The following is a 95,044-nucleotide window of genomic DNA, read 5'->3' on the forward strand; positions in this document are numbered from 1 at the left end:
AACGACTGTTTGGGGTTGTATAGTCAAGTAATTAAGTGCATGTGGTGGATGCCTTGGCAGTCAGAGGCGAAGAAAGACGTGATAGCCTGCGAAAAGCTCCGGGGAGGCGGCAAATATCCTGTGATCCGGAGATGTCTGAATGGGGAAACCCACCGGCTATAAGGTCGGTATCATAAACTGAATACATAGGTTTATGAGGCGAACGCGGAGAAGTGAAACATCTCAGTATCCGTAGGAAAAGAAATCAATTGAGATTCCCTCAGTAGCGGCGAGCGAAAGGGGAACAGCCCATTAAGTCATATCAGTTTTAGTGGAATGCTCTGGGAAGTGCAACCATAGTGGGTGATAGTCCTGTACACGAAAGGGCTGATATGATGATGTCGAGTAGGGCGAGGCACGTGAAACCTTGTCTGAATATAGGGGGACCATCCTCTAAGGCTAAATACTCCTGACTGACCGATAGTGAACCAGTACCGTGAGGGAAAGGCGAAAAGAACCCCTGTGAGGGGAGTGAAATAGATCCTGAAACCGCATGCATACAAGCAGTGGGAGCCACTTTGTGTGGTGACTGCGTACCTTTTGTATAATGGGTCAGCGACTTATATTCAGTAGCGAGGTTAACCGCATAGGGGAGCCGTAGAGAAATCGAGTCTTAATAGGGCGTATAGTTGCTGGGTATAGACCCGAAACCGGGTGATCTATCCATGAGCAGGTTGAAGGTTGGGTAACACTAACTGGAGGACCGAACCCACTGTCGTTGAAAAGCCAGGGGATGACTTGTGGATAGGGGTGAAAGGCTAATCAAACTCGGTGATAGCTGGTTCTCCCCGAAAGCTATTTAGGTAGCGCCTCGGACGAATACCATTGGGGGTAGAGCACTGTTTCGGCTAGGGGGTCATCCCGACTTACCAAACCGATGCAAACTCCGAATACCAATGAGTACTATCCGGGAGACAGACTGCGGGTGCTAACGTCCGTAGTCAAGAGGAAAACAATCCAGACCGCCAGCTAAGGTCCCTAAATCATAGTTAAGTGGGAAACGATGTGGGAAGGCATAGACAGCTAGGAGGTTGGCTTAGAAGCAGCCACCCTTTAAAGAAAGCGTAATAGCTCACTAGTCGAGTCGGCCTGCGCGGAAGATGTAACGGGGCTAAAACTATGTACCGAAGCTGCGGATTTGCAATTTATTGCAAGTGGTAGGGGAGCGTTCTGTAAGCCGATGAAGGTGGATTGAGAAGTCTGCTGGAGGTATCAGAAGTGCGAATGCTGACGTGAGTAACGACAAAACGGGTGAAAAACCCGTTCGCTGAAAGACCAAGGGTTCCAGTCCAACGTTAATCGGGGCTGGGTGAGTCGACCCCTAAGGCGAGGCCGAGAGGCGTAGTCGATGGGAAATTGGTTAATATTCCAATACTTCAGTGTAATGCGATGAGAGGACGGAGAAGGTTAAGTCAGCCTGGCGTTGGTTGTCCAGGTGGAAGACAGTAGGCATGCATCTTAGGCAAATCCGGGGTGCTCTATGCTGAGAGTTGATAGCAAGCCAGTTTACTGGTGAAGTGGCTGATACCATACTTCCAGGAAAAGTCTCTAAGCTTCAGTTACACTGGAATCGTACCCGAAACCGACACAGGTGGTCAGGTCGAGTAGACCAAAGCGCTTGAGAGAACTCTGCTGAAGGAACTAGGCAAAATGGTACCGTAACTTCGGGAGAAGGTACGCTGCCGGCGGTGATAGGACTTGCTCCTTGAGCTGTTGGCAGCCTCAGAAACCAGGCCGCTGCAACTGTTTATTAAAAACATAGCACTCTGCAAACACGAAAGTGGACGTATAGGGTGTGATGCCTGCCCGGTGCTGGAAGGTTAATTGATGGGGTTAGCGTAAGCGAAGCTCTTGATCGAAGCCCCAGTAAACGGCGGCCGTAACTATAACGGTCCTAAGGTAGCGAAATTCCTTGTCGGGTAAGTTCCGACCTGCACGAATGGCATAATGATGGCGGCGCTGTCTCCAGCAGAGGCTCAGTGAAATCGAATTCGCCGTGAAGATGCGGTGTACCCGCGGCTAGACGGAAAGACCCCGTGAACCTTTACTGCAGCTTGACATTGAACTTTGATCTTACTTGTGTAGGATAGGTGGGAGGCTTTGAAGTGGTGACGCTAGTTGCCATGGAGCCGTCCTTGAAATACCACCCTGGTAATATTGAGGTTCTAACTCTGCTCCCTGATCGGGAGCGAGGACCATGTCTGGTGGGTAGTTTGACTGGGGCGGTCTCCTCCTAAAGAGTAACGGAGGAGTACGAAGGTGCGCTCAGCGTGGTCGGAAATCACGCGTAGAGTATAAAGGCAAAAGCGCGCTTAACTGCGAGACCCACAAGTCGAGCAGGTACGAAAGTAGGTCTTAGTGATCCGGTGGTTCTGTATGGAAGGGCCATCGCTCAACGGATAAAAGGTACTCTGGGGATAACAGGCTGATACCGCCCAAGAGTTCATATCGACGGCGGTGTTTGGCACCTCGATGTCGGCTCATCTCATCCTGGGGCTGAAGCAGGTCCCAAGGGTATGGCTGTTCGCCATTTAAAGAGGTACGCGAGCTGGGTTTAGAACGTCGTGAGACAGTTCGGTCCCTATCTACCGTGGGCGCTGGAAATTTGAGAGGATCTGCTCCTAGTACGAGAGGACCAGAGTGGACGAACCTCTGGTGTACCGGTTGTGACGCCAGTCGCATCGCCGGGTAGCTATGTTCGGAAGGGATAACCGCTGAAAGCATCTAAGCGGGAAGCCTACCTCAAGATAAGATTTCCCCGTGACTTTATGTCTCCTAAAGAGCCGTTGAAGACTACGACGTTGATAGGTTGGATGTGGAAGCATAGCGATATGTGAAGCTGACCAATACTAATTGCTCGTGAGGCTTGACTATACAACACCCAAGCAGTTGTATATAAAGCATCAATTGATTTCATATTGATCTAACGATCAGACGAAGCCTTGATTTAGTTAAGCTAATCGAACAAATGAGAGTATAATTAAGCACTGCTTAGTTCTACTCGCAAGAACTCAGATATACCTGTTAATAACTCATTTGGAAAAAGCATTGGCATACACTGAAAAGTGAGACATAAGACCAAAGCGAGTATCCATAAACAGTTGTGCTGGCGACCATAGCAAGAGTGAACCACCTGATCCCTTCCCGAACTCAGAAGTGAAACCTCTTAGCGCTGATGGTAGTGTGGGGTCTCCCATGTGAGAGTAAGTCATCGCCAGCTCATTATTCCTAAAAAGCCCTCTGCTCACGCAGGGGGCTTTTTTATGCGTGGGGTTTAAATAGTTACAACTTTTTCTATTGATATTTTCTGATCTAAAAAATGAGTTAAGGAGTAATAAGGAGCAGCCAAAACTTCAGAGCTATTAGCTGCACCATATTGTTTGAAGTAATTAAATTTTATCTATTAATACTTCTTTAATATATTTAAGAATTTTCAATTATTTCCTATTGATCAAGCTGACGACGAGCATGTTTAAATGCTGTTCTTAGTCCTTCTTCTAAAGTCGGATGATAGTAAGGCTTTGCCAGAATCTGATGAATATCTTGCTCTGCATCAATCATCCAGGCTAGCATGTGTGCTAGATGTTCGGCTTGAGGGCAGAATAATTCAGCACCTAATAATTTTCGTGACTTTTTATCTATATATACTTCAGCTCCGCCTTTATTTTCTGCAAGGATTAATGCGCGTCCCTGTCTTTCGTAAGAAACAAAACCTCTAATATATTCCGTATTTTTCTCTTCTAGCTGTTTGAAACTTTGACCAATAATCGCCATTTCTGGTTGGCTAAATACGATTGCCAAAGGAGTTAGGGTAGAAATAGGTTGAACATCTGGAAAATTTAAGCAGTTTTGGACTACTTCTTTACCATTGTGAGCAGCTTCATGTTGAATTGGGGCATCAGGGGCTGCATCTCCAACAATAAAAATAGGGAAATTTGCTAATTGCTTGGTTTTTTTATTAATAGGTAGCTTTTTAACCTCTTGAAATTCAGAATTAATTTTTTCCAAATCTAATCGATCTAAATTAGAACTACGTCCAGTGGCTAAGAGTACATAATCTACTTCAATACTTTGCTTTTGATCATTCTCTATATAGTCAATTTTTACCTGATCATTAAGGAGTTTGACTTGATTTGGTAGGGTTTTAAATTTGATATCTAGCTCGTTATTTAGTTGCTCTCTAACCAAAGCTTGTAGAGTTGGACTGGTGAGTGCACCTATTTTCTGACTACGAGCAAACATAGTAGTACGTACCCCTAAACGTTGCATGGCTTGAACCAATTCAATTGCAATGACGCCACTACCAATCACTGCTAAGGATTTAGGTAAATGTGAAAGCTCAAAGATTTCATCAGAAGTCAGGAGTTTATCGCCTAGTTCATTTTTTAAGGTGCCATCAAAATTTGGTCGAGAGCCTACTGCAATAATAAAACTTTTAGCTTGATAAGATTTTCCCTCTACTTGGACTGTTTGAGCATTAGTAAATTTGGCATGCCCTGATACTTTATGAGTTGAATCCCATTGTTCTACTTCTTTTAAAGTGGCCCGAATATAATGATCACGAAGCTTATGTAAGCGCTCCATAACAACTGAAGTATTTATTACTGCCTCATGTTTTAATCCGAAATTTTCTGCAGTTTTAATCTCATGCATACGATTAGCAGGAGAAATTAGAAGCTTGCTCGGCATACAGCCTACACGAGCACATGTAGTCTCCCATGAACCAGCATTAATAATTAAAATATTTTGGGTATATTTAATAGCTTCTTTATAAGCACTAATTCCTGCTGTGCCTGCACCGATAATAATAATGTCATACATAAATTGCTTACCAATTCTCAGAACATGAATATTTATATGCATGATTTACAATGTTTCTGATGTAAATTATGTAACTAGATTGCTTATTTTTGATATTTTGAGTAAATTTTGTGTAAAAGCCAGAAGATTAACTTTTATGGCAGCTTAACTATTATATGCAGTGGGAAAAAACATGAGTTTGTTTATAAATTTAAAAAAATTAGGGGTTAACACGACTGTTTTAGCAACATCGATTTCTTTAGTTGCATGTGGCGGGGGGGGGAGTGACGGTTACTATAATAATGACAATAATAGTCAACCAAATACAGGAGGAAATAATGGAGGCGGCAATGAATCTACAGATAATACAGCTCAAGTTCCAGAAAGCTTGAATATTAATTTGCAAGATTCGAGTGGCCAAAATATTGTTCAGGTTGTAGATAATTCAACTGTACAAATTGCTGTTCAGGTCTTAAATGCAGATAAAGGTGGAATTTCTAGCAAAAATGTACGATTAGCGATTAATGATTCAGATAAATTAGGTGTAACAAGTAAAAGTTCCTTAGTTGCTACAGCTGAAGATGGTATTGCTATTTTTGAGCTTAAAATTCCTTCAATTAATATTGAATCTGGTAAAGTACAATTAACTGCAACTGTAGATGGCACACAAGTTAAACAGGTATATACCCTTAATATTAAAAAATCTAGTGTAATTGTTAGTGATTATACTCTAGATGTGCCACAAGGCCTTACGATTGATTTACCAAATGGGACAGTTGAATTTTTTGTCCAAGTGACTGATCCAAAAGGTGGTTCTAAGTCAGGACAAACCGTTGAATTGTCTTTACCTGCTGAGTTACAAGGATTGTTTGTAATTAGCAACGGATCATCTGTACAGACAGATAGTGAAGGTAAAGCAAATTTTAAACTTGTAGCAAATAAAAATTTAACTGCGGCACAAATTCAACAGCTTGTAGATACATCTAAAACACTAAACTTTAAACTCATTGATGAGCATCGTGCAGAAAAGCAAGCAACTACGTCTCTAACATTTAAAGATATTGCAACAATTGTCGATAAACTTGAAATTATTAAGCCTGATGCACCGATTGCTGCAAAAAATGGCGAAGCACGTATTCGTGTATATGCCAAAAATTCCAATAAACAAGATTTAGCAGGTAAAAAAGTTCGCCTGGAGACCAATCAATCTGGTCGTGGTGTGACCTTGGATAAAACTGAAGCCATTACAAATGCACAAGGTTATGCGGAATTTATCCTAAAAAGTAATTCTGATACACCACTTGCTTTGAAGGATGAAGGGATTGAACTTAAAGCAACTTTCCTAGAGAACCCTGAGAAATTCGCGACCATTACTGTTGATGTCATTACTGCAGATGATAGTGCAACCGATCAAGAAGCTATTCAACGTCTAGAAATCGCTTCATCTTATAAAATCAATGCAATGTCTGACAGTGTTGAAATTAAGGTCAAAGCGATTGCGAACAATGGACATGCTGCGAAAAAAGGTAAAATCAAACTTACCTTAAATAGCGAAGCTGTAGCAAATGCTGTTAAGTTTGAAGGCAGTAGTGATGGTGTTAACTTTGATTTAAATGAAAGTCAGTCTGTCGGCGCAGAGGGTTATGTCACTTTCAGAATTAAAACACCAGCATCGCAAACAGCAGCAGCTGTAGAAGCATTAAAGGCTTCAGGGATCACAGCGACGTTTACAACAGATAACGGTATTAGCAATAATATTAAAATTGTTGTTGAAGATAAGGCTGTTGCAACTGAAGCAGTTAAGTATCTCTTAATTGACCCAATTAATGAAAACTTTGATCCTACCAAGAACCAAGACATTACGATTAAAGTAAAAGCAATTGGTGAAAAAGGTGGCCCTCTTAAAGATGAAAAAGTATCAATTAAATCTTTACTTTCAGATGATCAGCTGAATAAGTTGAGTTTAAGTTTAAGTACAGCTGCTGAAGTTTTAACAGATGCAAATGGTTATGCAGAGTTTGTTTATAAGTATCAATATAATAAATCTGCAGAACAGCAAGCGTTAGCTAAGCAAGGGATTACTTTTACATCCACGGCATTATCTAATCAAAAGACTCAAACGATTAAAGTTAACTTCAATACAAAGAGTGTCAGTGACAAAGTCAGCCTTGATTACTTTACTTTAGATACTGATGGTTTAGCTCAAATTGCACTTAATCAACAAACTGAAATTGTAGTACGTACGCAAGCCTTTGGTGTTGATGGTGCAGTTCTTGCTAATCAAGAATTAGCTATTGGTATTGATGAAACTGCGATGTCAAATGGTGTTTCATATGCCACGGCAACTAAGCTTGTATCGGATGCACAAGGTAAAGTTGAATTTAAATTAAAAGTTGCAGCACGTAATTTGACTGAATTAAATACCTTGATTGAAAAAGGACTAACTGTTGCAGTAGTGTCTTATCGTAATGATGGTTCTAAGCATTCAGTTACTCGTAAAATTGATTTAGTTTCAAACTCGATTATTGACACTGGAACGAGTCAAGTGGATTACCTCATGGTAGATCCAATCTTAACCCGTTTTGACTATACGCAAAATCAAGAAATTACCGTTCGTGTAAAAGCATTAGATGTCAATGGAAGCCCATTAGCAAAAGAAAAAATTCAGTTAAAATCTGCCCTAACTAATCAGCAGATGCAGCAGTTAGGCTTAAGTTTTACGACCCAAGCAGAACAAATCACTGATGCATTAGGTTATGCAACGTTTAAACTTAGTTACCAGTATAACGAAACGCCTGAACAAGAAGAGCTTGCGAAAAAAGGTCTTACTTTCAATGCTTTGGCAAATGGTAAGGTCAGTAATATTCGCATTAACTTTAAGGCTCCGAGCGATAGTATCGACTTAAGTTTCTTTACTGTCGATACAGATGGACAAGCCTTAATTTCGACAACTACAGATACACCGATCAAGATCCGTGTCAAGGCAATGGGTACAGATGGTAAGGTTTTAGCTAACCAACGTATTAGTATTGGTATTGATAATACTGCAGTTTCAAATGGCGTAACGTATGCGACCTCTAATAACCTAGTTACAGATGCATTAGGTAATGCTGAGTTCGTTTTAAATGCGAAACCAAAGAATAAAGATGAACTGAATGCATTGCTTGCGAGTGGTGTAACAGTCGCTGTTAAAGCAACTGCAAAAGATGGTTCTGAATATACAACGCTAAGAACGATTAAGCTTATTGAGCAAGAGCAAGCATCGCAAGTATCTTCACTACTAATCGATCCGTTACAAGCAGCATATGACTATACAAAAGACCAAACAATTCAAGTACGCGTGAAAGCGATTGGTCAAGCTGGTCAGTCTTTACGTAATGAAAAAGTGAGTTTAACGACAGCCCTTAGTGCACAAGAGTTAGCTGATCTGAATTTAAGTCTTGTTGGCGATGCGACGAAACTGACTGATGATTATGGTTACGTGACATTCACATTTGACTATAAATACAATGCACAGTCTCCTGCACAAAAGAAACTGCTAAATGGTTTTGAAATTAAAGCAACTGCTAATGGAAAGACGAATAATACGATTATTAACTTTAAAGCACCTGCAAATGAACAAGAAATCAATCTTGATTATTTAGTGGTATCTACAGGTGGTCGTGCAGTTATCTCAACCGATAAACCAACAGAAGTGACGATTACAGCAACTGCATTGGCAACAAATGGTCAGGCATTAAAAGACCAGACTGTGAAAATTGAATTGAATGAAACAGAAACCAATAGTGGTATTTCATTTAATTCTGCGACAGAAGTTGTGACCAATGCACAAGGACAAGCCACATTTAAAGTCAACATTGCACCAGAAAATGCATCTGAATTAGAGGCATTGCTTGCATCTGGTTTGAATGTTCGTTTATCTGCACAGCGTGTAGATGGTTCTGCATACAAAGTATCAAGAAAAGTTGAACTTTATAAGTCAGAAGCAGAAGCACCAAGTGAAGTTGATTATCTGATCATTGATCCTATTAGTGTTTATGATTACAGTAAAAATCATACCATTGCGGTACGAGTGAAGGCGATTGGTGAAGATGGTAGCGCATTACGTAATGAAAAAATTACATTGCGTCCTGAAAACATCTCAAGTGCAGAATTAGCGAAACTTAATTTAAGTTTAAATGGTGCTGCTGAGCAATATACCGATGATCAAGGCTATGCTGTCTTCGAATTTAGCTATAACTACGATGCACAATCTACAGAGCAAAAACCTCTTGCATTGAAAGGTGTAGCGTTATTGGCGACTGCAAATGGTAAAGAGCAGCGCACAGTTATTAACTTTGCGGAAACTCAAACTAATACGCTTGATTATCTTGTCATTGATATGATTGGTAAAGCTGTCATTGATACGGATGTAGAAACTAAAGTTGTATTATCAGTGCTTGCAAAAGGTACTGATGGTTCAGTTTTGGCAAATCAAAATGTTAAGATTGAATTGACCAATGAAAATGGTATTAATCTTCTTACAGCTTCATCAGTAGCAACTGATGCAGAAGGTTATGCAAAATTTGAATTCAGTGTGCATCCAAAGAACCAACAGGAATTAGAAGCATTATTGACAAATGGTGTAACAGTAAAAGTCTTATCTGAAGTTGCTGATGGATCTGTTCGTCAAGCTCAACGTAAAGTTGAATTAGTACAAGCCGAAGAGCAAGTTGAATCTAAAGTTGAGACTTTAGTTATTGATCCAATCTTAAATTCATTTGACTATACTCAAGATCATACGATTCAAGTACGCGTTAAAGCATTAGATTCTGCTGGCAGTACGCTGAAAAATGAAAAAGTTGCAATCACAACTGATATTCAAGCGAAATTAGCACAACTCAACTTTAGTTTAAATGGAGCAGCTGAACAGTTTACTGGTGATGACGGCTATGCGACATTTGTATTTGAATATAAATATGCAGAATCTACAGTACAGCGTGAGATCTTAAATGGTGTAACTGTTACTGCAACTGCAAATGGAAAAACACAGACGACAAAATTGAACTTTAGAGAGTCTTTAACTTCAGAAGCATTAGATTATATTTCTATTGATACAAATGGTTATGCTGCGATTGAAGAAAACGTACAAACTGATATTACTGTTAAGGTACGTGCAATCAATGTGGGTGGTAAAGCACTTGCTAATCAAGATGTAACGATCAGCTATAATGAACAAGCACATAATAATGGTGTTTATTTACTTGATCCAACAGGTGCGAATGTTGGTGCACAAACCTTTACGCAAAAAACGGATGCTGATGGATATGTAACCTTTACCTTTAAGGCATTGCCACGTAATAAAGCGGAAGTGCAAAAGCTGATTGATGATGTGACTGGTGATTTACAGGTTACATTAACAGCTAAACGTGCTGATGGTTCGAATTATGAAGCTTCTCGCCGTATTGACTTAAGAGCTCCTGATGTTGAGTCTACACCTGCAGAAGTTTTAATTGATCCAATTCTGCAAGCATTTGATTATTCAAAAGATCAAAAAATCATTATTCCAGTAAAAGCGTTATCTGCTGATAAGGGTGCTTTACAGGGTGCAAAAGTTACGATTGATACACCGGATTTAACCCTAGCGCAGTTAAAAACAGCACAATTCACTTTAACAGGTGAAGCAACTAAGCTTACTGATGCCAATGGTTACGCTTATTTTGAGTTTGAATATAAAGCAGCAAGTACTCAAGAGCAGATTAAGTTGGTGAGTCCAGGTGTTCGTATCACGGCGACCACCAGCAATGGTAAAGCTGCTGTTCAAACCTTGAACTTTAAATCGCCAAATGCCGGGCAGATTCTAGATTACTTTACCTTAGATGCATCTGATTATGTTGTTACATTGGGTGTGAATACACCTAAGACAATCCAAGTGACGATTAATGCAAAAGATACTGAAGGTAAGGCATTTGCAAACCAAGTCGTGTCACTAGGTTTAAACGAAGCTGCTTTAAGTAATGGTGTAAGTTTCAACACGCCATCTCAAGTCATGACAGATGACAAAGGTCTTGCAACATTTAGAGTGACACTCAATCCTCAAAGTGATACAGAAATTGAAAACTTAGCTGCAAATGATCTTGAATTTACAGCAACTGCACGACGTGCGGATGGTTCTGAATATACGCTGGTTCGTAAAATTGAGTTAGATAAAGCTAAGGTTATTTTACCTGAATTAGCGAATCTTATTTTTACGACAGTAGATGATAAGCCATTAGATACAATTTCTGTTCTTGGTGGTGAAACACGCGTCAAAATTAAAGCAGTTGATAAAGCTGGTAATACAATTCCAAACACGCCTATCGCAGTTGCACTATCTAGTTTAACTTCTAGTCGTGTGACATTAAGCAATGTACCAACTCAAACTAACAGTAAGGGTGAAGCTGAATTTACGGTTACCGTTTCTGAGGGCGCATATGATGCTAGTTTGATCAAAAATGGTATTGTCTTTGCAGTAGTTGGTACGAACTTAAATAATGGCGATCGTTTACAGCAAACAAGTGTAATTGGTATCACCGCTCCAGCAAATGCTTTAAATCCGCGTTTAACATCAGATGTAAAAACAGTGACAGCTGGGCAAACAGTTAAAGTGTATGCAGCTGTTAAAGATGAAATGGGGATTAATACTGCTAATGGTACACCAATGCAATTAACTCTGAATCCAGAAGCGATAGCTGCAGGTATTAAGCTGAGTGCTGAAGGAGTGGTGATACAAGGAAACGGTTCAGTTCCTATTGACTTGATTGTGCCAAAAGGTATTACAAAAACAGAATTAAGCTCTATTATGGTTACGGGTACTATTCGTGATCCACGTGGTAATAAACTTCAGACGGATCTAACTTTTACTGTTCAAGATATTAGTAATCCTTATCACTTGACGATAGATAGCAGTCGAGTATCTTTGTCATCATCTGGTGATAGTGCATTTGTAACAGTTAAACTTCTTGATACGAATCAAGGTGGGGTTGCCAATGAAACTGTAACTTTAGCGATTAATGACCCACGTAATGCTACGAGTATTAATGGTTCTTCACAAATTACAACAAATGAGTTTGGTGAAGCTGTATTTGAAGTATCAATGAAATCATTACAGGGAATATTATCAACTCCTGTTCTACCAATTGAATTAACAGCAACACACACCACTGTAACAGGTGCTATAGTAACTCAACCTGGTAGTATTCAAGTCCATTCACCAACAGTTCTAGCACCAACATTAGATTTAAAAATCAAGTCATCTAAAGATAAATTGAATCTAAGAGGCGATAGTGTTGAAGTGTCTGTATTAGTAGTAGACTTAGAAGGATCAAGTCAAACTGGAAAAGCAGTAACTTTAACAATCCCAGCATACAGTCAAAATGGTGCTTATATTCGTGGTGCATCAACTGTAGAAAGTGATGAGAATGGTTGGGCAAAATTTACAATTGTTATTGATGAAAGCTTGCGTGATCGAAACTATGACTTTGCTACTGCTGACCTACGTGTAGAGGCTATTGTTAAGGATGAACAAAATACAGAACGACGTGTACCTCATCGTATTGATGTTGTAAATTCAGAAGTGCCAGTAACTGTTGGTTCTATTGCTGTTAACTTTAACCCAACAGAGATTACATCAACAGCTAATGGGGTTTATTATCAAAAAGAAGGTTCTGTTCAATTAGTTGATGTTGATGGTAAACCTGTTGCAAATCAGGATGTTGTTCTGGATGTTCGTCCAACTTCTTATGTCATCGGTGAATGGATGTTTGGTATTCAAAAAAATCCATGGAAAGTCGTGACTAAACCTGTTTTAGATGCAAGTGGTAATCCTCTAACTAATCCTGATGGGACACCTAAGACAGAAGATGTAAAAGAATTGGATGCAGTTTATCCATTCACAAACTTGAAAGGTTGGATTAAACCAAATGACTATTACTATCCACTGTTGAATTTTACACCGTCACAGACATTAATGCAGAATTTGACAACTACATGTCCAATTAATGCAAATACTTCAACTTGGGCAGCTAATGGTCAGGCATTACGTGTGGTTCGCTTCCTAGGTGGGACAGCAAATAATAGTACAACTCATCCATATACTGCGACCTATCGTACAGATAGCACGGGTAGATTTGATTTCATTATTGAATATCCGAAAGCTAATGCACAATGGGTATCTGTAGAGGTTGGTGCGAAAACAACACTTGCACAGACACCAACGAGAGGCTATACAACATTAACATTACCAAGTTTAGCTAGTGATTATGCGACTGATGGAAGTTATGCTCCGAACCGTGTAAGTCCATATACGACTTGTATTAATTGATCTAACTAAAAAAACAGCGCTTCGGCGCTGTTTTTTTTATAGGAGCTAAAATTCAAAAAATTAAATAGAAGTTCCCACACTGACACCCACAGTAGGCTTAAAATTAATTGAACTACAACCCATCAATGCAAGACTGCAACATATAACCAGTAAGAATTTATACATAGGCCGATCTCTGAAACTAAAAGGAGATGTTGACTAAAAGTACATTTCCCCAAATACCTTAGTGATCCAGCAGGTCCATCTGTTTCGCTAACTGATATAAATTATTGGAGCGATTTCCTGTACGGCAGAACATCAAGATCGGTTTTGGTAATTCGTTATAATGGTTAGCAAAGGTGCGCACATCAAGCTCGGTAATCTGGCCAGCAACTACTGGCTGGAAAACATAATCCAGACCTGCTCTACGAGCAGCTTCCTCAATTTGTACGCTGGTTGGCTGTTCAGGGCCACCTTCCATATCTGGACGGTTATTGATAATTGATTTAAAACCTTTTTCAACTACTTGAGAAATATGTTCAGGACCAATTTGGCCAGCAAAGTCTACATTTTCGCTCATGATGTCACTCCATTATGTCATTTATCTTGATATGCTTTATGATAGCATTAAGCTGAAAACATGATGGCCTAGTTCTGAAAAATTTATAAACGATTACAACTATAAAATAACGCAATGGAGCGCGTATGTACGCCTATACAGTCGAACCACTGTATGTCAAAAGCGGTCAGGAAGTGATTGCTGCGGATTTCTATCGTCCTCAACAGATTGACAAACCAGCTGTGATCCTGATGGCTCATGGCCTAGCGGCTTTACGTCATTTTAAACTGGTGCAATATGCCCAACGTTTTGCCAGTGCAGGTTATGCGGTGGTTCTGTTTGATTATCGCTATTGGGGAGGCAGTACCGGGCGTCCGCGTGAATTGGTGTCGATCGGTGCTCAGCTTGAAGACTGGCGTACCATGATCCAGCATTTGCAGGCACGTAAATCCATTGATGCTAAACGGATTGTGTTATGGGGAACAGCATTGGGTGGCGGGCATGTACTGACATTGGCCGCAGAGTTAAAAAATATTCAGGCGGTAATGGTACAGGTACCCTTTGTTGATGGTGCAGAAAGTGCCAAACTTTATCCTTTGCAGCAATTGCCTAAAGCCCTGAAGATTTCCAGTCAGGATTATATGGGGGCAAAGGTAGGAATGGCTCCCAAGACCTTGCCGGTGGTTGATCGTCATGAACTCTGTTTTATGCCGACACAAGACAGTTATGAAGGGTATCTATCCATTGTGAATCCAGATTATTACTGGAGTGGTCATATTCCTGCCCGGGTATTCTTTAAATTGATGCGTTATCGTCCTATTCAGCAAGTCCGCAAAATCACTATTCCTGTCCTGTTTATCGCAGCACAACAAGACAGCCTGATTCCCATTGAAGCTAGCCGGGAAACCGCAACCAATATTGCACCATTTGTACAATATCATGAGTGGAATATGCGGCATTTTGATATTTATCATGGTGAATGGTTTGAAAAAGCAGTCTCGACCCAATTAGAATTCTTACATCAACATATTGGAGTGCGCTAGATGATCATTGTATGCCCGAATTGCCAGGCTAAAAATCGTGTGCCTGAAGAAAAATTAACGGCCGATCCAGCATGTGGTCAGTGTCATCAAGCTTTGGTTCCACTGACGCCGATTGAGCTAAATGAACAGAACTTTAGTCAGTTTGTCACCCATAGTGATCTTCCCATTCTGATTGATCTATGGGCAGATTGGTGTGGTCCATGTAAAATGATGGCACCGCATTTTGCTGCTGTAGCAAAAGAAAATCCACGGGTGGTATTTGCTAAAATTGATACCGAAGCCAATCCGCGATTAAGTTCAGCATTTAATGTGCGTAGTATTCCGACGCTGGTTTTGATGAATAAAACCAATGAAATTGCTAGAATAAGCGGTGCATTACGTTCAAGCGAACTACAAAAGTGGCTTGATCAGCAGTTAAATAATGCTCAATCCTAATTTAAAAAGCCTGGAGTTCAAGTGACAGATTCTCATATTAAACCAGAGGGAGTACTTTCCCTGCAGACGATTGCAATGCCTGCGGATACCAACTGGAGTGGAGATGTATTTGGTGGCTGGATTGTTTCACAAATGGACTTGGCGGGAGCAATTCATGCAGAGCGCTTTAGTAAAGGACGCTGTGCAACGATTTCGATTAACCAGATGACCTTCCTGGTTCCTGTGAAAGTCGGCGATGTCATTAGCTGCTATACCAAAATTCTTAAAGTCGGTAATACCTCGATCCAGATGCAAATCGAAGTATGGGACAGTCATGATAACTCACGTGCACCTGTACGCGTGACTGAAGGGGTATTTACCTTTGTCGCAGTGGATGTCAAAGGCAATAAACGTCCAATTCCGGATGAAGCAAAACAGAAATTTGTAGAATCTCAGCAGAACTCATAATTCTTTAAATAAGAAATCCCAGATCATTGATCTGGGATTTTTTTGTCTGTATTGAAATTAGGCTGGCTTCAATTGATTCTTGGCAATCCAGGCCCAGAGCATCTCGCATTGAATCGGTGCTTCACCAGATTCATCAGTTACGATTACTTGTACTAGCGTTTCACCTTTTTCTGAACTCTGCATGAGTTCTTGTTGTTCAGGAGTTAAAGTAGCTACTGCAGTCATGGCGCCTTTAGTTGGACGCTTAAAGTCTACTTTTAGGCTTTTAATCAAAACCACTGCGCTGTCAGGTACATTCATTGCAGTCACAAAGCCGGTTGCTGTTTCTGCCAACAGTGCCATGGCACAGGCATGAATCTGACCGATATGGTTCTGCATGGCCTTATGATTGGCCATACTCACCACAACTTTGGATGCACTGACTTCCTGATAGCGAATCTTGGCAGAGCCAACCATTGGAACCACTCGGCCAAAGGTCTTACTCAATAAAGCAGTACGCATACCTTGCGGTAATCTTGATGTCGCTTTGACCAGTTTGGTCAGTCGGTTGCTCTTTGTCATAATTCTATCTACAGACGTTGAGATATCTTAGTCTTTAAAGTTGTTGAACTGTAAAGGCAGACCGAATTGTTGTTCTTTCAGGAATGCCATCACTTGTTGCAAGGTATCGCGTTTTTTATCAGTCACACGAATCTTGTCGCCCTGAATAGAAGATTGCACTTTAATGCCGCTTTCTTTAATGGCCTTATTAATTTTTTTTGCTGTATCTGAGTCAAGGCCGTCTTTAAGCTTGATCACCTGAACTACATTTTTGCCTGAAGCGGTCATTTTTTGTGGATCTAGTGCCTGAATATCTACTTTACGCTTGAAGAAATGGTTTTCCAGCATGGTATACACTTGCTCACATTGGAAATCACTTTCTGTGCTAATTTTGATTTCCTTGTTTTTTTCATTCAGTTCAATAGAAACATCCTGTCCACGGAAATCGAAGCGGGTTGCAATCTCTTTTTGGGTATTTTGAACTGCATGATTTACTTCAAAAATTTCTAATTCAGAAACAATATCGAAAGAAGGCATAGTTTAGACCTTTACAAAGGGAAAGAATATCTGAGATGCTAGGGATGTTTTCTTCATTTGCCAAGTGTTGTTTACATCAAAGGAGTGCGCAATGATCCGTAAACAAGAAATTACAACATTTGAGTTCCCAGAAAATGCCGTAATCTGGGATGTACGAGATGCAAGTGCTTATGCTGAAGCACACGTGAAAGGGGCGGTCAATCAGCCCATTAACGATCTTTCAGCAGATAGCCTGACTCAGGTGTCAGCGGATCAACCGATTTACATTTTATGTGGTGGTGGGAGTAAAGCTCCACGTGCAGCTGAAAAATTAGAAGGTTTTGACAGCTCACGTGAATATGTCATCCTGATGGGTGGTACTCGTGCTGCTCGTGATGCAGGTATGCCACTGGAACAAGGCGCATAATTGACCTTGTGAAAAAAAGCGCCGTCAGGCGCTTTTTTGTTGTCTAGATTTCTTCAAAGCCCCTTTTTTAAAGAGGGAGTTAAACTCTTTCTAAAATCTCTCCCTTGCGGAACAGTGTTCCTCCCCCTTTATTAAAGGGAAGGCTCTTTAATCTTGAGGCTTAAAATAAGGCTTCTTGGCTTTTACCTTCTTTTGAAAGCGTGTCACGTCGAGTTTCTTTACCAAGTTCGAAGGTGCGGGGCAGGCTTCCCCTAAAATTTGGGCTGCCAGAATTTCACTACACAGTGGTGCAAATAGAAAACCTTTGGAGCCGAGACCTGCAAAACTGTAAATATCTTCATCTGCTTTCATTTTTCCGAGTAAAGGAAAATAATCCTGACTCTGTGCGCGTACCGCTGCTCGACCTTGCCAGGTTTCGGTAGAGGGTAATAACTGTGCATATTCAGGAAAGACACTGTGGATAAGTTCATAATTATGCACATGATCTTCTATTAAGACTTCTGCATCATCCCGGCCTGGATAGAATGAAGCACCCAAAATCAGTTGTTCGGGATTGAGCTGCATACAGTAACCGCCATAACTATAAGCTGTATCCTGATTTAAGGGCTGATCGTGATTATTGACCCAGCTAACCTGTCCACGAATCGGTTTCAGGACTGGGTAATGTTCAAAGAATTGCTGGGTATCACGTGCGGTACATACAATGATGTGATCAAACTTGCCTAAGGATTGCTGATCTGCAAATAACTCAGGTTGTTCAGCAGCCTCAATATGACTAATTTGGGCTTGTTTATACTGAATAAGAGGATGCTGCAAAATTTCATCACGCAGTTGATGGGGTGAAACTGCGCCCGCTGCTAATAGTTTTAAAGCTGGAAATTCAGTTTGAATCTCTTGGTCTGCTGCACTTTGAGCAGCAAGAATGTCTGCGGGATATTCATCTGCCAATCCTAAAAGCTGTTCAGGATTTTTTAAGGCAAGCTGATTGACCTGAATTGAGCGAAAAGCTTTAAATTTCTGATAATGATTTAAGGCATGCTGCCAGGCCACCGTCATCAGATGTTCAGCACTTTGCTCAACTGGACACAGTTTAGGATTAAGCAGGGCAAGGGGATTGCCGGAACCGCCTGAAAGAGGCGCTGACTGGTCATAAATCGTGATTTGATGACCACGCTGAGCGAATGCCCATGCTACGCTTAAACCTGCGATTCCAGCGCCAATCACAGCGATTTGACGAGGTCTGGTAGGACTCTCTAAATCTGGTTCAGTTTTTTTTTGAGCAATTTCCAGCTCTAAAACCGTTTCATTGCCTTTATTTTCTTCAACAGGATTCCAGATCGCTTTCAGCATTTCACGTTTATGGCCAAATCCACGTGGACGGGAAATGGAGATTCCATGTCGTTTTAAACCACGCTTTAAGACACCCGCAACACTGAAAGAAGCAAAAGTTGTTCCGATCTCGGATAAACGCACAATGTTATTTAAAACATTTTCTTCCCACATGTCCGGATTACACGAAGGTGCGAAGCCATCCAGAAACCAGGCGTTAACAGGTGCAGTTTTTTCAATAACAGGAAAGACATCATGTGCATCTCCCAGCCACAGATCCAGACTGAAACGCTCTTCAGGAAAGCTGAGACGATGACAACCGGCAATCGGCATTGGATATTGGGAAATGAGTTGATCTGCTAGTGGTTTCAATTCTGGCCAAGCATTTAAGGCGCGAATTAAATCTGCTTTAGAAAGCGGAAATTTTTCTACTGAAATCGCATGCAGATGACTTTGATTATTCGGACGAACCTGTTGCCACAGCTGCCATAACGCCAGAATATTTAAACCCGTACCAAAACCCGTTTCACCAACACAGAAATATGCAAAAGATTTTAAATCGGCTAGGCGGGTACTAAGGTCATTACCATTTAAAAAGACATGCCGGGTTTCCAGCAATCCATTGTCTTTGGAAAAATACACATCACCAAATTGCTTGGACACAGGCACATCAATGCCATCCACTAATTGCCAATTCAGATCGGCAGTTTGAATTGCATACGACAAAACGGGTACAACCTTAAAGATATTTGGAAGGCTTATAGATTACCACTGACGGCGACGTTTGGTATAAACATAGCTCGCAATCAAAAAGCCAAGTAATACACCGACTGCCAAAGTTGCGGCACCGTAGAGAAACATCTGGGCACTACGTTCACTTTGCAGGACCTGTACCTGAACCCCGAGATTGTCGTTCTTGAGCTGCAATTCCTGATTTTGTGACAGGGCTTCCAGATTGGCTTTTTCCAGTTGCTGTAGACGCGTTGCCTGATCTTTGACTAAAGCTTTGACTTTGGCATCTTGCTGGGCTTTCTGCTTGGCAATTTCTTCTGCAGTGAGCGGCTTTTTCTCAGTCGGCTGAACAGTCTGAGCAGTTGTCGCAACTGCTGGAATAATTCCAGCCTGCTGTGCAGAAGTGCCCTGAGCAGGTGCTTGCGTGGTAACAGCTTGAACAAGAGTAGCTGCTGGCTGTGTAGCCGGGGCAGCTGGAGCAGAAACTTCAACAGCCCAGGCAGAAGGAATCATGAAACAAAAGCCAATGAAACTGGCGGTAACAGCGCGCATGAACCTTATCCTTTAGGAAATGCTTTGTTAAATGGTTTCACATCAATATGCGCGTATACACCTTCTTTCAGGAATGGCTCATCCTGTAACCATGCATCCAGTGCTTCACGACTGTCAAAATCAACGATAATGGTACTGCCATAGAAACCGGCTTGAGGATTAGCTGGATCTTTAGGCATGGCACCTGCAACAATCAGACGACCTTCAGCATCTAACTGTTCCAGACGTGCAAGATGTTGTGGACGAATCGCAAGGCGTTTTTCAACTGTACCTTCCTGGTCGGTACAGCTAACGACGAATAATGGCATGATGACTCTCTATCGTTTGTAGTTGGACTTATTCAGCTGTTCTAAAGTATTTGCGCAATACAATAAACTGAATAATGATAAAGGAAAACATCACAATCATGTCACCGAATGCAGTAAATTCGCCCCAATATTTTCCATCCATCCATAAATAAGCAAAGAATGTATGCAGAAATGACATAAGGGTAAACATACCGACCCAGGCATAGTTCAATTTAAGCCAGCCTTTGGCGCTCAAATTAAATACCGGGCCAAACAGGCGCTGGATGAGAGGCTTCTTATCTTTGCTAAACCATGGCGATAACAGGAAGACACCAGCAAAAACCAGATTCAGTAATACAGCTTTAAGACGGATATAGAAATCGTCGCTGAGCATCAGGGTAATACCACCGAAGATCACCGTCATAAACAGAACGATCCATTGCTGTTTGTCCAGGCGGAATTTTTGCATGACAAATAACGCACCATAAACCACCAGCATGGAAATGATCAGACCCGTAGTTGCAACGAGAATATTGTTATTGTCGACACCCCCCGCAGAACCGATCAATTGTAAAAGTTGATGGTCAGTGTCTTTTGGATCTACAGTTTTATATAAATAAAAGAAAATAATGAGTGGCACAAAGTCTAAAAGTGCTTTCATGTTAGAGTATCTAAATCTGATCAAATAAATGTCATAGTATAGAGATGCACGGCGTAGATTTACATACACATAGTAATATTTCTGATGGAACTTTGAGTCCTCAGCAATTGGTCGAAGCGGCTGCGGACAAACTTATCCATACTTTGGCCCTCACTGATCATGACACCATGGACGGTTTGGTGCTGGCTGAAGAAGCTGCCAAAAATCATGAGATTAAGATAATTTCTGGAGTCGAGATTTCCAGCCAGTGGTCACGTCCAGCGACCAAGAAAAATTATGGCGTACATATTGTGGCACTCAATGTTCAGAATCCTGAGCCGTTACAAAAAGCCCTCAATCAGCAGAAGATCATTCGTGCCGAACGCTCTAAACAGATCTGTGATCTTCTGGTTCCTTTAATAGGCCAAGATATTTATGCTGACGTGATTGCCAAAGTTGACAATATTCCTGATCGGATTACCCGAACCCATATTGCCAAAACGCTGGTAGAAAAAGGCATTGTGACCCGTCCACAGCAGGCCTTTGATAAGTACATCAAGGAAGGTAAAAAGGCTTATGTCAAATTTGATGGTCTGGGTCTGGAAGAAACCATTCAGGTCATACATGACAGCGGTGGCTTTGCCGTGCTAGCTCATCCAACCCGTTATGACTTATCAGCCACCAATATTCGCTATCTGATCGAGATCTTCGCCAAGTTTGGTGGAGATGCGGTGGAGCTACCGCCAGCCATTGATCCAAGTTCAACCCGTCAGATGGTCGACCGGATGATCGCAGAACAAGGTTTGAAAGTTTCGATCGGAAGTGATTTTCATGGCGATAATATGCCCTGGGTTAAACTGGGCCAAGTCCCAAGCCTAAAACCAGGGCAGATCGGGATTTGGGAGAGTTTTGTTTAATGCGTTAAGCAGTAGTCACAACACTGCTACCCATTCCAACGTGAAGGAATTCTCTCTTTGAATAAGAGAGGTAACCTATTAAAGCAAATTATTATCTTGAGCCTGAATCGGTGGTGGTGTCGGTTTACCTAAAGTTCCTAAGAGTTCAATTTCAATAGTACGAACCATAGAATCAAGTGGTAAGTCATTGCTTTGTGTACCAAAAGGCTCTTCAATTTCTGAGCTTAAAGCATCCAGTCCTAGGAAGGTATAAGCGAGAATGCCGACCAGAAAAGGGGTGAATAAACCTAAGGTTGCACCAAGGCTAAACGGCAGAATAAAACAGAAGAAATAAACAGTACGATTCAACAGAACTGAATAAGCAAAAGGTAAAGGAGTCGTCGCAATCCGGTCACAACCCGTCTGCACAATACTGAGTTCTGCGACATGATTATTCATCTGCATATAAATGATGTCAGAGATTTCACCTTCTTTGAGAGCCTGCATCAGCTCCCACTGGATCAGACTTAAAGTATATTGCGGGGCATTGGCCTGTTGATAAAGCTGGGTAATCGCCTGCTGGCTCATTCCACTGGTTTCCACCAGCTCAGTCGGATTGGCTGTCTGATGGCGTAAACGGTCACGCAGGACATTTGCGAAAACGATGACATGCTGAATCACACGTTCACGACGACCTTGGGACAACATCCGGCAGTCACGGTCAAAATGACGTGCATTGGCAATCAGAATACCCCAGAGTTTACGTGCTTCCCACCAACGGTCGTAACAGGCAGTATTTTTAAATCCGAGAAAGATAGACAGTACTACGCCGATGAGGGTAAAGCCAACGAGAGGGAGTTCTGGAAAATGAAAGTAACCTACACGTGAAAAACCACCAATAATGGCTGAAATCAGCATGACCACGCCTAAAGGAGGTAGAACCTTAGGTAAAATCGTTCCTCGCCAGGAAAATAATAATTTAAAAACGTCCTGCTGGTCACGTACGATCATTTATTGGAATCATCACAATTTTTTTCATGATCTTCTTGAGTTGTAGCTGCTTTGTCAAGTGCTATTCCCCCTTAGGCTTCAGGTTTGATGAGTTGCTGCTCAGCAAAGGAAAAACTGCCTTCCAGAGCAATAATACAATGATCAATTAAACGGATATCGACCAGTCGACATGCCTGTTGAATCTGGCGGGTCAGATACAGGTCAGCCTTAGAAGGAGTGGCTTGGCCCAAGGGATGATTATGCGCAATCACAATTGAAGTTGCCTGTTGGGTAATGGCATATCTGAGCAACTGATTAATTGAAATATCACATGCATTCACAGAGCCATAAAACAGCTTTTTAAACGCAATTTTCCTTAAACTGGCGTCCAGACACAGGACCGCGAACACTTCCTGATTTTCACCCAATAATTCGAAACGTAAATAATCCCGCAGTCTTTTTGAATTACTTAGTTCTAAGGCATCCTGTTTAAGATGCTCGGCAGTATAACGCCGTCCTAATTCTTTAACCGCCATCAGTTGAGTATATTTGCTAATCCCCATGCCATGAAACTGACTGACTTCTTTTAAGGGTGCATCGAGTAAAGCAGTTAAATGGCCAAAATGTTGAATCAGTAGCCGTGCTAATTCTACGGCCGAGTGCTGTTGTGAACCTGATCGGAGAAAAATGGCGAGTAGTTCCGCATCAGATAAACTTTCTGCTCCATATTGAATTAAACGTTCCCGCGGCCGTTCCAGTTCAGGCCAGTTTTTGATTGAAAATTGCATAGTTATTAGACTTATTTATTATGAATTATGAGTTTTCCCTGAAGCTGATCTCTTGGGAATGCAATTATTTAATGCTATTGTGAGCCCCACTGCAACAGAAAGGTAAGCTGTTCGTGAGCTTTGATCTAAGTGTAATTCCTCATAAAAATATCATTTTAGCAGTCACTGGCGGTATTGCTGCCTATAAAAGTGCCATTCTGGTTCGCCGTCTGAAAGATGCCGGGTTTAATGTGCGGGTTGTCATGACTCAAGGCGCACAGGCTTTCATTACTCCTTTGACCTTTCAAGCTTTGTCAGGCAATCCGGTACATACCGAGTTGCTGGATCCTGAAGCAGAAGCGGGCATGGGGCATATCGAGCTGGCACGTTGGGCTGATCTGTTATTAGTTGCACCAGCCAGTTGTGACACATTGGCAAAATTTGCTGCAGGTCTTGCAGATGATTTGCTGAGCACTTTGTATCTGGCAACTAATGCACCAGTCTGGGTCGCACCAGCCATGAACCAGCAGATGTGGGCTGCCAAAGCGACACAGCGTAATCTTGCGACTTTGATTGAAGATGGCGTGCATGTGATTATGCCGGATGCTGGTTCACAAGCCTGTGGTGATGTAGGCTTGGGGCGTATGCCGGAACCGGAAGATCTGGCACGTCAGGTCACGGAATATTTTCATAAAGCTCAGCGCGCGATTGCAGAAAAATTTGGCATGCTGGCGGGTAAGCAAGTCACGATTACGGCTGGTCCAACCCGTGAAGCGATTGATCCGGTACGTTATATTTCCAACCATAGTACCGGGAAAATGGGTTTTGCATTGGCAGCAGCCTGTTATGCAGCTGGAGCGAATGTGACCCTGATAGCAGGGCCGGTCAGTCTGGACACCCCAAATGGCGTGCAACGTAAGAATGTTTCTTCTGCAGTACAAATGCTGAATGAAAGCATGCAAATGCTCAAGCAGGGCTGTGACATCTTCATTGCGACCGCTGCAGTAGCTGATTATCGGGTCGCACAGATAGCTGAGCATAAGATCAAAAAAGCAGGCGATGAGCTGAATGTTGCTTTAATAAAGAACCCGGATATTGTGGCGACCATCGCACAGCAGGAAAAACGTCCATTTATGGTGGGCTTTGCTGCAGAAACCCGTAATATTGAAGAATATGCAGCGGGCAAACTGGTAGCGAAAAAACTGGATATGATTGCTTGTAATGATGTTTCGCGTGCGGATATTGGTTTTGCATCCGATGAAAATGCCATGACGGTATTCTTTGCTGAACACTATCATCTGGATAAGCGTGATCTGGACAAAGCTTCTAAACAGGAAATCGCCCAGCAGTTGGTTGAAGCGATCCATGATGCCTTGCACCATGATCCTGCTGCAGAAGATGATTTTTAAGTTTTAAATGACGGTTAAAGCCCTGACTGGTTTAGGGCTTTTTATTATCAGTTTTTTACTATTAAGTTAAAAAGATTGGTATGACATAAAAATAAAAACGACTTTATAGACTAAGGATTTATTTATTCAATTTATTTCAAAAAAGTATAAAATGGATCACAGAATAATCCAAAGATGAAAAGTTTTACACATCTGTAAAACAGTGAGAGAACACAAGGGGGCGTGATGAAAAAAATCATAATGATATTGATGATCGCCTGTCTGGCTGGATGCAGCTATTTTGTATCGATTGATGAACTGGCCAAAAATATTCAAGGACAAATGCAGCAAGAATTTAATGCCAATCCGAATTATCAGCATTATCGTCTGACTGTGGTAAATGTAAAAATCCGCCATCGCAAAGGCAATGAGTTTGAAGCAGTTTCACATCTGAATTATCAGGGCAATGAATATCCCATTAATGTCAAAATTTCAAAGGTGAATGGTGGTTATAGCTGGGCCATTAAAGATGATGCTTTTGCCTTTATCGATGAAATCGAGATTGAGAAATATCGTCAGCAACTGGATCGTGAACTGGAACAGCTAGCTTCATCACTCGATGATCTAGAACCTGTGAATGAACCTACCAGCATTGAGTTAGGGCCAGATGTCCGTTCAGTTACAGAACCTGTCCTGCAAGCGGCTTCCTATGATGAAGAACCGATTCCGGTCGGAAATATTACGGCCTATACCCACTAATCTTATTTTAATTCATAAAAAAGCACCGGATCTCGGTGCTTTTTGATTTTAAGACTGAACTTGATGTTCACGCAGATAATCTTCAGTGCGCTGCATGGCTTCCTGAATATTCAATAATGCTGTTTCTACATCTTTTAACGTTTTGGCATTGCCGCCACTTAAAGCCTGGCGCCATTTGCGTGCACCTGGCAAGTTTTGAAATAAACCTAAAATATGACGAGTAATAATCGACAAGGGCGCACCTTCAGCCATACGTTGGGCAATATAAGGCAGCATTTGTCGCATGATCTCAAAACGGTCCGGTGCTTCAAGATTCCATAGTTGCCCCAGCTCAGCTAACAAATATGGGTTATGGTAGGCTTCGCGGCCAATCATCACGCCATCGACATGCTTCAGATGTTCAAGCGTTTCTGCGTAGGTTTTAATCCCGCCATTTATTTCAATGGTCAGTTCCGGACGGTCCTGCTTCAGGCGGTAAACATCTTCATAGCGCAGTGGCGGGATTTCACGGTTTTCTTTAGGTGAAAGACCTTGGAGTAAAGCAATTCGCGCGTGCACGATAAAATTATCGCAACCGGTTTTGGCGACCGTATCCACAAAATGCAACATTTCTTCATAAGAATGCATGTCATCAATACCAATGCGGTGTTTCACACTCACCGGAATATCAACGGCATTACGCATTGCATCAATACATTCTGCGACCAGATCAGGTTCGGCCATCAGGCAGGCACCGATTTTATTATTTTGTACTCGGTCACTCGGACAGCCGACATTCAGGTTAACTTCATTGTAACCCCAGTCCTGAGCCATTTTAGTACAAGTTGCTAGATCTTGAGGATTGGAACCGCCGAGCTGTAACACAATCGGATGTTCTTCTTGATTGAAGTCCAGATGACGTTTGGCATCGCCATGAATGATGGCGCCCGTAGTCACCATTTCGGTATATAAAATGACATTTGGATTAAACAGGCGCGCAAAGAAACGATAGTCTTTGGTGGTCCAGTCCATCATCGGCGCAACACTGATGCGAGGTTGAAGTTTGTTTTCAATGGTGCTGAGATCAGTCATTCAAAATCACGCCTTAAATGAAATGGAAGAGTAATAGCAGTACAAGAATGAGCAGGAATTGCTGGAAATCTGCTCAAAAAAAGCAGTACTGTAAAAAGAGGGCGTAATACTAGCATAAAATTTGCATGATCAAAGGCTGAACTGCATGAGGATCTATAACTGTTATTCCAATAAAGATATTTAACAAGAGAAATTGTGGGAATTGAAAAAATAAACTCCCAGTCATTCGGCAATGCTATATTCTGAGATATTTAAGATTAAGATAAAGAAAACGAGATAAATAAGGAGAATAACGATGCTCATGTTGGAGGAGATTTATAAAAGCAAAAAACCTCAACATTCAGACTATTTTAATTTACGGATTCAACGGGGACTTAGTTGGTTTAAAAAAGCATTAGAGCTGGATGAGGAACTAGAGTTTAAGTTTATTAGCCTGTGGATCAGTTTTAATTCGATTTATGCACAAGAAACAGAGGTTCGTCAGGATCAACAAAGCCTGCATCAATTTCTGGAAACCCTCTGTCAAAAAGATGTGGATCAAAAACTTCAGCATATTGTCTGGGAGAAATACAACCAGCCAATTTCTGCACTGCTGGATAGCCCTTATACTGATCAAGGTTTCTGGGATTATCGCCATCATAAAGTCAGTCTGGAAAGCTGCCGTGAAGCATTAGACCAGCAAAAGCAGAAAATACAAAAGGCTGTACAGGAACGAAATTTAAGTGAAATTTTATTGGTGATTTTTAACCGTCTTTCCACCTTGCATTATCAGCTTATGCAGGGCGGTGTGACTTATCAGAGCTCGTTTAACGTCAAGCAACTTCAAGACAGCTGTCGGGTTCTGGCCGGGTTACTGCCCACTTTTATCTGCATCCTTTTGGAAAATGCAGCGACTTGGGATTCGGGTAAACCTTATTATCCAGTCGTACAAGTCAGTTAAATTTGTTTAAGCTTTTGCTCGATGCTGCTGCCATTGATCAATTAGTGCAAACAGGGTGGCGCATAGTGCCAAGCCAAGTCCAAACAGACAGGTCATGCTCCAGCCACCATGATGCCAAGCATAAACCCCCAAGGCAGAACCACAGGCACCACCAATAAAATACAGCGTCATGTAAATAGAGTTCAGGCGTGATTTGGCATCCGGGCGCAAGTGAAAAATCACGTTCTGATTACAGCTATGAGTAATCGCCAGGCCTAAGTTAATCAGGGCATAACCTAGAATATAACTGAGCAGGGACACGCCACCAAAATATAAAAATAGCCAGCTTCCTGCCAAAATTGAACAGCCAATCCAGGTTAGGATCTTGATATAGCCACGATCCGCCCATTTGCCAATAACCTGAGTCGACAGCGCACCAAAAACACCAACTAGTGTTACTAGGCCCACCATCACATCAGAAAGATGAAAAGGTTTCTGGGTCAGCAGCAGGGCAATGGTTGAAAATAGCATGCTCATGGCTGCAAAGGCACATGCACCAATCAGGGAGCGTAAGCCCAGTCGCGGTTCCTCACGCAGAAGCATACCCATGGATTTAAAAATTGCTGCATAGCTGATACGCATACGCGGCATGCTGGGCAATTGTCCTTTTAAGTAGAAGCCCAAAACCAGCAGTGCCATACTACTGAGCGCATAAATGGTTTTCCAGTGAAACAGGTCTGAAAGAAGTCCGGCAATACTGGTCGACAATAAGATACCAACTAATAAGCCACTCATAAGAAAACCGACCACTTCTCCAGTTTTTTCAGGTCGGACAGCCATCGTAGCTAATGGAATCAGAATCTGGGCTGCAACAGAAAATAGCCCGGCAATAATAGTCCCCACCCAGAGCATCGGCAGATTGACTGCTGTAGCACAGATCAGCAAACCTAAGGCGGCACCAAACATCAAAAAAGGAATGAGTCTGGACTTATTCAGCATGTCTCCCAAAGGCACAATAAACAGCAGGCCCAAGGCATAAGACACCTGCGCAAAGGTCACGGTCAGCGCCACTTGGGATTCTGGTACCTGATAATATTGCTGAATCGAGGAGATAAGCGGTTGGCAATAATAGTTTGCACCTGCACATAAACCACATGCGATCGCCATCAGCCATAACAGAGATTTATTTTGACTGATATCGAGAGGAGGAGTCATGGCAAGTACCTTAAGCTCAGGGAGAATTTTTATAAAGCACATCAAAGATGATGCATAAGTTGCAGGCACTATAGGCGAAAACCCGTCAGGATAAAAGTAGAAAAATAGTGCAAAGTGTTCGAACTCATAGAAGAGAAATGCCACAAAAAAGTACTTTTCTGGATTGATAAGAGATGAAAATTCGCTAGAAACTTAACTTTTTCACTTGAGAAAATGGACTTGGAAGCGCTTTGTATTAAGTCATCTTATTTAAAACCAAGTGACAGAGATCCATCTGAATTAGTGATTGCCCAAAATTGGTGCAAAATAAAGAATTTGTAAATCTGATGGTGGGCTGAGTATTAATATAATAAATGTTGCAGAATATTTTTTCACTTATTTCAGATAAGTCTTAAGACTTGAGCTGAATAAGTCAAATAAGTGAATCTCAAATCAATTTTTTCATCATTAATTCATATTTTTTATGAGTGAAAAATGAAAAAGTTATAAGAAAACAGTATTTTTAGGTCTTAAAAATGAATAGTTCAAAGTAGATTAAATTTGTCAAAAAGGTCAAAAACAGAAAACTGCCCTAGAAAAGTGCCTTAATTTAGGCTTTATCAGTTCATTTAAAATAAACATTTGCTTAACAAGAAAAATGAAATATCTGTCAGAATGATCAATGTAACAAAATAAAACAAAAAGTAATCTAATAAAAAATAACCAGGAAAACAGTCATCGTTCAAGAGAATGAATATCGTTTATAAATTCAGCAAATCAAAATAATCAGGCTGAACTAATAAATGGTATATGACAGCATCATTTTTATGAATCATCAGTTCAAAATATGGGTATTTATTAAATAAATAATAGGTAGTAATTTCTAGAAGTTTAATTAGAATCCAAAAATTCAACAAAAACACATCCTGAGGGGAAGCACTGTAAATCACGGTGTTTACTTAAGAAAAAATTAGCTTGAGGGACGCTCATGCAGATTGGAATTCCAGCCGAAACTGTCGTCGGTGAAAATCGCGTCGCTGCGACGCCTGAGACAGTAAAGAAATTGATCAGCGCTGGTCATAGTGTGGTGATCGAACGTGGAGCAGGTGTTAAAGCTGCCTACATCGACAGTACCTATGAGCAAGTTGGTGCCAAAATTACGGATGATGCCTACACCGGTAGCCAGATAGTTTTGAAAGTTCGTGCACCGAAGGGTGAAGAAATTCAAAAGCTGTCAGCCAACACCACGGTTGTAGCGATGTTTGACCCATACCGCAATACCGAGCTTGACCAGTTCGCGGCACAGAATGTGTCTGCATTTGCTCTTGAGCTTTTGCCACGTACGCTGTCACGTGCGCAAAACATGGACGTATTGTCTTCGCAAGCGAATCTCGCAGGTTATAAATCAGTGCTTTTAGCTGCTGCTGAATATCAGCGCATGTTCCCAATGCTGATGACAGCGGCAGGTACGGTGAAACCGGCTCGTGTCGTGATCATGGGGGTCGGGGTAGCAGGCCTTCAAGCAATTGCAACAGCGAAACGCCTAGGTGCAGTTGTAGAAGCAACTGACCTTCGTCCGACTGCCAAAGATCAGGTTGAGTCTTTAGGCGGTAAATGGCTAGACGTGCCAATGTCTCCTGAAGAGCAGGCACGTGCTGATGAAGCAGTTAAAAACGGTTATGGCTGGATGCCAGGTGAACAGTACATCAAGGATCAGGCAGCGATTGTCGATAAAGCGGTATCGAATGCCGATATCGTGATTACCACTGCATTGTTACCAGGTCGTGATGCACCGCGTTTAATCCGCGCTGAAACTGTAGCCAAGATGAAGCCAGGCTCAGTCATTCTGGATATGGCAGTGGAATCAGGCGGTAACGTGGAAGGTTCTAAGTGCGGCGAAACTGTTGTGACTGAAAATGGTGTGAAGATTCTGGGTGTTCCGAATATTCCATCAACGGTGTCGACTGAAGCTTCAGCGCTATATGCACGTAACGTGTATAACTTTGTTGAAACACTTTTTGATGCAGATAAGAACTTTGTCCTGAATCAGGAAGATGAAATTCAAAAAGCCCTACTTGTCACTCACGGCGGCCAAGTGCTGTTAAAACGTGGTTAAGGAGCAGACTCATGGTTGAAACAATTACGATTTTCGTCCTGGCCATCTTCGTGGGTTACTACGTGGTTTGGGGGGTAACACCAGCACTACATACGCCATTGATGGCGGTGACCAATGCCTTGTCTTCGATCATTATCGTGGGCGCAATGATTCAAACTGTTGGCTTGCCAATGGTGGGCGTTGAAGGCAGCGTGGATTTCCAGACCATTAACGTGGTGAGTGTACTGGGGGCAATCGCAGTATTTCTGGCGAGCATTAATATTTTCGGTGGCTTTGCCGTGACTGCACGTATGCTGGAAATGTTCAAACCTAAGCAAAAGAAAAAAGAGGGTTAATACATGGAATTTATTCGAGAGTATGCGGATTGGTTCTACCTGATTGGCGCCGTTCTTTTTATCTTAACGCTACGTGGTTTGTCTGGCCCTAAAACTGCAATTGCAGGTAACCGTTACGGTATGATCGCAATGGCGATTGCTGTGGTGACCACATTCTTTGTTGCTGAAAATCCGGTAGTCTGGATGATTCTTGCAGCCATGGCTGCGGGTGCAGTGGTGGGTATTGCGCGTGCACGTACTGTCCCAATGACCCAGATGCCAGAAACTGTGGCACTCATGCACTCATTGGTGGGTCTGGCTGCGGTACTGATTGCAGTTGCCGCAATTATCCATAACAACAAGCTGGTTGAATTGGGTCCGGACCTGTTGGCTGCAAATGGTGTGACTTTCCATGAAATGAGCAAGGTTCACCTGTTTGAACTGTTTGTTGGCTGTTTTGTGGGTGCGATTACCTTTACTGCTTCTGTATTTGCATACGGTAAGCTGGCTGCAAAGAAATGGGCAAAAACCATTTCAGGTGGCTGGGTAAAACCGGTTCAGGCATTGATCTTTGTCGCAATGCTGGCAGCAGGGATTCACTTCTTCCTGACAGGTAGCATGACATCTTTCTGGGCAATGACTGGTCTTGCACTGGCATTTGGCTGGGTATGGATTGCACCAGTAGGCGGTGGCGATATGCCGGTTGTGGTTTCGCTATTGAACTCATTCTCAGGCTGGGCAGCAGCAGGGATTGGTTTCACACTCGAAAACAACATGCTGATCGTTGCAGGTTCGCTGGTTGGTTCTTCAGGTGCGATTCTGTCTTACATCATGTGTAAAGCGATGAACCGTTCAATCATCAACGTATTGTTTGGTGGTGCGATGGGCGGTGCCGCTGCGCCGACAGCAGCTGCGGGTGCACAAGTGCAACGTAACTACCGTTCAGGTTCTGCGGATGATGCTGGCTTCTTAATGTCAAATGCAGACAGCGTTGTCATTGTACCGGGTTATGGTATGGCACAAGGCCGTGCACAAAATGCAGTTAAAGAACTGGCAAACTTGCTGAAAGAGCAGGGCGTGACTGTACGTTTTGCGATTCACCCGGTTGCTGGTCGTATGCCAGGTCATATGAACGTATTGCTTGCAGAAGCTGATGTTCCTTATGAAGACATTCTGGAAATGGACGAGATCAACTCGGACTTCCCGGCAACTGACGTAGTACTGGTCATTGGTGCAAACGACGTGGTAAACCCGGCTGCAAAAGACGATCCGAACTCTCCGATCTACGGCATGCCAATTCTGGAGGCTCACAAGGCGCGTACCATTATGGTCATCAAGCGTTCTATGGCGACCGGTTATGCAGGTCTGGACAATGACCTGTTCTATAACGACAAAACCATGATGATTTTCGGTGATGCGAAGAAAGTTGTGGAAGATATGACCAAAGCGATTAATGGTACAGGTCACTAAGACTTTCCATTCACTGGATCATCTAAAATCCCCCTTTCAAAAGGGGGATTTTTCCATTTAAATTATAGATAAATTCTCCCTCCTATATAAAAGCTGAATCGGAAAGAATTACAAAGTAAAATTAGCTACGGTGTTTTATTTTTAGAAAATTGGTCTAGATAAAATTGCAACAAAACGTTTAAAAAATGGGCTGAATGATTAAATCTGATAGCAAAACGAATTTATTAAAGTTATTGATCCATAAATTTCTAGTTTGATTCAAGTTAAATGATATAAAAAAGCGACCTACATAGGTCGCTTTTTTTGAATATTCGATATTTATGCTACAGAATCTGCAGGATTGCGCCATAGGCTTTCTAGGTCATAGAATTTACGCGCTGTAGGCAGCATGCAGTGCACTACAACAAAACCTAGATCAATCAGGATCCATTCTGCATCACGTTCGCCTTCGATACCAAGCGGACGGAAACCTGCTTTACGTGCTTCTTCAGCAACATTATCTGCAAGTGATTTGATATGACGGGTTGATGTACCGCTTGCAATCACCATGGCATCTGCCACGTTACTGATGCTAGCAACATCAAGCTGAACAACTTCTTTAGCCTTTACATCTTCGAGGGCTGCATGTACAACTTTCAAGCATGCGTTTACTGCTTGTGCATGAGAATTCATAGTGTGATCGTGAGAATTAGAAGCGCTGGGCGATGGTTCTAAATTCATAGGGAGTATAATTTCCTAACAATTATGCATGATCTAATATAGCGGTTTTAGCCCAAAATTTCAAATGTACCTTCCGTTGCTTTAGTCATACTCTGGGAAGAACTGTTCTTTCCAGCCAAAGGACTCTCCCGAAGTTCCCAGAGGTTTATACTCGGCTGCAACATAACCATTGTATTGGCTATTCTCTAACCATTGAAAAATCTCATAATATGGAATGGAAGCCGTATTTGGTTGATGACGCCCCGGGCAGTCTGCAAACTGGATATGACCAATCTCTGCAATATTTTCTTTTAAGGCTTCAAGTACATCTTCACCCATCATGGCCATATGATAACAGTCATATTGCATTTTTAAGGCAGGATGATTGACAGCTTCTAGCATCTCCTGAGCTTGAGCTACATTTTGAATCAGGAAACGTGGCATGTCCTGACCGTTGATCATTTCAAAGACTGGCTGAATCTGATAATCAGAGAGCATGGAGCAGGCAATTTTCAGATTACTCGCCAAGGTGTTCAGGCAAGGAAGCAGGTCACAATCCAGTGGCTGTTTGCCGGCCAGAATATTGACACTCGGCACATTCAGAGCAGTCGCATATTGAATGGCTTGCTCTATGGCATGACGAAACTCGATTTCCTGTCCAGGGATACCGGCCAGACCGTGTCCACCTTGCATCAGATCACCAGCAGGCACATTAATCAGGCAGATATCAAGATCATGTAACTGAAGCTGCTGCTGAATCTGCTCAATACTCAGTTCATAGGGGAACTGGATTTCCACATGCTTAAAACCGTGCGCATGAGCCAAGGCAAAACGTTCTAAGAGCGGTACTTCCGTGAAAATCATGGAGAGGTTAACGGCGAGTTTGGTCATGGGCTTTTCCTTGCTCAAGTCAGAATATTGAAATGTAATATTAGCGGTCTACGTGCTTGATAACAGTGGCTAGATCGGCTTCAGCAAATCCGTCTTGCTGATGGGTTTTGAGTTGAGACAGGGCTTGGCTGGCCACAGGAATATCCAAAGATAAAGTAGCTGCCAGTTGCACAGCATTGTTCAGGTCTTTAGACAATGTCTGCACTTTCCATTGCACGGGTTCAAACGTCTGGCTGGCCATACGTGGGGCTAGAATTTGAAAAGGCTTGGAGTCAGCAAAACCACCGGCTAATGCTAGTGCAAGCAGGGCAGTATCCACACCGGCACGATCAGCCAAAGCCACTGCCTCAGCTATCAAGGTGCTATTCGCTGCCACAATCAGCTGATTACAGATTTTAGTCGCCTGACCGGTTCCAGTATCACCCATGCGAGTGACACGTTGTGAAAGCACCTTATAGATTGGATCAAGTGCGGTAATAGTTTCTGCATCACCGCCAGCGAAGATCACTAGCGTGCCTTGTTCTGCACCGACTGTACCGCCAGATACAGGAGAGTCAATCCAAGTGGCTTGTTTAGCTTGGGCTTGTTCAGCCAGAGTTTTAGTTTGATGTACGGAAAGACTGGAAAAATCGACAATGATCTGACCAGCCACCAGATAGGGCTGAATCTGCTCAAAGACCGATTGCACCGCAGCATCATCTGCCAGACAGGTCAGAATAACGGGATAATCTGCAATTTGATCTAGATATAGCGGAGTGGCTCCCAGTGCAAGCAATGGATCGCAGGCACTGGCCGTGCGGTTCCAGACTGCAACTTGGAAACCAGCTTTCAGCAGTCGGGTTGCCATGCGGCTACCCATGAGTCCCATACCTAAAAAGGCAATTTTGCTATCACGATCGAATTGCATCTTATCTCTCATCTTTTGATTTTGCTTCAGCCATAATTATCGATATTGACGTGGTACAAACTGCACGTCTGGATTTTTATCCTTCTTGCGTGCCAGTTGGCTGTTTTTACCGAGTAACAGTTTAAGCTGCCAGATTTTTTCCATACGCAGTGACTTATTGGGTTTATGTTCCATCGCATCCAGCACAAATTTAGAGGCCATCAAGGCATCTGGAGAGCGTTGTAACATTTCTTCAGCCAAAGCCTGTGCTTTTGCTAATGGCTGCTCATCGACATGGGTGATCAGACCAATTTCTTTGGCATAGGCACCTTCAAAAATACGTGCGGTTAAAGTCAGCTCTTTGGCCAAATCAATCCCGATCAGACCTTTGAGAGAACGCGTTAGCCCCATATCTGGTACTAGACCCCAACGAGTTTCCATAATTGACATTTTGGTCGCAGGATGGGCGATTCGGATATCCGCAGCCAACGCAAGTTGCATACCTGCACCAAAGCAGAAACCTTCAATGGCTGCAATGACGGGTACAGGCAGTTCCTGCCAGACCAGAAAAGCTTTCTGAAATAAGCTCTGTCCAGGACGAATCAGTTCCCAGGCCGCATAGGCCCGATTTTTAGGATTATTTAAATCGGCCAAGTCAATGCCGGCACTAAAGACCTGCGCTTCACCGGTTAAAATGACACACCGCACCGACTTGTCTTTTTTAATCCGGTTCGCAATCTGCACCAGTTCACGCAGCAGGGCAAAGCTCATGGCATTACGTTTATCTGGACGGCTGAGAGTAACCGTGGCAATTCCATTATTTTTTTCAAAGCGTACAAGTGACATGGTATTCATCCTTAATTTTTCTGTAAGCGAGCATAGCATGAGCAATCTGTGCTTGCATGACAGTGCAGTCATACAGATATGAGTAAGTAAAACAGTAATTTTTTAACCACTATGCTTGTTTAAAATTTGCTGAGCTGCCTGTTCTACCTGCTCAATCACTGCTTTCAGTTCATCCAGATATTTCAGTACTTCCTGAACAAAACTGTCATCGGCCTTACGGCGTTCCTTACGCAAGGTCGAGACAAACTGCTCAAAACTTCCGGTAACTTTTTGCAGAGTCGGTGTGCCGACATAACGGGTAGCCCCATAGAGACGGTGCAAAACATGTTCCAGCTGCGGAAAATCTTCCAGCTCAATTAATTGCTCAATTTCATCCAGCTCTTTTTCAAAACTGTCGACCAGCATGCTAAGCAGATCGACTGCCAGATCTTCTTTATTGGCTGCCAGTTGCAAGCTTTGTTGCCAATCCAGAATATTCGGATCCAGCGCATCAATGACATTGGCACGTTCCAGCACTGGAATCTTTTTAAAACTTTCAGTCGTCCACTGCGTCAGGATCTGCACGATCTGATCAATCTGAATAGGCTTGGTGACATAATCATCCATACCATTTTGTAACAGTTTTTGCTTCTCGTCGGAAAGGGCATGTGCTGTCAGGGCAATAATCGGCAGACGCTGATGATTTTCAAAAGTTGATTCCAGTGAACGGATTGCACGGGTGGTATCGATACCGGACATCACTGGCATCTGGATATCCATAAATATCAGATCAAAAGATGGCAGACCCTGTTCATAACGGCTCTGGATGATATCAATCGCTTCCTGTCCGCTAATGGCTTTGGTTGTGGTGACATTCAGTTCGGCTAGCAAGGCCTCCAGAACAATCAGGTTCGGCAGATGGTCATCAACGGCAAGGATATGCAGTCCCTGGCCATTAAAGTCTTCATGCTGTTCCTGATCAAAGACGGGTTGATTGCCGAGTAGCTGAATCAGGGCACTACGACTGAGTGGCTGATGCAGAGCACGGGCACGATGATCATTCAGCATGTTCGGATCAAGCTGCATTTGATAACCATACACAGCCAGATGTCCCTGATAGCGAGAACGAATTTCTGTCAGTAAGGCTTGGCTATCACCACTATGGTCAACAATCAGCCAGGTATTCTCGATATTTTGTAAATGGTTCAGACGGCTAAACAGATCCAGAATGGATGTCGATTCAATATGTTTAACGTGATAATTTTCCAGATAATGTCTTAATACATTCGCTGTTGCCGGATGGGCGAGATAAGACACAACCGTCAGATCACTGAAATCCGGGTGCTCATGGATAATATCTTCATCCACCGGGAATTGGGCGGTAAACCAGAAGGTTGAGCCTTTTTCTGTTGGAGCACGTTCCTGATTATCTTCAAATCCGATTTGACCATGCATCAAGTGGACCAGTTGTTTGGAAATGGCCAAGCCTAAACCTGTACCGCCGAATTGGCGGGTGACCGAGGTATCGCCTTGCGAGAAGGATTCAAACAGTTTTTTACGGTCAGTTCCGCTCAGGCCAATGCCGCTGTCCTGAACACTGAAATGCAGCAGACATTGCCCAATATCATCGTGCTCCATGCGTGCCCGAACAATGATTTCGCCGTCTGGAGTAAACTTGATCGCATTAGAAATCAGGTTGGTCAGAATCTGCTTAAAGCGTAGTACATCACCAATCACATGTTTCGGTACATTGTCTGCAAAATAGAACGCCATATCGATATGCTTCTGTGCAGCCAGTGGCGAGAGCATGTCCATCACATCAAAGATAGCTTCTTCCAGATCAAAAGGTGCAGTTTCCAGTTCCAGTTTGCCAGCATCAATCTTGGAGAAATCCAGTACATCATTGATCAGGGCCAGCAAATGTGCAGAAGATTTGCGGATGGTCTGCAAATACAGGCTTTGCTCATTGCTAAGATTGCCTTGACGCAGCAGCAGGTGAATAAAACCATCAATACTGTTTAAGGGTGTGCGTAATTCATGGGAAATATTGGCCAGAAACACCGACTTGGCCTGGTTGGCCGAAATCGCCTGGTCACGTGCCTGACGATAAGTAATATTTTGAACTTCTAAAGTATCCAAGGTACGGCGCAAATCGTCTTCGGTCTGTTCGGTATGCTCACGCAATTCCAGAAAGCTGAAATGCAGACGTTTCACCACATTGGCAATATCACGCTGCAAAAGGCGCAGTTCACCGGTACTGTTAATCACCATATGCTGATCTAGGGTGTCGGCATTCAGGCGTTGCAGCTGCATGCGAATCTCATACATCGGTGCAATCCAGCGACGTGAATAGAAATTCAGACATAACAACAAGAGCAATAAGGTCAATAAGCCGGTCGCAATCAAAACGATCAAGACCCGGTAGCGGGCAATTTCTAAGGGCTGATTGTCCAGTTCGATCGCCAGCCAGCCTGCATTCATGCCATTTTCATTTACTTTGACTGCATAAATATGATTGTTTTTATCTAATATCGGGCCAACAAAATTGCCATCTTTTTTAAAGTCAGGCCAAGGCGCCTGTTCCTGAAAACCAATGCCGAGTTTACTTTTGCCATTTTCATCCAGAATAGCCGCACGGACCAGATGCTTTTCATTCAGCATATTCTGCATGGCGTCATGAGCCTGTTCATATTGCCATGGGTAAAGGCTCAAAATGTCCAGTGCATATTCAGAAGTGGCCTGAAAACGGGTCAGAATCGCAATGGCCATCTGCTTTTGCTGGGCACGAGCGGCATTGGAAGTTTCCGAGATTACCAGAGCAGCGCCGACACAGGCCAGAATAGTAATGGGTACAAAAATCAGTGCAATCAGCTGTCCATAAGCATGATTTAAGTGTAGGCGTTTAAACAGCTTTTTGTTGATATTTGACATGATTCAAGCAGTATTTTCCTTATGCTTTGCATATTAGCATGCTTTAAATCTACTGTTAAAATTTCAGCATTATTTTTATAAAGCTCCAGATTAAGGCAGAAAATAAGAACCATTATGCTGAACAGTCATTATGGGTGTTTGAGTAAATCTTTTCAGGAGGCGAGGTGAGCTAAGTCACTGTCATGATTAAGGAGTTTTACCAAGCTAAAACAGGACGAATTGGCCATGCCGATCGTGATTTATACAGTTTTATGCAAAAGCACTGCTATAAATGGGTGCAGGGAAATGCATTTTTTCATACAATAGCCGCACCTCGATATAGGTGCAAATAATGAGTAATACCACCCCTGATTTTCAAGCAGACGAATTTTTACTGGACCATTATGTAGGCAAAACGCCACTGGTGCGTTTGCAGCGTCTGGCTAGTCACACTCAAGCCGCAGTACTCGCAAAACTCGAAGGAAATAATCCGGCAGGCTCGGTCAAGGACCGTCCGGCGTATAACATGATCATGCAGGCGGAAAAGCGCGGACAGATCAAACCGGGTGATACCTTGATTGAGGCGACCAGCGGAAATACAGGGATTGCATTGGCGATGGTTGCGGCCATGCGCGGTTACAAAATGCAGCTGATTATGCCGAATAACATGAGTCAGGAACGTAAGGACGCGATGCGTGCTTATGGCGCTGAACTGATTGAAGTGACCAAAGAGCAGGGCATGGAAGGTGCGCGTGATCTGGCCTTGCAAATGCAGGCTGATGGTAAAGGTTTGGTGTTAAACCAGTTTGGTAACCCGGACAATGTCGAAGCACATTACCTGACCACAGGTCCTGAAATCTGGCAGCAAACCGGTGGCAAGATTACGCACTTTGTCAGCTCAATGGGTACTACAGGTACGATCATGGGCGTATCTAAATATCTGAAAGAAATGAATCCGGATATTCAGATTGTGGGCCTACAACCATCTGATGGTTCTAGCATTGCCGGTATCCGTCGCTGGCCAGAAGAATATTTGCCAACGATTTTCGATCGTAGTCGTATCGACCATATTATCGATATTCCACAGATTGAAGCGGAACGTACTATGCGTAAACTGGCACAAAAAGAAGGTATCAGTGCCGGTACATCTTCTGGCGGTGCAGTTTGGGCATCCATCAAGCTTGCAGAAGAAAATCCAGATGCAGTGATTGTATGTATTATCTGTGACCGTGGTGACCGTTACTTGTCTACAGGCTTGTTCTCTGTACAAGACCCTGAATAATTTTTGAGAAATCTTTTATGCGCCTGCCTGTTTTAACTTTCGATATTGAAACCCAAACCGATCTTAAATCAGGCGCGCATCTGTTTGCTCTGGATCTGCCCGAGGCTGATCTGGATCAGGCCCTGACCAAATTACGCCGTCAGGAATCAGGCTCGGACTTTCAGCGTCTGCCGCTGCATGAGATTGTCTGTATTTCCGGTTTATGGATGGATGAACAGGGCATGCGCCTGTTTTCTTTCAGCCGTGAACAGTACAGCGAAGCAGAGATTTTAAAAAAATTCTTATCCATTTTTGACAAGCGTCATCCGACGCTAGTCAGTTGGAATGGCTCACAATTTGACCTGCCGGTTATTCTTTATCGGGCCATGTATCATGGCTTATCTGCGCCAAGTCTGTTCGATCAGGGCGAAATTGATACGCAAAAGCGTTATAATAACTACCAGAATCGTTACCATCAACGTCACGTCGATTTGATGGATGTTATGGCCATGTTTCATGCCCGTCATTTTCAGAAACTGGATGATGTTGCTCATTTATTGGGTTATCCAGGCAAACGTGGTGATGGTGGCTATCATGTGTCTGAATATGTACGTAACCAGCAATGGAACGCAATCACCAGCTATTGCGAAGGTGATGTGCTCAATACTTGGTTGGTCTATATTCGCTGGCTGTTGCTAAAGGGTCAATTGATGTTGCCTGATTATCAGCATCTGGTGCAGAGTACGATTCAATACCTGCATACCCAGCCGCAACATGCAGATTTTTTATCAGTCTGGCGTGAAACCTCACAAAGAACTGAATTTACCCGTTTTGATTTTCCCATCTCCACATCCTAGGTTTTCATGAAACGTCGAGCACAACCACGTCCAGCACCGCAATCCGAGTATATTTTTCAGGTTGAATCACTCTCACATGAAGGACGTGGCATCGCTCACTATGGTTCACATCCAGACCATCCGCTTGAAAAGCATGGCAAGAAAGTCTTTATCCGTTATGCCTTGCCGGGTGAAACCGTTCGTGCCCGCATTACCCGTGAAGTCAAAAAACTGGAAGAGGCTGATAGCCTTGAGTTAATCGGTGAGGCTTCCGAGATCAGGGTCAAACCTGTGTGTCCACATTTTGGCGTATGCGGTGGCTGTAATATGCAGCATATCCATCCCGATGCGCAGATTGAACTTAAGCGGAATGTTCTGAAATCACATTTGCAGCATTTTGCCGGGATCCAGCCTGAAGAATGGCTGTCACCGCTACGTTCACAACGTGAAGATTACCGTCGTAAAGCCCGGATTGGGGTGCGTTATCTGCCTCAAAAAGACAAGCTAGTGGTCGGTTTTCGTGAGAACCAGTCCAATAAGCTGACTTCGATTGACCGTTGCATGATTCTGGATCGCGAGTTTGGATCGGTTACACGTCTTAAACAATTGCTCCAAAGTCTCGATGGTCAGGTAGATATTGGTCATATAGAATTGGCTATGGGTGATCATGACATTGCGTTGCTCATTCGTGAAACCGCAGAATTATCGATAACAGATGTCAACCGATTGCGCCAATTTACGTTAGAGAAAGGTTGGCAGCTTTATTTGCAACCTGCAGGCCAAGATTATTTGAAGCGGATTGATGAGCCTGAACAGGCAGCACGCTTACACTATGGTCTTGATGACTTTGATGTGGAATTCGGTTTTAATCCATTGGACTTCACTCAGGTCAATTCAACGATCAATCCGCAGATGGTTCGCTTGGCATGTGATTTGCTTCAATTACAGCAAGGCGAACGCGTTCTGGATCTGTTTTGTGGATTAGGAAACTTTTCTTTGCCACTGGCGCGTTGTGTTGGTGCATCTGGTCGGGTGGTTGCGGTTGAGGGGAGTGAGGAAATGGTGCAACGCGGTGCAGAAAATGCTAACCATAATGGTATTGCACAAGTTTCGTTCTATTCACAAGATTTAACCAAAGATTTTTCGTACCAGTCTTGGGCAAATCAAGGATTTGATGCATTATTAATCGACCCGCCACGTGCTGGAGCAGAAGAAGTTATGCATTATATCCCTCAGTTTGGTGCCAAAAGAATCGTTTATGTGTCATGTAATCCCGCTACGCTTGCAAGAGATGCAGGGCTACTGGTACAACAAGGTTATCAGCTAACCAAAGCCGGTGTGATGGATATGTTTACGCATACCGGACATGTCGAGTCGATTGCCTTGTTCGAAAAAGAAAATTAAATAAACGATCAAAGAGATGATGTATCTAAAAGTAGGAGAAGGGTATGGTCACAGTACGTGAGCAACTGCCTGGGCGGCTCAATGAGTTGTCACAGGAGGCGACTGTAGAACATGCCGAACAAGCCCAGCAGGATCTGACTGAATGGTTAGATCGGGTTCGTGGCATATTAGACGGGGCTCCCCTGAAGCAGCTCGAAGAAGTTGCCCGTTTAACCTTAGAAAAAGAGCTACAAAGTACGGTTCAACATCGCTCTAATACCTTCTATACCGGTATTGAAATGGCGGATATTCTCGCGCATCTCTATGTTGATGAAGATACCTTGTCTGCTGCCATGCTTTACCGCGCAGTACGTGAAGGCGTCATGCCACTGGCAGAAGTGCAGGAAAAATTCGGTGAACAGGTCTACAGCCTGGTCAAAGGCACGCTGTCCATGGGTAAGCTGTCTGAGCTGATTGAAAAAAATAAACGCCTGGAAGACCACTTCAATAATAACCAGCGTGAGCACCTATCTGGCATTTACAAGATGCTGATTTCAGTGACAGAAGATGTCCGCGTCGTGTTAATCAAGCTGGCAGAACGTACCTATGCACTGCGTGAGCTGGCTAATTCTTCACGTGAACGGCAAGAACGGGTCGCACGAGAAATTCTCACCATTTATTCTCCTTTAGCGCATCGTCTCGGGATTGCCCAGCTGAAATGGGAACTCGAAGATCTAGCCTTCCGCTATCTGGCGCCGGAACGCTATAAAGAAATCGCCTCTTTGCTGAATGAAAAGCGTCTGGAACGCGAACAATATATTCAGTTCGTGATTGATAAATTGCGTGAAGAGCTGGCAGAACACGGCATTGAAGCTGAAATTAACGGCCGGGTGAAGCACATTTATTCGATCTATCGAAAAATGAAAAGCAAGAGCCTGAGCTTCGACCAGCTGTATGACATCCGTGCACTGCGTGTATTGGTGAAAAGTGTGCCTGAGTGTTATCACACGCTCGGGATCGTACATCAATTGTGGCGACATATCCCGCATCAGTTTGATGACTATATTACTAATCCGAAAGCCAATGGTTATCGCTCTTTACACACAGCTGTGATTGCGGAAAACAAGTCACTTGAAGTGCAGATTCGTACTTATACGATGCATGAAGAGGCCGAGCTTGGCGTATGCTCGCACTTCAACTATAAGGAAGGTTCGAAAAATACCGATACTTCCTTTAATCATCGTCTGCATTCCCTGCGTGCAGTGATTGAGCATTATCAAGAACGCAATGAAGCCAGTGCGCATAAAGATGAAGAAGAGGAAGTTGAAAATTTTGAACACATTCAAGATTTTGAAGGCTTCGAAAAAATCTATGTGTTCAGCCGTGATGGTGATATTAAAGAGTTGCCACGGGGGTCAACCGTACTCGACTTTGCCTATCACGTGCACACAGAAGTCGGCAACAAATGCTATGCGGCTCGGGTCAACCAGCGCTATGTGCCTTTAACCTATGCCTTGAAAACCGGGGAACAGGTCGAGATTCTGACCAAGAAAGACCGTGAACCAAATCGGGACTGGTTGGTCAATTCGCTGGGTTATATCAAGACTGCACGCGCCCGTGACAAGTTACGTCATTGGTTCCGTCAGCAAGATCGCAGTAAGAATCTGGAAGTGGGTCGTGAAATTCTGAATAAAGAATTGGCACGTCTGGCAATTCATCCAAAATCAATCGACTTGGGTGATTATTGCAACCATTTCAATGTGAAGAGTGGCGAAGATATTATGATTGGTCTGGTGAATGGTGATATTAGCCTGCATGCTCTGATCAATCAGGTCAATCGCCATATGCATCTGGATCAGGATGAGCCTGAACTGGTGCTGAAACCAGCCTTGAATCCGCGTGCCAGCCATACCTTGTCTGCACATGGTATTCTAATTGATGGTCTGGATAACGTTGAACTGCATGTAGCCCAGTGCTGTCAGCCGGTGCATGGTGAATCGATTGCGGGATATATTACCTTGAATCGCGGTGTAAGCATCCATAAGGTAGCTTGTCCGGATTATGTACGTATGATCAGCCAAGAACCGGAGCGTGCAGTAGAAGCCGACTGGGAAATGCAGCCGACTCGTGGCCAAAGTGTACAGATCGTGGTAGAAGCCTATGACCGTCGTGGCTTGCTGAAAGATCTGACTCAGGTGATTTTCTCGGATCAGATCAATATCCGTCAGGTAAATACCATTTCAGAAGCAGATGGTATTGCCAATATGAAGCTGTTGATCGAAGTCAAAGGTCTGGCTCAACTTTCCAAACTATTGGCCCGTCTTGAACAGCAGCCGGGAATTATCAGTGCACGCCGTCTGGTACAAGGCAACTGATTCTTTTTAGGCATGCTTATAAAAGCCCGCAATTCAATTGCGGGCTTTTTTGTTATAAGGTGTGGTTAAGAGGGAAAAGAGCAAATAATAGACATGAGTGCCACGGAAATATTTGAACTGAGACGAAATAATCTGGCCAAAGTGATTGATCAGTTGATTGATAGCCAGCAGTTTAAAAATGGCAAAGAGATTTGCGAGCATTTTGGTCTGTCTGCAGCCTATATTACCCAGCTATTGAACAGTAAGCGCCAGATTGGAGAAAAGGCTGCACGAGAACTTGAACAGCAACTGGGCTTAGAAAGTTTAATATTGGATCGTGCTGAAGCACCTGTCATTGAAGTAGCACCGAATCCTGTAAAAATGACTTTGTTCCAGATGCAGGTTGTTGAGCAGCAAGCCTTTAAAATGAAAATTATAGATTCGGCAGAAAATCTTGTATCTTGGTTGAAATTGGAACCTCAGCATTATGCCATTCAGGTCACAGGACAGTATTATTTTCCGAGCCTAAAAGCAGGCTGGTGGTTGGTCTGTGATGACCAAGCTGATTTACAGCCATCTGGCTTGATTTGTCTTTATTTAATTAATGGACTGCAACTCATTGTGGAGCTGATTTCGGAAAGCCAAGACAGCTATCAGATCCAAAGTCTGGATGAAAGCCGCAAGGTCAGTTTCCAGAAATCTGATGTAGCTAAAATCCATCCTGTAATTGCCATCGTGCCTCCGCAGCAATTTTCTTAAGATAGAAATAATTCAGCCCATCATAAGATGGGCTGAATAGTGAAATTGAAAACGGGCAGCTTATGGAAGCTGATTTTCGTCTTCAAACTCTGGTTTCACCTGAACAATAAAGTCCTGACGATTCAGACCGCGCCACAGGGCGAAGGCTGTACCGATATAGATCGAAGAATAGGTACCGACAAAGACACCTACAAACATCGCAATCGAGAACCATTTCAGGCCAGCACCGCCCATGATCATCATGGCCACTACAACCAGTAATAAAGTCATAGAAGTATGAATGGTACGGCGTAAGGTTTCAGTCAAGGCAATATTGATAATTTCAACAGGTTCGGCACCCCGGATCTTACGGAAGTTCTCACGAATACGGTCAGAAACCACGATGTTATCGTTGAGTGAGAAACCGATGATCGCCAGTACGGCTGCCAAAACAGTAAGGTCAAACGGCCACTGCATCATGGCAAAGATACCAATCGTCACCACGATATCGTGGAACAATGACAGTACCGCACCCATCGCCAGTTTGAACTCAAAGCGGATAGTGACATAGACCAGCATTAGCAACAGGGCAAGGGCAACTGCACCCGCAGAACGCACATACAGCTCGTTACCGACCTGTCCACCGACTACATCGACCTTAGGCACCTGAGCTGCATTGCCGGGCAGCTGAACGGCTGCAGTAATGGCTTTGGTAAGGTCTTCTGCTTCAATATCTTCCTGAACCGGCATACGTACCATCAGGTCACGTTCCGAGCCCAGGGTCTGCACGACCGCATCATCAAAGCCAGCTTTGCTGAGTGCCTGAGTCACATCTTCCGATTTTACCGGATTGGTATAGTTCAGCTCTGCTGATACACCACCGGTAAAGTCCAGACCGAGGTTCAAGCCTTTGGTCGCAATAAAGAAGATGCTGGCAACCGTCAGGATGATAGAGAACACTGCTGCAGGCAATGCAATCTTCATAAACGGAATGATACGTTCATCTTCAGGGCGACCGTACTGTTTCTGATTCAGTTGAGTATTTTCAGTCATCGTCGATCTCCTAAATGCTCAACTTTTTCAAGTTACGTTTTTTGCCATAGATGATCTGTACGATCGCACGGGTTACGGTAATCGCCGTAAACATTGAGCAGACAATACCAATCATCAGGGTGACAGCAAAGCCTTTGATCGGACCGGTACCAATTGCGAACAGAATGAACGCTACCAAGAAGGTAGTTAAGTTCGAATCGAAAATAGTGTTATAGGCCCGATCATAACCGGCCACAATTGCCTGTTTCGGCGAGGCGCCCCATTTCATTTCTTCCCGTATCCGCTCACAGATCAATACGTTGGCATCGACCGCCATACCGATGGTAATTACGATACCGGCAATACCCGGCAGGGTGAGGGAAGCACCAATCCATGACATGACAGTCAGAATCATTGCCAGGTTAACGACCAGTGCGAAGTTGGCAATGACACCGAATAGGCGGAAGAATACTACCATCCAGATTGCTACCAGAATAAAGCCGATTTGAGTCGACAATACGCCTTTATCAATATTTTCCTGACCCAGACTTGGACCAATCACACGTTCTTCAACGAAATACATAGGCGCAGCCAGCGCACCGGCACGTAGCATCAAGGCAAGCTCAGAAGCTTCCTGAGGTGAGTCCAGACCGGTAATACGGAATTGAGAACCCAATACTGCCTGAATGGTTGCAGCGTTAATCACTACAGATTCAGTATATGGTGTACGCACTTCAGTTTGTGCACCAGTTGCCGGGTCTTCTACGTAGCTGATCTTTTGCTTGTTCTCGATGAACAGTACCGCCATACGTTTGCCTACGGCATTACGTGTGGCATCTGCCATCAATTTACCGCCAGCGCTGTCCAAAGTAATATTAACTTCAGCACCACCAGTATCCTGACTAAAGCCAGAAGATGCATTTTGTACACGTTCACCGGTCAAAATACGGTTACGGTTCAGCAATAACTGACGACCACTGTCCAGAGATTCATAAGCAAATGCTTGAGTCCCTGCTGGAGCTGTACCACTTAATTGGCCAGTATAAGGATCAATGTATTGATCATTCAGATCAGACACCAGACGGAATTCCAAGTTCGCCGTACGACCCAAGACACGTTTTGCTTCTGCGGTATCCTGTACACCCGGAAGTTCAACCACAATACGGTTGCTGCCCTGGGTTTGTACCAGTGCTTCAGCCACACCTAACTCGTTAATACGGTTACGTAAAGTGGTTAAGTTCTGGTTCACCGCATAAGATTCGATTTCCTGCTTACGCGTATCGGTATAGTTGAGGCGTAAAGTCGAACCGGTTTCAGTCGCCACGGCCTGCTGGTTGAATTCATTGCCATTACGGCGCAAGAAATCCATGACAGCAGCACGATCATCATTATTGGCAAACTGCACAACAATGGTGTTGTTGCTTAAATTCAGGCTATTGAATTTCAAGTTGTTATCACGCAGCTGGCGACGCAGGTCAGTTGCAGAGGTGTCCATGCGCTGTGCAATCGCCTTGTCCATATCCACTTCAAGCAGGAAGTGAACACCACCACGTAAGTCCAGACCCAGTTTCATTGGTTTGGCACCAATTTTCTGTAGCCATTCTGGGGTGGTTGGAGCAAGGTTAAGTGCTACGACGTATTCATCACCTAAACCACGGCGTAAAGCTTCTTTGGCTTTCAGCTGTGCTTCACTTGAATCTACACGTAATAAAGCAGCGTTATTACTAAAGCTATTGTCGTGAGTTGCAATATTTTCAGTTGTTAAAATCTGCTCTGCTTTTTGTACGATGCCTGCGTCAATCTGAGTACCGGCTTTGGCACCCGAAATCTGTACAGCAGGTTCATCTGGATACAAACTTGGCAGGGCATATAAAGTACTGACCACCAGGACAACCAGGATCAGCACATATTTCCATGCTGGGTAACGCATTCGTTTTCTTCTTAAAATGAAAAAGTCGTGCGGGGAGCACGACTAATTTTGATTAAATGTTATTTAAAGTGCCTTCAGGCAGAACTGAGATCACACTCGCACGTTGAACTTTGACTTCTACACCGCGGCTCAGCTCAACGACTGCGAAATCACCCTCAATTTTAGTGATTTTGCCCATTAAGCCGCCTGCAAAAACGACTTCGCTGCCTACGCCAAGGCTGTCAACCAGAGCACGGTGCTCTTTGGCACGTTTTGATTGAGGGCGCCAGATCAAGAAATAGAAGATTGCAACAAAAACCGCAATCATCAAAAGGTTAGCCATCAAGCTCGGTTGTTGTGCAGCTTCACCTGCAGCGTGAGCAGTCGAAATAAATAGGCTCATTTCATTTTCCTAAAATAAAAAACTGGTGATCAACTTGATAATAAATTGACATATTCTTGCAATTTACCCTGTCTTTTTCCTCAGCGCAAATGCTGAAAGATTAATCTTGTGGACAAGGTGGAACTTCCAGGCCACGACGAGCGTAAAAGTCCTGAACAAATTCATCAAAAGTTCCGTTATCCAGCGCGTTGCGGATATCTTCGGTAAAACGCTGGTAATAACGCAGGTTATGGATGGTACCGAGCATAGAACCTAGCATTTCTCCACATTTCTCTAAATGGAACAGATAGGCGCGGGTAAAGTTCTGACAGGTATAGCAGTCGCAATGTGGATCAAGCGGACTTTGATCATGACGATATTGGCTGTTACGGATACGCACCAGACCATCGGTCACGAAATAATGACCGTTACGTGCATTTCGGGTTGGCATGACGCAGTCGAACATGTCTACACCACGGCGGATACCTTCAACGATATCTTCCGGTTTGCCGACACCCATCAGGTAACGCGGTTTATTTTCCGGCATTTTGTTCGGAAGATAATCCAGTACCTTGATCATTTCTTCTTTCGGTTCACCGACAGACAGACCGCCAATCGCATAACCGTCGAAGTCAATCTCAAGCAGACCTTTTAAGGATTCATCGCGCAGGTCTTCATACATCCCGCCCTGAATAATCCCGAATAGGGCATTTTTATTGTTGAGTTCATCATGATGATGCTTCTTGCAGCGCTCAGCCCAACGTAAAGACAGCTGCAAAGATTTTTGCGCTTCTTCATGGGTCGCTGGATAAGGCGTACATTCATCAAAAATCATCACGATATCGGAGTTCAGCGTATGCTGAATTTCCATCGAAATTTCAGGTGAAAGGAAAACTTTTGAACCATCAATCGGTGAGCGGAAGGTCACGCCTTTTTCTTCAATTTTGCGCATTGCACCCAGACTGAAGACCTGGAAACCGCCTGAGTCAGTCAGAATCGGTTTATCCCATTTCATGAAACCGTGCAAGCCACCATGCTGCTTGATAACTTCAAGACCCGGGCGCAGGTACAAATGGAATGTATTACCGAGGATAATCTGCGCTTTAATGCCTTCAACATCACGTGGCAACATGCCTTTGACAGTGCCATAAGTACCAACTGGCATAAAGACGGGCGTTTCTACTACGCCATGTTCAAGCGTTAAACGACCACGACGGGCACGACCCGACTGACCTAATTTTTCAAACTTCATAAGAGTTCCAAATCAAGGCGAAAAAACAGTTCGCTGATTACTAATGCGAATTAAAGGGCGCTATTTTCCTTGATTCTGACTTTAAATGCCAGCATTGTAGAGAATTCACTCTGTAATTTTATTTATCGATGAATAGAGGAAAGATCAGGTGAAAGAGGTGAGTTTGCAGAAAACTGCTGTAAACGCTGCATGATTTCTTCCCGGCTCAAGCCACAGCTGCCGTCAGGTTCAGCCGCCATGGCAGCAATATGCTGGATCAGTTTTTGGATATAGATATTGCTGTCGATAAAATAAGATTCCAGCGTCAGTAAATAGGTATCCTGCGCTACTTGCAAATAGTCATAAGGCTCTATCGTGAGCATTTGTTCCAGGTCGATCAAGATGTCTTTGTCACTTTGCGAGAGTTTTAAACGCTTATTGACTGTCGATTGAGACAGGGTCTGTCTGGAAGCTAAAAAGTCCTGCAATAAGCGACTGTCAGAATTGAGTTCAAGTGCAGATTGGCATTCACATTCGGGTTGGGCCGGAACGCTGAGGAAAAAAATAATCGAATCTAGATCCAGACCATAAGCTTCAGATAATTTGCGTTTGGCTTGTTTAAAGGTTTCTAGCAATAAATCCAAGTGAGTAGCAGGAATCTGTTTTTGCTGGGCTAAGACAGGATGGCCAAAACTATGCTGGGTTTTAAAATACTCTGCCAGCAAAGTTTTAAAAGGCACGAGTTTAGATTGTGAAGAGCTGTGGCTTTTATAACGCCATTTTTGTAGATTCCAGCGATCCTGCTCGGCCAGATATTGCTGTGGAACTTCAGGGTCCTGAAAAAAGCTACGTTCTGTGGAAATCGCCAGATCATCCAGCAGTAAAAATTTATCAAAGACCAGACTACAGGCATAGATTTCATCATCCTGATAGCGGTCATACAGCTGATAAAAGTCCTTGACCAGCATCTGTTGCAAGTGTTCTAAATAATCCAGCATGATTTTTTATTCTTTTTATTGGGTTTTATAAGTGTATTGCTTTATCTCTCACTCTTTCATCATAAGCCAATGTATTGCAAATCAAAAACTATAAAATGTAATGATTTTTCTCATTGGAAATTTGGACGATAGTCAAAGTTCTGACTCACGGTCTGGTCACGGAAAGGGCGTACTGCTTTCTTTTTGAGAAACATGTTATTGATAATATTATGCGGGAAAATCTGGATCTGATTATTGAAGAGTTCAACATTTCGGTTGTAGATGGTAATTGCAGCACCGACATTTTCATTCTGTTCTTCAATTTCATTCATCATTTTCAGGTAAATTTCATTTGCTTTCAGTTCAGGGTAGTTTTCAATCACCACATTCAGGCTGTGCATCAGTTCTTTATTCAGGTTTTCAACCCGTTGTAACTGGGCAATATCGGCATCCTGAATATTCAGGCTCATAATGTTCTGGCGCAGTTCAGTGACTTTCTCTAAAGTTCCTTTTTCAAAACTGGAATATTGCTCAACCAGAGGTTGCAGACCATCCAAGATTTTTAGTTTTTGCCGCTCATAGCTGGCGACATCGGACCATGCACGAATAGTAGAGTTATGATGACGCACAATGCTGTTACGAATCATGATAATGGCAATAATGACCAAAAGCGGGATAATGACAAAAACAAAAAATCCCATAAAAGTAATCCCCAGAAAAAAATAATTATTTTAAAAATTGTGTCAGATCAGTATGTAACTTTTCCAACTCTATTAATTTAAACGTTCTGAGATGGCCACGCAATGTGGAAATATCGGTAATTTTATCGTGTTTACTGGATACCTGAAATAAATCATGTGGTCCCAGATAGCAGAGCATATGGCTTTCTGGATGAAACAGTAAATCGCCCTGACGCTGCTCAAAAAAGTCCGCCAGTCGAAGTACAAAACCAGGTGTGAGCAGTTTCGCCATTTGCATCGGATCGCTGCCAAAGAAATTTAATTTCTGGTTGGTGCGAATGTCGCTGCTGTGCCAAGGATGAGCATAAGGATAATGAAATTTCTTTCTGGAGGCAGTCACGGCTAGCCCCTGAATCTGAACATCAAAAACAAATACCCCCCAAAGGTCTTTATGTACCTGGGTCAGTTTGACCGGTTGACCTTCCTTATTGCGTACCTGAACTTCATGCACATAATGATATTGAAAGACCAGAACCTGATGTTGTTGACCATCTTCATCTTCCCAGACAGTGCTGGCATAGCGTGAAATTTCATTACTCAGAGAGCCTTGATTAAATACCGGGAACAGACGTTTTAAATGGTTAATAAAATGTACGGGATTGAGTGGAATCGAGATATGTTGTGGCTGCTTCTGAAAAGCCAGCTGGTATTTTTTGGCGAGCGCCTCATCTTCCAGATAGCGAATGACTTCATCCAGTGGCTTTCGATGTTCATAGTTGATATAAGCCCAGAATACCAGTAGGCATCCAAAGAAAACACCGATTTGCATCCAGATATTAGCAGGCGCTACAAAAATGCAACCAATCAGAAAGAGTCCGATTCCGGCCAGAGCAAGCGGTAAATTATTTTCAAATTTTAAGCTAATTGGGCCGTTCCATGGATGCAAGCCATCCAATAATTCCTGATGGCTTTTGGCCTGACGACCCAGATCCCAGAGCCGGGCGATGTTGCGAAACACTACTGCATTTTTCTTGCGTCGAATATGAATGGAGTGCTGCACAGACTCGATCGGCATCGGAAGGGTTCCTGCTGATTATTGCGCTTGATCAATTAGCATGGCATCGCCATAACTGAAGAAGCGGTATTTGCTTTCAACCGCATGTTTGTAAGCATTCAGGATATTTTCGCGATTAGATAGAGCTGAAACCAGCATGAGCAGGGTAGATTCCGGTAAATGGAAGTTGGTGATTAGACGATCCACCACTTTGAATTCATAACCCGGATAGATGAAGATTTGAGTATCACCGGTCCAGCCTTTTAGTTCACCACCATTGGCCTGAGCCGCACTTTCGGTCGCACGGGTTGCGGTCGTCCCCACAGCAATCACTTTATTGCCGCGCGCTTTGGTGGCTTTGATCAGCTCCATAGATTCATCCGATACCTGACACCATTCGCTGTGCATGATGTGATTTTCGATATCATTGGTACGAACCGGCAGGAATGTACCTGCACCGACATGTAAGGTCACAAAGGTTTTCTGAATGCCTTTTTCTTCCAGTTTTTTCAGCAACTCTTCATCGAAATGCAGCGAAGCGGTAGGAGCAGCAACACTGGCCAGTTTAGTTGGATCATTAAAGACAGTCTGATATCGAACCGTATCAATTTCTTCTGCTTCACGATTGAAATAGGGGGGAATTGGCAGTGCGCCGTATTTGTCTAGAACATCTAAAATCGGCTGAGAAAATTCGACAATAAACAGATTTTCATGACGGCCTTGAACGGTGACTTTAACTTCATCTGGACCAATAAATAATTCTGCACCGGCTTTGGGTGTATTGCTGGCCTTGATATGACAATGCGCAATGAACTGATCCATCATACGCTCAACCAGTAATTCAACTGCACCACCAGAGGCACGTTTACCTTTCAGGCGCGCTTTCATCACTTTGGTATCGTTCAGAACCAGCAAATCGCCTTCATTCAATAAATCCAAAATATCGGTGAACTGGTGATCGTGATATTGGCCTTGTGCATCAAGGTGTAACAGGAGAGAAGCACTACGTTGTTCAAGAGGATAGCGAGCAATCAGCTCATCAGGGAGATCGAAACTAAAATCAGAAAGTTGCATGACAATTTACGATAAAAAAACTGCGGCTAGTATAAACTTTTTTCTTTTTTATGGCGGGAATTGCTCGATTATAAAACAAAAAAATAAGAATTGTTTTAAAATTAGGCAAATGTGTTTTTTCTGCGTTGACAAGTTTTTGAAACAGAGTAATATAGCCGTCATCCACTCCCGAGGTGGTGAAATTGGTAGACGCGGCGGACTCAAAATCCGCTGTCAGAGATGACGTGTCGGTTCGAGTCCGACCCTCGGGACCAAGATTTTGAAAAACCCCAAGCGTATTAAGTCTTGGGGTTTTTTATTGCCTAAAAATAAGCATGTGGATGCGAACTTCTTTGATGGATCGCATTCTTTATCTTTAATTTGGTAAGGCATCTCTCAGAATAAGTACCTTAATCAGCACTTAAATACACTAATTGTCTTTATTCTGAATATAAAAAAAGCCCCACTCACCAAATTTTTCTTTCTCAATATTAAAAAAGAAATTTCAGGAGTAGGGCTGGATGCTAGGGTCTTAATAAATTAAGAAAATTCACCTTGAGAGCGTTCTTTAGCCCAGTCACGCAGGATAAATTTCTGCAATTTCCCGGTTGAAGTTTTTGGAATCTCGGTAATCACCACATCTTTAGGTACTTTAAAACGCGCCAGATGTTGCTTGCAGAATTCGATAATCTCTTCTGCTGTAGCAGTTTGTCCTGCTTTCAGTTCGACAAAGGCACATGGTACTTCCTGCCAGCGTGGATCTGGTTTTGCCACCACGGCTGCCGTGAGAATAGCAGGATGCTGATAGAGCACTTCTTCCACTTCCAGCGATGAAATGTTTTCACCACCTGAAATAATCACGTCCTTAGAGCGGTCGGTAATTTTTGCATAACCATCAGGTTGGCATACTGCCAGATCGCCAGTATGGAACCAGCCACCAGCAAAGGCTTCTGCAGTTGCTTCCGGGTTCTTTAAATAACCTTTCATGACGATGTTGCCACGGAACATGATTTCCCCCATGGTCTGACCATCATGTGGCACTTCCTGCATAGTGTCAGGATCAAGCACTTTCATGCCGTCTTGCAGTGGATATGGTACACCTTGACGAGAATGCAGTTGTGCTTGTTCCTGAATCGACAGGTCTGACCAGCCTGCCTGAGACGCACAGAGCGCAGAAGGGCCGTAGGTCTCAGTTAGACCATAGACGTGAGTCACATTGATACCGATATTGCGCATGCCCTCAATGATTGCAGCAGGAGGCGCAGCACCGGCTACCATCACTTCGACACGATGATCAAACTTGGTCTTTTTCTCTTCAGGAGTATTGATCAGCATAGACAGTACAATTGGTGCACCGCAGAAATAATCCACTTTATGTTCAGCAATGAGTTTAAAGATCAGTTCCGGATCAACCTTGCGTAAGCAGACGTTCGTACCACCATTGGCTGCCATGGTCCAGGCAAAACACCAGCCATTACAGTGGAACAGCGGTAAGGTCCATAAGTAAGTGGCACGCGGCATCATGCCACAAGCAATGATATTACTGGCTGCGTTAATATAAGCGCCACGGTGATGGTAAACCACGCCTTTCGGGTTGCCTGTGGTTCCAGAAGTGTAGTTCAGGCTAATCGCATTCCATTCATCATCCGGTAAATGCCATTCAAAATTGGTATCGCCTTGAGCCAACCAGTCTTCATATTCAATTTGGCCGATACGGGTGTCTTCCCCCTCGAATTCTTCATCAGCCACATCAATCACATAAATGTCTTGCTGTGGAATTAATGCCAAAGCTTCTGTTGCAACTGCAGAAAATTCTGGATCGACCAGCAGTACTTTAGTCTCAGCATGTTCCAGCATGAACGCCAACGTTTTGGCATCCAGACGGGTATTTAAAGTATTCAGGACCGCACCCGCCATTGGCACAGCAAAGTGTGCTTCAATCATTGCAGGTACGTTTGGCAATAAAACTGAAACGGTATCATTTTTACCGATGCCTAAATTTTGGAGTTGGTGGGCAAACTGACGGCAACGATTGTATTTTTCACGCCAGGTAATACGACGCTTACCATGAATGATCGCGTTTTGATTCGGGTAGATATAAGCCGCGCGATCGAGATAGCGCAAAGGTGACAGCGCTACAAAATTGGCAGGGGTGCGCGGTAATTCATCGTATGCCTTAACCATTGTAAAACTCCGTTCTATATTTATTTTTCATATCCTGTTAAAAAAGATATGCAATTCTTGGAAGTCTTGCAGTTATGCTTTAGTCGAGTGAGAATGCATAATTTTAAAAAATTAAATAATTGAATATTAATAAAATTATTTTTAAGCACTGATTTTTTTGAACCTATGGGTTCCCATATTTGCCTTTTTAGGTATTTTACTCTAAATGGGTGTTAAAAATAGCCTCAGCCAAGGAATAATAATGAAAATACAACAGGCGGATGCAACATGGAGTAACTGGTCGGGAAGCCAGTACAGTTCTCCTCAAACTTTCGAGCCTAAAAAAATCAATGAATTACAAACTCTGGTAAAGTCACATGCACAGATTCGTGTGGCGGGTGCAGGACATTCATTCAGTGCGCTAGCCAAAACTGATGAGGTATTGATTCGTCTGGATCATTTCAAAGGCGTGATAGATGCAAATGAAGCGACAGCTCAATGTACTGTACAGGCAGGTACGCGTTTATATGAGCTGGGTGAATATCTAGCCCCTCTGAATCAGGCTTTGATCAACCAAGGTGATATCGATCAGCAAAGTCTGGCGGGTGCCATCTCGACCGGTACGCATGGCACGGGAATTGATTTACCGTGTCTATCTGCTTTCGTTCAAGGCTTTCAGTTACTGACTGCAGATGGCGAATTATTGCAATGTAATAAGCAGCAAAATACGGAAATTTTTTAGGCGGGGCGGGTGGCACTGGGCAGTCTCGGAATACTCACTAAAATTAACCTGCAAAATCGGCCGCGTTATAAATTAAAAGAACAGATCTGGTTATGTTCGTTAAAAGACATATTTTCCAATATCGATCAATGGAAACATCAGCATCGGCATATTGAGTTTTGGGCATTTTTACATGCTGATCAGGTCATGCTGAAAACACTAGATGAAACGGATGAAATTCTCCAGTCGAGAAAAGAAAGCTGGCCATCAGAAGACAGTTTACTGATGTTATGTTCTGAATTGACACGGTTATTGCCGTCTACCAATCCTTATCTGCAAAAGCTGCTCGGTGTTTTTGTCAAACCGACCTGTTTTGTGGATTGGTCCAGTCAGATTTTCCCTACACCGCGCAATACCCGATTTAATGAAATGGAATACCAGATTCCTGTCGAACTAGGCTTGCAGTGTCTGGAAGAAGTGCTGCATTGTCTAAGGCAGCATCGTGTGCCGATGTTCTTTCCGATCGAGTTTCGTTATGTCAAAGCGGATGAATCTGGCTCAGTCCATTTTATCAGCGGGATTCAGTTTCAATTTCTATCCATCAATTTTATAAGCAGGATTATCACGTCATTTTTAATCTAGTGGAACCGATTTTTCAGAAATATCAGGGGCGACCACATTGGGGAAAATTGCATAGCATGCATGCCGCATCACTGCGCGACTTATATCCAAGATGGGGTGAATTTATGGCGCTACGTCAGCAGCTGGATCCGCAAAAAAAATGGCTGAATCCCTACTTAAAACAACTGTTTTTGGTTAAGTAACAGGAGTAGAAGGTGCGATCAACTTATTTTCAGCAACTGACTCAAGACCTAAAACAGCAGGGTACGGGTGCACCACAACTGATTCTGGATTTGGCTCAGTATCAACATAATCTGGATGTTGTGCAGGCAAAATTACCTCCGCAGTTAAAGCCTCGTCTGGCGGTGAAATCTCTAGCCAGTACCAAGTTGCTTCAATTCGCTAGTGAAAAGCTGAATACCCAATGTTTTATGGTAGTTCATCTGCCACATCTTCGGGAAATTATCGGAGCATTTCAGCAAGCGGACATTCTGCTCGGTAAACCAATGCCGATTCATGCAGCGCAGCGCTTTTATCAAAGCCTGTTTAGTCAAAAGGGCTTAAATCCTCAAGTAAATATTCAATGGCTGATCGATAGTCAAGCACGCTTGGAGCAGTATCTGCAACTCGCCCAAAACCTGAATCTCTGCTTGAATATAAATATTGAAATTGATGTGGGCCTACATCGCGGAGGAGTAAGCAGTCAGGAGCAGTTCGTAACCATGCTTAATTTAATTCGGCAGCATCTACTGTATCTAAAGTTTTCCGGATTAATGGGCTATGATGCGCATGTAGCCAAACTGCCAAAAATTCTCAAAAGACCTGAAAAAAGTTATCAGCAATCACACCAGATTTATCAGCAATTCAAGCTGACGCTGCAACAGCAATTTCCTGATTTATGGCATGAAAATCTATGTTTTAATGGTGGCGGCAGTCCGACCTTTATGCAGCATTGCCAGCAGAGTGTCTGTAATGATCTAGCTTTTGGTTCCATGCTACTTAAACCCAGTGATTTTGATCTGGCCAATCTCTCTGCTTTAAAATGTGCTTTGTGGATCGCCACTCCGATTTTAAAAGTGCTGCCTTATAGCCAGATTCCTGGTCTGGAAGTATTTAATCATCTACCGCATCATTATAAAGCGCTATTCGTTTATGGTGGTTACTGGCAGGCGGACTATTATTTTCCAGAAAAAAGCCAGCCGCATGTTTTATATGGACGTAGTAGCAATCAGGAAATGGTTCTGGTACCGAAATCTTGTGAACTGAAAGTCGATGATTACGTGTTTTTAAGGCCGACCCAAAGTGAAGCCATCATTCCTCAGTTTTCTCAATTGTATGTCTATGCTGAAGGGTAATTTGAAGCGTGGCAAACCTTGAGAGAATAAATAATTCTTGAGCGAATAATCATCTTAACTCATTGCAGCTCAAAAGAACTTTTTGGTGATAAATCCTATTTTTATTAGGGAAAAGGTTTAATCATTGGCCCAAGCCGTGTAAAATTCTAGGTGATTTTTTATTTATCCACCGTTTTTATCTTTTGAGGTTCTCCCTCGATCATAATCTCGCGGTGACATGCTCCATGGTACGGGGCATCACTCCTTAAGGATTTCATATGCCAATTATCACTTTGCCAAATGGCGATCAAAAACAGTTTGATCACGCCGTATCTGTGATGGAAGTTGCTCAAAGCATCGGTCCTGGTCTAGCAAAAAATACTGTTGCAGGTCGTGTAAACGATCGTCTAGTGGACGCGTGCGATCTGATTACTGAAGACGCAACCTTACAAATCATCACGCCTAAAGATGAAGAAGGTGTCGAAATTATTCGTCACTCTTGCGCACACTTGGTGGGTCATGCCGTTAAGCAATTGTTCCCAGAAGCAAAGATGGTCATTGGTCCAGTCATTGAAGAAGGTTTCTACTATGACATCTGGATGCCACGTCCATTTACTTTAGATGACATGGCTGCGATTGAAGAGCGTATGAAAAAGCTCATTGATCAAGACTATGATGTCGTGAAAAAAATGACCCCACGTGATGAAGTGATTGCAGAATTCACAGCCCGTGGTGAAGAATACAAATTGCGCCTGATCGCAGACATGCCTGAAGAAACTCAAATGGGCCTGTACTACCATCAGGACTATCTGGATATGTGCCGTGGTCCGCACGTACCAAATACCAAATTCTTAAAATCATTCAAGCTGACTAAAATCTCCGGTGCTTATTGGCGCGGTGATGCGAAAAACGAACAGCTGCAACGGATCTATGGTACAGCTTGGGCTGACAAGAAACAGCTCGCAGCTTATATCAAACGTATTGAAGAAGCTGAAAAACGCGATCACCGTAAAATTGGTAAAGCCTTAGACTTGTTCCATATGCAGGAAGAAGCACCAGGTATGGTGTTCTGGCATCCGAACGGCTGGACCATTTATCAAGTGCTTGAACAATACATGCGTAAAGTTCAGCAAGAAAATGGTTACCTTGAAATCCGTACACCACAAGTAGTTGATTTCACGCTTTGGGAAAAATCAGGTCACGCAGCGAACTATGCTGAAAACATGTTTACGACTCATTCAGAGAACCGTAACTATGCCGTGAAACCGATGAACTGTCCTTGTCATGTGCAAGTGTTCAACCAGGGCTTAAAATCATATCGTGATCTTCCAATCCGTTTAGCGGAGTTTGGTTCATGTCACCGTAACGAGCCGTCAGGTTCTTTACACGGCATTATGCGTGTACGTGGCTTTACCCAAGATGATGCGCATATTTTCTGTACCAAAGAACAAATCGGTACTGAAGTTGCAGACTTTATCAAATTGACACTAGACGTATACAAAGATTTTGGCTTTGAAGAAGTACAAATGAAGTTGTCGACACGTCCTGAAAAACGTGTGGGTGATGATGCACTTTGGGATATGGCAGAAAAATCTTTGGCAGATGCTTTAGATGCTGCTGGCCTGGATTGGGATTTACAACCAGGTGAAGGTGCATTCTACGGTCCGAAGATCGAATTCTCATTGAAAGACTGCTTAGGCCGAATCTGGCAGTGCGGTACCATTCAATGTGACTTCAACCTTCCAGAACGTCTGGATGCCTCTTATGTCACTGAAGATAACGATCGTGATCAGCCTGTAATGTTGCATCGTGCAATTCTTGGCAGTTTCGAACGTTTTATTGGTATACTGATTGAGCACTACGCGGGCTTTATGCCACCTTGGTTATCACCAGTGCAAGCGTGTGTAATGAATATTACTGATGCTCAAGCCGAGGCTTGTGAGTCAGTCGTCGCGAAACTTAAAGAAAACGGAATTCGTGCAATTTCTGACTTGAGAAATGAGAAAATCGGCTTTAAGATTCGTGAACGTACTTTAGAGCGTATTCCTTACTTATTGGTACTTGGGGACCGTGAGGTAGAGGAAGGTACGGTGAATGTCCGTACCCGCTCAGGAAAAAATTTGGGTACTATGTCAATCGACGCTTTCGTTGACTTAGTAAAAGCAGCCGTAGCCGAACGCGGCCGGTACATTGTGGAGTAACAGCGATTAAACAGCCTGACCGTAATCAACAGGGCGGAAAATCAAACCGTCCTGCCTTGAATGATGAAATTCGTGCAAAAGAAGTCCGTCTTGTAGACGAAAATGGTGAGCAAAAAGGTATTGTTAACCTTGCAGAAGCATTGCGCGCAGCTGAAGCTGCCGATCTTGATCTTGTTGAGATCGTAGCCAATGCTGAGCCACCTGTCTGCAAAATCATGGACTTCAACAAGCATTTGTTTGATCTGAAACAAAAGCAGAAAGAAGCGAAGAAAAAACAGCATCAAGTCCAGGTGAAAGAAATCAAGCTACGTCCTGCGACAGATGTAGGTGATTACAACGTAAAACTACGTGCAATCATCAAATTCCTTGAAGAAGGAAACAAGGTAAAAATTACCCTGCGTTTCCGTGGTCGTGAAATGGCTCACCAGCAACTGGGTCTGGCTCAACTGCAAAAAGTTGAAGCAGACGTAGTTGAATATGGTGTAGTTGAACAAGCACCAAAAATGGAAGGTCGTCAAATGGGTATGCTGCTTGGTCCTAAAAAGAAAAAGTAAGCATCTCTTGATGAAAAAAGCCCTGTATTTGCAGGGCTTTTTTATGAGGTAACTTAATCTTTTATTGAGCAGGGTAGGATTTTCCTGCTTCTACAATCGGAATATTGGCCTCAGTGGGTACATAAATTATTTGTTGAATACGACCTTCTCGTAGGGCTTCACCAAATGCACCAATAAATTCCTGCTTGCGATATTCAGGATAATCTTTAGCTGCCTGCCCAACGAGTTTAATGGCTTCTGCACGCAGTTTGGCACTTTCCAGTTCCGCTTTTGCAACTTGCACTTGAATCATTTTGGATTGTTCTGCTTCAGCCAATGCTGCCTGACCATCCATGCCTTGTTTCCAAACTTTATAATGTGGCCAGCCAAACAATAGCAGTAAAATGACAATCAATAAAAAGAACAGCAAGCTCAATAGCATGAAAGGACTCAGGGCGTTGCGACGGACATAATTCATAGTGCACCTACGGCAGATTTTCTTATCTATGGTATTTATTGAATGTTTTATTCTGTTTCAGAAAAAGCATAGCCGAAATTTTATGTAAATCAAATATATGTAGTGATAGGGGAAAGTCCTAACCAGAACACCATTTTTTTAATAACTGCTTTTATCCTTTGAAATCTGATGAGATAAATTTCTTTCAGCTTAACCCATATAATTAAAAGTGTTTTTGAATCAGCCTTTATGATCTTAAATTCCAAGCACTGTACATGGCTTGAATAATTTCCTTAGCTTGCTGACGAGAAAACATCGATAAATGAATCCGGAATAATCTTAAATAGAGCCGGTCGCGCCAACTGGACTGACAAAGAATAAAATCGAGCGTGCCATCTCGCTGATTAATTTGATGAGCGGGAAGTCTGGTTAGCCAGCGTTTGGTACGTGCCTTAATTGAATCATATTGGGGATTGATAAAGCTGTAATGGACGGTTTCACGATATAAACACAGACTGATCTGGTATCCTGCCAAAGTGTAATAAATTGTCCGCGAGGTGATTTTTAGTTTAATGCTATATACCAAGAGCGATAGCATCAGGAAACCTAGCATATAGCCATAAAAGCTTGGAGACTCCTGCCATAAAAATATCAATCCTCGAACAAAACTGGAAGGAGGATCTGAAGTATGAAGGTACAAAGTCATCAAAATCCCAATGGGATAGCAAAGAAGGAGAAGTCCCATATGTTTCATCGTCTGGTCACTTTGATGAAACAGAATGATGTCTGATGTGTTCATATTGTTATTTTTATGATGGATGAAAATTGAACACTTTCAAGCTTAAGGATTCTGTCTAGGACTTACGCACTATTATTTATAGATTTTCTGTGGCAGCAGATGATTCTTATCGAGAATAAATTCATCAATAAAGTTCTTGATAATTGGTCTAAATAATTTCTTCTGCCAACGATATACATTTTCAAAGATCCGCTCAAACTGGTTCTTTTGTATCTCAACATAGGCCATCAAGGCTGAGAAAATATGATTCAAAATCAGCTTGGATCGTCTTACTTGAAACTTTTCAATATGACAAACCTGTTTAATTACTCGATGATATTGTTCTATTTTCCAATGACTTGAATGTAATTCATAAAAACCATCAAAGGACAATAAATCATCTTCATCTTGATGCACAATATAAAATCTCTGCTGTTCTTTTAACTGAGTCTTAAATAATTGTACAAAGCCAACATCTTTGAGCCAGACCACTTGACCCTGATGAAAATTCGGCAATAAACGGAGTTGAAACCATTGTCCTTTTTCAGGGGAAACCTTACGGTTACTGTCGACACCAAACATAAATCGAATACCATGTTTTCTTATGGTTTTTAGATTTTCAGTCGATGAATACCAACTATCACCTGTAATGAATTGAATCTTTGCACCCCAATCGAGTACTTCACTTAACATCTCCATAAAGTAATCATTCTTGGTTTTACTTTCTGACTTATCATAAATTCGAAAATTAATTGGAATATTTTTGCCATGTTGATCTGTCGCATACAAGGTAATGAGATTAATACCCTTGACGGATCGGTGGTGTTTACCTGACCAAAAATAGCTAACTAAGTCCATATGTTGACTATATGGCTTATCTAAAACAGTATCATCAATACTGACTATAAGTTTATTATTATCAATGTGTTGAATTGCTTCTTGATATAGATCGCGAGCTGTGTAGTCTTCACGCTCCAAAAAGCGATTTACACTGTCATGCGAGATATTATAAGTCTCGGCAAGTTGTGTGCAGCTAATAGAGTTTGGTTCTGTCATGAGAAAGCCCATATAAATGGGTAATGTACAAGTTGCTGTAGAAGCATGTTTAGTTCGTCTGATCACAGATACGTTATAAAGTAGTTTGAGACTTTTTTAAATCCCTCAATGCGTAAGTCCTACTGTCCTAAAAAAGAAAGACCCGTTCGGGCCTTTCTTTTGATTGTTGATCAGCTTTGCTGCTCGTTAGATTTATTTTTTTCAGCTAACAGTTTTTTGCCAATCGGAATCTGACGAGGCAATTTTTCTTCCGGCACATTGCGCTGCAATTCGATTTTCAATAAACCATTTTCAAATTCAGCGTGTTGTACCTCTACATGTTCATCCAGACGTAAAGACAGCTTGAATGAACGGTGGGCGATACCTTTATGTAGGAATTCCACAGCCGTATCTGAATTTTCTTCCATCGCTTTACCGCTAATGGTCAGAACCTGATTTTCCAGATTGATCTCTAGCTGGTCTTCATTGAATCCGGCAGCAGAAACTACAATGCGGTAATTGTTGTCGCCGGTTTTTTCAATGTTGTAATGCGGATAGTTTGGTGCCTCACTTTGCATTGCATAATCAAAAAGGTCATTAAAGCGGTCAAAACCGATACTACGACGGAATAGTGGGCTAAGACTGAAATTGCTCATTGATCTTACCTCCTGATCTCAGAAAAGTTTTATAAACAACATGCAATTCTTAAATATGAACTCAGTGATTAGAAACAATCTCCTGAATAGATCATTGCTCTATTTCTAATATAGGATTGAGGCGAAGCTTTTCAAGACTCAAGATTTAAAAATATTTGAACCCATCTTGAGCTAAAAATAATGCTTTGAATTTAGCGATTTTACTGCCGAATCTATAACAAAATATGCGGAAGTGGGGCTTTAAATCATGCTATAACTAGATCAAGTTTCAATAATGTCATGTAAAAACGAAAAGGTAACAGGTAATCACATGATTGATCTATATTATTGGGGAACGCCCAATGGACATAAAATTACCATCGCATTAGAAGAAATGGGCTTGGAATATAAAATTTTCCCAATCAATATTCTGGAAAATGACCAGTTTCAACCTGATTTTTTACGTATCTCTCCGAACAATAAAATTCCTGCGATCGTGGATCAGGATGGCCCGCGTGGCGAACCGATTTCAGTTTTTGAATCTGGCGCGATTCTGCAATATTTGGGTCGTAAAACCGGCCTGTTTTATCCGGATGATGAGCAGCAACGTGTTGAAGTTGAGCAATGGCTAATGTGGCAAATGGGTGGCTTGGGTCCGATGCTGGGACAGAATCATCATTTTAGCCGTTTCGCTCCTGAGCGTATCCCGTATGCCACTGATCGTTATGTCAATGAAACCAAGCGTCTATACGGGGTTCTGAACAAACAGCTGATTGGTCAGAAGTATGTAGCCGGTGAGTATTCGATTGCGGATATGGCTATTTTGCCATGGGTGTTACGTCATGAATGGCAGCAGATTGATCTGGCAGATTATCCGGAAGTACAGGAATATGTGACACGCCTGACTGCGCGTCCAGCGGTGCAAAGAGCGTTAGCAATACAGGTCAGATAAGTCTGGCCTTTGTGCTAAACTAGATAAAAGTAGATTAAACCACCTTTGGGTGGTTTTTTATTGGGTGAGTGTATGAAAGATTTTTTCCTGAACTTTACTAAAATCGTGGAAACGAATCCTCGAATTTACTGGAGTATTATTTTCGGTATTGCGGCTTGTCTGCTGCTGTTCATTGCTGAAATTGTGCATGTGGATCAGGTGATCAGCGCCTTGAATACCAAAGATCGCCAGATTTTAAATGCAGCTCTTGAGCCGATCACCCAGAAATATCAATGGTCACGTATTTTGGTCATGGTTATGGCTATATTCTGGGCGAATTGGGAATATCTTAAAGCCAAGAAAAAACTGGGTTTAAGCCGTTAGTCTCGGGATGTCCCTGTTTCTGCTCTTTCTTGCCGCTTTTGGTGCAGCCACTTTATTACCGCTGCAGTCGGAAGCGGTTTTGCTGGGTTTATTATGGCAAGGGAGCTATTCGGCGGCTTTACTTATCATGATCGCAAGTGCTGGAAATATCTTGGGTTCCTGTGTGAACTGGTATCTGGGGTTTAAGATTGAGCAATATAAACATAAAAAATGGTTTCCAGTCTCTGAGCAGCAGATGCTTAAAGCCCAAAGTACCTATCAGAAATACGGCTATTGGTCATTATTGCTGAGCTGGGTGCCGATTATTGGCGATCCAATTACGTTAATTGCTGGCTTGCTCAAGGAAAATTTTGCCCGTTTTATCTTGATAGTCAGTGTCGCCAAAATAGGACGTTATTTATTTGTCTATTGGGCGTATGCGATGTTTTAAAAAAGAGGCGTAAAGCCTCTTTTTATTTGTATTCATCATTAGTGCACAATATTTTCCTGATTGAAAATCCTACGCACATCAGAACTAAAAATTATTTTTCAGTCCCTTTGGTAATATCAATTCCAAACAGATCCTTGGTTCTTGCCCAGCTGATGGCCACCACCAGTAGGGTCATGCTGCCACCAAACACTGTAGCCATAATTGTGCCCATATATTTCGCAGCCAGACCGGACTCAAAAGCACCCAGTTCATTACTGGATGAGACAAACATGCCGTTTACTGCAGCAACCCGGCCACGCATATTATCGGGTGGGTAAATCTGTAAAATCGTCTGGCGAATCACTACAGAAATACTGTCACAGGCGCCAGTCATGGCAAGAGCAAACAGAGATAGCCACATCGAGTTAGAAAAGGCGAATAGCAGGGTAAAGACTCCGAATCCTGCGACTGCAAGCAGCATATTACGCCAGGCATGTTGCGTAGGCGGAAAACGGGTCAGGGCAATCATGGTTATCAGTGCGCCAATTGAAGGGGCAGCCCGTAAATACCCCAAACCTTCAGGACCAACCTTTAAAATATCCTCTGCAAAAATCGGTAAGAGGGCAATCACCCCACCAAACAGTACCGAAACCAGATCTAGGGAAATCGACCATAGTACAATTTTGCTGTTCCAGATAAAACGGAAACCATCACCCAGACTATGCAGGACATTTTCAGTTTCAATTTTAGGAAAATCGCGCTTTTGCAATAAGTTAATCAGAACAAAACAGATGCTGACCAGTACTGCGACAGTTAGAAGACTGGTTTCCCGACCTAAAAACGCCAGCATAAAACCACCGAGCATCGGCCCGATAATTACCCCACTTTGCCAGCCAATAGTGGTCCAGGTCGCTCCATTGGCATAAAGTGCACGTGGAATCAGAAAGGGTTTCAGTGAAGTTGCTGAAGGATTATAAAAGCCACGAATGGTACCCAGACAGAAAATGACGGCATAAATTCCCCAAGACAATTGACTGGCGCTGAGGTTTCCCAAGCCGTGATAATGAAACAGTGACCAGAGAATAAGCGGCATCGGAATGGCGAAAAATAAACAGATTTTCATAATAGTCTGTTTATTAAAGCGATCCGCGATATATCCGCCCCATAAGGAGAGGGAAATAAAAGGAATGGCTTCTGCCAGACCAATCAGTCCTAAGGTTAGCGGGTCTTTGGTAATCTGATATAGAGAATAGGCAACAATAATTTCCTGAATCAGAATGGCTAAAGTCAGGCAAAACTGATTTAAGGTGACAATAGAAAAGTCTCGATAACGGAGTGCGGCAAACGCATCGGGCTGAATGTGCATAAAGAGCTGCAACTGAAAAAATTGACAAATTATAAAGTGATATCGCAAGCAGTATATAAATTCATCATCCAATTCTTATCGTAAAAAATGTTAAGTTTGCAGATTCATCAAGAAAAAAAGACTAGTGCTTTTGTTTTAAGCAAAGATGCATTAGAATATCGGCTCCCTTACCTGCAGGGCGTTCTTGCAATGGTGCAGACGTGCCGAACAGGTGTTCAAAAGAGGTTGTTATGCCTAAGATGAAAACTCGCCGTGGTGCAGCTAAACGCTTCAAAGCGACTGCTAACGGTTTTAAGCGTAAACAAGCGTTCAAACGCCACATTTTGACCAAAAAATCTGCTAAGCGTATTCGTCAATTGCGCGGCTGTGTAATGGTTCACGTAAGTGACGTTGCTTCAGTTCGTCGTATGTGCCCGTACATCTAAGGAGATTATAAATGGCTCGTGTAAAACGTGGTGTACAGGCTCATCGCCGTCACAAAAAAATTCTTGCTCGCGCTAAAGGTTACTATGGTGCTCGTTCACGCGTTTACCGCGTAGCGTTCCAAGCGGTAATCAAAGCTGGTCAATACGCTTACCGTGACCGTCGTCAGAAGAAACGTCAATTCCGTGCTCTATGGATTGCGCGTATCAACGCTGGTGCACGTCAAAACGGTTTATCGTACAGCCGTATGATCGCTGGCTTGAAAAAAGCTCAGGTTATCATCGACCGTCGCGTACTTGCTGACATCGCTATGCATGACGCAGTTGCGTTTGCAGCTCTAGCTTCTAAAGCTAAAGATGCGTTGGCTGCATAAGTCTTTATGACTTAGAAAAAAGACCGCTTTTAGCGGTCTTTTTTTATGCTTAAATGAAATCAGTGGGATCTTTGATTTTTTTAAATCATTTATTTATTGATTTGGTGGAGATTAAGTCTCCACCAAGCCAAAGTGATTATTTATAGACAATATATTTTATTAAAGCCCGAAATAGTAGCCAATCAAACAGATCACAATCGTGATCAGAATCAGTTTGATCACACTTGAAGCACCGGTTTTATGGTGACTTTGTGGTCGTTCGGCTTTAGAGACTTTGACTGCGCGATCTTCAGTATTCATGCCCGCAAAAGGATCAGGCGCCACTTTAGGAGTAAGTTGTGCAGTTTTATAATGATTGGCCACTTTCACAATAAACTTGGCACTGATTTCATCAATTTTTTGCGCAAAGTGGCGCAGGTTTAATTGCTGCTCCGGATTTAGTACCTGACCATCATCATTATAAGGGTGTTGAATCTTAGTCTGAATAAAATCACTTAATGCATCCAGACGATATAAGGTCTGATGAGCATAATCAGATGAATAATCCGTTGGAATCAAAGCTAGGTGACTCGGATTTTCTGAGTGAGACTGAATCGTTGGGGTAGTACCGTAATAAGGCAATCCAGTATAAGCAGGCTCAGTAAATCCTTGAGCTAAATGGTGTGCAAATAATTCCTGTTCAGTATAGGAATGAATATCATCCCAGTTTGGTTGTACCAGATCAGTATCAATTCTTTTAGCCAGTTTACTGTTCAGTTCATAACGCCAGAATACTTCATGACGTAAAGGTGACTTCTGAGCTTCTGGTGCTTCATAATCATTATCAGCGGTATACCATTCAGCCAGCTCCTTACCGATCATCCAGGCGGTTTTACCTTGAGCATGATGACTGATAATCACATGAGCCAAAGGAACCAGCTCGACATTGGCATTAGGGTTATTTTCATCTTCCAGCAAGTGTGAAGAATGCAGGCTAATACGACGAACACCTTGTTTTTTCAGGCCTTCAAGCCAGATTTGAAAGTGCTGTGCCAGTAAATGCTGGGAAATCAGATCACGAAAAGTTAAATGGTACTGATTAAAAATGGAGTGATTCAGCCAGCGGCTGAAACTGAGATCCTGAGTTAAAAACTCATTGCCATAAGTGACGAGGGTCAGTTGCTGTTTCCAAATTTGATCGAGTGCCATAGTGATTTGATCTGATTGATATTATGTTTATCTTATACTTTTTATAATTCATGATGCTATTCTAATTTTCATTAAAAGCGCACTTCATCAACTCGCCTAAAAACTGTTAGAATATGGGGTTTTTTAAAAATATTTCTAACCTGTTGCTTTGAGAGTTACTATGTCACTGGAAGCCCTGACCACTGAAGCGCTCGCTGCGATTGCAGCAGCTCAAGACCTTGCTGCACTTGATCAAGTACGAGTGCAATTTACGGGGAAAAAAAGCCAGCTCGCGGAACAATCTAAGTCGCTGGGGAAAATGGATCCTGAACAACGTAAAGCGTTTGGGGCACAAATTCATGCAGTTCGTGAAGCTATCACGGGTGCTTTGACACAACGTCAGGCTGAACTGCAGAAAGCTGCACTAGAGCAAAAGCTTGCTAGTGAAACAATTGATATTACCTTGCCCGGTCGTGGCCAACAGGTGGGCAGCATCCACCCAGTGACCCAAGTACAAGAACGTATCTGTCAATTCTTTACCAAAGCAGGTTTTACAGTAGCGACTGGTCCAGAAGTTGAAGATGACTATCACAACTTCGAAGCATTGAATATTCCGGGCCATCACCCTGCACGTGCCATGCACGACACTTTCTACTTTGATGTAAACCATTTATTGCGTACGCATACTTCAGGTGTGCAGATTCGTACCATGGAAACCCAGCAGCCACCAATCCGTATTGTGTGTCCAGGCCGTGTATATCGTTGTGACTCTGACCAGACGCATTCACCAATGTTCCATCAGATCGAAGGCCTATACGTTGCTGAAAATACCAGCTTCGCTGAATTGAAAGGTTTATTGGTTAACCTGCTGAATGAATTCTTCGAAAAAGATTTGAAAGTACGTTTCCGTCCGTCTTATTTCCCGTTCACTGAGCCAAGTGCTGAAGTGGATATTATGGATGAACGTGGCAAGTGGTTAGAAGTTTTAGGTTGCGGTATGGTGCATCCAAATGTACTTCGCGCTGCGGGCATTGATCCCGACAAATACAAAGGCTTTGCATTTGGTTTAGGTGTAGAACGTTTTGCAATGTTGCGTTATGGCATTAATGACCTGCGTATGTTCTATCAAAACGATGTGCGTTTCTTACGCCAGTTTGCTTAAAGGATTTAAACCTCTCCCTGACCTCTCCTAAAAGGAGAGGGGGCTGTCCTTATGTGACTCAGGGTTCTCCCCCTTTGTAAAAAGGGGGAGTTAGAGGGGGATTTAAAAGATTAATTTATAGGTTTTAAAGAAATGAAAATTAGCGAAAATTGGCTGCGCACATGGGTTAACCCAGCCATCGATAGCGAAAAACTGTCTGACCAGTTGACTATGCTTGGTCTTGAAGTGGATGAAATTGCACCTGCGGCAAAACTGTTTACAGGTGTGGTTGTTGGTGAAGTCCTGACTGTCGAACAGCATCCAGATGCCGACCGTTTACGTGTTACCACTGTAAACATTGGTTCAGGTGAACCTCTACAAATCGTGTGTGGTGCACCTAACGTACGTGCGGGTATGAAAGCACCAGTAGCTACCATCGGTGCAGTATTACCAGGCGATTTTAAAATCAAGAAAGGCAAACTGCGTGGTGTTGAATCTCAAGGCATGCTATGCGGTGCTTCAGAAATCGATCTTGAAGATAAAATCGATGGTTTGTTAGAACTGCCTGCAGATGCACCGGTGGGTGTGAATGTTCGTGAATATTTAGACCTTGATGACAACGTGATTGATATCAGCATCACTCCGAACCGTGGTGACTGTTTCAGCATTCGCGGGATCGCACGTGAAATTGGTGTGATTAACCAGTTGCTGGTAACTCCACCTGGAATTAAAGAAGTAGCTGCAACCATCACCGATCAAAAGCAAGTCGTTGTTGAAACTCAAGGTTGCCCACGTTATTTGGGCCGTATCATCAAAAATGTAAATACCAAAGCACCAACTCCTGAGTGGATGGAACGTGCATTAGTCCGCGCTGGTATCCGTCAGCACAGCATTTTGGTCGATATCACCAACTATGTATTAATGGAACTGGGTCAACCTCTACATGCGTTTGATGGCGGTAAGGTTCAGGGTTCAGTACATGTACGTCAAGCGACTGCAGGTGAAAAGCTTGTTCTATTAAATGAACAGGAAGTTGAACTGCAAGATGATGTGATGGTAATCGCAGATGATGAAAAAGCATTAGCGATTGCAGGGATTATGGGGGGCTTGTCTTCATCAGTAACTGATGAAACCACTGAAATCTTCCTGGAATCAGCATTCTTTGCGCCATTGCATATTGCGGGCCGTGCTCGTCGTTTCGGTCTACATACTGATGCGTCACAACGTTATGAACGTGGTGTCGATTTCGAACTTCCTATGATTGCAATGCATCGTGCTTCTCAGTTGATTGCTGAGCTTGCAGGCGGTGAGTTTGGTCCAATCATTGTAGCTGAAAAAACAGAGCTGTTACCAAAGCGTGAAGCGATTGAGTTAGAACAAGCGCAAGTCGATCAACTATTAGGTTATACAGTTGAATCAGATTTCATTACAGATGCTTTAACGCGTTTAGGTTGTGAAGTGACTGTAAAAGCTGAAGGTCAGTGGTCAGTGATTCCGCCATCCCACCGTTATGACATGGCAATTTACCAAGACCTGATTGAAGAGGTTGCCCGTATTCACGGTTATGACAATATTCAAATCAGCTTACCGGTCATTGATGTGAAATTGGCGAAATATGAAGACCAATTCGAACTGACTCAGCTTCGTCAAACAGCCGTGACCTTGGGCTATCAGGAAGCGATCAGCTTCAGTTTTGCTGACCTGAAACTGGAAAAACAGTTAAATCCAGAAGTCAATCCATTGGCATTGGCTAACCCAATTTCAAGCGATTTGGCAGTGATGCGTTCAACTTTACTGTCTAGCCTGATTCCATGTGTACAGTACAACGTCAATCGCCAGCAGAACCGTGTACGTTTTTTCGAACTCGGTCTGCGTTTTGATTACCAGAATGCGGCTTCAATTCATGATCTGAAACAGATTCCAACTTTTGCCTTGATTGCTACTGGTTCACGTACGCCTGAAACTTGGCATGGTAAAGCACAGCCAATGGATTTCTTTGACTTCAAAGGTGACATTGAGGAAATTCTGGCAGCTGCGCGTCTGGATGTGGAATATGTACGTTCTGAACGTAGCTGGTTACATCCTGGTCAATCTGCAGAAATTTTAGTGAATGGTCAGTCAATTGGTTATTTAGGTCGTTTACATCCCTCACTTGAAGACGAACTCGATTTGGCGACGACTTGGGTCGCTGAATTAGATCAATCGGCTGTTTTGCAAACTTATGTATCTAATTTTACAGAATTATCACGTTTTCCATCGGTTCGACGTGATATTGCGCTTTTAATTAGTGATAAGATTAATGTTAGCGAAATTCAGGGACTTATCGAAAAAACAGGTGGAGAGCTGCTAGGCTCGACATGGTTGTTCGATGTGTACACTGGACAAGGAGTAGAAGAAGGGAAACGCTCACTGGCATTTGCACTTCTCTGGCAGCATCCAAGCCGTACACTGGAAGATGCTGAAATTAAATCAGGTATGGATAATATCCTTCAGGTGTTGGAAAACACTTACCAAGCGACATTGAGGGCTTCATGACAGCATTAACAAAAGCAGAAATGGCTGATCATTTAAGTGAGCTCACGAGTTTAAACCGTCGTGAAGCTAAACAAATGGTCGAGTTGTTTTTCGATGAGATTAGCCAAGCGCTAATCTCGGGCGAACAAGTAAAATTATCGGGTTTCGGTAACTTTGAGTTACGTGATAAGCGCCAACGTCCAGGCCGTAATCCGAAGACGGGTGAAGAGATTCCGATTTCTGCACGCCGTGTTGTTACGTTCCGCGCGGGGCAGAAGTTCCGTCAACGTGTGGGGAATGAGCAGATCAATTGATCTGCTTTTTTTTTATATCTAACATTTTTATTTTTTACATAAAAAAAGAGAGCCAAAGGCTCTCTTTTTTGTACTGAATAATCGTAAAGATTATTGAGCAGCAGCTTCAGAAGCAGCAGTAGCGTCAGCAGCAGCGTCAGTAGCAACAGCAGCAGCAGCGTCAGCTTCAGCAACAGCAGCAGCGTCAGAAGCAGCAACTTCAGAAGTAGCTTCTACAGCAGCAGCGTCAGCAGCAGCTTCAGCTTCAGAAGCAGCTTCTACAGCTTCAGATGCAGCTTGGTTAGCGTCAGCAGCAGCGTCGTCAGCTTTTTTAGCACAACCAACGAAAGCTAAAGTAGTAGCAACTGCAGCAGCAATAGCGATTTTTTTGAATAACATGGCATCACTCTCTAAAAAATTGAGATTAAAAAAAACCAAAGTCAGGCTGTAATATGCTTTTATTATTCCTAATAATGTTAGGGACTAACAACGCAGGAGCAGTCTAACTGGTCTGCAAATATGCTATCACTGCGCATTTTTAATTGCTACTAGGTGAGCATCAAAAACAGCGAAAAAACGATAAAAATTAAGGGTTTTTTAACAGAAAATAACAATTAATTGAAAGATATAGATTGGAGAAAGGCTTATTAAGCTTATAAAAATTATACACTTATTTATTTGTTTACTTTAATAATCAAAAACTTAAAAAGAAGTTTACAGATAACTCAGTACATTGTTTTATTGTGTAACATACGTCAACCATAAAAAAAAGGCCACCTTGAATGGTGACCTTTCTGATAATTTTAGTTCGATGCTTTGCGTTTCATTTGATCAAAAAAATCATCATTGGTTTTGGTTTCTTTCATGCGGTCAAGCAAGAATTCCATCGCGACCAGTTCATCTTGGGTATGCAGAAGTTTACGAAGAATCCAGACTTTACGCAGTTTGTCTTCGGACATTAAACGTTCTTCACGACGCGTACCGGATTTCTTGATATTCATCGCAGGGAATACGCGTTTTTCCGCAATACGGCGATCCAGCGTGATTTCCTGGTTACCTGTACCTTTGAATTCTTCGTAGATCACTTCATCCATTTTACTGCCGGTTTCAATCAGTGCAGTAGAAATGATTGTAAGAGAACCGCCTTCTTCGATATTACGTGCAGCACCAAAGAAACGTTTAGGACGCTCAAGTGCATGTGCATCTACACCACCGGTCAGTACCTTACCTGATGAAGGAATCACAGTGTTATATGCACGTGCCAGACGGGTAATCGAATCCAGCAGAATCACCACATCTTTCTTGTGTTCAACCAGACGTTTAGCTTTTTCAATCACCATTTCAGCCACTTGAACGTGACGGGCAGGGGATTCATCAAAGGTAGAGGCGACCACTTCACCACGAACAGTACGTTCCATTTCGGTGACTTCTTCAGGACGTTCATCAATCAAAAGGACAATCAGGAAGCATTCAGGGTTATTACGAACAATCGATTGCGCGATGTTCTGTAATAGCATGGTTTTACCAGCTTTTGGTGGTGCTACGATAATCGAACGTTGACCTTTACCAATGGGTGCCACCAGATCGACGACACGTGCAGTTAAATCTTCAGTCGTACCATTACCAAGTTCCATCACTAATTGTTCAGTAGGGAACAATGGAGTTAAGTTTTCGAACAGGATTTTATTACGTGAATTCTCTGGGGTATCGTAGTTAATCTGATTGACTTTAAGCAAAGCAAAATAACGCTCACCCTCTTTAGGCGGACGAATGGTTCCCGTAATGGTGTCACCGGTACGCAGGTTAAAGCGTCGAATTTGTGATGGGCTGACATAGATATCGTCAGGACCTGCCAAATAAGAGCCTGCTGCAGAGCGTAAGAAGCCAAAACCATCTGACAAAATTTCTAGAACGCCATCACCAAAAATCTCTTCGCCATTCATCGCATGGCGTTTTAAGATGGCAAAAATAATGTCTTGCTTACGGTTACGAGCCATACCTTCAAGGCCCATAAACTCGGCAATCTTGATGAGTTCGCCAATCGGTTTTTTCTTGAGTTCGGTTAAATTCATAGGTGGTCAGATAGAATCAAAGTTCTAAGGTATAGGTTAGAAAGGGAGTAACATTCGGCCGCATATAAGCATTCAAACGAAAGCAATTGAATTTGCACAAGAACAATTCAGAGGTCTGTTTGATTGTTTCAAAGAGAAATGTGAAAACAATTTCTATTGCCGAGCGGCATGTTATGTAATGTGTCTTGTAAGAAACTGACAGGATTTAGCATCCTTTATCTCTTGAAGTTGAAATATAAGAGAGAAACAGGTTTTTGTCAATTTATAGACGAAAAAAATACGCAACCTTTGGTCGCGTATTTTTAGTTGAACATTTAGTGCTTAGATATTTTGATCAATAAATGCAGTCAATTTAGATTTTGGTGCTGCACCGACTTGAGTCGCTACGACTTCACCATTTTTGAACATCAATAAAGCTGGAATGTTACGGATATTGAAGTTCACAGCAGTTTGTTCGCAAGACGTTACGTCAACTTTGACAATTTTCACTTTGCCTTGATATTCATCAGCCAATACTTCAAGTACAGGGGCAATAGCTTTACATGGTGCACACCAGCCAGCCCAGAAATCAACCAGCACAGGAACGTCTGATTGAAGAACGTCTGCTTCGAAGTTTGCGTCAGTAGTGTTTACGATGTTGCCAGACATAGAGTGCTCCAAAATTAATTTTATAAAGATAACTATAATTATTAGTATTACATAGCCATCTTTAACAATGTAGGGGAATCTGTAAATTTTCAAGCTTTAATGTTGTTTTGTCTAATGGATGATCACGATAGTCACCATCGCCTCATACAATTGTCCTATAAATGAAAAAAATAATTACGCGAAATTGTCCTGACAAATGGCTTTTAAATTGCATGGTTGTGAATTACTCTAAGCACAATTCTTAAAAGGTTTATTTCTAGAATGTCTGATTTTTTGATTGATGAAGAATTACTCGCAGCCATCGATATGGGATCAAACAGTTTTCATTTGGCGATTGCCCGGGTGGATCATGGCGAAGTGAAAAAAGTCGCATCAATGTCAGAAAAGGTTCAGCTTGCTGCGGGACTGGATGAAAATAAAAATTTAACTGAAGCCGCACAGCAGCGTGGTTTAGCTTGTCTGGCCCGTTTTGTCGGACGTTTGGGTTCTGTACAACCAAACCGTTTACGGATTGTGGCAACCAATGCATTACGCCAAGCCAAAAATGGTCATGAGTTCATTCAGAAAGCGGCTGAAATTTTACCAAAACCGATTGAAATTATTGCTGGTCGTGAAGAAGCGCGTCTAATTTATCTCGGTGTGTCACATACCATGCCCAATACTGGCCGTCGTCTGGTGGTAGATATCGGTGGGGGCTCGACTGAACTGATTATCGGGGAAGAATTTGAACCCATTCATACCGAATCAGTTCAGATGGGTTGTGTGACTTTTACCAAGAAATTCTTTGCTGATGGTGAAATTACCCATAAAGCTTTTGATAAGGCAGTGACTGCGGCACGTAAAGAAATTTCAGGCATTGCCAATACTTATAAATCTGCCGGTTGGGATGCGGTGGTTGGTTCGAGTGGTACGATTAAGGCTTGCCGTCAGATCTGTGTCAACATGGGCTGGAGCAATGATAAAGAACAGCTCACTCGTGAAGGTCTGGAAAAACTTAAAGACAAATTATTCAAATATAAGCATGTTTCGGACATGGAATTTGAAGGTCTGAAAGATGACCGCCGTGCAGTCTTGCCTGCAGGAATTGCCATTTTATATGCGGTATTTGATGTACTGAATATTCCACATCTGGTCTATTCAGATGGAGCATTACGTGAAGGTGTGATGTATGACCTCTTGGGTCGTTTCAAGCATGAAGATATACGTGATCGTTCAGTCCATGCCTTGATTGGTCGTTATAATGCCGATGCCAAGCAGGCCGAACGTGTAGTGCAGACTGCACAAAAACTGTTTGATGATGTAGCAGGTGATCTTGGCCTATATAGCGAGGACAGTGATTTACTTCGTCGTGCAGCTTATTTGCACGAAATTGGTTTAGCGATCAGTCATAGTGGTTATCACCGCCACGGTGCCTATTTGTTGCAACATTCTGACATTGCCGGTTTTTCGCAGGTAGATCAGAATTATTTGTCACATTTGGTCGCACATCATCGCCGTAAATTGCGCGCTGATGCCAAGCATGATGTGATGAAAGTCGGTGGAACTAAACTTTTACAGCTGTGTTTGCTGTTGCGTCTGGCGGTTTTGGTCAATCACAGTCGTAGTGATGAGATGCTTCCTGCCATTGAACTTAAGGTCAAGAATGCGCAACAATGGCAGCTCAGCATTTCTGGTGATGCCAAACAATGGCCATTATTGATTGCTGAACTGCATGATGAACAGGTGCAGTTTAAAAATTGGGAGATCGAGCTCTCGGTTCAATCTGAACAATTTGTTAATTAATACCTTTATAGGGATGAAAACGGTTGACCTATGAAAAATAAAGCTACCCCATCAAAAGCATGGACGACAGTACAGATTGCTCGTCATCCGGAACGTCCACAATTTCTGGACTACGTAGGTGAAATATTCACTGAATTTGATGCTTTGCATGGCGACCGTCTCTATGGTGATGATGGCGCAATGATCGGTGGTCTGGCACGTTTCGATGGACAACCAGTGATGATCGTGGGTCAGCACCGTGGTCGTAGTACCCGTGAAAAATTACAGCATAATTTTGGAATGAGTAACCCGGAAGGTTACCGTAAAGCTCAGCGTCTGCTCGATATGGCGGAACGTTTTAATCTGCCAGTCTTCACCTTTATTGATACCATGGGTGCATACCCGGGTGTGGGTGCGGAAGAGCGTGGTCAGGCTGAAGCGATTGCATCGAGTTTGGCACAACTTTCTAATCTGAAAGTACCTGTAATTGCCACTGTTCTGGGTGAAGGTGGTTCAGGCGGTGCACTCGGGATTGGCGTGGCAGATCGTGTAGTGATGCTGTCTCACAGTATTTATTCAGTGATTTCACCGGAAGGTTGTGCGTCTATTCTGTGGAAAACTGCAGAAAAAGCGGAACAAGCCAGTGAAGCTTTGGCATTAACTGCTGAAAAATTGCAGAAGATGGGCATTGTTGAATACGTAGTTGATGAAGGTGAAGGTGCACATCTGGATCCGGATGAAGTCATGTACCAACTGAAAGCAGTCCTGAAAGAAGCTTTAAATGAACTGCAAGCAATGGAACCACAAGCACGATGCGAAGCACGTTACCAACGTTTAATGAAGTTTGGCAGCGACAATTTAGGTCTGGCATCTTAAAGCAACTGCAGGGCTTTCCTGCAGAGACAAAATTTCTAATCGGATGTAGTGGCGGCGTGGATTCCATGCTGTTGCTGCATCTGATGTTTTTTTTGTGCCCGGGAAAAATCCGTGCGATCTATGTTGATCATCAATTGCAAAGTATCAGCGGGGAATGGGGCACTTTTGTCCAGCAACAGTGTCAGCAACTAAATATTCCCTGCATCATTCAGCCGGTCCATGTTGCCAGTGGCAATCTGGAATCTCAGGCTCGCCAATCGCGTTACCAAGCTTATTTACAACATCTTCAGCCCAATGAAGTTCTAGTCTTGGCTCATCATCAGCAGGATCAGGCAGAAACTTTAATGTTGCGCTTACTTTCTGGTGCAGGGATTGATGGTCTGGCCGCCATGAAAGCGATCGATATACGCCACGATTTAACCATTTGGCGGCCACTGCTGGATATTTCCCGTGAGCAGATTTGCCAATGGGCAGCAGATTTAAACATCCAGAATATTGAAGATCCGACCAATCAGAATACCCATTATGACCGTGCTTGGGCACGTCAGGTGCTATGGCCAGTCTTAAGTCATCGCTATCCGAAAATGCAGTCCGCCTTGGCACGTACCAGTGAACTGATGCAAGATGCGCAAAACATTCTGCAAGAAGTATTGGAGCAGGATCTGAAACGCTGTGGCAATGCCGAAATCCTCGATATACCTTCATTCTCAAGTTTATCCAAAGCACGGCAGCGCCAGTTAATCTCGGTCTGGATGAAAGGCGAAGGACAATATCGTCCTTCTCTGGACATGGTTGAGCGTGTACAGACCGAAGTAATCGAAGCGAAACAGGATGCTCAGGCAGCGCTGCATTGGTCGGGCTATTATTACGTGCGTTATCAGCAGCAGTTACATCGCCTAAAAGCTGAAGTTTATCTGGCTGATCAACAGCTAAACGTAGCTGAACAGCAGATCATTTTACAGAATAAAAATCAGGTTCATCTTCCTTCTGGTCAATTCGGGATTCAAAGGGCTGAGATAGGATTGTCTCCCACTTTATTAGGACAACCCTTGTATTTACGTCAACGGAAGGGGGGTGAAAAAATTCATCTCTATGGCCGGATGGGGCACTGGCCGCTCAAAAAAGCCATTCAGGAAGCGCAAATATTTCCCTGGACTCGGCATACTATTCAAATATTAAGCACAGATAATGTTATGCTAGGCGTGTTTACACCTAAAGGATTTTGGTTAGCTCAATCTGCATATTGTGAGGCAGGGGGGTGGCTACCCATTTCGGTTTCTTCAACTTTAGAATTCAACGACGAGCATTAAACATGAGTGCAGCTTTAAATTGTAATATTAGTTTTATTGGTGGCGGTAATATGGCACAAGCCTTGATTGGCGGGCTAATTTCGCAGGGGTTGCCAGCAACGCGTATTACAGTTTCTGATCCGGTTGAGAAAGTACGCTCACTTCTTGCAGAAAAAGAAGTCAATGTCACTGATGATAATATTGCTGCTATTAAAGATGCGGATATCGTCCTGTTTGCAGTCAAACCACAGGTTTTAGCTGGTGTGTTAAAACCACTTCAAGGTTTACTTGCTGGTAAGCTGGTGATTTCAATTGTTGCGGGTGCCGAGATTGCAACACTATCTGTGCTATTGGGTACTGACCGTATTGTCCGTGTGATGCCAAATACACCCGCATTGGTACAGACTGGTGCACATGGTTTATTTGCCAATGCAGAAGTTGGTAGTGATGACCGTGAGCTGGCGAGTCAGATTTTGGCTTCTACCGGCCTGACAATTTGGGTAAACTCAGAAGCTCAGATTGATGCCGTAACTGCTGTGTCTGGTTCAGGGCCTGCTTACTTCTTCTATATGATGGAAAGCATGATTCGTGCAGGCAAGAATTTAGGTCTGGATGAAAAAGTAGCTACTGCATTGACGTTGCAAACTGCTTTGGGGGCAGCGCAAATGGCGATCACCAGTTCTAATACACCAGCAGAGCTGCGTAAGAATGTCACATCTCCGAATGGTACAACTCAAGCGGCATTGGAAGTATTTGATCGCGCGCAAATTTCTCAGAATATTCAGGCAGCGCTTGCTGCTGCGCAAAAACGTAGTCAGGAACTGGCCCAAGAGCTCAGTGACAATAGCAAATAATCTTCAGTTTAATTTTTAGGAACGTTCAAGTATGGGTGCAAATTCTGCGCTAATTTTTGGCATTATCATTAACGTCGCGATTTTGCTCGTATTCTTCCGCTTTTTAATGCAATTGGCCGCGGTGAGTCCTTATAATCCTGTCGTTCTATCTACTGTCAAAGCGACTAAAATTGTAGATGTGTTCGGGCGTATTTTCCCAACCGCAGGTAAAGGCCGGGTGAATACTGCTGCACTGGCACTTTTAGTCGTGCTGTATTTGCTGAAAATTTTTGGCATCATGTATTTGTCCGGGGGAATGCCAAATGGTCCAATCCATTTGCTTATTCTAACCTTCGTCACCATGATGCAGGATTTGATCCGCTTCTGTCGTTACCTGATTTTTGCAACGATTATTTTGAGCTGGGTGGTGATGTTTACCCAATCCCGTTCACCTTATATTGAAGTGGTTCAGGAACTTGCAGAACCATTATTGGCACCGTTCCGCCGTATCATGCCGAATATGGGGATGATCGACCTGTCTCCAATTCTGGCAATTTTGGCATTGATCGTAATTGAAATGATCATGAATCAGGTGGCAATTGTATTGCTAACCGGTCTTTAATCAGATCCCAAAGAAAAAGGACGCCTAAGCGTCCTTTTTTATTTCAAGAAAATTCCCTCTCCTTGTAGGAAAGGGTTAGGGTAAGGTCTATAAATTCAAATAACCTCCATCCCAACCTTCCTCCTAAAAGGAGGAAGGGGCTTTAGTATTAATGCGCTTCATCCCAGTTCATGCCTTTACCAACTTCCACGACCAAAGGCACAGAGATTTCAATCACGGATTGCATCACTTCAGCCAGTTGAGGTGCCAGTTCATCTGCAATTGCTTCATCGACTTCAAATACTAATTCATCGTGGACTTGTAGCAGCATTTTGGCCTGATCTTTAGGTAGCATTTTATCAACCTCAATCATCGCCATTTTAATGATGTCTGCAGCCGAACCTTGTAATGGTGCATTAATCGCAGCACGTTCAGCGGCTTTGCGGACCATCATGTTACGCGTATCGATATCTGGCGTATACAAACGGCGACCCAGAATGGTTTCGACAAAGCCTTGTTCCAATGCAACCTGACGGGTACGCTGCATATATTCATAAATTCCCGGATAGCGGCGGAAATACTGTTTGATATATTCCTGGGATTCCTGACGAGTAAAACCTAACTGACGGGTCAGGCCAAATTCAGACATGCCATAGAGTAGACCGAAGTTCACGGCTTTAGCCTGACGACGCTGATCATTGGTCACTTCTTCAAGCGGGATACCGAGAACTTCAGCTGCGGTACGGCGGTGCACGTCCTGTCCATGGTTAAAGGCATCTACTAGTGCATCATCCTGAGATAAATGTGCCATCAGACGCAATTCAATCTGTGAATAATCGGCTGCGAGTAAGACACGGCCTTCAGGCGCAATAAAGGCCTTACGAATCTGACGACCGATTTCGGCACGAATGGGAATATTCTGCAGGTTTGGATCGGTTGATGATAAACGGCCGGTTGCAGTCAGTGCCTGATGATAACTGGTATGCACACGATGGGTCTCATTATTGGCCTGCTTGCATAGACCATCGGTATAGGTGCTTTTCAGTTTGGACAGACCCCGATATTCCAGAATCAGTTCAGCAATCGGGTGTTCCAGTTTTTCCAGCACACTTTCACTGGTGCTGTACTGACCGGTAGAGGTCTTTTTGCCACCTTTTAGGCCTAGTTTATCAAACAGAACTTCACCGACCTGTTTCGGAGAGCTGACATTAAACGCTTCACCAGCTATTTCCGTGATCTGATTTTCTAGATTCTGCATGGTTTGAGCAAATTCACAACCGAGTTGATCCAAGAAAGCCAGATCCAGTCGGATACCATTTTCTTCCATGCTGGTCAGCACACGCGCTACAGGCATTTCAATATTGTGTAGAATATTGACCAGCTCAGGATAAGTTTGAAGCTTTTTGCTCAGTACTTCAAACAAACGATAGGTCACATGTGCATCTTCTGCGGAGTAGTGTGCTGCGGCTTCGATCTCGATTTTATTGAAAGTTTTTTGTTTGGCGCCTTTACCTGCCACCTGTTCATAGGTCGTGGTTAAGTGGCTTAAGTACAGACGAGCCACATCATCCATGCCATGACGGGTGGCAACCGAGTTGAGCACATAAGAAGCCAGCATGGTATCAAAATACCAGCCCGCCAGATGAATGTCGTGATTTTCCAGAACATGCGCATCATATTTCAGGTGGTGGCCAATTTTCTGAATGGCTTCATCTTCTAAAATCGGTTTGATCTGAGCCAGAATTTCTTCACGATTTAGCTGTTCTGGTGCACCTTCATAATCATGTGCCAATGGTACGTAATAGGCATCCTCTGCATCAAAAGCCACCGAAAAACCGACAATCTGTGCAATACGATAATCCAGGCTGGTGGTTTCAGTATCAAAAGCAAAGCGTTTTTCAGTATTTAAACGTTCAAACAGCTTGTCCCAATCTTCCTGAGTTAATACAGTATGATATGTCGCTTCTCCAAGCTGATCGTTATCACTGCTCAGTGTCGCTTGCTGCTCATCGGCTTCCTGAGGTTCAGGTGCTGCTTTAGCAGTAATCGATTGGGTAGCCTGTTTATAGTTACGATTGTTTGGATTATTCGGATGGTCCAGTGATTGCAGCTGGTTACGGAATTCCAGTTCAGTATAAAGATTACGTAAAGCTTCTACATTTGGGTCCTGAAGTTTCAGGTCATCATAAGTGAAGCTTAAATCCAGATCGCAAATGATGCTGGCCAATTGATGATCCAATGCAATGCCATCGGTATTGTCTTTAATATTCTGACCCACTTTACCTTTGATCTTGTCGACATTTTCCAGAATGCCACCAATCGAGCCATATTCATTGAGTAATTTGGCTGCAGTTTTTGCCCCAATTCCAGGCACACCCATAATACCATCTGAGGCATCGCCCATCAGGGTCAGATAGTCAATGATCTGGTTTGGCCATACGCCAAACTTTTCAAAAACCCCATCAACATCCATTGGTTTTTCTTTGAAACTGTCTTCCAGAGTCACTTTATCAGTTACCAGCTGTGCCATGTCTTTATCACCAGTTGAAATCAGCACCTGATGACCTAAAGCTTCAGCACGTTTAGCCAGTGTACCAATAATGTCATCGGCTTCCGCACCTGGCAGCATATGCAGGGGAATGCCTAATGCGCGAATCAAGGCATGTAAGTATGGAATTTGCTGTGACAGTTCTTCCGGCATGCTCGGACGGTCACCTTTATAAATAGGTGATAGCTCGTGACGGAAAGTCGGTTCAGGCGTGTCGAAAATCACCGCCATATGGGTTGGCTGGGTACGGCGCATCAGTTTTTGAATAGCAGAAATCGCACCACGAATTGCATTGGTGTGCAGACCGGTTGACGTGGTTAATGGTGGTAGTGCATGAAAGGCACGAAATAAAAAGTAAGAGCCATCGACCAAGACAAATGGTGGCATGTAATCAATTCCTTATTCAAAAAACAGTTTTATTGTACGTGATTTTTACTGCACTCGCAGGGGCAAGTCGGTTTCTACAGCTTAGCGAATATCGGGTGAAGATGAAATAAGCAGTACAAGCTGTTGTATGATGACATGGTTAAGGAACGAGAACGAGAAGAATGACGGCAGGGCAAAATGAATTGCGTATGATCTGGCTGATTAGTCTGGTAATTGTGGGAATAAGTGCATGGTATCTGGAATTGCAGATCGTGACTTATCTCACTGGTCTGGGTTTCCTGATCAGCGTGATGCAATATATCAGTGCCATTGAAGCGCCCATGCGGGATCTGGCAGCACCGACGCAGGTGATTATGTCAGCCAATTCTAAAATACCGCTATATATTTCTTCTATTATCGCCATTGTCGGAGGCGTGACTGAGCTTAACTGGCTCATGGGCATTGGTATTACCGCCTGGATTTTCTTTCTATTACGCTGGCTACAACGTTTGGAACGTAATATTATCCAGTTGCAATCTCGTTACCGATCAGCAGATCAGACACATCCAGAAATCACTCAACCAGATATTCCTTTACCTATTGCTGCTCAAGCTAGTCCAGATCCACCACAATTGCTGGGTCAGATCCAACAGTGGATTTTTCGCGGAAATCCAGTTCTCAAAGCTGCGATCGCGATTCTGGTCATTGGGATTATTTTATTACTCCGTTTTGCGACAGAGCACTGGCAACTGAGCTTGGTGGTGAAATTAGGACTGGTCGCTTTATCTGCTGTTGTTGTGACCGGATTGGGTTTTGCTCTGATCACTAAAAATCGAAGTTTCGGTCTGGCACTGGAAGGTTTGGGATTAGGGGCACTATTTCTGACCTTGTTCTTTGCCTATTACAATCTGGTGATTGCCACGTTGCCACTGGCAGCTCTGGTGTTCTTGGTCATTTTGGCAATTGCGCTGTACTTAAGCTTGAAACAGGAAAGTATTGAGCTGGCAGTCATGGCCTTATTCATTGCCTATCTGGCGCCGTTTACCTTGCCGACCCGGGATGCTTCTGCGGTTGAATTCATCAGTTATTATTTGCTGATTAATATCGGCGTGCTGTTACTTAGCAGTTTGCGGCCCTGGAAAATCCTGAACCAGATTGCTTTTCTGGTCACAGTCATAGTAGGTGGAATGTATAGCCTGATTCATGGTCATACATACGAACGTTATACGATGACGACTCTGATTCTGGCTCATAGTGCGGTATTCATCTGGCTGGGCTTTCGCTTTAGCCAGTTACTGGCCCGGCAGGATCTTTCCCGTTTTCGTTTAAAACCGGTTCTGGATCTTGCCCTAATTTTCGCTGCACCGATTACCGCCTATCTTTTCCTGTATCTCATTCATTTCAATGAGCCTGATCAGAAGCTTTGGCAAGCCGGGCTTAGTCTGTTATTTACCGGGATATTTGCAATCTGTTGGACTTTAGTGCGTCGTAGAGAAAGTGTTCAGGTCATTTCCCAAAGTTATCTCAGCCTGATGCTGATCTTTCTGGCTTTGGTTCCCCCCATTTTATTGACAGAGCAGTGGAGCGTAGTCGGTTGGGCAGTTGAAGGCGTACTGATTTATCTCTGGGCATTGGAAAAGAATATTCGGGTTGCGCATTATCTGAGTATGGGACTGCTGATCATGGCAGGCTTCAGTAGTGTTTACTATCTGATTGAGCTTAATTCCACACCGCGGGAAATTTTCTGGATTCTCAGCTTCTGTTATGTCACCGTCGTCTTCCTGAGTCAGCTTAAAGCCAAATATCGCCAGCAGCTGAATAGTTTAAGTATCAGTTTTCTGAGCATTCTCAGTTTTGCTTCGACCCTGATGTTGTTTGCCTTGCTTGAAGATGAGTTTGCTCATGAACAGGCTTATATTTATAGTTTATTCAGTCTTGCACTGGGTTATACGGTTCTAAGTGAAATCATACAACGCAAGCATCAGGAATGGTGCTGGTTATTGCCAAAATGGAGCAGTCTTACGCCATTGGTGATCATTGCGATTTTGCTGGCTATTGATCATAGCGAAAATGGGATTCTGGTCTGGCCAAGTGCTTTGGAGCGTGGAATCTTTGCACTTTCATCATTATTGCTGGCTGCTTTATGGTTAAGACCGGTGAAAGGGATTGATTTATCCAAAGAGTGGATGAGCTTTGGTGTTTTTGCCAGCCTGGCTTTAGCCAGTTTATGCCTAATACCGAGCATGCCTTATCTCAGTATGGTAATTCTGCCTCTGGTATTCTGGTTCTGGTGTTACCGACAAAAAGAAAATTCAGAGTGGCGTTTACTCTGGCAAAGTAAAAACTGCTTGGTATTAATGGGAGCTTGGTTAATATGCTCACAGCTGTTTAACCAGCAAGCTTTCCAATATTACTGGCTGCCTCTATTCAATCCATTTGATCTGATCAGTCTGGCCATGCTTGCCAGTTTCCTATGGATGCTGTTGCAGCAGATTCGGGCAGGACACGATCGCGGTATGAGGTCGGTACTGATGGTGCTAAGCCTGTTATGGCTGTCGAGCTATATTGTATTACGGGCCCTACATATCTATCTGCAAATACCATTTAATAGTCTGGAATTATGGAGCAATGCTACGGTGCAGCTAAGCTTGACGATTCTTTGGGTATTGTTGGCTTGGGCAACCATGTGGACGGCTACGCTAAAAAGGCTTAAACCAATGTGGATTTTAGGAGGCAGTATTCTGGTGATCGTCAGCTTGAAGCTGGTGTTATTCGACCTGTCTCATACCGGTACACTGACACGTGTGATTTCATTCTTGCTGGCCGGTGGGGTCATGCTACTGATTGCGTATATAGCACCAATGCCGGATGGGGAGAAAAGGGTTTGAATCTAAATTACTCGATTTGAGCGTTAATTTAATCTCCCCAAACCCTGAACGAGCTTAAAGCACAGCTTTAAGCGATATGTAAAAGAAAGACAGGCTTTTTATGACAGTTCCTCCCTTAGTAAAGGGAGGTGAGGAGGGATTTAGAAAAAGTTATTTTAAATCCGGCTCTCTCTTCAGCTCCTTCTCATTGGCATATTGATCAACGTCTTCATTTTCCAGTGGGCGAGCCAGTGGATGATCAACAAAGCCCATTTTCGGTACCGGAATTTCAATCTGGTTATCGAGAAAGCCATTTCGAATCCGTTCCTGCATTTCATCACGGACTTTCAGATAATTTTCCTGCTGACACCAAATCGCAAACAAAAGTTCAATCGAAGATTCACGGAAGGCGGTGACTGTGACTGCAGGCTTTGGATCGGCCAGAACCAGCGGATATTTATTGGCAACATCAAGCAGTACTTCACGCACCTTGATGATGTCTTCATGGAAATTAATAGCCAAGGTAATCGGAATACGCCGGATTGGAAACTTGGACAGGTTGTGTACCGGAGCCCGAATCAGTTGTTCGTTCGGCAAACGTATATAGATATTATCTTGGGTAAGCAGTTTAACCGAGAGCAAATCAATCGAAATCACTTCACCTTCAACGGTATGTCCACGAATCAGTGTAATCTGAATGGTATCACCGACCTCAAAAGATCCTTCACCAATCAGGAAGATACCGCTGATCAGGTTGGATGCAGAGGTTTGAGAAGCGAAACCCAAAGCCACAGTTAAAATACCCGCTGCACCGAGGAAAACACTGAGCTTAAAGCCGGCTTCCTTCAAACTCGCCATCACAAACAACAGGAAAATAAAGTAGAAAATCCCGCGGCGCCAGACCATTTGCTGATGCGCATTAAAGCGTATACCGATAGTACGGATAAAAGCATTCGAGAAAAAACGTGCGATCAGGAAACCAATAAAACACAGCACAACCGCGACGACAATTTCAGTCAGGCGATCCGTATTAATATTGGTAAATACTCCCTTGAGACTGTTGGTGACTTCGGTTGGAATATTCGAATTTGGCATCACACGCTCTTAGAAAAATGAATCAAACATATTAAATAAATTTCCCGCTGGATCACGCGGTGGGTGTAAATAATCTACTTCACCCGCATTGGGCGGGGTACGGTTTTCCACCCGGATCCGAGGTGGGCGATCCAGACCTTCATGCAAAACCTTAATCTGCGAGGTCCACAGACGTTCAGTGCTGGCACTATAAAAGAGAGGCAATGCAGGTACTGGAACATTCATCCGATCGAAACGCAGTTGCTGCTGACTGGTATTATGAAACTCAATCGGGGTCACAGCACGGAATGCACGAGGACGTAATTGTTGGAGCTCGGTTCTTCCGTCAACTGCGGTAGCATAGCAAATTTCACCGGAACGATGATTGGGTCCAAACCAGGTGTCTTTCGGTAAAATCACTGGAAGATCAAAAATCGGTTCACGTTGACCTTCGACAAAACCGGCAATCCATAGCGGGGTGCTGATATAGAGGGTTCCACGTTGTCCAGCCGGAATATAAATCGGATCAACCGGTTTAATTACTACGGAGCGATTCGCCAGACGCGGCATAAGCTGTAACTTGCTTTGGGTAGATTTGAACATATAGCGTTCAATTTTCACCGGTTTCGGAAATGCAAACAGTGGATCATTAATCTGATGCCATTGCTGTTCATAATCGTACTGCACCGTCGGACGATAATATTCCAGTCGCCATTCCTGCAAACCTCGGGTCAAACGAAACAGCAGAGAGCCAAATTGCCAAGCCTTGGACTCGTTAATTTCAAAACTTTGTTCTCCCCACCATTGAATTCTGGGAGACTGCAGGTTTAATTCCTCTTGATCTTGCGGCAATGTTGGCATCCTTTCTTGCTAAATCTTTGAAAACATACTTCACGCTGTCATATGCTTAGAGTACACTCAATTTAAATTTTTTCATCATTATTATAATCTGCGATGCAAGTACTGAAACAATTACAAATCCCGTATAGCTTTGCGAAACGTCATGGTGTGCTATTGCGTTATGAGGGAGATCAGGCTTTTATTGTCCGTCGTGACAATACATCTATGCTTGCATTACAGGAAGCACGCCGTTTGCTGGGTCATCCGGCTCAGTATCAACATTGTACAGAACAAGAATTCAATCAGTTACTCAGTTCCAGTTTTGCCGGCGATAGTGGTGAGTCACAGCAGGTCGCGGCTGGTCTGGAAGATCACCCGGATTTATTAAGCCTTGCTGATTCGGTCCCTGAAGCCGAAGATCTGATGGATCAGGAGGATGATGCGCCTATTGTCCGTCTGATCAATGCCTTGTTGTCTGAAGCAATCCGTGTTGGCGCCTCAGATATTCATGTGGAATCCTTCGAAAAACGACTTTCTGTACGCTTGCGTGTCGATGGGCAACTACGTGAAATTGTGCAGCCGCGTCGTGAGCTGGCACCATTACTGATATCACGGATCAAGGTCATGGCCAAGCTGGATATTGCGGAAAAACGGATTCCTCAGGATGGCCGTATTTCCTTGCGTCTGGCAGGTCGCGAAGTCGATGTTCGTGTTTCGACCTTGCCATCTTCTTATGGTGAGCGGGTGGTGATGCGTTTGCTGGATAAGCAGGCTGGCCGTCTGAATATGACTCATCTGGGCTTGATGAATAACGATTATGATCGACTCAAGACCCTGGTGCATCGTCCTCATGGTATTATTCTGGTGACTGGACCTACCGGTTCGGGTAAGACCACCACCTTATATGCAGCACTCTCTGATCTAAATGATGGTTCCAAAAATATTCTGACAGCTGAAGATCCAGTGGAATATCAGTTAGAAGGGATTGGTCAGACTCAGGTAAATACCAAAGTCGATATGACCTTTGCCCGTGCCTTAAAAGCCATGTTACGTCAGGATCCAGATGTGGTGATGGTGGGGGAAATCCGTGATCTGGAAACTGCAGAAATTGCAGTTCAGGCATCATTGACTGGTCACCTGGTATTATCAACACTACATACCAATACTGCGATTGGTGCAGTGACGCGTTTAAAAGATATGGGAATTGAGCCATTCTTACTATCCAGCTCTTTAATTGGCGTAGTTGCTCAGCGTCTGGTGCGTACCTTATGTCCACATTGTGCGACCTGGAAGGATGCAGATGCATTTGAGAAAAATCTGTTTGAACATATTGAGCATCCACAGGATTTAAGATTACCTCAACCGCACGGTTGTGAACGCTGTGGGAATACCGGCTTTAGTGGACGTACTGCCATTTATGAAATTGTACCGGTTGATGAACATATGCGCCGTCTGATTCATGGCAATGCGGCTGAATATGAGCTGGAAACCTATGCACGTCAGCAATCAGGTTCAATTCGCGATGATGGTTTACGTAAAGTGCTGGCTGGTAAAACCACGATTGAAGAAGTTCTGCGTGTAACCAATGAGGCGGCAGAGTAAATTTTTATTCGATGGGATAGGAAGGCACTGTTTTCTTAAATAAATATCTCAAATGATCATTTTTCTATTAAATAGCATAAAGCAATTTTGATCAAAATTTTATAAGAATGATCAGCTCTATCCTGAAATGACTTCTGATTTTTCAGGATAGAGAGTCAAATATTTATTTAGACTTAGGTGATGACATTCAAAGTAACATCAATATTGTTACGGGTTGCATTTGAATAAGGACAAACGATGTGTGCGGCATCGACCAGCTTTTGAGCTTCTTCCTGTTTCATGCCTTCTAAATGAACATTTAAAGTCACTTCAATACCAAAACCGGTAGGAATCGGACCAATGCCAACTTCACCTTCAATATAGGCATCTTTGCTAATATTGATTTTATCCCGGTTGGCAACAAACTTCATGGCACCTAAAAAACAGGCTGAATAACCTGCAGCGAACAATTGTTCAGGATTGGTCCCGCCACCTGGGCCACCCATTTCCTTAGGCACTGCCAGTTTCACATCCAGAATCTGATCGTCAGAGGTTGCACGGCCATCTCGGCCGCCTGTAGCTTTGGCACGTGCGGTATATACTGCTTTTTCTAATGACATGAGAGTATTTCCTGCTTGTTCTTTTATGGAACTTCTATGCTCCATAATTTCTAGGGAAGAATAAGCAGGGATTTTGTTAATTTATGCAAGTAAATGAGAATGCAGTAGAAAGTATGACTTAAGAAAATTGTAATAGCTTGTGATGCTGCATGAGTGGCATAGACTCACGCACTTTGGCCTGCTCAGTCAAATCAAAATCAACCGTAATAATCTGTGCGCCTTCCGCATGCACCATATCGAGAAGTTGACCACGGCTGTTTGTGGCAGCGGCATGTCCCCAAGTTTGACGTTTTTCACCATGCCAACCCTGTTGAGCAGCACCGAGAACTGTGCATTGAGTATCCATAGCACGTGCTTGCAATAATAATTGCCAGTGCATTTGGCCAGTGGTGTAAGTAAAGGCAGATGGCGCAGTTAAAATATTCGCGCCTTGGCCACGTAAATGAAGCGCGAGTTCAGGGAAACGCAGGTCATAGCAGACCATCATACCGATATTGCAAAAAGGCGTTTTCGCAACAACAATATCGGTACCTGGTTCAAAAAATTGGGATTCCTGATAGCCACCAACGGCATCACCGACCTGTACATCAAAGAGATGAATCTTGTCATAGCGGGCTTCAGTTTTTTCTGGACTAATACATAGACTTACGGTTCTAACCCGGCCATCTTCAATAATCGAACCATCAGGACGATAAGGACATGGTAATGTCCCCGCGATAATCCAGATCTGATATTGATGAGCCAGCTGTTCCAGACGTTGTTGAATGCTCTCGAACTGAGCAGCGGTTTCGCGCTGTTTACCAGCAGCAAAACAGACGAAATTTTCAGGAAAGACAATAAGTTCAGCGCCTTTTGCTTTACTTTGTTGAATTAATGATTCGATAGTCATGAAATTTTGCTCAATTTCATTCTGGGAATTCATTTGTGCAACAGAAAGTAAAGTCATAGGGATTCCTTATTGTGTGTTTATACCTTTTGTTCAGAAACTTGATCTAGATTATCTTGTTCTTTTTGCAACTGTTTGACCAAGGGCTCAAACATATTCTGGTTGCTCTGATTTAACCGCATTAAAGTCTTGTGTGCATCCAGAACAGTTTTCAGCATCGCTTGATGCGTCACATGTTCTTCCATCAGTTTACGCGTACATACATTTGAATCACCGCAGTAATCCAAAATGACAAAGACCTGCCCCAAGCCCATACTGTTGGCCAGAGTAGTGATATCAGAGTTAGTCGACAACATCACCGCCTGGATCTTATGGAGCTGCTTAAGTTTAAGTCCTAATTTTGCTAGGACACCCAGTACAGTGCTGTCAATAAAGCTGGTTTCAGTCAGATCAACAATTGCGCCAACAACGTTGTCCTGCTGCTCAAGTTTGTTCAGTAATTTGTCTAGACTAATACAAGATTGGGCCCGCACTTCGCCGATAAGCTTAAAAATATGCGTTCCATTCAAGCTTGCATATTCAACATGACCTGTTGACATATAAATGCCATTTGCAGAGAAGGATATTAAATTATCCCATAGGGTCTATAGATACTCAAGTAGCTGAAAGTCGCAATCAAATTAAGTGCTTATAAAGCTTGTGATTATACTGCTATTTCACTCTTATAAAGCTGAGAATGGCAATATCGTCGGCAACATGTTCGGGTGCTTCGAAGGATTCGTTTTGTAAGTGATGCAATAATTGGGAAAATTGTTCATTCAGACCGCCGCTAAACGGCTCCAATGCCCCATCTGAACAGATAATGAAACGTGCATTGCGGCTGAAGATATACTCATTTTCGTCTACCTCAAGGTCTTCAGTGAGGCCAAGAGGGAAGCTGCTGGATGACAGGATTTTTGGTTCCTGATTCGGTTCAAAGATAATCGGAGGAGGGTAGTGACCAGCACTGGACCATTTCAAGACATGGGTTTCCAGGTTCAGGATTCCGGCAATCATGGTGATATGCTTTTCGATATTTTCCTGAACCAGCATCCCGTTTAGTTTCTTGATTAGCTCACGAGGCGTTTTGGAGCGACCATGAAAAGCCGCCATCCAGGACGTTAATAAACTGCTGGTAACGCCATGACCAGAAACATCCGCAAGATAAAAAATGATTTCTTTATCGCTGATTTTCCAGTAATCGTACCAATCGCCAGATAGATAGGCAGAAGGCTGAAAATAGGTTTCAACTGCATAATTGGTTAATTCAATTTCATTCGGCAGCAAACGTTTTTGTAGCTCTGCCGCAGAAGGAAGATCACGACTATCCTGATTACGCTTATATTGCGCATCAATTTTTTGTAATGCGATATCGGGTTGTTCAGGCAGTTTATTCCAGATCCAGCCTGCCAAAGCACCTTGTTCCCAAGCTTGTGCCAAGGCTGTTCCTTCATTTTCTAGCGCTAATACTACAGTCGGAAGGTTCCACTTATATTTCAGATAATCATGTACATCTGCAATAGCAATAATCGTTGCATCGTACAAGTCGTGATCTTCCAGCTTGATTACTTGAACGTGCGGAAGCTTCTCAAGTACTTGATCTAAATAAGGAATATCACGGGTAGGTTGAATGAAATACATAGACAGGTAGTTCGATCCTGGAATGAGTTATAAGATGTACTATAACAAGCAAATGATTGCTAGCGAACAGTTTCCGCTAGCAAATCATCATTGAGCTTAGGTTTCAAAGGTCATCACTAGAAGATTCAGTCTCATTTTCATCGAAAGATTCATCTTCAAGATTTTCATCATCGAAGTCATCTTCAAGGAATAAAGATTCCTGTTCCAGACCTTTTTTCTGGGCGATCATATAATTGGTGCGCTGCAAATAAATATCGCGAATTTGTGCATAACGATCACCTGTTAACACACCTTCAATATCAAGTAATTCTGCACGATTATCAATTGCACGCCAGAATTGATCACCCCAATACAAGCCTTCATCATCTTCAAGAATATATTTCTGTGGACGGGTCTGGCTATCGACTGCCATACCGAAAGTATCACGCACAGAACTTGGGCCCAGGAACGGTAACATCACATAAGGGCCAGAAGGTACACCATAATAACCTAGTGTGATCCCGAACTTTTCATCTTCATGATCCAATCCCAGACGACGGGCAGGATCTGCCAGACCTAAAGTAGTTAAGGTATTAATGGTAAAACGGCCCAAAGATTTTGCCGCACGAGCAGGACGGCCCTGAATCAACTGGTTTACCGCATTCCATGGTTCACCCAAATTGCTACGGAACTGGGTGTAGCTGCCACGAACATCTTGAGGAACCTTTTCCTGATACTGAACCGCAATGGGGCGAACGACTGCCTGATCGATTGCATCATTAAATTGATACACCTTTCTATTCCAGCCCTGAAAAGGATCTTTAACTTCTTCAGCCTGTGCAGCACTAGCATCGACTTTTAGCTGGGTTTGCAGGTGACTCACCTTGGAAGATATTTTTTCTCTGAGTGGAACCGTATCAGTAGTAGTAGATTCAGTTTCTATTTCAGTCTGTTCAGCCTGAGTAGTGTCTTCAGCAAAAATTAATGGGCTAGAGGCCAAAGAAAATAAGCATAAAGATAAATAAATAGAGCGATGCATAAGGAAACCCCAAAGCCTTGTTCTGAGTATAGTGGCGTTGTTTAACCCGGAATGATAAACTGTATTACTAGGAATAGGCGTAATTTAAGCAAAATTGTATAATAAATGAATAAAAACTTCATAAAAGGCTAAAAATTAGACATGCGGTAAGATTTATTTAAAAAAGGTGTTGCAAGGCATCTGAAATGCTGTAGAATGCACATCCATCGGCGGTGATGAAGATTAAAACTTCTGATAAAACAGTAACTTAGCATAAAATAGTTAAGTTGGGTTTTAGAAAGGGGGTTTAAAAATAATTTTCATTACTGGTTGACTTTCTAGAGATAGAGAGTAATATAGCCGACCTAGCTTGCT

The 95,044-nt window shown here is 43.1% G+C and carries 78 protein-coding genes, 1 tRNA gene, 2 rRNA genes and 1 pseudogene; 39 read left to right on the forward strand and 43 right to left on the reverse strand.

Annotated features, from left to right (window positions below):
- The first annotated feature begins 21 nt into the window (after positions 1 to 21).
- Together F897_RS05320 and rrf are read left to right on the forward strand one after the other, a co-directional pair.
- Positions 22 to 2,913 (forward strand): 23S ribosomal RNA (locus F897_RS05320).
- 231 nt (positions 2,914 to 3,144) lie between these two features.
- Positions 3,145 to 3,259, forward strand: a 5S ribosomal RNA gene (gene rrf, locus F897_RS05325).
- Positions 3,260 to 3,483: 224 nt separating this feature from the next.
- On the opposite strand, the gene F897_RS05330 is transcribed toward rrf, so the two are convergent.
- The gene (locus tag F897_RS05330; protein ID WP_034580686.1) at positions 3,484 to 4,860 is read right to left on the reverse strand and encodes a dihydrolipoyl dehydrogenase; all 1,377 of its coding nucleotides are present in this window, start codon (positions 4,858 to 4,860) and stop codon (positions 3,484 to 3,486) included.
- 172 nt (positions 4,861 to 5,032) lie between these two features.
- On the opposite strand from F897_RS05330, the gene F897_RS05335 reads away from it, so the two are divergent.
- Positions 5,033 to 13,180: a hypothetical protein gene (locus F897_RS05335; RefSeq protein ID WP_005233825.1), complete on the forward strand. Its 8,148-nt coding sequence runs from the start codon at positions 5,033 to 5,035 to the stop codon at positions 13,178 to 13,180.
- A gap of 223 nt (positions 13,181 to 13,403) precedes the next feature.
- On the opposite strand, the gene F897_RS05340 is transcribed toward F897_RS05335, so the two are convergent.
- On the reverse strand, positions 13,404 to 13,739 hold the full coding sequence (locus F897_RS05340; RefSeq protein WP_005233827.1) for a protein tyrosine phosphatase family protein: 336 nt from the start codon (positions 13,737 to 13,739) through the stop codon (positions 13,404 to 13,406).
- 125 nt (positions 13,740 to 13,864) lie between these two features.
- Here F897_RS05340 and F897_RS05345 point away from each other — a divergent pair, with 125 nt between their 5' ends.
- From F897_RS05345 to F897_RS05355, 3 genes are all read left to right on the forward strand, one after another.
- On the forward strand, positions 13,865 to 14,761 hold the full coding sequence (locus tag F897_RS05345) for an alpha/beta hydrolase (protein WP_005233829.1): 897 nt from the start codon (positions 13,865 to 13,867) through the stop codon (positions 14,759 to 14,761).
- Complete coding sequence (gene trxC / locus F897_RS05350; protein ID WP_005233830.1) at positions 14,762 to 15,196, forward strand: thioredoxin TrxC; 435 nt, start codon at positions 14,762 to 14,764, stop codon at positions 15,194 to 15,196.
- 75 nt (positions 15,197 to 15,271) lie between these two features.
- Complete coding sequence (locus F897_RS05355; RefSeq protein ID WP_420864475.1) at positions 15,272 to 15,643, forward strand: acyl-CoA thioesterase; 372 nt, start codon at positions 15,272 to 15,274, stop codon at positions 15,641 to 15,643.
- Between the two features lie 57 nt (positions 15,644 to 15,700).
- Here F897_RS05355 and F897_RS05360 read toward each other — a convergent pair whose 3' ends face one another.
- The gene (locus F897_RS05360; protein ID WP_005233834.1) at positions 15,701 to 16,204 is read right to left on the reverse strand and encodes a DUF4442 domain-containing protein; all 504 of its coding nucleotides are present in this window, start codon (positions 16,202 to 16,204) and stop codon (positions 15,701 to 15,703) included.
- Positions 16,205 to 16,231: 27 nt separating this feature from the next.
- A complete protein-coding gene (locus F897_RS05365) occupies positions 16,232 to 16,720 on the reverse strand; it encodes a YajQ family cyclic di-GMP-binding protein (RefSeq protein ID WP_004783667.1) in 489 nt (162 codons plus the stop codon).
- A gap of 91 nt (positions 16,721 to 16,811) precedes the next feature.
- On the opposite strand from F897_RS05365, the gene F897_RS05370 reads away from it, so the two are divergent.
- The gene (locus F897_RS05370; RefSeq protein ID WP_005233835.1) at positions 16,812 to 17,126 is read left to right on the forward strand and encodes a rhodanese-like domain-containing protein; all 315 of its coding nucleotides are present in this window, start codon (positions 16,812 to 16,814) and stop codon (positions 17,124 to 17,126) included.
- Positions 17,127 to 17,273: 147 nt separating this feature from the next.
- Here the strand turns inward: F897_RS05370 and mnmC are convergent, their stop codons facing one another.
- Genes mnmC through F897_RS05390 form a run of 4 tightly spaced genes read right to left on the reverse strand, consistent with a single transcriptional unit; the run spans position 17,274 to position 20,687 of the window.
- The gene (gene mnmC, locus F897_RS05375; protein ID WP_005233836.1) at positions 17,274 to 19,181 is read right to left on the reverse strand and encodes a bifunctional tRNA (5-methylaminomethyl-2-thiouridine)(34)-methyltransferase MnmC2/FAD-dependent 5-carboxymethylaminomethyl-2-thiouridine(34) oxidoreductase MnmC1; all 1,908 of its coding nucleotides are present in this window, start codon (positions 19,179 to 19,181) and stop codon (positions 17,274 to 17,276) included.
- Positions 19,182 to 19,220: 39 nt separating this feature from the next.
- Positions 19,221 to 19,739 carry an SH3 domain-containing protein gene (locus F897_RS05380; protein WP_005233837.1) on the reverse strand — a complete coding sequence of 173 codons (519 nt, stop codon included), beginning with the start codon at positions 19,737 to 19,739 and terminating at the stop codon, positions 19,221 to 19,223.
- A 5-nt stretch (positions 19,740 to 19,744) separates the two neighbouring features.
- A complete protein-coding gene (locus F897_RS05385) occupies positions 19,745 to 20,047 on the reverse strand; it encodes a YciI family protein (protein WP_005233838.1) in 303 nt (100 codons plus the stop codon).
- Between the two features lie 28 nt (positions 20,048 to 20,075).
- A complete protein-coding gene (locus F897_RS05390; protein ID WP_005233839.1) occupies positions 20,076 to 20,687 on the reverse strand; it encodes a septation protein IspZ in 612 nt (203 codons plus the stop codon).
- Positions 20,688 to 20,731: 44 nt separating this feature from the next.
- Between F897_RS05390 and F897_RS05395 the strand changes: the two genes are divergently transcribed.
- Positions 20,732 to 21,583 carry a PHP domain-containing protein gene (locus F897_RS05395; RefSeq protein WP_005233840.1) on the forward strand — a complete coding sequence of 284 codons (852 nt, stop codon included), beginning with the start codon at positions 20,732 to 20,734 and terminating at the stop codon, positions 21,581 to 21,583.
- A gap of 78 nt (positions 21,584 to 21,661) precedes the next feature.
- Here the strand turns inward: F897_RS05395 and F897_RS05400 are convergent, their stop codons facing one another.
- Positions 21,662 to 22,573 (reverse strand): bestrophin family protein, encoded by a 912-nt coding sequence (locus tag F897_RS05400; protein ID WP_005233841.1) that lies wholly within the window; start codon positions 22,571 to 22,573, stop codon positions 21,662 to 21,664.
- 71 nt (positions 22,574 to 22,644) lie between these two features.
- Positions 22,645 to 23,340: a RadC family protein gene (radC, locus tag F897_RS05405; RefSeq protein WP_005233842.1), complete on the reverse strand. Its 696-nt coding sequence runs from the start codon at positions 23,338 to 23,340 to the stop codon at positions 22,645 to 22,647.
- Between the two features lie 113 nt (positions 23,341 to 23,453).
- Between radC and coaBC the strand changes: the two genes are divergently transcribed.
- A complete protein-coding gene (gene coaBC / locus F897_RS05410; RefSeq protein ID WP_005233843.1) occupies positions 23,454 to 24,728 on the forward strand; it encodes a bifunctional phosphopantothenoylcysteine decarboxylase/phosphopantothenate--cysteine ligase CoaBC in 1,275 nt (424 codons plus the stop codon).
- A 225-nt stretch (positions 24,729 to 24,953) separates the two neighbouring features.
- A complete protein-coding gene (locus tag F897_RS05415; RefSeq protein ID WP_005233844.1) occupies positions 24,954 to 25,466 on the forward strand; it encodes a hypothetical protein in 513 nt (170 codons plus the stop codon).
- A gap of 48 nt (positions 25,467 to 25,514) precedes the next feature.
- Here the strand turns inward: F897_RS05415 and dusA are convergent, their stop codons facing one another.
- The gene (gene dusA, locus F897_RS05420) at positions 25,515 to 26,537 is read right to left on the reverse strand and encodes a tRNA dihydrouridine(20/20a) synthase DusA (protein WP_005233845.1); all 1,023 of its coding nucleotides are present in this window, start codon (positions 26,535 to 26,537) and stop codon (positions 25,515 to 25,517) included.
- Between the two features lie 295 nt (positions 26,538 to 26,832).
- On the opposite strand from dusA, the gene F897_RS05425 reads away from it, so the two are divergent.
- The gene (locus tag F897_RS05425) at positions 26,833 to 27,477 is read left to right on the forward strand and encodes a HEPN domain-containing protein (RefSeq protein ID WP_005233846.1); all 645 of its coding nucleotides are present in this window, start codon (positions 26,833 to 26,835) and stop codon (positions 27,475 to 27,477) included.
- 6 nt (positions 27,478 to 27,483) lie between these two features.
- Here F897_RS05425 and F897_RS05430 read toward each other — a convergent pair whose 3' ends face one another.
- On the reverse strand, positions 27,484 to 28,671 hold the full coding sequence (locus F897_RS05430) for an MFS transporter (RefSeq protein ID WP_005233863.1): 1,188 nt from the start codon (positions 28,669 to 28,671) through the stop codon (positions 27,484 to 27,486).
- Positions 28,672 to 29,638: 967 nt separating this feature from the next.
- On the opposite strand from F897_RS05430, the gene F897_RS05440 reads away from it, so the two are divergent.
- Genes F897_RS05440 through F897_RS05450 form a run of 3 tightly spaced genes read left to right on the forward strand, consistent with a single transcriptional unit; the run spans position 29,639 to position 32,550 of the window.
- Positions 29,639 to 30,766: a Re/Si-specific NAD(P)(+) transhydrogenase subunit alpha gene (locus F897_RS05440; protein WP_005233866.1), complete on the forward strand. Its 1,128-nt coding sequence runs from the start codon at positions 29,639 to 29,641 to the stop codon at positions 30,764 to 30,766.
- A gap of 11 nt (positions 30,767 to 30,777) precedes the next feature.
- Positions 30,778 to 31,101, forward strand: coding sequence for a proton-translocating transhydrogenase family protein (locus F897_RS05445; protein WP_004783638.1), 324 nt, complete (start codon positions 30,778 to 30,780; stop codon positions 31,099 to 31,101).
- Between the two features lie 3 nt (positions 31,102 to 31,104).
- Positions 31,105 to 32,550, forward strand: coding sequence for an NAD(P)(+) transhydrogenase (Re/Si-specific) subunit beta (locus F897_RS05450; RefSeq protein ID WP_005233873.1), 1,446 nt, complete (start codon positions 31,105 to 31,107; stop codon positions 32,548 to 32,550).
- Positions 32,551 to 32,868: 318 nt separating this feature from the next.
- Here the strand turns inward: F897_RS05450 and rsfS are convergent, their stop codons facing one another.
- The 5 genes from rsfS to F897_RS05475 all read right to left on the reverse strand — a co-directional run bounded on the left by rsfS (position 32,869) and on the right by F897_RS05475 (position 38,782).
- Positions 32,869 to 33,270, reverse strand: coding sequence for a ribosome silencing factor (gene rsfS, locus F897_RS05455; protein ID WP_004783634.1), 402 nt, complete (start codon positions 33,268 to 33,270; stop codon positions 32,869 to 32,871).
- Between the two features lie 81 nt (positions 33,271 to 33,351).
- Positions 33,352 to 34,140 carry a hydroxypyruvate isomerase family protein gene (locus F897_RS05460; RefSeq protein WP_005233875.1) on the reverse strand — a complete coding sequence of 263 codons (789 nt, stop codon included), beginning with the start codon at positions 34,138 to 34,140 and terminating at the stop codon, positions 33,352 to 33,354.
- A 40-nt stretch (positions 34,141 to 34,180) separates the two neighbouring features.
- Positions 34,181 to 35,047, reverse strand: coding sequence for an NAD(P)-dependent oxidoreductase (locus F897_RS05465; protein WP_005233877.1), 867 nt, complete (start codon positions 35,045 to 35,047; stop codon positions 34,181 to 34,183).
- Positions 35,048 to 35,083: 36 nt separating this feature from the next.
- Positions 35,084 to 35,872, reverse strand: a complete 789-nt coding sequence (locus F897_RS05470; protein ID WP_005233879.1) for a crotonase/enoyl-CoA hydratase family protein — start codon at positions 35,870 to 35,872, stop codon at positions 35,084 to 35,086.
- Between the two features lie 102 nt (positions 35,873 to 35,974).
- Positions 35,975 to 38,782: a GacS-like sensor histidine kinase gene (locus F897_RS05475; RefSeq protein WP_005233882.1), complete on the reverse strand. Its 2,808-nt coding sequence runs from the start codon at positions 38,780 to 38,782 to the stop codon at positions 35,975 to 35,977.
- A 331-nt stretch (positions 38,783 to 39,113) separates the two neighbouring features.
- Between F897_RS05475 and cysM the strand changes: the two genes are divergently transcribed.
- From cysM to F897_RS05500, 5 genes are all read left to right on the forward strand, one after another.
- The gene (gene cysM, locus F897_RS05480; RefSeq protein WP_005233884.1) at positions 39,114 to 40,043 is read left to right on the forward strand and encodes a cysteine synthase CysM; all 930 of its coding nucleotides are present in this window, start codon (positions 39,114 to 39,116) and stop codon (positions 40,041 to 40,043) included.
- A 17-nt stretch (positions 40,044 to 40,060) separates the two neighbouring features.
- Complete coding sequence (locus F897_RS05485; protein WP_005233886.1) at positions 40,061 to 40,879, forward strand: 3'-5' exonuclease; 819 nt, start codon at positions 40,061 to 40,063, stop codon at positions 40,877 to 40,879.
- A gap of 6 nt (positions 40,880 to 40,885) precedes the next feature.
- The gene (gene rlmD, locus F897_RS05490) at positions 40,886 to 42,262 is read left to right on the forward strand and encodes a 23S rRNA (uracil(1939)-C(5))-methyltransferase RlmD (protein ID WP_005233888.1); all 1,377 of its coding nucleotides are present in this window, start codon (positions 40,886 to 40,888) and stop codon (positions 42,260 to 42,262) included.
- 44 nt (positions 42,263 to 42,306) lie between these two features.
- A complete protein-coding gene (locus F897_RS05495; RefSeq protein WP_005233890.1) occupies positions 42,307 to 44,616 on the forward strand; it encodes a RelA/SpoT family protein in 2,310 nt (769 codons plus the stop codon).
- Positions 44,617 to 44,709: 93 nt separating this feature from the next.
- Positions 44,710 to 45,354, forward strand: coding sequence for a hypothetical protein (locus tag F897_RS05500; RefSeq protein ID WP_005233892.1), 645 nt, complete (start codon positions 44,710 to 44,712; stop codon positions 45,352 to 45,354).
- A 60-nt stretch (positions 45,355 to 45,414) separates the two neighbouring features.
- On the opposite strand, the gene secF is transcribed toward F897_RS05500, so the two are convergent.
- From secF to queA, 8 genes are all read right to left on the reverse strand, one after another.
- Entirely contained in the window at positions 45,415 to 46,386 is a 972-nt protein-coding gene (gene secF, locus F897_RS05505) for a protein translocase subunit SecF (protein ID WP_005233894.1), read from the reverse strand.
- Positions 46,387 to 46,396: 10 nt separating this feature from the next.
- The gene (secD, locus tag F897_RS05510; protein WP_005233896.1) at positions 46,397 to 48,295 is read right to left on the reverse strand and encodes a protein translocase subunit SecD; all 1,899 of its coding nucleotides are present in this window, start codon (positions 48,293 to 48,295) and stop codon (positions 46,397 to 46,399) included.
- Positions 48,296 to 48,347: 52 nt separating this feature from the next.
- Positions 48,348 to 48,677: a preprotein translocase subunit YajC gene (gene yajC, locus F897_RS05515; protein ID WP_004783613.1), complete on the reverse strand. Its 330-nt coding sequence runs from the start codon at positions 48,675 to 48,677 to the stop codon at positions 48,348 to 48,350.
- Positions 48,678 to 48,777: 100 nt separating this feature from the next.
- Positions 48,778 to 49,908 (reverse strand): tRNA guanosine(34) transglycosylase Tgt, encoded by a 1,131-nt coding sequence (tgt, locus tag F897_RS05520; protein WP_004783611.1) that lies wholly within the window; start codon positions 49,906 to 49,908, stop codon positions 48,778 to 48,780.
- A gap of 122 nt (positions 49,909 to 50,030) precedes the next feature.
- Positions 50,031 to 50,885: a DUF4303 domain-containing protein gene (locus tag F897_RS05525; RefSeq protein ID WP_005233897.1), complete on the reverse strand. Its 855-nt coding sequence runs from the start codon at positions 50,883 to 50,885 to the stop codon at positions 50,031 to 50,033.
- A gap of 110 nt (positions 50,886 to 50,995) precedes the next feature.
- Entirely contained in the window at positions 50,996 to 51,565 is a 570-nt protein-coding gene (locus F897_RS05530; RefSeq protein ID WP_005233898.1) for a LemA family protein, read from the reverse strand.
- A gap of 25 nt (positions 51,566 to 51,590) precedes the next feature.
- Entirely contained in the window at positions 51,591 to 52,619 is a 1,029-nt protein-coding gene (locus F897_RS05535; protein ID WP_005233899.1) for a hypothetical protein, read from the reverse strand.
- Positions 52,620 to 52,637: 18 nt separating this feature from the next.
- On the reverse strand, positions 52,638 to 53,672 hold the full coding sequence (gene queA, locus F897_RS05540; protein ID WP_005233900.1) for a tRNA preQ1(34) S-adenosylmethionine ribosyltransferase-isomerase QueA: 1,035 nt from the start codon (positions 53,670 to 53,672) through the stop codon (positions 52,638 to 52,640).
- Positions 53,673 to 53,839: 167 nt separating this feature from the next.
- On the opposite strand from queA, the gene F897_RS05550 reads away from it, so the two are divergent.
- Positions 53,840 to 53,926: transfer RNA gene (locus tag F897_RS05550), tRNA-Leu, on the forward strand.
- 265 nt (positions 53,927 to 54,191) lie between these two features.
- Here F897_RS05550 and F897_RS05555 read toward each other — a convergent pair.
- On the reverse strand, positions 54,192 to 55,835 hold the full coding sequence (locus tag F897_RS05555) for an acyl-CoA synthetase (RefSeq protein ID WP_005233901.1): 1,644 nt from the start codon (positions 55,833 to 55,835) through the stop codon (positions 54,192 to 54,194).
- A gap of 241 nt (positions 55,836 to 56,076) precedes the next feature.
- Here F897_RS05555 and F897_RS05560 point away from each other — a divergent pair.
- The 4 genes and pseudogenes from F897_RS05560 (at position 56,077) to infC (ending at position 61,245) form a co-directional block, all read left to right on the forward strand.
- A pseudogene (locus tag F897_RS05560) lies at positions 56,077 to 57,359 on the forward strand (D-arabinono-1,4-lactone oxidase).
- A 12-nt stretch (positions 57,360 to 57,371) separates the two neighbouring features.
- The gene (locus F897_RS05565) at positions 57,372 to 58,511 is read left to right on the forward strand and encodes an alanine racemase (protein ID WP_005233912.1); all 1,140 of its coding nucleotides are present in this window, start codon (positions 57,372 to 57,374) and stop codon (positions 58,509 to 58,511) included.
- Positions 58,512 to 58,768: 257 nt separating this feature from the next.
- On the forward strand, positions 58,769 to 60,691 hold the full coding sequence (thrS, locus tag F897_RS05570) for a threonine--tRNA ligase (RefSeq protein WP_004783592.1): 1,923 nt from the start codon (positions 58,769 to 58,771) through the stop codon (positions 60,689 to 60,691).
- 5 nt (positions 60,692 to 60,696) lie between these two features.
- Positions 60,697 to 61,245, forward strand: coding sequence for a translation initiation factor IF-3 (gene infC, locus F897_RS05575; RefSeq protein WP_081402664.1), 549 nt, complete (start codon positions 60,697 to 60,699; stop codon positions 61,243 to 61,245).
- 61 nt (positions 61,246 to 61,306) lie between these two features.
- Here infC and F897_RS05580 read toward each other — a convergent pair whose 3' ends face one another.
- From F897_RS05580 to F897_RS05590, 4 genes are all read right to left on the reverse strand, one after another.
- Positions 61,307 to 61,666 (reverse strand): SPFH domain-containing protein, encoded by a 360-nt coding sequence (locus F897_RS05580; RefSeq protein WP_373687226.1) that lies wholly within the window; start codon positions 61,664 to 61,666, stop codon positions 61,307 to 61,309.
- Positions 61,667 to 61,928: 262 nt separating this feature from the next.
- Positions 61,929 to 62,480, reverse strand: a complete 552-nt coding sequence (locus F897_RS16970) for a hypothetical protein (protein ID WP_005233918.1) — start codon at positions 62,478 to 62,480, stop codon at positions 61,929 to 61,931.
- A gap of 72 nt (positions 62,481 to 62,552) precedes the next feature.
- Positions 62,553 to 63,581, reverse strand: a complete 1,029-nt coding sequence (locus F897_RS05585) for an IS701 family transposase (RefSeq protein WP_077067961.1) — start codon at positions 63,579 to 63,581, stop codon at positions 62,553 to 62,555.
- 104 nt (positions 63,582 to 63,685) lie between these two features.
- Positions 63,686 to 64,150 carry an Hsp20 family protein gene (locus tag F897_RS05590; RefSeq protein ID WP_005233921.1) on the reverse strand — a complete coding sequence of 155 codons (465 nt, stop codon included), beginning with the start codon at positions 64,148 to 64,150 and terminating at the stop codon, positions 63,686 to 63,688.
- Between the two features lie 310 nt (positions 64,151 to 64,460).
- Here F897_RS05590 and F897_RS05595 point away from each other — a divergent pair, with 310 nt between their 5' ends.
- The 3 genes from F897_RS05595 to F897_RS05605 all read left to right on the forward strand — a co-directional run bounded on the left by F897_RS05595 (position 64,461) and on the right by F897_RS05605 (position 65,874).
- Positions 64,461 to 65,081, forward strand: a complete 621-nt coding sequence (locus F897_RS05595; protein ID WP_004783581.1) for a glutathione S-transferase N-terminal domain-containing protein — start codon at positions 64,461 to 64,463, stop codon at positions 65,079 to 65,081.
- A gap of 72 nt (positions 65,082 to 65,153) precedes the next feature.
- Positions 65,154 to 65,444 (forward strand): hypothetical protein, encoded by a 291-nt coding sequence (locus F897_RS05600; protein ID WP_034580699.1) that lies wholly within the window; start codon positions 65,154 to 65,156, stop codon positions 65,442 to 65,444.
- A 7-nt stretch (positions 65,445 to 65,451) separates the two neighbouring features.
- Positions 65,452 to 65,874, forward strand: coding sequence for a YqaA family protein (locus F897_RS05605; protein WP_005233925.1), 423 nt, complete (start codon positions 65,452 to 65,454; stop codon positions 65,872 to 65,874).
- Positions 65,875 to 65,965: 91 nt separating this feature from the next.
- On the opposite strand, the gene F897_RS05610 is transcribed toward F897_RS05605, so the two are convergent.
- A complete protein-coding gene (locus tag F897_RS05610) occupies positions 65,966 to 67,219 on the reverse strand; it encodes an MFS transporter (protein ID WP_005233927.1) in 1,254 nt (417 codons plus the stop codon).
- 230 nt (positions 67,220 to 67,449) lie between these two features.
- Between F897_RS05610 and rpmI the strand changes: the two genes are divergently transcribed.
- Together rpmI and rplT are read left to right on the forward strand one after the other, a co-directional pair.
- The gene (rpmI, locus tag F897_RS05615) at positions 67,450 to 67,644 is read left to right on the forward strand and encodes a 50S ribosomal protein L35 (RefSeq protein WP_004278281.1); all 195 of its coding nucleotides are present in this window, start codon (positions 67,450 to 67,452) and stop codon (positions 67,642 to 67,644) included.
- Positions 67,645 to 67,655: 11 nt separating this feature from the next.
- Positions 67,656 to 68,015, forward strand: a complete 360-nt coding sequence (rplT, locus tag F897_RS05620) for a 50S ribosomal protein L20 (RefSeq protein WP_004647525.1) — start codon at positions 67,656 to 67,658, stop codon at positions 68,013 to 68,015.
- A 159-nt stretch (positions 68,016 to 68,174) separates the two neighbouring features.
- On the opposite strand, the gene F897_RS05625 is transcribed toward rplT, so the two are convergent.
- The gene (locus F897_RS05625; RefSeq protein ID WP_005233930.1) at positions 68,175 to 69,203 is read right to left on the reverse strand and encodes a hypothetical protein; all 1,029 of its coding nucleotides are present in this window, start codon (positions 69,201 to 69,203) and stop codon (positions 68,175 to 68,177) included.
- Positions 69,204 to 69,363: 160 nt separating this feature from the next.
- Here F897_RS05625 and pheS point away from each other — a divergent pair, with 160 nt between their 5' ends.
- The 3 genes from pheS (at position 69,364) to F897_RS05640 (ending at position 73,151) form a co-directional block, all read left to right on the forward strand.
- Positions 69,364 to 70,344 (forward strand): phenylalanine--tRNA ligase subunit alpha, encoded by a 981-nt coding sequence (pheS, locus tag F897_RS05630; protein WP_005233932.1) that lies wholly within the window; start codon positions 69,364 to 69,366, stop codon positions 70,342 to 70,344.
- A 132-nt stretch (positions 70,345 to 70,476) separates the two neighbouring features.
- Positions 70,477 to 72,858 carry a phenylalanine--tRNA ligase subunit beta gene (gene pheT, locus F897_RS05635; protein WP_005233934.1) on the forward strand — a complete coding sequence of 794 codons (2,382 nt, stop codon included), beginning with the start codon at positions 70,477 to 70,479 and terminating at the stop codon, positions 72,856 to 72,858.
- Entirely contained in the window at positions 72,855 to 73,151 is a 297-nt protein-coding gene (locus tag F897_RS05640; RefSeq protein ID WP_004783565.1) for an integration host factor subunit alpha, read from the forward strand. Before pheT ends, F897_RS05640 begins: the two co-directional genes overlap by 4 nt.
- Before the next feature lie 90 nt (positions 73,152 to 73,241).
- Here F897_RS05640 and F897_RS05645 read toward each other — a convergent pair whose 3' ends face one another.
- From F897_RS05645 to trxA, 3 genes are all read right to left on the reverse strand, one after another.
- On the reverse strand, positions 73,242 to 73,529 hold the full coding sequence (locus tag F897_RS05645; protein ID WP_005233936.1) for a hypothetical protein: 288 nt from the start codon (positions 73,527 to 73,529) through the stop codon (positions 73,242 to 73,244).
- A 404-nt stretch (positions 73,530 to 73,933) separates the two neighbouring features.
- Positions 73,934 to 75,202 (reverse strand): transcription termination factor Rho, encoded by a 1,269-nt coding sequence (gene rho, locus F897_RS05650; RefSeq protein ID WP_004783562.1) that lies wholly within the window; start codon positions 75,200 to 75,202, stop codon positions 73,934 to 73,936.
- 321 nt (positions 75,203 to 75,523) lie between these two features.
- Positions 75,524 to 75,850 carry a thioredoxin gene (trxA, locus tag F897_RS05655; RefSeq protein WP_005233946.1) on the reverse strand — a complete coding sequence of 109 codons (327 nt, stop codon included), beginning with the start codon at positions 75,848 to 75,850 and terminating at the stop codon, positions 75,524 to 75,526.
- Between the two features lie 261 nt (positions 75,851 to 76,111).
- Between trxA and ppx the strand changes: the two genes are divergently transcribed.
- The 5 genes from ppx to F897_RS05680 are packed head-to-tail and all read left to right on the forward strand — an operon-like array spanning position 76,112 to position 81,231.
- Positions 76,112 to 77,632: an exopolyphosphatase gene (gene ppx, locus F897_RS05660; protein WP_005233947.1), complete on the forward strand. Its 1,521-nt coding sequence runs from the start codon at positions 76,112 to 76,114 to the stop codon at positions 77,630 to 77,632.
- A gap of 30 nt (positions 77,633 to 77,662) precedes the next feature.
- Positions 77,663 to 78,487 (forward strand): acetyl-CoA carboxylase carboxyltransferase subunit alpha, encoded by an 825-nt coding sequence (locus F897_RS05665; RefSeq protein WP_004783557.1) that lies wholly within the window; start codon positions 77,663 to 77,665, stop codon positions 78,485 to 78,487.
- Entirely contained in the window at positions 78,424 to 79,797 is a 1,374-nt protein-coding gene (gene tilS / locus F897_RS05670) for a tRNA lysidine(34) synthetase TilS (RefSeq protein ID WP_082188703.1), read from the forward strand. The genes F897_RS05665 and tilS overlap by 64 nt, the downstream gene beginning before the upstream one ends.
- A gap of 2 nt (positions 79,798 to 79,799) precedes the next feature.
- Positions 79,800 to 80,630, forward strand: coding sequence for a pyrroline-5-carboxylate reductase (gene proC / locus F897_RS05675; RefSeq protein ID WP_005233951.1), 831 nt, complete (start codon positions 79,800 to 79,802; stop codon positions 80,628 to 80,630).
- 31 nt (positions 80,631 to 80,661) lie between these two features.
- Positions 80,662 to 81,231: a YggT family protein gene (locus F897_RS05680; protein ID WP_004783550.1), complete on the forward strand. Its 570-nt coding sequence runs from the start codon at positions 80,662 to 80,664 to the stop codon at positions 81,229 to 81,231.
- A gap of 148 nt (positions 81,232 to 81,379) precedes the next feature.
- Here F897_RS05680 and polA read toward each other — a convergent pair whose 3' ends face one another.
- On the reverse strand, positions 81,380 to 84,145 hold the full coding sequence (gene polA, locus F897_RS05685) for a DNA polymerase I (protein WP_005233954.1): 2,766 nt from the start codon (positions 84,143 to 84,145) through the stop codon (positions 81,380 to 81,382).
- A gap of 161 nt (positions 84,146 to 84,306) precedes the next feature.
- On the opposite strand from polA, the gene F897_RS05690 reads away from it, so the two are divergent.
- Positions 84,307 to 87,012 (forward strand): DUF2339 domain-containing protein, encoded by a 2,706-nt coding sequence (locus F897_RS05690; RefSeq protein ID WP_005233956.1) that lies wholly within the window; start codon positions 84,307 to 84,309, stop codon positions 87,010 to 87,012.
- Positions 87,013 to 87,162: 150 nt separating this feature from the next.
- Here the strand turns inward: F897_RS05690 and F897_RS05695 are convergent, their stop codons facing one another.
- Both F897_RS05695 and F897_RS05700 read right to left on the reverse strand, forming a co-directional pair.
- Positions 87,163 to 88,086 (reverse strand): mechanosensitive ion channel family protein, encoded by a 924-nt coding sequence (locus F897_RS05695; RefSeq protein WP_005233958.1) that lies wholly within the window; start codon positions 88,084 to 88,086, stop codon positions 87,163 to 87,165.
- A 9-nt stretch (positions 88,087 to 88,095) separates the two neighbouring features.
- Positions 88,096 to 88,926: a hypothetical protein gene (locus F897_RS05700; protein ID WP_122959115.1), complete on the reverse strand. Its 831-nt coding sequence runs from the start codon at positions 88,924 to 88,926 to the stop codon at positions 88,096 to 88,098.
- A 93-nt stretch (positions 88,927 to 89,019) separates the two neighbouring features.
- Between F897_RS05700 and gspE the strand changes: the two genes are divergently transcribed.
- Positions 89,020 to 90,507 (forward strand): type II secretion system ATPase GspE, encoded by a 1,488-nt coding sequence (gene gspE / locus F897_RS05705; RefSeq protein ID WP_005233967.1) that lies wholly within the window; start codon positions 89,020 to 89,022, stop codon positions 90,505 to 90,507.
- Between the two features lie 173 nt (positions 90,508 to 90,680).
- Here gspE and F897_RS05710 read toward each other — a convergent pair whose 3' ends face one another.
- The 5 genes from F897_RS05710 to F897_RS05730 form a co-directional block, all read right to left on the reverse strand.
- A complete protein-coding gene (locus F897_RS05710) occupies positions 90,681 to 91,106 on the reverse strand; it encodes an organic hydroperoxide resistance protein (RefSeq protein WP_005233969.1) in 426 nt (141 codons plus the stop codon).
- A gap of 118 nt (positions 91,107 to 91,224) precedes the next feature.
- A complete protein-coding gene (locus F897_RS05715; protein WP_005233971.1) occupies positions 91,225 to 92,052 on the reverse strand; it encodes a carbon-nitrogen hydrolase family protein in 828 nt (275 codons plus the stop codon).
- A 20-nt stretch (positions 92,053 to 92,072) separates the two neighbouring features.
- Complete coding sequence (gigB, locus tag F897_RS05720) at positions 92,073 to 92,591, reverse strand: anti-anti-sigma factor GigB (RefSeq protein ID WP_004783532.1); 519 nt, start codon at positions 92,589 to 92,591, stop codon at positions 92,073 to 92,075.
- A gap of 112 nt (positions 92,592 to 92,703) precedes the next feature.
- Positions 92,704 to 93,672, reverse strand: a complete 969-nt coding sequence (gigA, locus tag F897_RS05725; protein ID WP_005233974.1) for an RsbU family protein phosphatase GigA — start codon at positions 93,670 to 93,672, stop codon at positions 92,704 to 92,706.
- A 103-nt stretch (positions 93,673 to 93,775) separates the two neighbouring features.
- Complete coding sequence (locus F897_RS05730; RefSeq protein WP_005233975.1) at positions 93,776 to 94,690, reverse strand: MlaA family lipoprotein; 915 nt, start codon at positions 94,688 to 94,690, stop codon at positions 93,776 to 93,778.
- Positions 94,691 to 95,044: the final 354 nt, after the last annotated feature.

Origin of the sequence: Acinetobacter variabilis (genome assembly GCF_000369625.1) — a bacterium.
In the GTDB taxonomy this organism is placed as follows: domain Bacteria; phylum Pseudomonadota; class Gammaproteobacteria; order Pseudomonadales; family Moraxellaceae; genus Acinetobacter; species Acinetobacter variabilis.

Bases quoted from the DNA above. Each gene is read 5' to 3' on its own strand.
- F897_RS05445 (WP_004783638.1), top strand. From the start codon at position 30,778: ATGGTTGAAACAATTACGATTTTCGTCCTGGCCATCTTCGTGGGTTAC.
- rpmI (WP_004278281.1), top strand. From the start codon at position 67,450: ATGCCTAAGATGAAAACTCGCCGTGGTGCAGCTAAACGCTTCAAAGCG.
- pheS (WP_005233932.1), top strand. From the start codon at position 69,364: ATGTCACTGGAAGCCCTGACCACTGAAGCGCTCGCTGCGATTGCAGCA.
- F897_RS05360 (WP_005233834.1), bottom strand. From the start codon at position 16,204: ATGACAAAGAGCAACCGACTGACCAAACTGGTCAAAGCGACATCAAGA.
- F897_RS05370 (WP_005233835.1), top strand. From the start codon at position 16,812: ATGATCCGTAAACAAGAAATTACAACATTTGAGTTCCCAGAAAATGCC.
- yajC (WP_004783613.1), bottom strand. From the start codon at position 48,677: ATGAGCCTATTTATTTCGACTGCTCACGCTGCAGGTGAAGCTGCACAA.
- F897_RS05465 (WP_005233877.1), bottom strand. From the start codon at position 35,047: ATGCAATTCGATCGTGATAGCAAAATTGCCTTTTTAGGTATGGGACTC.
- rho (WP_004783562.1), bottom strand. From the start codon at position 75,202: ATGAATTTAACCGAACTCAAGAAAAAACCGATTGGCGAACTCATCAAG.
- F897_RS05430 (WP_005233863.1), bottom strand. From the start codon at position 28,671: ATGACTCCTCCTCTCGATATCAGTCAAAATAAATCTCTGTTATGGCTG.
- thrS (WP_004783592.1), top strand. From the start codon at position 58,769: ATGCCAATTATCACTTTGCCAAATGGCGATCAAAAACAGTTTGATCAC.
- ppx (WP_005233947.1), top strand. From the start codon at position 76,112: ATGTCTGATTTTTTGATTGATGAAGAATTACTCGCAGCCATCGATATG.
- trxA (WP_005233946.1), bottom strand. From the start codon at position 75,850: ATGTCTGGCAACATCGTAAACACTACTGACGCAAACTTCGAAGCAGAC.
- gspE (WP_005233967.1), top strand. From the start codon at position 89,020: ATGCAAGTACTGAAACAATTACAAATCCCGTATAGCTTTGCGAAACGT.
- F897_RS05395 (WP_005233840.1), top strand. From the start codon at position 20,732: ATGCACGGCGTAGATTTACATACACATAGTAATATTTCTGATGGAACT.
- F897_RS05600 (WP_034580699.1), top strand. From the start codon at position 65,154: ATGAAAGATTTTTTCCTGAACTTTACTAAAATCGTGGAAACGAATCCT.
- gigA (WP_005233974.1), bottom strand. From the start codon at position 93,672: ATGTATTTCATTCAACCTACCCGTGATATTCCTTATTTAGATCAAGTA.
- F897_RS05380 (WP_005233837.1), bottom strand. From the start codon at position 19,739: ATGCGCGCTGTTACCGCCAGTTTCATTGGCTTTTGTTTCATGATTCCT.
- F897_RS05440 (WP_005233866.1), top strand. From the start codon at position 29,639: ATGCAGATTGGAATTCCAGCCGAAACTGTCGTCGGTGAAAATCGCGTC.
- F897_RS05355 (WP_420864475.1), top strand. From the start codon at position 15,272: ATGCCTGCGGATACCAACTGGAGTGGAGATGTATTTGGTGGCTGGATT.
- F897_RS05345 (WP_005233829.1), top strand. From the start codon at position 13,865: ATGTACGCCTATACAGTCGAACCACTGTATGTCAAAAGCGGTCAGGAA.
- F897_RS05335 (WP_005233825.1), top strand. From the start codon at position 5,033: ATGAGTTTGTTTATAAATTTAAAAAAATTAGGGGTTAACACGACTGTT.
- F897_RS05460 (WP_005233875.1), bottom strand. From the start codon at position 34,140: ATGACCAAACTCGCCGTTAACCTCTCCATGATTTTCACGGAAGTACCG.
- F897_RS05680 (WP_004783550.1), top strand. From the start codon at position 80,662: ATGGGTGCAAATTCTGCGCTAATTTTTGGCATTATCATTAACGTCGCG.
- F897_RS05625 (WP_005233930.1), bottom strand. From the start codon at position 69,203: ATGGCACTCGATCAAATTTGGAAACAGCAACTGACCCTCGTCACTTAT.
- tilS (WP_082188703.1), top strand. From the start codon at position 78,424: ATGCGAAGCACGTTACCAACGTTTAATGAAGTTTGGCAGCGACAATTT.
- F897_RS05330 (WP_034580686.1), bottom strand. From the start codon at position 4,860: ATGTATGACATTATTATTATCGGTGCAGGCACAGCAGGAATTAGTGCT.
- pheT (WP_005233934.1), top strand. From the start codon at position 70,477: ATGAAAATTAGCGAAAATTGGCTGCGCACATGGGTTAACCCAGCCATC.
- secF (WP_005233894.1), bottom strand. From the start codon at position 46,386: ATGACTGAAAATACTCAACTGAATCAGAAACAGTACGGTCGCCCTGAA.
- F897_RS05495 (WP_005233890.1), top strand. From the start codon at position 42,307: ATGGTCACAGTACGTGAGCAACTGCCTGGGCGGCTCAATGAGTTGTCA.
- F897_RS05610 (WP_005233927.1), bottom strand. From the start codon at position 67,219: ATGCACATTCAGCCCGATGCGTTTGCCGCACTCCGTTATCGAGACTTT.
- F897_RS05590 (WP_005233921.1), bottom strand. From the start codon at position 64,150: ATGAGCAATTTCAGTCTTAGCCCACTATTCCGTCGTAGTATCGGTTTT.
- F897_RS05475 (WP_005233882.1), bottom strand. From the start codon at position 38,782: ATGTCAAATATCAACAAAAAGCTGTTTAAACGCCTACACTTAAATCAT.
- F897_RS05695 (WP_005233958.1), bottom strand. From the start codon at position 88,086: ATGCCAAATTCGAATATTCCAACCGAAGTCACCAACAGTCTCAAGGGA.
- F897_RS05715 (WP_005233971.1), bottom strand. From the start codon at position 92,052: ATGACTTTACTTTCTGTTGCACAAATGAATTCCCAGAATGAAATTGAG.
- F897_RS05415 (WP_005233844.1), top strand. From the start codon at position 24,954: ATGAAAAAAATCATAATGATATTGATGATCGCCTGTCTGGCTGGATGC.
- F897_RS05535 (WP_005233899.1), bottom strand. From the start codon at position 52,619: ATGCCGATCGAGTCTGTGCAGCACTCCATTCATATTCGACGCAAGAAA.
- F897_RS16970 (WP_005233918.1), bottom strand. From the start codon at position 62,480: ATGAACACATCAGACATCATTCTGTTTCATCAAAGTGACCAGACGATG.
- tgt (WP_004783611.1), bottom strand. From the start codon at position 49,908: ATGAAGTTTGAAAAATTAGGTCAGTCGGGTCGTGCCCGTCGTGGTCGT.
- F897_RS05665 (WP_004783557.1), top strand. From the start codon at position 77,663: ATGAAAAATAAAGCTACCCCATCAAAAGCATGGACGACAGTACAGATT.
- radC (WP_005233842.1), bottom strand. From the start codon at position 23,340: ATGCAATTTTCAATCAAAAACTGGCCTGAACTGGAACGGCCGCGGGAA.
- dusA (WP_005233845.1), bottom strand. From the start codon at position 26,537: ATGACTGATCTCAGCACCATTGAAAACAAACTTCAACCTCGCATCAGT.
- rplT (WP_004647525.1), top strand. From the start codon at position 67,656: ATGGCTCGTGTAAAACGTGGTGTACAGGCTCATCGCCGTCACAAAAAA.
- F897_RS05710 (WP_005233969.1), bottom strand. From the start codon at position 91,106: ATGTCATTAGAAAAAGCAGTATATACCGCACGTGCCAAAGCTACAGGC.
- polA (WP_005233954.1), bottom strand. From the start codon at position 84,145: ATGCCACCATTTGTCTTGGTCGATGGCTCTTACTTTTTATTTCGTGCC.
- F897_RS05450 (WP_005233873.1), top strand. From the start codon at position 31,105: ATGGAATTTATTCGAGAGTATGCGGATTGGTTCTACCTGATTGGCGCC.
- secD (WP_005233896.1), bottom strand. From the start codon at position 48,295: ATGCGTTACCCAGCATGGAAATATGTGCTGATCCTGGTTGTCCTGGTG.
- F897_RS05400 (WP_005233841.1), bottom strand. From the start codon at position 22,573: ATGATCGTACGTGACCAGCAGGACGTTTTTAAATTATTATTTTCCTGG.
- F897_RS05555 (WP_005233901.1), bottom strand. From the start codon at position 55,835: ATGGTTAAGGCATACGATGAATTACCGCGCACCCCTGCCAATTTTGTA.
- F897_RS05500 (WP_005233892.1), top strand. From the start codon at position 44,710: ATGAGTGCCACGGAAATATTTGAACTGAGACGAAATAATCTGGCCAAA.
- F897_RS05700 (WP_122959115.1), bottom strand. From the start codon at position 88,926: ATGCCAACATTGCCGCAAGATCAAGAGGAATTAAACCTGCAGTCTCCC.
- F897_RS05530 (WP_005233898.1), bottom strand. From the start codon at position 51,565: ATGGGATTTTTTGTTTTTGTCATTATCCCGCTTTTGGTCATTATTGCC.
- F897_RS05365 (WP_004783667.1), bottom strand. From the start codon at position 16,720: ATGCCTTCTTTCGATATTGTTTCTGAATTAGAAATTTTTGAAGTAAAT.
- rlmD (WP_005233888.1), top strand. From the start codon at position 40,886: ATGAAACGTCGAGCACAACCACGTCCAGCACCGCAATCCGAGTATATT.
- F897_RS05485 (WP_005233886.1), top strand. From the start codon at position 40,061: ATGCGCCTGCCTGTTTTAACTTTCGATATTGAAACCCAAACCGATCTT.
- F897_RS05645 (WP_005233936.1), bottom strand. From the start codon at position 73,529: ATGTTATTCAAAAAAATCGCTATTGCTGCTGCAGTTGCTACTACTTTA.
- F897_RS05390 (WP_005233839.1), bottom strand. From the start codon at position 20,687: ATGAAAGCACTTTTAGACTTTGTGCCACTCATTATTTTCTTTTATTTA.
- trxC (WP_005233830.1), top strand. From the start codon at position 14,762: ATGATCATTGTATGCCCGAATTGCCAGGCTAAAAATCGTGTGCCTGAA.
- F897_RS05595 (WP_004783581.1), top strand. From the start codon at position 64,461: ATGATTGATCTATATTATTGGGGAACGCCCAATGGACATAAAATTACC.
- F897_RS05470 (WP_005233879.1), bottom strand. From the start codon at position 35,872: ATGTCACTTGTACGCTTTGAAAAAAATAATGGAATTGCCACGGTTACT.
- F897_RS05730 (WP_005233975.1), bottom strand. From the start codon at position 94,690: ATGCATCGCTCTATTTATTTATCTTTATGCTTATTTTCTTTGGCCTCT.
- F897_RS05605 (WP_005233925.1), top strand. From the start codon at position 65,452: ATGTCCCTGTTTCTGCTCTTTCTTGCCGCTTTTGGTGCAGCCACTTTA.
- proC (WP_005233951.1), top strand. From the start codon at position 79,800: ATGAGTGCAGCTTTAAATTGTAATATTAGTTTTATTGGTGGCGGTAAT.
- gigB (WP_004783532.1), bottom strand. From the start codon at position 92,591: ATGTCAACAGGTCATGTTGAATATGCAAGCTTGAATGGAACGCATATT.
- queA (WP_005233900.1), bottom strand. From the start codon at position 53,672: ATGCAACTTTCTGATTTTAGTTTCGATCTCCCTGATGAGCTGATTGCT.
- F897_RS05525 (WP_005233897.1), bottom strand. From the start codon at position 50,885: ATGCTGGATTATTTAGAACACTTGCAACAGATGCTGGTCAAGGACTTT.
- F897_RS05580 (WP_373687226.1), bottom strand. From the start codon at position 61,666: ATGCTATTGAGCTTGCTGTTCTTTTTATTGATTGTCATTTTACTGCTA.
- cysM (WP_005233884.1), top strand. From the start codon at position 39,114: ATGAGTAATACCACCCCTGATTTTCAAGCAGACGAATTTTTACTGGAC.
- F897_RS05385 (WP_005233838.1), bottom strand. From the start codon at position 20,047: ATGCCATTATTCGTCGTTAGCTGTACCGACCAGGAAGGTACAGTTGAA.
- F897_RS05340 (WP_005233827.1), bottom strand. From the start codon at position 13,739: ATGAGCGAAAATGTAGACTTTGCTGGCCAAATTGGTCCTGAACATATT.
- F897_RS05640 (WP_004783565.1), top strand. From the start codon at position 72,855: ATGACAGCATTAACAAAAGCAGAAATGGCTGATCATTTAAGTGAGCTC.
- F897_RS05690 (WP_005233956.1), top strand. From the start codon at position 84,307: ATGACGGCAGGGCAAAATGAATTGCGTATGATCTGGCTGATTAGTCTG.
- rsfS (WP_004783634.1), bottom strand. From the start codon at position 33,270: ATGAATTTAGAACCATCGCCCAGCGCTTCTAATTCTCACGATCACACT.
- F897_RS05425 (WP_005233846.1), top strand. From the start codon at position 26,833: ATGCTCATGTTGGAGGAGATTTATAAAAGCAAAAAACCTCAACATTCA.